The sequence below is a fragment of the Methylorubrum populi genome (assembly GCA_036946625.1).
Taxonomy (GTDB): domain Bacteria; phylum Pseudomonadota; class Alphaproteobacteria; order Rhizobiales; family Beijerinckiaceae; genus Methylobacterium; species Methylobacterium populi_C.
The window spans coordinates 2,227,287-2,340,496 of sequence record JAQIIU010000003.1; the positions used below are offsets into that span (position 1 = coordinate 2,227,287).

Sequence of the window (113,210 nt, forward strand, 5' to 3'; positions counted from 1 at the left end):
TCTACCGCGACATCTGCCCGGCCTGGTCCGATGACAACCTCGTGAACCTCTGCCGCCAAGTGCGGGCGCGAACCTTCTTCGCCCATGTCCGCGCGGCCACCGGCACGGCGACGACCCGGGCCAATTGCCATCCCTTCGCCCACGGCCGGCACCTGTTCATGCATAACGGCCAGATCGGCGGCTATCACCGGGTCAAGCGGCGCCTGGAGGCGCTGATCCCCGACGCGTTCTACGACACCCGCCGCGGCTCGACCGATTCGGAGGCGATCTTCCTGCTGGCGCTGGCCAACGGACTGGATTCCGATCCCGTCGCCGCGATGGAGGCGACCTGCGCCACGGTGCGGGGGCTGATGAAGGAGGCGCGGATCGCGGAAGCTTTCCGCTTCACCGCCGTGCTCACCGACGGCGAAAACCTCACCGCCTTCCGCTGGGCCTGCGACGGGCGCCCGCCGAGCCTGTACTATCGCGAGAGCGAGCGCGGCCTCACCGTGGTCTCCGAGCCGATCGACGGCTGCAAGGAGGGCTGGCAGGTGGTGCCCAAGGGCGGGACGCTGCGGGCGAGCCGCGGTGCCCGCACGATCGTCAGCCTGCCGCGCACGGAACGCGTGGCGGCCTGATGCAGGCTTGCCCGGACGGAGCAGCCGTGATCATGGATTCGAAAGGACAAGTCCTTTCGCGGGTGCAGGGCAGAGCCCTGCAGATCGGCTTCGCCGACGTCAGGGCGCCGCCCTGAAAACCCGCCAAAGGGCCCGAGGCCCTTTGGGATCCCCGATGAGTATCGAGCTTGAAACGGTCGCGGGCCTGTTCGGCGTGGCCGTGGTGGCGGGCGCCGTGGATGCCATCGCGGGCGGGGGCGGGCTGATGACCCTGCCGGCCCTGCTGCTCGCCGGGCTCGATCCGGTGAGCGCGATCGCCACCAACAAGCTCCAGGGCAGCGCCGGCTCGGTCTCGGCCACGATCGCCTTCGCCCGGCGCGGGTTGATCCGCTGGCGCGAGGCCGGCCCCGCGGCGCTCGGCGCCGGCCTCGCCTCGGTGGCGGGCGCGCTGTGCGTGAGCCTGCTGCCGCGCCCCGTCCTCGACGCGCTGGTGCCGCTGATGCTCGTCGGCATCGCAGGCTACTTCGCCACGGCGCGGCGGATGAGCAACGAGGACGCGGCGGCGCGGATCACGCCCGGCCTGTTCGCCGTGACGCTGGCGCCGGCGGTCGGCTTCTACGACGGCGTGTTCGGGCCCGGCGCCGGCTCGTTCTACATGATCGGCTTCGTCACCCTGCTCGGCCTCGGGGTGGTGCGCGCCACCGCCCACACCAAGCTCTCGAACGCCGCGAGCAATCTCGGCAGCCTCGCCCTGTTCACGCTCCAGGGCGCCGTGATCTGGCCCGTGGGGCTCGCCATGGCGGTCGGCGCCTTTCTCGGCGCCCAGGTCGGCTCGGCGCTCGCCGTGCGCCTCGGCGCCCGGCTGATCCGCCCGCTCCTCGTGGTCATCGCCTGCGCGATGGCGCTGCGCCTGCTGTCGAACCCGGCCAACCCGCTGCGTCAGGCCGTGGACGGGTTCTTTTCATAGATCGGCCAGCCCTTTACGGACCGACGCTTCAACGCGGAATGAAGGCCCAGTAGTCGAGATCGAGGATCACCGACGGGTCGTAGCCCTCGCCCTGCCTGTCGGGATAGGCGCCGCAGGGCCGGTTCTTGGCCGCCACCGTGCGCAGGCGCAGCGCGCCGATATCGCTGCGGCCGGGAAGTTCCGCGGTCTCCAGCACCTCGGACCACGCATAGACCGTGTCGCCCGCAAACAGCGGCGCCACGTGCCGGCCGGCATTGATGCCGCCGATGGCAAACGCGTTGGCGAGCCCGTTGAAGCTCAAGCCGCGGGCGAGCGAGATGACGTGGCCGCCGTAGATCAGGCGCTTGCCGAACTTGGTCTCCCGGGTGGCGACCGCGTCGAAATGGACCTTGGCGGTGTTCTGGAACAGGCGCGTGGCGATCTGGTGCTCGGCCTCCTCGACGGTCATGCCGTCGACGTGGTCGATTTTTTCGCCCACCGCATAATCGGCGAAGCGGTGCGGGCTGCCCGCGAGCGCGGTGTCGTAGGCGGCCGGATCGAGCGGGGGCAAGGCATTGGCGAGGTCGGCCGGGTTCACCACCTTGGCGAGACTCGGCACATGCTCTTCCGTGATCTTCGCCTCCGGGTCGCGCTTGCGCACCAGCACCCAGCGGCAATAGCTCAGCACGGTCCGGCCCGAGGCGTCGGAGCCGGTGGAGCGGACGTAGACCACGCCGGTCTGGCGGTTCGAACTCTCCTTCAGGCCGATCACCTCGGAGACGGTGGAGAGCGTCTCGCCGGGATAGACCGGGCGGTGGAAGCCGCCCTCGGCGTAGCCGAGATTGGCCAGCGCGTTGAGCGAGATGTCCGGCACGGTCTTGCCGAACACGACGTGGAAGGTGAGCCAATCGTCGAGCGGGCTCGCCGGGTAGCCGATGGCACGCGCGAAGGCGTCCGAGGACTGCACGGCGAAGCGCGGGCCGTAGAGCGCGGTGTAGAGCGCCACGTCGCCCGTGGTGACGGTGCGGGGCGTGGCGTGGCGGATGGTCTCGCCGAGGCGGAAATCCTCGAAGAAGCGGCCCGGATTGGTCTTCATGGCTGGCGCGTCGCTCCCTTTGCGGCTCTTCCCGGCCGAGGCGGCTCCCGACCTGATACGATATTCAGGCCGGGACCGTAACATCCTGATCCTGCACCGGCTTTTCGGACGGAGTGACTCCTCGCCGGCCGGGGCGCATCCGCCTTAGCAACCAGCCCGGCCCGCGCGCAATGCCGCGCTTCGGGCCGGACGCAGGTTCGAAAAAGCCACTCAATACCAAGCTGCAGGGAAGCCGACCGATGGTCGGCTTCCCTGCGTCCGGCGGACGCCCGCCGCCGCGCCTTCGCGCGGGCAACCAGCGATGAGCTGGGATCATCGCCGGGAGGTATCAGAAGGCGAGTTGGATGTAGAGGTCGGTGATGAGCTTCTGCACGAACAGCAGCAGCAGGATCAGGATGATCGGCGAGATGTCGACGCCGCCGAGATTGGGCAGCAGGTTGCGGATCGGCCGCAGCGCCGGTTCGGTGACGCGATAGAGGAACTCGCCGATCTGCGAGACGATCGGGTTGCGCACGTTGACCACGTTGAAGGCCACGAGCCAGCTCAGCACGGCACTCGCGACGAGGACGTAGATGTAGAGCTGGATGACGGTGTTGATGAGCCAGAGCAGGGCGTTCATGCGGGGGGTGTCGGTCCTCGTCGCCCCGCGCTTATGCCCGGCGCGAGAGGTTGCGGGGCGCGGCGGCACATTTCCGGAATTGACAGGTCGAAGCGGGCAAGCCTACAAGGCCCTCGCCTCGGACGGGGCTGTAGCTCAGATGGGAGAGCGCCGCAATCGCACTGCGGAGGTCAGGGGTTCGAATCCCCTCAGCTCCACCAGGCTTTCTTCACGCGAGAAAACCCTATGGTGGCAAGGGCTTGGAAATCCAAGACCCAGGAATAAGACCCAATTAGACCCACGCCACCGGTCGTTTTAGACCCACGCTGGCACTCCAAAAATATCCACAGATCCGCACGATCCGTCCTTGAGGCGAGGGACGTTCCAGCCCGCCGATCCGCATCCGAAGGCAGGCTTATGGATGGGCCAGTCGATAGGAGCGGAGACGCGATCCTCCGAGGCGCGTCTGGAACAAATTAAGAACACCACCGTTGCATCCCGACATGCCCGTCCAGGGATTTAACCTCCCGGACGAAAGGGGCTGCCATGGCGACCGTCTTCTTCTCTTATTCGCACGTGGACGAAGGACTGCGCGACCGGCTTGAGATCGCCCTGTCAGCCCTCAAGCGGCAGGGCCTGATCAAGGCGTGGCACGACAGACGGCTGATCGCCGGAGACGATTTCGACCGCGGCGTGCGGGGCGAACTCGAACGGGCCGACGTAATCCTCCTCCTGGTGTCGCCCGACTTCATCGCATCGGACTATTGCTACGGCGTCGAGATGACACGGGCCCTGGAACGCCACGAGCGCGGCGAGGCCAGGGTCATCCCTGTCATCCTTCGTGCCTGCGATTGGCATCCTCTGCCGTTCGGCAAGCTTCTGGCTGCACCGCGCGATGGCAAGCCGGTCCGGTCGTGGCCCGATCTGGACGAAGCCTTCCTCGATGTCGCGCAGAAGATCCGTGCAGCCCTCCCGAAGGCCGAGGCCGCTCGGGCGCTGGCCCCAACCGCGGCGCAGCCGGCGCCGATGGCTCCGCAAGGCCCCCGGTCGAGCAACCTGCGCCTGCGCAAGAGCTTCACGGAGGTCGATCACGACCGCTTCCTCGACGACAGCTTCGAGTTCCTCGCCCGCTTCTTTGAGAACTCGCTCCAAGAGCTGAAGGCGCGCAACGAAGGCATCGATACCGCCTTCCGCCGCATCGACGGTAACCGCTTCACGGCCGCGGTTTACCGGGATGGGACCGCTGTCTCTCGCGGCTCGATCGTGCGGGGCGGCATGTTCGGACGAGGGATTAGCTGGTCAGCCAATGACGAGGCTGCGAGCAACAGCTGCAACGAGTACCTGTTGGTCGAGAACGATGAGCAGGGCCTGTTCCTGCGTGCGGGCGGGATGCCTCACATCGGCCGGGGCAATCCTGAGGGCAAACTCACGCAGGAGGGGGCTGGGGAGTACCTATGGGGACTCCTGATGCAGCCGTTGCAGTGGCGCTGAGCGGCACGGAGCGAGCCATGCCGAAGAACATCGTCATCTTCTCGGATGGGACTGGCCAAGATGGCGGCGTCCGGCCGGAACAGCGGATCAGCAACGTCTACAAAATGTACCGGGCGGCCCGCGTCGGACCCGAGACCGGGATCGATCCGACCGCGCAGGTCGCCTTCTACGATCCGGGTCTTGGAACGGATGCCGGCGCCACGGGCCTCACGGCACCGATGCGGTTCCTTCAAAAGCTCCTGGCGTCCGTTACCGGGCAGGGCATCACCGTCAATGTCGCCGATTGCTACGCCTTCATCCTGAATCACTACCAACCCGACGACCGGATCTACCTCGTCGGCTTCAGCCGCGGTGCCTACACCGTGCGGTGCCTCGCCAATCTCCTGATGCTCTGCGGGATTCCCACCAAGACCCCAAAGGGACCACTCCAACGCTTCCGGAAGCAAACCCGCGATATCGCGGAGGAGGCGGTCTCGAAGGTCCTGGAGCAGGGGGCCGGAAAGCCGAGGGGGTTCTACGAAGCCGGCCGCTTCGAGCAGGCTCGTCGCTTCCGTGAGCGATATGGTTCGAACGCCGCGGACGATCCGGGAAGCTCCAACGCCGCACCCTACTTCATCGGCGTCTTCGACACTGTCGCCGCTCTCGGTGCCAGGGGCTTTCGACGCTACGCCATCGGGGCCGGGCTCGCCCTCCTCGGGGTAGGCGCAGTCGCAGCAATTGCCGGGCTGCTGAGCCTGATCCCGGCGGTTTCGTTTCGTCCGACCTTCCTGCTGATCGGCTTCGCCGCGGTCATCTATGCCGGCTGGCGCTGGCTGACCGACCATTTGAAGACGACTTGGTACCCCGAACGGGCCGGTGGAAGCGCTGGTTCCCGAACTGGCACTTCGCCGTCTGGCGCGCCGGGTACTACGACCGTCTCCTCAGCCGCTCCGTGCGCTTTGCCCGGTCGGCCAATGCGATCGACGAGACCCGTGAAGACTTCGTCCGGGTCCCGTGGGGCGGCCAGCCCCAGGAGCGGATGCCGGGCGAGCCCGAGACTTTCCGCCAAGTCTGGTTCGCGGGCAACTATTCCGACATAGGCGGCAGCTACCCGGAGGCGGAATCCCGTCTCTCGGATATCGCTCTCGACTGGATGATCCAGGAGGCGAGATCGCTTCCCCACCCGCTGGTGATGGAGGAGGACAAGCTGCACCGCCACCCGCGAGCCGACGGGGTCCAGCACTGCGAGATTGCGGGCATGCACGACACCATCGAGCGGCGCGCGTGGAAGATCCTGCGACCCTTCACCGGCCGATTGAACTGGAAGGCACTGCCGAACGGGCGTGACATCAAACCCGATGCAGTGATGCACCCAACGGTGGGTGAGCGCTTCGCTCTGTCGAATGTGGCAAGCTGTTCGGGAACGGGACCCTACCGACCGCGGGCACTTAGGGAGCATCGGGATTTCAAGGATCTCTACGCCATCCCGGCGAGCACGGTCTTGCCGGGGCTGGCGGCTGCCGATGTACAGACGGCCTCGACGTAGTGCCCACGCATCTCGTACGGCCTGGGCGTAATGTGGATCATCGGCGGCGCTGGCACTGGTAAAGGGCTGCAACCTGGGGAGTCTATCCCGCCCGCGAAGCTCTCAGGTGGACGTCCATTTGTCCCCTAACGCCGCTTGCGATGTATCACGCAGCGCACGAGCACTAGGTCGCGGTGAGGAATGTAAGGGAGTCAGTCTGGGGCAAGTTTGGAATGGGAGGGTTGGCCGATTGAGGAGATCGGCGATGTCAGTTGAGGTAGACGCGCTTCGGGACGATCAGTGGGAGCGCGTGAAGGGCTTCGTGCCCGGCGGGACGAAAGGGAAGCGTGGTCCCCGCACGGACAACCGGCGGTTCCTCGATGCGCTGCTGTGGATGGCCCGCTCAGGCGGGCGCTGGAAGGACTTGCCGAAGCGTTTGGGCGACTACCCGACGGTGAAGCGGCGCTACTACGATTGGATCGCGCGCGGCGTTCTGGATCAGATGCTGGCGGACTTGGCGCGCGAAGCCGATCTGGAATGGCTGATGATCGACTCGACCATCGTGCGCGCGCATCAGCACGCGGCTGGCGCGCGCAGGGAACTGGCGCGCGCAGGGAAAAAGGGGGCCGGATGCCCAGGGCCTGGGTCGGTCGCGCGGCGGGCTGAGTACCAAGATCCATGCGGCCGGCGATGCACTGGGCAACCCGGTGCGCCTGCTTGCCAGTCCGGGCCAGCGCAACGACATCACGCTCGCTCACGATCTGATCGCGGGCTTCGAACCTGACGCTGTTCTGGGCGACAAGGGCTACGATGCCGATCCCCTGGCGGAGGCGATCGAGGCGAGCGGAGCCGAGGCGGTCATCCCGCCCAAGCGCAACCGCAAGAGCCCGCGCGCCTACGACCGCGACCTGTACAAGGAGCGCAACAAGATCGAGCGCTTCTTCAACAAGCTCAAGCAGTTCCGCCGCGTCGCCACCCGTTACGACAAGCTGCTCGTCAACTTCATGGGCTTCGTCAAACTCGCCGCCATCGCCATCTGGCTCAGATAGTTAATTCCTCACCGCGACCTAGCATTACAGTTGCGTTTTAAAGCATTTTTGCTTGCTGTTCATTGTGCTGGGCTTACGCCGTTGACGTCCCCTGTCGGCTGACGCACGGCGTTTGAGATGGGCGTTTCGGGCGGTCGCCTGATGCGCCCGTCGCCAGAGCGACCATGCGATGACGTGAGCGGGCTGGATGCGCCGCTGTGCCAGCCGCACCGCGATGCGGCGGATCTCCTGGACCGACCAGCGGATCAGCGCGCGGGCGGTCTCGGCCGCGCCCGTCTTTTTGGGGGCGGCGCGTTGGCGTGATGGCGGATTACGGCCAGCAGGGCGAAGGCCATCATCACCAAGCTGACGTGCCGGTGCCAGCCGTGCCAGGAACGGGTCTCATTATGAGCGAGCCCAAGTTCGGTCTTGGCCGTCTCGAACGCGTCCTCGATCGTCCAACGCTGGCCCTCGACCGTCGCCAGGGTCGCGACCGACGTGCCGGCCGGGCACCACGTCGTGAAGTACGCCCGCTCGCCGTCAGTCAGGCTACGGCGGATCAGCAGGCCGCGCGTCCACAGGCCGGCCTGATCGTAGTCGGCACCGTCGAGGTCGGCCAACTCGCAGTAAGCCCAGTCGTACAGCCGCGCGCCCTTCGTGCCCTCGCCCGCCGACAGGCGCGTCCAGGCCGTCGGAGCGAGGCCGTTCGCGATCGCCTCGGCGGTGCCGGCCACCAGCGGCTTGCCGACCCAGGAATTGAACAGGTGATCGGTCTTGACCCCGAGCACGTAGCCCTTGCCCGCGCGCCGTAGAGCCATCTCGATGTCGCCGACCCCATAGACGGTGTCGGCCGCAACCCAGGAGAACGGCACGTCGGCGGTCATCGCCCGCTCGATCATCGTTAGAGCCAATCCCGGCTTGGTCGAAAAGCTCGTCCCCTCCGGCACGTGGGCGGCGGCCAGCCGGGCCGGATCCGAGGTCCAGGTCTTGGGCAGGTACAAGGCCCGATCGATGAACGCGTGACCGTGGTGCGAGGCGTAAGCCGCGAACACGCCGATCTGACAGTTCGTGATCTTTCCGGCCGAGCCGGTGTACTGGCGATGCACACCGCACGAGGCTTTGCCCTGCTTGAGAAAGCCAGTCTCGTCGAGAACCAGAACCGCGTCCGGGTCGGCCAGGGTTTCCAGGGCATAGTCCCGCACGACGTCGCGCAGGGCGTCGGCATCCCAGCGTCCGCGACCGAGCACGGCCTGCTGACGCCAGGGCCCGGGATCGCCCGCAGCTTCCGCCCGCATCCAACTGGTCTTGCGCCGCTCCGCGCCGAGCAGTCCGTCCAGGAATGCTCCCGCCGAGGCCGCCACCCGCTCCTGAGAAAACAGCGGGCGCATGCGTCCCTTCACCTCCCGCAGCGAAGAGGCCCAGAGCTCCAGCGTCGCCTCAATCGAGGCCCCCGGCGTCCATGATGCACGAATCATGGTGCCGCATGGAGTCAGAACCTCGCCAAAAACGCAACTGTAATGCTAGGCTCGTTGCGCGCCCTCGACACCGTATTTACGTGCTCGGAGGTCGAATGCCTCCAAGCCCCCTTCCATGATACGCGTGACGGCCCGACGCACATCGGGCGTCTCAATCGCTCCGTTGGCCTGCTGCCGGTTTGGTGGACGCCGGCCTAAGCTAGTTTGGCTCGGTTTTCGAACTCGACGGGGCTGAGGTAGCCGAGCGTCGAGTGCCGCCGTGCCGCATTGTAGAAGCGCTCGATGTAATCGAACACGTCCGCTCGCGCCTCGTCCCGCGTGCGGTAGGTTCGCCGGACCGTTCGCTCGGTCTTCAGCGACGAGAAGAAGCTCTCCATCGCCGCGTTGTCCCAGACGTTGCCCGACCGACTCATCGAGCAGACGATGCCGTGCTCGGCCATCAGCCGCTGGAACGGCTCGCTCGTGTACTGACTGCCCTGGTCGGAGTGATGCAGCAGCGCGTCCGGCCTGCCCCTGCGCCAGACCGCCATAACGAGCGCGTCCGCCACGAGTTGCGCCGTCATGCTCGCCTGCATCGACCAGCCGACCACGCGGCGCGAGAACAGGTCGATCACGGCCGCGACGTAGAGCCAGCCCTCCGCCGTCCAGATGTAGGTGAGATACTGTCGGCGAATCAGATGGTCGGGGGTGTTGGCACGGAGGTGCGCGATGAGCCTGCGACCGGAACCGATCGGCGCGATCCCCGTCGAGACGGCGCGCGTGGCGCGCGCGGCTTTCCCCAAAGGGACGGTCGCGACGCGGTTGCGCGATGAGTTCAGCGCCCTCTACCAGGACGAGGACTTCCGCGATCTCTATCCGACCCGCGGCCAGCCCGGTCTTGCGCCCTGGCGGCTGGCCCTGGTCACGGTCCTCCAGTTCTCCGAGCACCTGAGCGACCGTCAAGCGGCCGACGCCGACCGGTCTGGTTCGAGCGCTATGGACGCCGGGTGGAGGACTATCGCCTGCCCAGGGCTCGGACGGAACGCGAGGCACTCGCTCTTGCGATCGGTACGGACGGGTTTGCCCTACTCGAAGCGCTGGACGCGCCGGCGGCACCGCCTGAGGTGCGGGCCGTGCCGATGGTGGGAACGCTGCGCGATGTATGGCGAGTGCATTATGCCCGCGAGGGAAGCGGGCCGCCACGGTGGCGCAGCGGCGCCGAGTTGCCGCCGGTCGGCGAGCGACTGCAGTCTCCCTACGACCCGGAGGTCCACTACAGCACCAAGCGGCAGATGGAATGGTCGGGTTACAAGGTACACGTCACCGAAGTCTGCGATGCGGACGCGGCCCATCTGATCACAAACGTGATGACCTGTCCGGCGATGCAGCCGGACATGGCGAGCACGGCCGCGATCCACGAGCAGCTGGCGGCAAAGAACCTTCTGCCGGCCGAGCACTTCGTGGATGCCGGCTACGTCGATGCGGGACTGCTGGTCGTGTTTGGTCCCGGCATTTGGTGGAGCGGGTTTGACCTGAAGCGGCCGGGCTCAGCGGACCATGCCTTGCAGATGGCTTCGTAGGGCGTGAGGCCGCGCAGGGTCTTCAAACGGCGTGCGAAGTTGTAGGCGCTGACAAAGTCGGCCAAGTGCGCACGGAGTTGCGCGTGGCTGTCGTAATGGTAGCGCTTGACCGTCGCGTCCTTGATCGTGCGGTTCATCCGCTCGACCTGACCGTTCGTCCAGGGGTGGCGCGGTTTGGTCAGCCGATGGTCGATATCGTTGCGGGCGCAGGCAAGTTCGAAGCTGTGGGCTCGGAAGGTCTCGCCGGCTACAATCGCCTCCTTGATGACGGAAGCGGCCGAGGCGACGTTGCCGGGCGTGGTGAAGTGGGTGCCGTTGTCGGTGAGCACCGTGTGCACCTTGTAAGGCACGGCCTCGATGAGATGGCGGAGGAAGTCACCTGCGACCCGCCGCGTGGCCTTCTCGTGGAGCTCAACGAAGGCGAACTTGGTCGTGCGGTCGATAGCGACGAGCAGGTAGAGTCGCCCTTCGGCTGTGTGAACCTCGGCCAGATCGATGTGGAAATAGCCGAGCGGGCAGGTCTTGAAGCGTGACCGCTTGGGCTTGTCACCGTCGACCTCCGGCAGTCGGCTGATGCCGTGGCGCTGCAGGCACCGATGCAGCGACGAACGGGTCAGGTGCGGGATCGTCGCCTGGAGCGCGTAGAGGCAGTCGTCCAACGGCAGGAGCGTATGGCGGCGAAAGGCGACGACGACCGCCTCGTCCTCCTGTGACAGCACCGTCGAGCGGGGATCCTTCGGACCCGTGCGCTGATCGGCGACCGAGGTCCGCTGCCGCCACTTGGCGACCGTCTTCCGGTTGATCCCGTAGCGCTTCGAGAGCGCCCTCAGGCTCGCTTGACTATGCTGGATCGCTCGACGGACTGCCTCCGTCGTGGTGGCGCTGCCGTGAAGAACTTGGCCCATAGCGCGTCCCTCCACTCCAACGTGAAGAGTGCACCATCAAACCCTGGGATCAAACAGATATAATCGAACACGTCGGCGCGGGCCTCATCCCGCGTGCGGTCGGTCCGCCGGGCCGTGCGCTCGGTCTTCAGCGACGAGAAGAAGCTCCGTCGCCCTCTGATCGCTATCTGTCCTTGGCCGAGCGTGAGGAGATCGCGTTGCTTCGGGCGCAAGGTCATGGCGTTCGGGAGGTAGCGAGGCGGCTGGGTCGGGCGGCCTCGACGATCTCGCGGGAGTTGCGGCGGAACGCGGCGCCTCGCAACGGCAATCTGGACTATCGTGCCACGACAGCTCAATGGCACGCCGAGCGTGCGGCGCGCCGGCCAAAGCAGGCGAAGCTAGCCGCTAACGCAGCCCTGAGGACGTATGTGCAGGCTCGGCTCGCGGGCGCTATCATCGCTCCCAATGGCGCTGCGTTACTGGGACCAGCCGTTCCCTGGAAGGGCCGGCGACACGGGCGACGTCAGCATCGGCGCTGGGGTATGGCATGGAGCCCGCAGCAGATCGCTGAGCGCCTGCGGCTTGACTTCCCGGGCGATGAGACGATGCGCATCAGCCATGAGGCGATCTACCAGGCCCTCTATGTCCAGGGCCGAGGCGCACTGAAGCGCGACCTGACCGCGTGCCTGCGTACGGGACGAGCTTTGCGGGTGCCCCGGGCACGCAGCTCGCGTCGGGGCAAATCGTTCATCACCCCAGAGATCCTCATCAGCGAGCGGCCCCCTGACGCACAGGATCGCGCGGTGCCGGGACATTGGGAAGGAGACCTCATTCTCGGGCTGCGCAGTTCGGCGATCGGAACCCTGGTCGAACGCGCGACACGCTTCACGATGCTGCTGCATCTCCCAAGCGCCGCTGGCGACCTGATCGATGATGAAGGGCTCAGTCACGGTCGACAGGAGAGGAACCGTCGCAGAGCGCGGCCTCGCGGTCATCGCCTCCATCGTAGCTGGCGGCGTTGACGCGGTTGGAGCGGGCGAGGCTTGGTCCGCAGGTGACGCGGTCAGCGTCTCGCGGAGCAGCTTGTCTCTGGGCTCGTGGTTGAAGTCGCCAGTGTAGCGGGCCTGCAGGGCTTCGGCGACGTCGATGCCCGCGCGCATGACGGCCTGGCGTGCGCGCTGCCAATCAACCGGCGCGAGGTCGGTGCAGGTGACGCCCTGCTTCTTGAGCATGGCCTCGGTGATGACGCGGGCCTCGTCGAGGCGGTTGCCGGCGAGCGCCTTGCGGTGTTCTAGCCGTAGTAGGCACCCCGGATCTCGGAGACGGCATCGTCGTGGGGCGGAGCGTGCAGCCGCACGGCGTTCTCGCGCTCCAGCACGGTCGCGTAGAAGTCCTGCACGAGGCGGGCGAGTTGAGCGTCGGTGAGCATGGGTGTCGCGCGCACAACGCCGAAGAGGCGTTCTGAGGCGACGTATAGCGTGGCGGCGTGGAACTTGGCAGCCTGATGGTCGACGGTGCCGAGGCTGCGCGTGAGTTCACGCCGTCCGATTAAGCCGCGCAGCTCTGGCGGAACGGTCCGCCGGAAGTGCAGCGTCCGGCCGAGCCGGACGACGTTGGCGATGGAGGTCCGCACGCTGCTTGCCTGCCGCCCCGCAGGCGGACTTTGTAGCAGCGGATTGTAGCAACCGGCTCAACCCGCAGGGCAGCGAAACAGAAAGCTGAGCGTTGAGAATGATTTAGGCAGCTAGGTGGCTGGGGGACCTGGATTCGAACCAGGACTAGCGGAGTCAGAGTCCGCGGTTCTACCGTTAAACTATCCCCCACCGAGGCGATTGAAAAACCTGCGGAATTGAGCGCAGGTTTCCAATTGCGGAGACTCGGTTTCCAAGCCTCGCGTACGGTATGGCGCTCAGATAGGCCGAGACGGCTGCCGCGTCAACACGAATGGTGCCGGTCGAGCACCTCATTGCCATCCCGGACGTAGCATCCCTCGGGTTTCGCGGCGCGCAGGTTCATCCCGGGAAGGGCCGGCGCCGGCCGGTATCGGCGGCGTAGCGGGCGAGCGCATCGAAGGTGTAGGCCCGCACCACCAGAGCCCGGGCCGCCGCCGTCATCCGGTCCACCGCCGCATCGTCGGTGCGCAGCAGGGCGTCGAGGGCGCGCTCCGGATCGTCCTGCGGATCGAGGTAGAACCTCCTCGCGGCCGTGCAGGATCGGTTCGATGCCGGCGAGCGGACGGGTGTCGAAGATCGGAATGCTGCCGAAGGCCGCCACCTCGTCGTGCCGGTAGCAGTCCCAGCCGACGCCGCCCGGCGACAGACAGAACCGGCTGCGGGCGATCGCCCGGGCGAAGGCCTCCCGGCTCAGGCGGTGCGCGGGCGCGTGGATGGGAACATCGGGCGCCGTCGCCTACGCCAACGACCACGGGCGCCGATGACGGCCGCTTCGGCTACGCCGTCACCGTCAGGAACGTGGGCGGCAGCGCGCTGGCGTCGGCCTCCTTACGAGGTGATCCTGCACTTCGCCGAGATCGACAACCAGTCCGACGACGCGAGCGGCCTCAGCGGCGCGGGCCAGCGCCAGTTCAACATCGGGATTGAGGTGCGGAAGGTCGATTCCGCCTCGGCCCAGGACGGTCTCCTGGTCTAGAATCGCGATCGGTTTCGGCTTCCCTTCCGGCGGCGCACGGGCTCTCGTTCGCCGCCGCTCGCGCGAAAGGTCTGCGATGTCTTCCGATCGGTCCAAGGCATTTTCCAAGGCATTTCCCAAGCCCCTGCCGAAGCTCGAACCGAACACCTTCGCCTTCGAGCAACGGCCGATGGTCAAGCCCACGGGCTTTCGCGAGTACGACGCCCGCTGGCTGTTCCCGCAGGAGATCAACCTGATGGGCGTCCAGGCGCTGGGCCTCGGCCTCGGCACGCTGATCCACGAGCGCGGCGTGCGCCCCGACATCGTCACCGGCCACGACTTTCGCGCCTATTCCTCCTCGATCAAGCTCGCGCTGATCGCCGGGATGCAGGCGGCGGGCCTGCGGGTGAAGGATATCGGGCTCGCGCTCTCGCCGATGGCCTATTTCGGCCAGTTCGCCCTCGATTGTCCCTGTGTCGCCATGGTCACCGCCTCGCACAACGACAACGGCTGGACCGGCGTGAAGATGGGCGCCGAGCGGCCGATGACCTTCGGTCCCGACGAGATGGGACGCCTGAAGGAGATCGTGACGAAGGGCGAGTTCCGCTACCGCGACGGCGGCTCGTACGAATTCGTCGAAGGGTTCGCCCAGGTCTATCTCGACGACCTCGTGTCGCGCGCCAAACCCGTCACCCGGACGCTGAAGGTGGTGGCCGCCTGCGGCAACGGCACCGCCGGCGCCTTCGCGCCCGCGCTCCTGGAGCGGCTCGGCGTCGAGGTGATCCCGCTCGATGTCGAGCCGGATCATTCCTTCCCGCGCTACAACCCGAACCCCGAGGACATGGCGATGCTGCACGCCATCGCCGACAAGGTGCGCGAGACCGGCGCCGATGTCGGCCTCGGCTTCGACGGCGACGGCGACCGCTGCGGCGTGGTCGACGACGAGGGCGAGGAGATCTTCGCCGACAAGATCGGGGTGATGCTGGCCCGCGACCTGTCGAAGCTGCACCCGAACGCGACCTTCGTGGTCGACGTGAAATCGACCGGCCTCTACGCCGCCGATCCCGAATTGCAGGCCCGCGGCGTGCGGACCGACTACTGGAAGACCGGCCACTCCTACATCAAGCGGCGGGTGAACGAACTCTCGGCGCTCGCCGGCTTCGAGAAATCGGGCCACTTCTTCTTCAACGCGCCGGTCGGCCGCGGCTACGACGACGGCCTGCTGACCGCGATCGCGGTGATCGAGATGCTCGACCGCAATCCGGGCGCGTCGATGGCCGACCTCTACCGGGCGCTGCCGAAGACCTGGGGCTCGCCGACCATGTCGCCGCACTGCGCCGACGAGGTGAAGTACGGCGTGGTCGAGGCGGTCACCGAGCGGTTCCGGGCGCTCCAGGCGGCGGGCGAGCCGGTGGGCGGCCAGCCGATCACCGATCTGGTGACGGTCAACGGCGTGCGGGTGACCACCGCCGACGGCACCTGGGGCTTGGTGCGGGCCTCCTCGAACAAGCCGGAACTCGTGGTGGTGGTGGAGAGCCCGGTCTCCGAGGCGCGGCTGCGCGAGATGTTCGCGGCGGTGGACGCGGTGCTGCGCCAGCATCCGGAGGTCGGCGCCTACAATCAGACGATCTGAGCCGGACGATTCATACCAAGCTGCAGGGAAGCCGACGATGAGTCGGGATCATCGCCGGCTGGTATGATACGATATCCGGTCGATGATTTCGGCCTTTACCTGCGTCCTTGCGAGGCGAAGCCGTGGCGATCCAGGGCGCGACCTTTCCGGACAGGTCGCGCCCTGGATCGCTTCGCGCCCGCTCGCGATGACGGAGTGGAGCGAAACCCGAAGCGATCGATCGGAAACGGTATGACTTCCATCCCCACCCTCATCCTGAGGTGCATGCGTCAGTGGGCCTCGAAGGACCCTCCGGACGCTGCCGAGAACCCGGTCGTCACAGCAGCGCGTTGCGCCGGTTGACCGCGATCTGGACCAGCCCGGCGCGGGACTCGACGCCGAGCTTCCTGCGCATGCTGGAACTGGCGTTGATGACGGTGCGGTAGCTGACCGCCATGACGCTGGCGATGGCCTCGTAGGACTTGCCCTGGCTCAGGAGCGACAGGATCTGCAACTCGCGGGTGCTCAGGGTGGCGAGCGGAGCGGGGCGGGCGCTGCGATTGAGCATCGCCACGTCGGTGGCGAGCGGGTGCGGCAGGTAGCCCTGCCCGGCATGGACGGCGTCGAGGGCCTCCAGAAGCGCGTCCACACCGGCGTCCTTGAGCACGAAGCCGAGCGCTCCGCTCTCCAGCGCCCGGGAGACGAGCACCGGGTCGGCATGCATGCTGAAGACGAGGATGCGCGCCGCCGGCTCCAGCGCCCGGATGCGGCGGATCAGCGAGAGTCCGGACAGGCCGTCGTCGCGAAAGCTCAGGTCGGCCACCACGAGGTCCGGCCGGTGCCGGTGGAACAGGCGGTAGCCCGAGACGACGTCGGCGGCCTCGTGGATCGTGCGGACGCCCGCCGCCTCGGCGATCCGGCGCACACCCTGCAGCACGATCGGGTGGTCGTCGATGACGAGGATCGTCTCCGGCCGGGCCGGTGCCGCGCCGCGGGCGGAGGCGCGCCCGTCGCTCACGGCTGCCCTCCCGGCGGCTTGCCTTCCGGAGTCTCCACCGACGGCGCCCGGGGCCGGTCCGGCGACGGTTCGGGCGCCGCGTCGGGGGACGCCGCATCGCGCGGCCGCTCCCGGGCTTCGAGACGGGCGAGCGCGGTGGCGTGGTCGGCGCCCTGGGCGCGGGTGTTGTAGTAGTGCTGGCACATCTCGCCGTAGAGGCTCTTGTGGCGGCCGCGCACGGCCGCGATCTCGCCCAGGCCGTCGAGCAGGCCGCGATAGGATTCCGGCTTGCCGATCTCGGACAGCATCTGCCCGAGCTGCACCGTGCGGTTGGCGATCATGCGCTTGTCTTCCACGAAGGCGCTGCGCGCCCGGTCGAGGGATTCGCGCATTCCCCCGACCTCGGCTGCGTCGCCGGGCAAGGGGTGTCCCGCCTCGCGGCCCGCGAGCCAGCGCGCCGGGTCGCTGCCGTCGGTGGGCGAGAGCCAGTCGGGCAGCCGATCCTCGGAGGTCGAGGCGACGACCGCCCGATCGTCGCCGGACGATCGACCGGAAGATTGGCCGGCATCCTCGCCGCCGCGGTCGCAGGCGGAAAGGATCAGCAGGGCGGCGAGCCCGGCCGCGAGCGGTCTCGCGTCTCTCATCGCGGCGTCTCCTTCGGCAGCGTCTCCGCGGGAGCGGCGACGGCGAGGCTGCGCGGCCCCTCGGCGACCGGCAGGCGGGCGACCTCCTTCAGCACGGCGAGATCGATGACCGAGACGGTGTCGGAGAACCAGTTGGCCACGTAGGCCCTGCCGCCCTCGATCACGATGCCTTCGGGATAGCGGCCGACGCCGATCGTCGCCGCGATCGTGAGCGTGCCGGCATCGAGAACCGTGACCGTCCCGGCATGCTGGTTCGTCACCAGCACCCGCGCCCCGTCCGGGCTGACCGCGATGCCGTAGGGCATGGCGCCGGCCGGCACGGTGGCCAGCGGCTTCAGCGCTTGCGTGTCGATCACGGCGAGGTCGTTGCTGCGCACGTTGCCGACGTAGAGGCGGCGCTCGTCGGGGCCGAGCGCCAGGGCGAAGGGCGCGGTGCCGACGGGGATCGTGGCGAGCCGGGTCATGCGCGCCCCGTCGAACACGCTGACCTGATGGCTCTCCCGGTCGGCCACGAACAGGCGGCCGGCGCGGTCGAGGACGATGTGGGCCGGGTCGCGGCCGGTCTCGGCGGAGGCCTCGACCCGGCCGTCGGCGGCCGAGAGCCGGTCGATGCGGTTGCCCGACCAGTCCGCGACGAACAGGGTCGTGCCGTCCGCCGAGGCCGCGAGGCCGAAGGCCTGTCCCTTGTAGGGCAGGCGGCGCAGCACCGCGCCCGTGGCCGCGTCGGCCACGGTGATCGCGTGCCCGTCCGGATGGCTGAGGAACACGAGGCCGCCGCCCGCCGCCACCGTGGCGGGCGCGCCCGCCACGGTGGCATGCCCCGCGACCTCGCCCGCCTCGATGCGCGCCACCTGCGCCCCCTGCTGGCTCGCGACGTAGACCGCCGCGGCCCGCGCCGGCAGGCCGGCGAGCGCGAGGATCAGCGCGGCGAGGGCGGGGCGGATCATTGTGCCTCTCCCCTCATTTGGACTTGCCTCATTTGGACTTGCCGCCCTCCACGGCCGCCTTCAGGCCCTTCAGGCCGTCCGAGAAGAACGTGTTCATCGCCGTCTTGCCGGCCTCGTCGCTGAGATTCTCAGGCGGCTCGTTGCCGGTGTCGCCGCGATAGAACCGGCCCATCCACTCGACCTTGGAGCCGTCGCCCTCCGGGCTCACGGTGAAGGTCGCCGAGTAGGAGGAGACCGGCAGCGCCTTCAGGTCCGGATCGGACATCCGGTAGGAATAGGTGTGATCCGCCGCCTTGTACTCGTCGAGGCCCTCGGTGAGCTTGGCGCCGCTCTTGAAGATCAGCGTGCGGCTGTCGCCTTCCTTGGACCCGCCCCCTTCGGCCTTGTCGAGATCCGGATGCCACTTGCCGATGCTGGCGAAATCGCCCGCCACCTTCCACACGGCGTCCGGGCTCGCCTTGATCGTGATCGACTGGGAGACCTTCTGCGGGGTCGGCCCGTGGGCGAGCGCGGCGGTCGCGGCGAGCGCGAGCGGCAGGGCGAGGAGGGACAGACGCATCATGACATCCTGCTGGGGGTGAAGGGGATCGTGCGGGCGCGCAGCGCGCCGGCGAGGAAGACGGCGAGCACAAGGGCGAGCGCCGCCGCGCCGAGGAAGGGGCGCAGGTCGAGCCGGCCGGGCAGCGGCCGCGGCGTGGCGGCCGCGAGGAGGGGCGCGCGAAGGCCGCCCGGCCCGTCGAGATGGGCGTAGGCAAGGCCGGTCTGGGCTGCCAGCGCCTTCAGATGCGGTTCGCGTACCGAGGAGAGATGCTCCTCGCCCCGGGCCGCGGCGCCGCCGAAGGGCGCGTTGCGCGGGTTGTAGCCCTCGCGCGATTCCGCGTCGGCCGGCGGCGGGCCGAAGCGGTTCTCCTGCTGCACGTCGGTCTCGGCGTAGAAGCCGGTCTCGCGGCCGCGATCGTCGAATTTCGGGATCGGGGAGAGACCGTAGCCGCCCGCGCCGAGGATCAGGCCGCGCACCGCACCCACCTTGCCCTCGAACGGCGGAATGCCGTTGGCGGGCAGCGGCGGCGTCTCCTGGCCGTCGGTGATGAACAGGAGGTCGGTGTCGAGTTCGCCGGCCATGGCGACGGCCCGATGCAGGCCGGAGGCCACGCGGCTGTCGCCCTCCCAGGCCATGCGCCAATCGATCGCCGCGATCGCCCCGTCGAGCGGGGCGAAATCGGCGCAGACCTCGATCGGCGTGAACAGCAGGAACGGCCGCCGCTCGGTGAACAGACCGAGCGCGAGGCGCGAGCCGCAGGGCAGCTCGGGGATCAGCCCGCGCAAGGCCGCCTTGGCGATGTCGAGCCGGCTCGCCGGGCGCCCGTCGAGCGTATAGTCGCGCACGTTCATACTGCCGGTGATGTCGACCACGGCGAGCACCGAGACGCCCGAGCGGGTGAGCGGCAGCGGCGGCACGAGGATCGCGAGCACCGCGAGTCCCAGCGCGGCGGCGAGCGCCTGGAAGCGACGGTCGCGCAGGTTTTTTCCGAACGGGAGTGCGGCCCACAGGCCGGAGGCCGGTTTCATGGCCCGCTCGTTCATGGTCCCCTGGTTCATGGTCCCCTGGTTCATGGCCCGCCTCTGGGCTGGCCGGGGATGTCGGTCCAGATCTGCTTGGGCTCGGCCTTCAACTCGTCGCCGAACTTGCGATCGAATTCCGGAAAGTCGCGGATCAGGCGCGAGGCGACGTCGAAGTTGAACTTCGCGTCCCAGAAGTCCGGCCGGGCCTGGAGTGCCCGGCGGTAGTCCTGGCGGGCGAGCGTCACCTGCGGGCCCGCCTTGTCGAGTTCGCTGCGCTCGATCAGCAGGAAGGCCTGCCGGATGCGGGCATTGGCGACGATGTAGCGGGCCCGGGCCGAGGCCTCGGCCGCGCCGCGCCGGTCGAGGGTCTCGAGCAGCGGCTCGGCCTCGCCGAGACGGTCGCGGAAGGCCAGGAACTTCGTGCGCGCGACGAGGAGGGCGTCGGGGGCGTCCGGCGGGACGGCGATGTCGCGCCCGGCTTCCAGTTCGGCCATGGCCGCGTTGGTGCGCGTGTCGCGCCACGCGGAGAGGCCGAAGGCGGCAGCGGCCCCGAGCAGCAGGATCGGCAGCAGCACGAACAAGGCGGGACGCGCGGCGCGCCACCCTCGCGCCGCCCCGGCGCCGAGCCGGGCACGGAGAGAGGGGGACGCGGAGGCCGCGTGGGCGAGGGCGGAGGGCATCATGCGGCGGCCCTTCTCGGTGCGGCAGGAGCCGGATCGGCGGAGCGCGTTGCCGGCTCACGCGCGGGCTTACGCAAAAAATCGGTCTCCGCCAGCTTGGCGAGAACGAGGAGCAGCAGCCCCAGCGCGGCGAGCCCGTAGGCCCAGCCGGTGAGGTCGCGGCGGGGGCGCTCCTCGGTATAGGGGATCGGATCGCGCTCCAGGGCCTCGATCTGGCGCACGGCGTTCGCCACCGCCTCGGCGCCCTCCGCCTCGAAGGCGCGGTAGGACACGCCGAGGCTCTTGAAGAACAGGTCGAGATGGCGTTCCGGCGCCGCCTGGGGCGTGTCCTCGCCCGCGGGCTTGTCGTAGATCGAGGGCGAGCCCTTGGTGCGCAGGAACAGCCAGTAGAGATTGGGCCGCACCTTGGCGAACTCGGCGCGCAACTGCGCCTGGATGCGCGGGTCGATCACCGCCGCCCCGTCCGAGACCAGCAGCAGCGCCCGCGACACGCCCGGCGCGGCCGCCCCGAACTGCGACAGCGCCATGCCGAGCCCCCGGGCGACGTTGGTGTAGTCGAGGCCGGGGCGGTCGATGGCGGCGATCGCCGCGCGCACGGCGTCGTGCCGGTCGGTCATCGGCACGACCAGCATCGGCGCGGTCGAGAAGGCGGTGACGGCGAACTGGTCGTGGGCCCGCTCGCCGACGAAGTCGCGCAGGATGCGCCGGGAGGCGGCCGCCTTCGATTCCTCGGCGCCCGAGGGCTGCCGGCCGGCGAACGTCTCGTTCATGCTGCCCGAGCGGTCGATCAGCATCGAGACCTGCGCGCCGATGCCGATGCGGGTGATCCGCTCGCCGGCGCGGTAGGGCCCGGCCAGCGCCAGGACGAGGCCGCCGATGGCCAGCATGCCGGCGACGGTCAGGGTGATCCGCAGGCCCGAGGAGAGCGGATCGTCGGGCGCGGCCGAGACCGACGAGACCGCGCTGCGCCGGGTGACGGACAGGATCAAAGGCAGCAGCGCCAGGGGCAGGAACCACAGCAGCCAGGGCGTGGCCGCGCCGAGGGGAGGGAGGATCGCCGCCACGGGATCACGCGCTCCGCTCGACCGCGCCGAGGCGGCGCAGCAGCGCCTCCGCCTCGGGCAGGGGCAGCCGCGCCCCGGCCCCGGCGGTGTCGCGGCCGAAGAAGGCGAGGCGAGAGGCCGAGAAGAATTTTTCGAGTCCACCCGCCTGTCCCCTGAAGGCCGGATGGCGCCCCAGGAAGTCCGGCAGATCGTCGGCGAGCACCCGGCGGCCGTCGGTCGCGTCGAGGCCGCGATGCAGGGCGAGCAGTGCCTCGCGGTACAGGGCTTCTCCCTGCGATTGTCGCTTCGCCCGACCGAGCGCCTTCAGGGCGAGCGCGAAAGGCCGGCCACGGCGACTTCCAAAAATCCACCATGCCCGGTCGTAGGCCAGCAGCAGCAGCGCCAGCACCGCGAGGCCGAGGAAGGCGGCGGCCGAGGCCAGCGCCGGCTGCGGATCGAGGCGCGGCGCCCGCCCGTCGGGCCGCAGATACTCGGCCGGGTCGTCGCGCCGCTCCGGCTGCACCTCGCGCAAGGGCGAGACGCCGATCTTCCAGGCCGGCACCTGCGCCACCGCTGTGGTCGAGCCGTCGGCGCCGGGGCTCTCGATGGTGACGGGGAAGCCCGGCACTTCGAGGGTGCGGGCGTCGAGGGCGACGTAGAAATCCTGATAGGTCAGGCGCAGGCGGATCAGGTTCGAGCCGTCCGCCGCCCGGCTCTCCTCCGTCCGCACGTCCTTCAGGTCGAGCCAGTAGGCGACCGGGCCGGGCTTCGGCAGGGACGGGCGCTGCAGGGTGAAGTTCGGATCGGTGCGGATCTCGGCCTGCACCTGGACCAGATCGCCCTGGAAGTAGCCGAAGGCCCGCGGCGTGCGCAGCTCGACACCGCGCACCTGGGCGCAGGCGGGCCGGGACGCGGACAAGGATGCCGACAGGGCGGCCAGGGTGAGAAGGGCGGCCAGCGCGAGCGGGGCTTTGAGGGGGAGCGCGCGCATCGCTCTCACGTCGTCATCAGGTGGCGGCTCAGCGCTTCCGCGTCGAAGCGGTCGGCGAGCCGGAAGGGGGGGCGGGCGAAAGGCGCGCAGATCCGGCGCAGGGTCTCGACGCGCTCCGCCTCGCGGGCGATCCAACGTCGGCGCAAGGACGGGCGCAGGAAGACGAGCCGGCGCCCGGCGCCTTCGAGATCGTCGAGTTCCACGAGGCCCCAGGCCGGCAGATCCTCGGCCTCGGCGGAATCGGCGAGCAGCACCGGCGTCACGTCGTGCAGCGCCAGGGCGGCGAAGACCTCTTCGATCAGCGCCTCGGGCCAGCGGAAATCCGAGACGAGGAAGATCAGCTTCGGCCGCCCGGCGAGGCGGCGCGCCGCCTTCGGAAAACCTTCAGCGCCGCGGCCCTCGCAGGCCGCCTCGCCGAGGCGGGCGGCCGCCGCCTGGGCCGCGGCGCGGTGGCGGGTGGCGGGCAGGTACAGGTCGTCCCGCAGGGTGTCGTCGCAGGCGATCAGGCCGAAGCCGTCGCCGATCCGCGTCGCGGAGCGGGCGAGGCTCGCGCAGAAGGCGCCCGCCAGCCCGAGCCGGTCGGCGCGGCCGCGGAAGCGCATCGAGGCGGAGAGATCGACCAGCGCGTAGGTCTCGACCGGGCTGCGCGCCTCGAAGCGGCGCACGAACACGCCCTCGAACGGATCGCGCAAGGACGCGCGCAGGTCGATGCGGCGCGCGTCCGGCAGGCGCAGGAAGCTGACCTGATCGCGAAAGGTGCCGAGGCCGCCGGCATCGCGCCCCCGATGGGCGCCGACCCTGTGTCCGCCGGGCCGCCAGCGCGGCAGGTAGACGATGTCGGCCCCGTCCTGCCGATCGCTCACGGGGCGGGCACCGTCTCGAACACCGCCCGGATCAGGTCGGGCACGATCTGCGCGCGCCGCATCTCGTAGACCGGTTCGAGGAAGACGCGGTGGGCCATCACCTCGGGGAAGACGGCGCGGACGTCCTCCGGCACCAGCCAGTCGCGGCCCTCCAGCCAGGCGCGGACGCGGGCGGCGCGCACGAGGAAGGCGACGCCGCGGGGCGAGGCGCCGCCCTGGATCACGCGGTCCATGTCGATGCCGGGGAGCCGAATGCCGGCGGGGCCGGGGCGCACCAGCGCCTCCCACAGCCCGACGACGTAGGCCTCGATCGCCGGCTCGGCCGAAATCGCGTGCTGAATCGCGCCGGCGATGGTGCCGATGCGGTCGTGGTCGAGCACGCCGGCCTCGACCTCTTCCATCAGCCGGTCGGTGTCGTGGAAGCGGGGATCGAACACCAGGGAGCGGCGGGCCTCCGTGTCGCGCGGCGCCTCCATGCCGATCTCCATCAGGAAGCGGTCGCGGGCGGCGGCCGGCAGTTCGAAGGTCTCCTCGCGCTCGACCCGGTTGCGGTCGGCGAAGACCTGGAGGTTGGGGAAGCGGTATTCGCGGTTGAAGGCGGTGACGCTGCGCTCGGCCATGATGCGCAGGAGCAGGGCGTGGACCTGGGGCCGGGCGCGGTTGATCTCGTTGAAGAAGAAGACCGACAGGTCCTCGGCCTGCCGCAGCACCGGGCCGGGCTCGACCCGCGGGCGGCCGTCCTCGCCGAGATAGGTGTGGTAGATCAGGTCGGTGGGCATCATGTCGACGGTGCCCTCGACGCGCTCGTAGGCGCCGCCGAGGCCCCGGGCGACCGCGCGCAGCAGCGTGGTCTTGCCGACGCCCACATCGCCTTCGAGCATGACGTGGCCGCGGGCGAAGATCGCGATGGTGAGGAGGCGGATCGCCCGTTCCTGGCCGACCACGGCCTTGGCGATCTCGCGCTCGAAGCGCGCGGCCGCCTCCCGCCAATCGGTGAGCATGGCGTCGCCGGGGCGCAGGGTGTTCATTCGGCGGGTTGGCCTTTTTTGCTTTCGTGGGCGCTGCGCGCGTTCCCTTTCCCCTCTCGCGGGCGAGGGCTGGGAGAGGGGAGCGCCCGTTTCCGGATGGTGCGGAAACCGGCCCCTCTCCCGCCTCGCATCCGCGAGGCACCCTCCCCCGCGAGAGGGGAGGGCTTTCGCCCGGGGGGATTCAGTTCGCCGAGATCTTGCTCACGTCGTACTCGAACTTGCCGGTCTTCTTGAAGTTCTCGACGCGCTTCTTGTTGCGCTCTTCCATCTGCTTGATGGAATCGGCCTGCTTGCTGAGCTCCTTCGGATCGTGCTTGGGATCGTACTTGGAGCCGGCGATCTTCTCGGGGAAGCCGGGCTTCGGCTCCCAGCAATTGCCCGCGGCCTTGCACTTGGTGCCGTCGTAGGCGAGCGCCGGGGCGGCGATCCCGGACAGGGCGACGACCGCGGCGGCGATGAGAGTGGTCTTCATGGTTTCCTCCATTTCTTGAGACGTGCTCTTCTCGGGAGTTGCTTGTCTTGGGACTCTTGTCTTGGGACTTGGCGAGCGGCGTTTTCGCCCCCCCGATCGCGCCGGTCGACCCGGCCCGAACCCCGAAAGGATCACTCCTCCAGCGGCTTGCACTGGCCCTTGGCGTCCTTCGGGATGACTTCGCCCTGCTTGTAGGGCGTGTAGGCTTTCTTCTGCTCGTCGTTGAGCCAGACCGCGTCCTGCTTCGGCCCGGTATAGAGGTGCCGGATCCAGGCGATGGTCTGCAGCATCTCGTCGGGCGTCAGATTCTCGTTGTGCGGGCCCATCATGCCGTTGGCGCCGCCGAAGATCGTCGAGAACAGGCCGACATCGGTCGTGTTCGACGGATAGGTCCAGTAATTGTCGTTGAGGCCCGGCCCGAGCTTGCCCTCGGCGAGGTGGCCGTGGCAGCCCGAGCAGGAGGTCGCGAACAGACTCTCGCCGTTGCGCAGGCAGGACTTGTCGTCGATGTAGCTGTTCTCGCCGGTCTCGAAGAACTTCTTCACCGCCGGGGTGTCGCGACCGCCCTCCTTGCCCTGCGTCACGTCCAGCGTCTCGCCGGTCACGGTGTTGCGGAACGTCACGCCCGTTTGCGGGCCGGACTGCGGCTGCGCCAGGACGGGCAGGCTACCGACGAGGGCGAGGCCGAGGAGGGCGGTTCCGATCTTTGTCCGGTTCATCATCGTCTTGTTCTTGGTCCTCATCACGGAAGCGATCGGGCGGCTCAATTCGAGACGGGCAGCACGGGCACGCCCTCTTCCTTCAGGATCGCCTCGATCTTGGGCTTGGCCTTCTCCAGCGCGGCATCGATCTCCGCCTTCAGGGCGGTGTCGTCCTTGCGCACGCCCATCGACTGGTCGAAGCTCTGCGGCATCTTCTGGCCGTCGCTGCGGGCGGTATCGTCCGGCACCGGGGTCATGCGCAGCTTCACGCTCGAATCCCGCACGTAGCGGGCGACGTCGGGCCCGAAGGCCACGCCGACATCGGCCTTGCCCGAAGCGACCTCGCTCACCATCCGGGCCGGATCGATCTGCGTGTATTGATTCCGGGGCGCGCGGAAATTCACCAGCGAGTAAAGGTAGGCCATGTCCTCCTCGTAGCGGCCGATGTCCTTGAGCATCGCCTCGCCGGGGGTGCCGAAGCCGACCACCATGTGGCCGACCTCCTTCAGGCGCGGGTCGGACCAGGACTTGATGTCGAGATCCCGGTCGGCGCGGGTGAGGAAGACGTAGCCCGAGCGGTAGTAGGGCTTGCTGGCGAGCACCCGCGGATCGTCGGAATCGAGCCCGACCACCACGTCGCAGGTCTTCTTCTCCAGCCCGTCGCGCACGAGGTAGATCGCGGGCTTGCCGAGCCAGACGAACTGGGCCTTCCGGCCCATCGCCTCGGCGACGGCGGCGGCGATGCGGTTCTCGAGCCCCGAGCCGTCCTTCATCGAGAGCGGCGGCTGCTCGGCGGCGCAGATGCGCAGGGAACCGGCATCCGGCTTCGCGGCCTCGGCGGCCTTCTGTTCCTGCGCCAGGACAGGCACGCACAGACCGGCCAAGGCGGTCACGGCGGCAGCGAGAGCGACGGCCGGGGCGGCGGCACGGCGGCGTCCGTTCACGAACGTCATCTGTCTGTTTCCTTTGGGATTTTTTTGCAGTTTTGGCGCTGAGCGCAGCTCCACCCGTCGCAAGTCTCTCGTGCCGATCCCGGCCGGTGCCGTCGTCGCCACGGGGTCGAGGACGTCTTCAGGGGGAGAGGGGAACCGGGGTGGCGCGGACCGGTCGCGGCTTGCGAAGGCCCGCACCACCTCGACCCTGGCCCCTCCCCCGGGCGGGGGAGGGGTGGTTCGTCGCGGCCGTGAGGCCGGGGACTCGCACTTGCAGGCTTCTTGCAGCCTTACTTGGCGGCCGACTTCCACTCGCCGACGTTCGGGTCGTCGTAGGGACCCTTGCCGTCGAGCGAGAAGACGACCACGCCGCCGCCCATCTGGGTGTAGTTGGCGAGCTTCTTGAAGGCGCCCACCGCACCGAGACCGGCGGTCGGGTCGGCGAGGTCGAACACGAGGCCCACGCCCGGCCAGCCGCCGACGCCGTAGTAGATGGCGACGTACTGCGTGCCCTTGTGAGTGTAGGTCATCGGGTAGCCGATGGCGCCGGACGGGATCTTGAACTTCCAGAGGAGGTCACCCGTGTCGGAGTCGCGCGCCTTCAGGTAGCCGTCGAGGGTGCCGTAGAAGACCAGGTCGCCGGCGGTGGCGAGCGTGCCGCCCCACACCGCGAAGCGCTCCATCTTCTCCCACTTGTAGTCGCCGGTGATCGCGTTGTACGCCTTGATCTGGCCGAGACCTTCGTAGTTCTGACGGTCACCCTTCGGGCCCGGATACATGTTCAGCGTCGCACCGACGAAGAACTGACCCGCCCGGTAGGGCAGCATGAAGGGCTCCCAATCCATGCAGATGTGGTTGATGCCCATGAAGAAGAGCTCACGCTTCGGATCGTACGAGTCGTGGCCCTGGTTGTGGTAGCCCATCGCCGAGGGGCAGATGTCCTTGGCGAGATGGTCCATCCGGGTGCCGTATTCCGGATCGCGCACCGGCTGGCCGGTCTTCAGGTCGACCGACTTGAACACGTTGACCGTATCGTCGAGCTTGTTCGCCGAGACGAGCGAGCCGTCGGTGCGGTCCAGCGTGTAGACGATGCCGTTGCGATCCGGGTGGGTCAGCAGCTTGCGGGTCTTGCCGTCCTTGTCCTTCTGCTCGGAGAGCATCATGACGTTGACGCCGGCATAGTCCCACTCGTCGTGCGGGGTCTTCTGGTAGCCGAACTTGGCTTCACCCGTGTCGGCGTCGCGGCCGAAGATCGTCATCGTCCACTTGTTGTCGCCCGGGCGCATGGTCTCGTTCCACGGCGCCGGGTTGCCGGTGCCGAAGTAGATCAGGTTGGTGCCCGGATCATAGGCGTACCAGCCCCAGTTGGTGCCGCCGCCGATCTTCCAGGCATCGCCCTCCCAGGTGCCGGTGCCGAGGCCCTTCTGGCCGTAATGGGCGTTCTTGACGTTGAAGTCGGAGGCCAGCAGCAGATCCTTGTCCGGACCCGTGGCGTAGGCGCGCCACACCTGCTCGCCGGTCTTCACGTCGTAGGCGGTCAGGTAGCCGCGCACGCCGAGCTCGGCGCCCGAGGAACCGATGATCACCTTGTCCTTCACCACGTAGGGGGCGATGGTCAGCGTCGAACCGACCTTGATGTCGGAGTTCTCGACCTTCCACACCGTCTCGCCGGTCTCGGCGTTGAGCGCCGCCACGTTGCCGTCGAGCTGGGTCTTCAGGATCAGCGCCGGGGTCTTGCCGTCGCCCGGCCAGTAGGCGAGGCCGCGGTTGACGAGGTCGCAGCAGGCGACCGCGCGGGCGGCCGGGTTCTGCTTCGGCTTGTCCTGCCACAGGATGTGACCCGGATCGTCGAGGCCGAGCGCGAACGTGTTGTTCGGGAACGAGGTGTGGATGTACATCTTGCCGTCGACGACGAGGGGGGCGCCCTCGTGACCGTTCAGCAGGCCGGTGGAGAAGGTCCACGCCGGCCGAAGCTGCTTCACGTTGCTCTTGTTGACCTGTTTCAGCTCGCTGTAGTTGTTCGAGTCGTAGTTCTTGCCGGGCATCACCCAGTTTTCGTCGCTTTTCGACAACTCGACGAGCTTGTCGTTGGCGTATGCTGCGCTCGTGAGCGCGGCTGGCGCGAGCGCCAGCATCGCCAGGGCCGAGACCGATGTCACAAACCTGCTCATCCTGCGTCTCCTCACTCGACCGCCTCGCCTTTCGGCCTCGCGGTATCTCTCAGACGTTCTTCTGAGGTTCCGGGCTCGCTCCGAAGTCCTTCGAAGTGCCGCAAGCTGGAGCTAAGAGCATTCTTAGATCGATGCGGTCTTATAAAAGACTTATTAGCGGCCCTTCGCCTATAATTTCTAGGCTTCGATCGAACGAGAAGTCTTTAGCTGGTCGGACATTTCTTGTCGGGACAATAAGGCAATTATAAAAGTGTGAAGACGTAGCGTCGCATCTCCCCGGCGCCCGCTTGACCACCGCCGAGCCCCATCGCACCACTGTCGGCAACGGGCCCTCGCGAAGCGGTCCGGCAGAGCGGGAGGCTCGTCGGCGATGGCGCAGGAGCGGCACGTGCGGCACAATTCGGCGGTCGGCGGAATGCTCGCCCTGGTCGCACTGACCTGCGGCCACGCCGGTGCCGGGGACGATGCGACGCACCCGCCGCCCGATGCGATCCCGCCGGCACACGTTCTCGCGAGGGACGTGACCGAAACCGGTGCGCTCTATCCCCATGACGGGCGGCGCGACCTCACGAACGGCGACCGTGCGCGCTATCCCGGAGCGGGGGTGCTCTGGTGCCGCCGTCCCGACGGCGTGCCGCAGAAAGCCGCCGCCGCGTGGCTGATCGGCACACCCTCGATCGTGATGCTGAACGCGCACAACTTCCGCAACCGGCAGCTCGAAACCACGCGCCAGGTCGGCGACTGCTACTTTCAGATCGGCGGCCGCAACTACGACTTCGTGGCCGAGAGCCTGCGCCTCGGCGTGGCCGCGGACGCCACACGCCTGCACATCACCGACGACTGGGCGCTCCTGCGCCTCGCGCAGCCGGCCGAGGCGGCGCGCCAGCCGGTGCCCGAAGCGCCGCCGGATCTTCCCACGGGCGACCTGTCGCTGCCCGTCACCCTGGTCGCCCCCGGCGGCCACCAGAACTACCGGGGCGACAGCAGCCTCGAAGCCTGCACGATCCGCCGGATCGACCCGCCGACCGAGGGCGGCACCCGGCGTGCCCGCCACGATTGCAACGACGGCTACGGCGGGTCGGGCTCGGGGCTGTTCGACGAGGCGGGCCGGCTCGTCGCCATGCAGAGCGCCTCGCTGTCGATGAACGCCCGGCACGCCTTCGACATCGAGTTCCACTACGGCTCCGCCCTGCTCATCGAGGGCGCGCTGCTCGATGCCCTGCGGCAGGCGCAAGCCGAGGACGTGAGACCGCAGGGACGGTGAAGCGCCGCCCGCGAGGCTGCGCAAGCTGAGAGAATTCCTGTGGATAGGCGTGGAACCCTCGCACGCCATGGGGCGGAGCACGCTCGGAACACGACTCGCAGGGCAATCCGGGCATCGGGCCGTCGAAGGGACCGATACGCCATCCGGTCGATGCGTTCGGCCTGTCCTGCGTCCTTGCGAGGCGAAGCCGTGGCCATCCGGGGCGCGCCCTTTCCGGACCTGTCGCGCCCTGGATCGCTTCGCTACCGCTCGCGATAACGGAGGGCGGTTGCCCGCGCGGAGGCGCGGCCCGCCTCAGCCGAGCAGCCAGCGCAGGGAGCGGCGCAGTTCGGCCGTGCCGTTCCGGTCGAACCAGGCGCCGTGGCTGAACACCACCCGCTGCGGTCCCAGGGCGACGAGGGCCGCGGCGGCGCGGGCCGCGTCGCGCCGCCGCAGGCGTATGACGAGGCGGAGGTAGATCGGCGCCCGCCCGTCCGGCACCGTCGCCCCGGCCAGCCGCAGGAACGGGCGCAACGGAAGCGGCAGCTTCTCCGGTTCCAGGTTCAGCACGAGGTCGGTCAGGATCAGCGTCGCCGAGGCGGCGTGGAAGAAGGCGACCTCCCGGAAGCCGAAGCCGCCGGGAACGACCCTCTGGGTGAGGTCGGCGGACCATTCGGGCGGCGCCGCGTCGGCGAGATCCCGATCGAGGCGGATCCCCGCTTGCCGGACCTGTCGGCGCCCACGCAGGTTCGGCGCCGCCCAGGTCAGCGCCTGCGGGCAATGGCGCTGCCATTCCTTCAGATAGGTCCAGTGCGCGACGTTGGGCGCGACGAGGTGGCGGATCGGCCCCAGCGCCTCGATCGCGCGGTGCAGGTCCGCGTCGTAGCGCGTCGGCGAGTGGAGCCAGACCGCGCCGTTGCCGAGCCGCACCACGCTCATGCGCACGGGCAGCGGCAGCCCGGCGGCGCGGATCGGCCCGCTGTCCACGATCCACAGGCCGAAGGCGACAGGCTTGAGCACGTCGAGGGGCGGATAGGTCGGATCGCTCACGGCATCGGGCCCGGCATCGAGGATTTCGGGATGGTTCGATCATAGAGCCGCCGCTCGGCATCGGCGTGACGGACGAACCGAACCTGCCTCGGGGGAGGGCGGTGCGGCCCGGTCCCGCTCCGGCAAGGAGCGCGACGGCGCTTGGCAACGCATCTCCGGAGGGACGGAGGCCATCGCCACTTGATGGATTTCTTCCACAATCCCACAAGTGTTATACTGTTTCCGATTGATCGCTTCGGGTTTCGCCCCCCTCCGTCATCGCGAGCGGCCGCGAAGCGATCCAGGGCGCGACAGGTCCGGAAAGGACGCGCCCTGGATCGCCACGGCTTCGCCTCGCGATGACGCAGGAGAGGCCGAAGTCATCAACCGGATGTCGTATGAGATAATCTCCGAATGATCCTTTGCATCAACCCTGGCCTAACGATGGATTTTCTCATGATCTGATGGACACATCACGACCTTTCCTTCCCGAAGGTGGGAACAAAGCTTTCCCACTGGCCTTCCCGTGGTGACGCGCACCCTCCGGCCGCCCGATCCCTTGCCCGAACGGTTCGGCCTTCGCGTCCGCCGCCCGATCCGCTAAACGGACTGCGATCCGAGCGGCGGGGAACGGGTTCGATGATGGCGGGCAGGGACGATGGGTCGGAAAAGGACGGCTTCACGGCGATCGTGCTGGCCGCCGGCAAGGGCACGCGGATGCGCTCCGATCGGCCCAAGGTGCTGCACGCGCTCGCCAACCGCTCCATGCTCGGCCACGTGCTCGCCGCGGTGCAGGAGGCGGGCGCCTCCCGCCTCGCCGTGGTGGTCGAGCCGGGCCGCGAGGACGTCGCCCGCGAGATCGAACGGATGGCCCCGGGGGCCGGCGTCCACCCGCAAGCCGAGCGCCTCGGCACGGCGCACGCCGTGCTCGCCGCCCGCGCCGCCCTGGAAGGCGGCCAGGACGTGATCGTGGCCTTCGGCGACACGCCGCTGATCACCGCCGAGACCTATGCGCGGCTGCGCGCGCCCTTGCGCGAGGGTGCGGCGGTGGCGGTGCTGGCCTTCGAGGCCGCCGATCCGACCGGCTACGGGCGGGTGCTGACGCAAGCCGGCCGCGTCCTGGCGATCCGCGAGGAGAAGGACGCCTCGGCGGAGGAGCGCCGGGTCCGCCTGTCCAATGCCGGGCTGATGGCGCTGTCCGGCACCCACGCCCTCGGCCTGCTGGAGCGGATCGGCAACGACAACGCCAACCGCGAGTATTACCTCACCGACGCGGTGGCGCTCGCCGCCGCCGACGGGCTCCCCGTCGCCGTGGTGCCGGTGGCCGAGACGGAAGCGCAAGGGGTCAACGACCGCGTCCAGCTCGGCATCGCGGAAGCGACGATCCAGGCGCGCCTGCGCCGCGCGGCCCAGCTCGGCGGTGCGACGCTGACCGCCCCCGAGACGGTGTTCCTCAGCGTCGACACCGTGCTCGGCCGCGACGTGATCGTCGAGCCCCATTGCCTGTTCGGGCCCGGCGTGGTCGTGGGCGACGGCTGCACCATCCGCGCCTTCTCGCACCTGCACGACGCGCGGCTGATGCAGGGCGCCGACATCGGCCCGCACGTGCGCCTGCGCGGCGGCGCGGTGCTGGAAGCGGGTGTCCATCTCGGCAATTTCGTCGAGATCAAGAACGCGACCCTGCACGCGGGCGCCAAGGCCTCGCACCTGACCTATCTCGGCGATGCCGAGGTGGGGGCGGGCGCCAACATCGGCGCCGGCACCATCACCTGCAATTACGACGGCGTGTCGAAGCACCGCACGACCATCGGCGCGGGCGCCTTCATCGGCTCGAACGCGGCCCTGGTGGCACCGGTGAGCGTCGGCGCCGGCGCTCTGGTCGGCGCCGGCTCGGTGATCACCCGCGACGTGCCCGCGGACGCGCTCGCCGTGGCGCGCGGGCGGCAGGCCAACCGCGAGGGGGCGGCCAAGATCCTGCGCGATTCATTGAAGGCGGCCAAAGCGGCGCGCGAGGCGAAGCGCGGCTGAGCGACGCCGGAGGCGCTGGCCTTATCGCGGTCCAATCCTTACAACCCCCGGATTCGCGCCAAGCCCAAGGTCCGGCCCCTGCACGGCAGGGAGCCGGCCCCGGGGCGCGTCCCGTCATGGGGCGTCGGGCGCGTGTCTCTGGCGGCTTCAGGATCGGCCATGTGCGGAATCGTAGGCATCGTCGGGCGTGAGCCGGTCGCGGGGGCGATGATCGAGGCGCTGCGGCGGCTCGAATATCGCGGCTACGATTCCGCCGGCGTCGCCACCCTGGAGCACGGCCGGCTCGACCGCCGCCGGGCGGAAGGCAAGCTCTCGAACCTCCAGCTCAAGCTGGTCCAGTCGCCGCTCTCGGGTGCCGTCGGCATCGGCCACACCCGCTGGGCCACGCACGGGCGCCCGACCGAGACCAACGCCCATCCGCACGCCACCGAGCGGCTGGCGGTGGTCCACAACGGCATCATCGAGAATTTTCGCGAGCTGAAGGCGGAACTCGAGGCGACGGGCGCGCGCTTCGAGAGCGAGACCGACACCGAGGTGGTGGCCCAGCTCGTCAGCCACCTGATGGGGCAGGGGCTCGGCCCCGTGGCGGCGGTGGAAGCCGCGCTTCCGCGCCTGCGCGGCGCCTTCGCCCTGGCCTTCCTGTTCTCGGGCGAGGACGGCTTCCTGATCGGCGCCCGCCACGGCGCGCCGCTGGCCATCGGCTTCGGACAGGGCGAGACCTATCTCGGCTCGGACGCGCTGGCGCTCGCCCCCTTCACCGACGCGATCACCTATCTCGAAGAGGGCGACTGGGCGATCCTGACCCGCGACGGCGCCGAGATCCGGGACATCGCCGGTGCCGTGGTACGCCGGCCGCGCCAAAAGATCGCGACGCAGGCCTACCTCGTGGACAAGGGCAACCACCGCCACTTCATGGCGAAGGAGATCCACGAGCAGCCGGAGGTCGTCGGCCGCACGCTGGCGCACTACGTCGACATGGCGCGCGGCCAGGTCGTCCTGTCCGAGGCGCTGCCCTTCGACTTCGCCCGGCTCTCGCGGCTGTCGATCACCGCCTGCGGCACCGCCTACTATGCCGGTCTGGTGGCCAAGTACTGGTTCGAGACGCTGGCGCGGCTGCCGGTGGAGATCGACGTCGCCTCCGAGACCCGCTACCGCGAGCCGCCGCTGGAGCGGGACGGGCTGACCCTCGTCATCTCGCAATCGGGCGAGACCGCCGACACCCTGGCCTCGCTGCGCTACGCCAAGGCACAGGGACAGCACACGCTGGCGGTGGTCAACGTGCCGACCTCGACCATCGCCCGGGAATCCTCCGTGGTGATGCCGACCTTCGCCGGCCCCGAGATCGGCGTGGCGTCCACGAAAGCCTTCTCCTGCCAGCTCACGGTGCTGCTCTGCCTCGCGCTCGCCGCCGGCCGGGCCCGCGGCACGATCGATGCGGCGCGCGAGCGCGCCATCGTCGACGCGCTCATCACCGCCCCCGGCCTGATGGCGGAGGCGATGAAGATGGAAGCGGAGGTCGAGGGGCTCGCCCGCGAGATCGCCAAGGCCCGCGACGTGCTCTATCTGGGGCGCGGCACGAGCTACCCGATGGCGCTCGAAGGCGCGCTGAAGCTCAAGGAAATCAGCTACATCCACGCCGAGGGCTACGCGGCGGGCGAACTCAAGCACGGGCCGATCGCCCTGATCGACGAGAGCGTGCCGGTGATCGTCATCGCGCCTCACGACGCGATCTTCGAGAAGACCGTCTCGAACATGCAGGAGGTCGCGGCCCGCGGCGGGAAGATCATCCTCGTCGGCGACGCGAAGGGCGCGGCGGCGGCCGGGCTCGACACGCTGGCGACGCTGACCATGCCGGACGTGGATCCGGTCGTCGCGCCGATCGTCTACGCGGTGCCGATCCAGCTCGTCGCCTACCACACCGCCGTCTTCATGGGCAAAGACGTCGATCAGCCGCGCAACCTGGCGAAGTCGGTCACGGTGGAGTGAAAGGTGGGCCGGAGCGCCGGCCTCGCTCTCGGACGGCCGTTCTTCGCCAGGACTGAATGCGAAGGCTGCGGCTCGGCCCATCGACCCGGCTCCGGAAGCCGGATCGATGGGCTCGAAGAAGGAATCAGGTGCGCCAGGGGTGGTCGGGCAGCTCGGTGTCGCCGATCGCGCTGGCGCCGGCGAGCGCCACCGCGTCGTCGTTCTCCACCGAGGAGCCGCTGACACCGATGGCCCCCGACATCTCGCCGTCCGCATCGACGATCGGGATGCCGCCGGGGAAGGTGATCAGCCCCTGGTTCGAGTGCTCGATGCCGTAGAGCGAGCCGCCCGGCTGCGAGAGGGCGCCGATCTGGCCGGTCTTCATGCCGAAGAACACGGAGGTCCTGGCCTTCTTCTGGGCGATGTCGATGGAGCCGACCCAGGCGCCGTCCATGCGATGGAAGGCCTTGAGGTTGCCGCCGGAATCGACGACCGCGATGCACATCTGCGTGCCGAGTTCGACCGCCTTGGCGCGGGCGGCCTGGATGGCCTTGTCCGCCTGCTCGATGGTGACGTGCATCGCGTCCTCTCCCTTGAACTGAGCCGCTACGGGCAGAGTCGAGGTAAGTTTTCGTAGGCCCCGATCAAGTTGCCTCGCGCACCACTCATCCTTGCGGGCCCCGCCCGGCGCTCCGCCGCTCTTGAGCCCTCCGGTCGCAGCGGCTAGGTCTCTGCGCCGGAGAGCGGGATGAAAATCCGCCGTCCCGCTCTTCTTCGCCTCCCGAGGTGCATGCGTGGCGCCGACCCTCTCGCCGATCCCGGACGCTCCGGAACCCGCCCCGTCCAAGACGCGCGTCAGCGCCCGCGGCCGGCTGCGGACCTACTTCCTCACCGGCATCATCGTCGCGGGTCCGCTCGCGATCACCATCTACATCACGTGGTGGTTCATCGCCCTGATCGACGGCTGGGTGAAGCCTCTGGTGCCGGTGAGCTACCTGCCGGACCATTACCTGCCCTTCTCGATTCCGGGCCTGGGCCTCGTCATCGCCTTCGTCGCGGTGACGCTGCTGGGCTTCCTCACCGCCAACCTGGTCGGGCGCTCGGTGGTGGAGTTCGGCGAGGTGCTGCTCGCCCGCACGCCCGTCATCTCCGGGCTCTATCGCGGCCTGCGCCAGATCTTCGAGACGCTGTTCTCGGCCAACGGCACCTCGTTCCGCACCGTCGGCCTCGTGGAATTCCCGGTGAAGGGGACGTGGTCGGTGGTGTTCCTCTCGGCCCCCGCGGCGAACGAGGTGCAGGGCGTCCTCCAGGCGAAGGAAGGCGGCGCGAAGGACTATGTCGGCGTGTTCCTGCCCTGCGCGCCGAACCCGACCACGGGCTTCTTCTTCTACCTGCCGCGCGCGGAGATCGTGGAGGTCGCCATCAGCGTCGACGACGCGGCCAAGCTCGTGATGTCGGCGGGCGTGATCCAGCCGGAGGATCCGCGGGCGGGCCTCCACGCCATGGCCGCCTCCTTGCGCAACGCGCAGATGCAGGAGGGCGAAGCGGCCCCGGAAACGGAAAAGGCGCGCCGGGAACCGGCGCGCCCTGATCTCTGAGAGCCTGTTTGACCAGGCCAACGTGTCTTCGTCAGGCAACGGCAAGGCGAGAGAAAAGCCCTACTCCCATCCTGAACCCTCAATCCTGAGGTGCCGGAGCGCAGCGGAGGCCTCGAAGGGTGCTCGAGGAATCGCCCGGGATCTGGAACACCCTTCGAGGCCGCTCACGCGGCACCTCAGGATAAGGGGCGAGATGGGATCACCGCTGTCAAACAGACTCGGACGATCCCGAGGTTTTACGAGCCTCAGCGATGCAGCGAGGCCTTCTCGACGGCGATGGTCGGCGGCGTCGCGTCGGCGACCTGATGCCCGGTCGAGGGACGGGACACCGGCGACGTCCAGTCGACCGCGATCTGTGCGCTCAGCAGCAGGGCGAGGGCGGCGCAGAGCGCGTTGGCCGCGATCCAGAACCGGCGCGAGGATTGCCGCACGGCGCTCACCAGGGCCTCCGTCGTGGCCTCGTCGCGCAGGGCGCTGTCCGAGATCGGCATAAGCCAGGGTTCGGCGCAGAGCGCGTCGGCTCCCCAATTCTCGGAGGAACCCGGCAGGCGTTGGAACGGTGCGATCGACATCGCGATCCTCCTTTTTTCCAGTTGCACCCCGGTCTACGAGGCCGTTTGTTCATCTCCAGTTAAGGGGCAATTTGGGCAGATACAAGGTAATTTCACATTTTCCGCCTGCACCAAGCTTCAGCGGAAGCGCGAGCATAAGCCCATAAGCCATTGATCCAAATGCGAAATCGTCGCGACGCCGCGCAGCGTTGCCGCAGTCGCTCGCCTTTTTGCACCACCCTCGGGTTCCTGAACGCGCCGTTCGGATTGCCGTGACTCCGAACGGATTCGGGTTCAGCCCGCTCCGATCAGCCGGATCGCCGCCTCGCGCTCGAACAGGTAGAGCAGCACCCGCAAGCTCCGGCCGCGCTCGCTCCGGAGCCCGGGATCGCGCTCCACGATCAGCCGGGCGTCGTCGCGGGCAGCCTCCAGCAGGTCGCCGTCGCTCTCCAGCCGGGCGAGGCGGAAGGCGGCCATGCCGGACTGGCGGGTGCCGAGCACCTCGCCCTCGCCGCGCAGGCGCAGGTCCTCCTCGGCGATGCGAAAGCCGTCCTCGCTGCCGCGCATCATCTCCAGGCGCGCCTTGGCGACCTGGCCGAGCGGTCCGCGATAGAGCAGCAGGCAGGACGAGGCCTTCGAGCCGCGCCCGACCCGGCCGCGGAGCTGGTGGAGCTGGGCCAGCCCGAAGCGCTCGGCATGCTCGATGACCATGATGGTGGCCTCCGGCACGTCGACGCCGACCTCCACCACCGTCGTGGAGACGAGCACGCGGATGCGGCCGGCGGCGAACGCCTCCATCGCCGCATCCTTCTCCGGCCCCGGCATCCTGCCGTGGATCAGACCGACCCCGTCCCCGAGATGCTTCTTGAGATCCGCGAAGCGTTCGGCCGCCGCGGCGAGATCGACGTATTCCGATTCGGCCACCAGCGGGCAGATCCAGTAGACCCGGTCGCCCGATGCAAGCGCCCGGTGCAGGCCCTCCACCACCTCGTCGATGCGCTCCACGGGGACGGTGATGGTCCTGATCGGCTGGCGCCCCGCCGGCTTCTCGTCGAGCACCGAGACGTCCATGTCGCCGAAGAAGGTCAGCGCGAGCGTGCGCGGGATCGGTGTCGCGGTCATCACCAGGATGTCGACGGCCTCGCCCTTGGCGCCCAGCGCGAGGCGCTGGTGCACGCCGAAGCGGTGCTGCTCGTCCACCACCGCGAGGCCGAGATCGCGGAACGCCACCGCCTCCTGGAACAGGGCGTGGGTGCCCACCACGATGTCGATCGCGCCCGCCGCCAGATCCGCCAGCGTCGCCCGGCGCTCGGCCGCGCGGTCGCGGCCGGTCAGCAGCCGCAGGCGCAGGGCGCCGGCCAGCGGCACCAGCCGCTCGTAGTGCTGCCTTGCGAGAATCTCGGTCGGCGCCATCAGCGCCGCCTGCCGCCCGGCCTCCACCGCCGAGGCCATGGCGAGCAGCGCCACCGCCGTCTTGCCGGAGCCGACATCGCCCTGGAGCAGGCGCAGCATCCGCCGCTCGGAGGCCATGTCGGCACGGATCTCCTCCACCGCCCGCGTCTGGGCGCCGGTCAAAGCGAAGGGCAGGGCGGCCTCGACCCGCGCCTTCAGGTGCCCGTCGCCGGCATTGACCCGGCCGGCTTTCCGCCGCTGGCGGGCGCGCACGAGGGCGAGGGCGAGCTGCGAGGCGAGCAGCTCGTCGTAGGCGAGCCGGCGCCGGGCCGGGCTCGCGGGCGGGGCCTGCCCCTCGACCGGGGGAGGGGGCGCCTCCTCGGGGCGGTGCTCGGTGCGCAGGGCCTCGGCGAAGGGCGGGAAGCGATTGCGGGCGAGATAGGACGCGTCCTGCCACTCGGGCAGCACGGGAAGCCGGTCGAGCGCCCCGTGGACGATCCTGCCGATCACCCGCGAGGTCAGCCCCTCGGTCGCGCCGTAGATCGGCTCGACGGCGGGCAGGCCCGCGAGCCCCTGTTCGTCGAGGATGCGCGCGGGATGCACCATCTGCCGGGTGCCGTCCCACAGGTCGATCCGGCCCGAGACGTAGCGGTGTGCGCCCAGCGGCAGCATCTTCTCGATGCGCCCCCGCGGCATGCCGAAGAAGACGAGGCTGATGTCGCCGGTCCCGTCCTCCACCAGCACCCGGAAGGCGCGCTTGCCGGGGGCCGGCGGCCGGTGCGCCACCACGGTGACGCCGAGGGTGACGGGCTCCCCCGTCGGCGCGTCGCGGATCGAGCCGCAGAGCGGCCGGGCGACGCCGCTCTGCGGCAGATGGAACAGCAGGTCGGCGACGCGGGCCGGCCGCTCCTCGGAGCCGAGCAGCTTTTCGATCAGCGGCGCGATCTTCGGCCCGACGCCGGGCAGGCCGCGGGCGGGGGCGAAGAGCGGGTCGAGGATGCTGGGGCGAAGGCCGGGGGCGTCGTTCCCGCCGGAGCGGGGAGGGGCCGCCTCCGCAGGGTGCCCGAGGGTCTGGCTGGTGTCCGAGGTCATGTGACCGGGTTCGATGGCCTTTCGAGCGTGGCGCTGCGCGGACACCGTATACCCCGCTTCCCCCGTCGCCCACATCTGCGCATATGGCATCATGCGCGTGCTTCTCACCGGTTCCTCCGGCTGGCTCGGCCGGTTCCTCGCCCCGCAACTGCGCGCGGCGGGCCACGCCGTCACCGGGCTCGACGTGGCACCTGGGCCTGAGACGCAGGTGCTCGGCTCGGTGGCCGAGACCGGGCTGGTCGCGCGAGTCTTCGGCGCGCACGGCATCGAGGCGGTGATCCATGCCGGCGCCCTGCACAAGCCGGACATCGCCCGGTATCCGGCGCAGGGCTTCATCGACGTGAACGTGACCGGCACGCTCAACCTGCTGGAGGCGGCGGTCCGAGCGGGACACGACCGCTTCGTCTTCACCTCCACCACCTCGCTGATGATCTCGCAGGCGATCCGCGACGAGACCGCCGACCACGCGGTCTGGCTCGACGAGGAATCGGGGCCGCTCGCGCCGCGCAACATCTACGGCGTGACCAAGCGCGCCGCCGAGGATCTCTGCCGGCTCTTCCGTCTGGAGCGCGGGCTCGCCTGCCTCGTGCTGCGCATCGCCCGCTTCTTCCCCGAGGAGGACGACACCCATCGCGACCTCTCCGGCGAGAACCGCAAGGCCAACGAGTTCCTGCACCGCCGCCTCACCGTGGAGGATGCCGCCCGCGCCCACGTCGTCGCGCTGGAGCGGACGCCGGCGATCGGCTTCGACACCTTCGTGCTCTCGGCCCCGACGCCTTTCGCGCGTGCGGACGCGCGGGCTTTGAAGGAGGATGCGGCGGGCGTGATCGCCCGGCTGTTTCCCGACGCGCCCGGCCTCTACGCCCGGCACGGCTGGCAGCTTCCGGCGCGCATCGGCCGGGTCTACGACGCCTCGCGCGCCGAGCGGGTCCTGGGCTTCCGCTGCGAGACGGACTTTTCGCGCGTGCTCGACGCCCTGCGCACCGGCGCCCCGCTGCCCTTCGCGCACGATGCGGACTACGTTTCGCCGCAGGTGCGGGCTGAGGCTTCCCCCATGCCGTGAAGCCGTTTGCCCGCAGCCCCAGGCCCCTCTACATGCGGGTTCAGGATCATCAGGGGAAAGCCCATGTCCGGCACCACCCGAACCAGCGCCGACCTCGACCCGCGCCGCCGCCGCACGCTGTTTCGCGCGTGGCACCGCGGCATCCGCGAGATGGACCTGATCATGGGCCGCTTCGCCGATGCCGAGATCGGCGGCCTTTCGGACGAGGAACTGACCGAGTTCGAGGCGCTGATCGAGGTGCCCGACCGCGACCTGTTCCGCTGGCTCACCGGCGAGGCCGAGACCCCGGAGAACTACGACACGGCGGTCTATCGCCGGCTCAAGGCGTTCCATCGGCACGACGCGCCGATCCATAGCTGAAAACGAGGACCGACGCCCTCTATCTCCCACTCGCACCCTCATCCTGAGGTGCCCGCGTCAGCGGGCCTCGAAGGAGGGCTCCAGAGACCGCGCGATCCCTGGAGCCCTCCTTCGAGGCTTCGCTTCGCTCCGCACCTCAGGATGAAGGGAATGGTTTGGATCGAGGGTGATCCACGCCCCGTCCCGACCCGTTTCCCCTGATACGTCACGCCCGATGGCCAAGCCCCAACCCAAGCCGCCCGCCCGGAAGCCGCAGATCGCCCGCTTCGCCCTGCCGAAATCGGCGCCGCTGACCAAGGCGCTCGACGCGATCAGGCGCGGCGACAGCCCGACGCTGGCCTCCGTCCCCGACGGCTTCGACGCGCTGGTGGCCGCCGACCTCGCCCGGGCGCTGTCCGGCACGTTCGAGGGGCCGGCGGTGCTGGTCCACGTCGCCCGCGATTCGGGACGCTCCAACGCCTTCCGGAACGCGCTGAAATTCGTCGCCCCCGAGATCGAGGCGATGAGCTTCCCGGCCTGGGACTGCCAGCCCTACGACCGCGTCTCGCCCAACGCCGCGATCGCCGCGCAGCGCATGACCGCGCTCTCGCGGCTGACCCGCTCGCGCTCGTCGGAGGAGAAGCCGCGCATCCTCTGCACCACGGTGAACGCCCTGGTGCAGCGGGTGCCGCCCCGCGCCCGGGTGGCGGTCGAGACCTTCTCGGCGGCGATCGGCAACGTGGTGCCGATGGACAAGGTCGTGGCCTGGGTCGAGGCCAACGGCTTCCTGCGCACCGGAACGGTGCGGGATACGGGCGAATACGCCGTGCGCGGCGGCATTTTGGACCTGTCGCCGCCCGGGCTGCCGAACCCGATCCGCCTCGACTTCTTCGGCGATACCCTCGAATCGATCCGCGCCTTCGATCCGGAGACGCAGCGCACGGTCGGGTCCTTGCGCTCCCTCGACCTCGTGCCGATGAGCGAGGTGCAGCTCACCACCGAGACGATCCGGCGCTTCCGGCAGGGCTACCTGTCGAGCTTCGGCGCGGCGACCCGCGACGACCGGCTCTACGAGACCGTGAGCGAGGGCCGGCGCTATGCCGGCCTCGAACACTGGATGCCGCTGTTCTACGACGGGCTCGACACCCTGTTCGACTATCTTGGGGCCGTGCCGATGCTGTTCGACCCGCAGGTCGAGGAGGCGGCGGCCGAGCGCCTTTCCCTGATCCAGGACTATTTCCAGGCCCGCGAGGCGGCGCTGAAGACCCCGCAATCCGGCGTCGCACCCTACAAGCCGCTGCCGCCGCGCGCGCTCCATCTCACGCCCAGCGAGTGGAAGGGCAAGGTCGCGGCCGGCACGGTCGCGCGGCTCACCCCCTTCGCCCAGCCCGATTCCGACGAGCGGGCGGTGATCGATTGCGGTGCCAAAGCGGGAAGAAACTTCGCGCCCGAGCGGGCCGACGAGGCGGCCAGCGTGTTCGACGCCGCGGTCGCGCATATCCGCGACCTCCAGGCGTCCGGGCATCACGTGATCCTGGGATCCTGGTCCGACGGATCGCGCGACCGGCTCTGCGGCGTGCTGACCGATCACGGGCTGAAGAAGCCGATCGAGATCAACACCTTCACCGCCGTGAACGCGTGCAAGCGCGGCACCGACGTGGCGGTCGCCGTCTGGGGCCTGGAGGCGGGCTTCACCCTCGACAAGCTCGCGGTGGTGGCCGAGGGCGACATTCTGGGCGACCGGCTGGTGCGCCAGAAGCGCAAATCCAAGCGCCCGCAGGACATCATCCTGGAGGTGCAGGCGCTCCAGCCCGGCGACCTCGTGGTCCATGCCGATCACGGCATCGGCCGCTTCGTCGGGCTGAAGACGGTCACCGCGGCCGGCGCGCCGCACGACTGCCTGGAACTGCAATATGCCGGCGGCCTGCTGCTGCTGCCGGTGGAGAACATCGAGCTTCTGACCCGCTACGGCTCGGAGGACTCGGAGGTCGCCCTCGACCGCCTCGGCGGCGGAGCGTGGCAGGCCCGCAAGGCCAAGATGAAGCGCCGCATCCTCGAAATGGCGGGCGAACTCATCAAGGTCGCGGCCGCCCGCTTCGTGAAGCCCGCCCCCGCCCTCAAGGCGCCGGAAGGCATGTACGAGGAATTCGCCGCCCGCTTCCCGTTCGAGGAGACCGAGGATCAGGCCAACGCCATCGACGCGGTGCTGGACGACCTCAACGCCGGGCGCCCGATGGACCGCCTCGTCTGCGGCGATGTCGGCTTCGGCAAGACCGAGGTGGCGCTGCGCGCGGCCTTCGCCGCGGCGATCTCGGGCAAGCAGGTGGCGGTGGTGGTGCCGACGACCCTGCTGGCGCGCCAGCATTTTCGCACGTTTGCCGAGCGCTTCAAGGGGCTGCCCGTCGACGTCGCCCAGCTCTCGCGCTTCGTCTCGGCCGGCGACCAGCGCCAGACCCGCGCGGGGCTCGCCGAGGGCAAGATCGACATCGTGGTCGGTACCCACGCGCTTCTGGCCAAGAACGTCGCGTTCAAGGATCTCGGCCTCATCATCGTCGACGAGGAGCAGCATTTCGGCGTGGCCCACAAGGAGCGGCTGAAGGCGCTCCAGGCGGACGTCCACGTGCTGACGCTCTCGGCGACGCCAATTCCGCGCACGCTCCAGCTCGCCATGACGGGGGTGCGCGAGCTCTCGATCATCGCCACGCCGCCGGTGGATCGCCTCGCCGTGCGCACCTTCGTGACGCCGTTCGATCCGCTGCTGATCCGCGAGGCGCTGCTGCGCGAGCGCTACCGCGGCGGACAGGCGTTCTACGTCGTCCCCCGCATCGAGGATCTCGCGGAAGTCAAAAGATTCCTCGACCAGGAGATGCCGGAGGTCACGGTGGCGGTCGCCCACAGCCAGATGGCGGCGGGGCAGCTCGAGGACGTGATGACGGCGTTCTACGAGGGCAAGTACGACGTGCTGCTCTCGACCACGATCGTCGAATCCGGCCTCGACATCCCGACCGCCAACACCCTGATCGTGCACCGGGCCGACATGTTCGGGCTGGCCGCGCTCTACCAGTTGCGCGGGCGCGTCGGCCGCTCGAAGGCGCGGGCCTACGCCCTGTTCACCACGCCGGCCAACCGCCAGCTCACGGCCCAGGCCGAGCAGCGCCTGAAGGTGCTCCAGAGCCTCGACACCCTCGGCGCCGGCTTCCAGCTCGCGAGCCACGACCTCGACATCCGCGGCGCCGGCAACCTGCTCGGCGACGCGCAGTCGGGCCACATCAAGGAGGTCGGCTACGAACTCTACCAGCAGATGCTGGAGGATGCGGTCACCGCGCTGAAGGCCGGCATCGCCGAGCCCGAGGAAGAGGCGTGGTCGCCGACCATCGCGCTCGGCGCTCCCGTCACCATCCCCGAGGACTACGTCGAGGATCTCACCGTCCGTCTCGGCCTCTACCGGCGCCTCTCGACCCTCGAGAACGACGCCGAGATGGAGAGCTTCGGGGCCGAGCTGATCGACCGGTTCGGGCCGCTGCCGCCGGAGGTGGAGCAGCTCCTGAAGATCGTCACCATCAAGATCCTGTGCCGCGAGGCCAATATCGAGAAGGTCGAGGCCGGGCCGAAGGGCGTGGTGGTGCATTTCCGCGACCGCTCCTTCGCCAACCCGCAGGGGCTCGCCGCGATGGTCGTGGAGCAGGGCTCCTTCGCCAAGGTGCGGCCCGACATGAGCGTGGTGTTCGTCCGCGAACTCGACGGCGTGCCGAAGCGCCTGAAGGAAACGACGCAGATCCTGCGCGGGCTGGTGACGATCGCCAAGCGGGCGAAGAACGCGGCGTGACGATATCCGGTTGATGCGTTCGGCCTGTCCTGCGTCCTTGCGAGGCGAAGCCGTGGCGATCCAGGGCGCGCCCTTTCCGGACTTGTCGCGCCCTGGATCGCTTCGCGGCCGCTCGCGATGACGGAGGGGGGGGCCAAACCCGAAGCGATCAATCGGAAACGGTATGAGGCGCAGGGCGTCCCCCGAATCCGCCCGGGCTTCGGCGGAACGCGCCGTCCCGAGGGCGTGGACGGAGCGCCCGCCTCAACGAAAAAGGCGGCCCTCCCGGGCCGCCCGTCATTGTCCCGTTACGGGAAGGCCCTAAAGCTCCGGCTCGTTGAGGACGTAGGGGCCGATCCGGCTCTTCAGATCGACCGGGGCACCGGCGCGGGGGCCGGCATCGTCCATGTCGATGACCGGGATGCCGCCGGCCCGCATCTGCGCACGCAGGCGGTCGGCGAGCGCGGTGATCTGCGGGTTCGGGCTGGCGGAGAGCTGGAGCAGGATCGCCGCGGGGCGGGCGATCACGGCGAGGACGTCGTCCGCCGCCTCGATCGAAGCGGTGACGCTCGCGTAACCGAGCCCGGCTAGGTCTGCGGCGAGAGAGCGGTCGACGGCCCGGCGGCCATCGTCGACGACGAGCACTTGTTGCAGCGCACCCATAAGCTTGAGCGTTACCCCATGTCGCGCCCCGTGTGAAGGGGCACCCCGGATAACCCGCACGGCCACGATTGGTTCGCCGGCCATGCAGATGGTCTCACCATGGGATCGCCGTCATGAAGGCGCGATGAACTGCACCGCACAGGCGGTGGATACGGTTCGCCGCCCCCGCCGAGCCTCCATCAAACGCTTGGGTTCAAACGATCTTCCCGCGCGTGCTCCGGCTTGGCCGGGCGGCTGGGACTCGCGCGCGCGAACCGCTTTACGCGGACGCGAAAATTTCCGGGGACACGGCCGGCTCGGGTTCGGCCGCCACCTCGATCGCCGTGGCGAGGCCGGCGAACAGCACCGCCGCGTAGGGCGTCTCGTGCCAAATCTCCTGCCAAGTCTCGTGCCAAGTCTCGTGCCGTGTCTCCTGCCGCCTCTCGCCCGGCATGTCCGCGCGATTCCCGCGCTGCAGCGCCGTCGCGGCGCAGGCCTGCCCGCGGAAGGCGAGTCGTCCGTCCGGGCCGCGGCGCAGGGCGAGCAGGCTCGCGGGAAGCACCAGCCGCTCCGGCTTGCCGAGCACCAGGGCGAGGTCGTTCGGCCCGCCGCGCCGGCCGGACAGGACCGCCGTCTCGTCGAAGGCGACCGTATCGACCACCGTGTCGTGGCCCAGGCCCCGCGGCCCGCCCACGGCGCGGCTGCGGCTCGGGAAGCGGGCCGGGGCGCGGTGGACCAGGGCGACGGAGCGCAGATCCGCCGGGAGATCGCGGCCGGCGAGGTTCTTCTCGAGGAAGGCCGGGACGACGAGATGGGTCGGGCCCGGCCGGCGCAGGGCCGCCGCGAAGGCCGCACCGTCGAACAGCGGCATCGTCTCCAGGCTCGCCCCCGCAACGAGGGCCGCACCGAGCCCGGTGACGAGGCCGCGCAGATCGTGCGGGCCGGTCAGGCTGAGGATGCGCTCGGCGGGCGCGACCCGCGTCGCCACGAGATGGGCCGCCGCCGCAGCGACCACCGATTCGCCGCCGCGATAGACCGGCCGCTCGGGGTCGCCGCCGACGAAGCTGACGATGCCCGCGGGCGCGGGCGGCGGTCCGGAGGGCGCCGCGGCCGGGCCGTCGAGGACGAAGCGGTCGAGATTGATCACGCCGTCCGGCACGTCGGGGCCGAAGGCGGCGAGGTAGCGCAGGCCGAAATACCGGGCGGCGACGGCGCAGAGGCGCTCGGCAGGCTTGGCGGAGCCGAGCCGCGCCTGGGTCAGGACCGCGCTCAGCGCCACGCCCTGGGCCGCGGCGAGCAGGCGCTCCTCGTCCCAGGAGACCGGCAGCAGGCAGGCGACGTGGCCGGCGGCCTCCACCGCGAGGATCGCCAGCGCGCTCTCGGCGGAGCCCGGCAGGCACAGGCCGATACGGCTTCCCGGCGGCAGGCGCCAACTGCGCAGACCGCGGGCGAGCCGCTCCACGATCTCGGCCGCGGCGGCGTAGGTCCAGGTGATGGCGGGTCGCCCGCACCAGTCCGGCTTGTCGGCGGGGTCGACCACCGCGATCCGCTCGGGATGGCGGCGCGCGGTCGCGGCCAGCAGACTCCCGAGGCCGATGCGCCTCAGGGGAACGTCCGCCGATGCCTGCAAAGCCTCGGCCTGCGTGATTGCCCGTTGCGCCGACACTCGCGCCCGCCCTCGAAAACCACCTCCCGTGATCGCCGAACAGGGTTAACCGAGGCTTAATGCCAAGCGGCAGGGAAGCGACCGATGGCCGGCTTCCCTGCGTCCGGCGGACGCCCGCCGCCGCGGGTATTGCGCGCGAGGACTTGGTGCAGGAACTTGGCGCGAGGACTTGCGATTTGGCGAAGAGCAGGTTTCTCGCGTAGGTATCGGGGGAGGGGATCCATTGCCCGCCGAGGCTGCCCCTGGATTGCCAAGCTTCGAGCGCACGGCGGCGACAGGCCGGCGCCGCTCTGCCGGGGACCGAGGCGATGCTCGAACTTCTGCGGCGCCTGTGGGAGGTCGACAATCTCTCGCCTCACGGCATCTGCCTGCTCTGGCGCCCGGAGCTGGTCTGGACCCACGTCGTCTCCGACAGCCTGATCGCCTTCGCCTATTTCTCGATTCCGGTCGCGCTCGCCACCTTCGTCTCGCGGCGGCGGGACATCGTGTTCGGCTGGATGTTCTGGTCGTTCGCGGTGTTCATCACCGCCTGCGGCGCGACGCACCTCATGGCGATCTGGACGCTGTGGGTGCCGGATTACGGGCTGGAGGCGGCGGTCAAGCTCTTCACCGGCCTGGCCTCCATCGGCACCTCGGTGGCGCTGTGGATCCTGATCCCGAAGGCGCTGACGCTGCCGTCGCCGACCCAGCTCCGGCAGGCCAACGAGGCGCTCCAGGCCCGCATCCAGGAGCGCGACGCGGCGCTCGCCGCCCTGGAGGCCGCCAACGCCGAGCGCCAGCGCACCGAGGAACTGCTGCGCCAGAGCCAGAAGATGGAGGCGATCGGGCAGCTCACCGGGGGCGTGGCCCACGACTTCAACAACCTGCTCAACGTGGTGCTGATCAACCTCGACCGGGTCGAGCGCGGCCTGCCCGAGGAGAGCCCGTTGCGGACGCGCCTGCGCGATGCGGTGAAGGGCGCCGAGCGCGCGGCGACGATGACGCACAAGCTGCTCGCCTTCGCCCGCCGCCAGCCGCTCTCGCCGGTGAGCACCGACGTGAACGCGCAGATCGCCTCCTTCGCCGAATTCCTGCGCGGCACGATCGGGCCGCGAATCCGGCTCGTGACCGACCTCGCCCCGGACCTGCCGCGGGTGAACGTCGATCCCAACCAGCTCGAAAGCGCGATCCTCAACCTCGCGGTCAACGCCCGCGACGCGATGCCGGAGGGCGGCACGCTCACCATCGCCACGAGGCCGCTGCCCGCGGGCGAAGGTGCGGGCCTCGCCGTCGAGGTGTCCGATACCGGTCTCGGCATGGCGCCGGAGGTCGAGGCGCGGGCCTTCGAGCCGTTCTTCACCACGAAGCCGCTGGGGCAGGGGACGGGCCTCGGCCTCAGCCAAGTGTTCGGCTTCGCGCAGCAATCGGGCGGCGCCGCCGCCTTCGTGCACGGCGAGAGCCGCGGAGCGAGGTCCGGCACCACCGTGCGGCTCTCCTTTCCGGCCCAGGCGCCGGTCGGCAAGCGGCCGGCGGAGCATGCCGGGCGCCCGGTGCCGGCCTCCGCGCCGGCCGTTCTGGCGCCGGCCGCCTTCGCGGGCTGAGCCGCCGGTTTCTGTCACGCGCCGTTCCGAGACGAACGCCGGTCCGGCGAAGGCGCGCTCCGTGTGAGGGGCCAAGTGAGGGGCAAGGCGACAGGGGGAGAGGGGCGGATGGCCGACAAGCGGACGGTGCTCGTCGTCGAGGACGAGGAGATGCTGCTCAACGCCGTGACCATGGAGTTCGAGGAGGCGGGCTTCGCCGTGCTCGGCGCGGGCACGGCGGAGGAAGCCTACGGCCTGCTCCAGAACGGGCGGGCGGTCGATCTCCTGTTCACCGACATCCGCCTGCCGGGCCAGCTCGACGGCTGGGACCTCGCCGAGCGCGCCCGCGCCCTCCACCCGGCCCTGCCGGTGATCTACGTGACCGGCTACAGCGCCGAGCAGCCCCGCCAGGTGAGCGAAAGCGTGCTGGTGATGAAGCCTTACCGCATGGCGGCGATCGTCTCGGCCGCGCGGCAGTTGGGGGTGGGGCGAGGCTCAGGCACGAAGCTTGACGGGGGACAGGACGCCTCATCCGCTTGATCCGCTCAAGCGAGCGGGCGGCGGGCCGTATGCCGAAATCGACGCACGACGATTTCACGGATCGAGCCCACTCGCCGCTCGCCGCTCCGGGGCGCCGAAGGCGAACCCGGAACCTGCGATCGGGCACGGCGTCAGGCGTCATCGGCCGCGTGCCTCCGGAGATCCGAGGGCCGGGAGCGGCCCTCGCCCTCACGCCTCCCGCGCCTTCTCCCGCAGCAAAAACTTCTGCACCTTGCCGGTCGAGGTCTTGGGCAGTTCGCCGAACACGACATGGCGCGGCAGCTTGTAGGGCGCGAGCCGCTCGCGGCACCACGCCACCAGTTCCTCGGGCGTCGCCTCCCGCCCCTCCTTCAGCTCGACGAAGGCGCAAGGGGTCTCGCCCCATTTCGCGTCGGGCTTGGCGACCACGGCGGCGGCGGCCACCGCCGGATGCTTGAACAGGGCGTCCTCGACCTCGATCGAGGAGATGTTCTCGCCCCCTGAGATGATGATGTCCTTCGAACGATCCTTCAGTTGGATGTAGCCGTCGGGGTGCTTCACCCCGAGGTCGCCCGAGCGGAACCAGCCGCCCGCGAAGGCGGCCCGGGTCGAGGCCGGGTTCTTCAGGTAGCCGCGCATCACCACGTTGCCGCGGAACATCACCTCGCCGAGGCTGGTGCCGTCGGCGGGCAGGGATTCCATCGTCTCGGGGTCGCGCACGTCGAGCCCCTCCAGCACGGGGTAGCGCACGCCCTGGCGCGCCTTCTTCCGCGCCCGCTCGTCCGGGGGAAGCGCGTCCCAATCCTCGTGCCACGCGTTCACGACCGCCGGGCCGTAGGTCTCGGTCAGCCCGTAGAGGTGGGTCACGTCGAAGCCCGCCCCGCCCATGGCGGCCAGCACCGCCTCGGGCGGCGGCGCGGCGGCGGTGAGGAAGTGGACGCGGCGGGGCAGGGGGCGCTTCTGCGCCTCGGGGGCGTTGAGCAGCGTCGACATCACGATCGGCGCGCCGGAGAGATGCGTGACCCGGTGCTCGGCCAGGGCGGCGTACATGGCGGGCGCCCGCACCTGCCGCAGGCAGACATGGGTGCCGGCCACGACCGACAGGGCCCAGGGGAAGCACCAGCCGTTGCAGTGGAACATCGGCAGGGTCCAGAGATAGACCGCGTGCTGTCCCAGCCCGGCGGTGATGACGTTGCCGAGCGAGAGAAGCGCCGCGCCGCGGTGGTGGTAGACCACGCCCTTCGGATCGCCCGTGGTGCCGGAGGTGTAGTTGAGGGAGATCGCGTCCCACTCGTCCGCCGGCATCGCCCAATCGTGACCGGCATCGCCCTCGGCCAGGAACGCCTCGTAGTCGATCATGCCGAGGGGGGCGCCCTCACCGGAGAATTCCGGATCGTCGTAATCGATGACCAGGGGCGCGACGCCCGCCCGGTCGAGCGCCGCGCGGGCGAGATCCGCGAACTCGCGGTCGACGACGAAGACCTTCGCCTCGCCGTGGTCGAGGCAGAAGCCGAGCGCCCCGGCATCGAGGCGGGTGTTGAGGGTGTTGAGCACCGCCCCCGCCATCGGCACGCCGTAGTGGCACTCGATCATCGCCGGGGTGTTGGCGAGCAGAACCGCGACCGTGTCGCCGCGCCCGATGCCCCGGGCGGCGAGCGCCGAGGCGAGGCGGCGGCAGCGGGCGTCGAGGTCGGCGTAGGAGCGGCGCAGCCGGCCGTGGATCACCGCGATCCGGTCCGGGAAGGTGCGGGCGGCGCGGTCGAGATAGGTCAGCGGCGTCAGCGGCTGGTGGTTGGCGGGATCGCGGTCGAGGTCCCGGTCGTAGATCGTCTCGCGCGCCATCGGCCTGACCTCCCGTTTCAGGAGGAGCTTATCCGAGCCTGCCGAGCGATCAACGCCGCAGAAAAGGCTCCGCGGGCGGATGCCCGGGAGCCTTTCGGGTGGGTTCGAGGAGCTGACGGCGAAGCGGCCGGACGGGCCGCCTCAAATCAGCCGATCAACGCTCCCGGCCGCTGAGGAGCTTTTCCAGGGCGGCGAGGCCGCTGCGCTCGGCCGCCTCTTCCGTGGTCTGAACGCGGTCGGCGCGCTGGAAGAGCTTGCCGTTCCGGCGGATGGCCCAGGTGAAGTGCCCGGCCGGGCGCTCGCAGGCTTCGATTTCGAGGGTGTAGGGATTTGCGCTGTTGCTTGCCATGGAGAGGCATATAGGGTCGCCCGCCCGATCCGGCTACCCGTCGCGCGCATGGTCGTGTTGCTTTTCACGGGCAGGCCCGCGTCCGGCGAGCCTCGCGCCCGGGCGTCTCCCTCATGCATTTGACAATCCGGGCGGGATCACCGACACGGCGCCCCGGCCGGTTGCGGGCCGTCCACCGGCCCTTATCGATCCGCGCCCGAGCCGCCGATGCCCGTTCCCTCCCGCCCGAGCCAGACCGCGGCGATCGCGCACCGTCCCGGATACCGGTTCCAGGACGGCGCATTCCAGGACGATGCACTCGGTCCCCGTTCTCGCATCGTCTTTTCCCGAAAGCCGGCGACCACCTTTCGGGACGATGCTCCGGCAGGCGGCCTCCGTCCATGACGAGCCTCGGCGCCGGCCGGGCCGCGCGACCGCGGCCGGACCCTTTCCGGTGGCTCGCCGCCCCCTTGCGTCTCGCGGATCGGGTGCTGGCCTTCGGCACCGCGAGCCACCTTCGCGCCGGCCTCCTGCTCCTGCTCCTCGGGCTCGCCTGCTTCCTGCCGGGCCTCGCCTCGCTCCAGCCGATGGACCGGGACGAGCCGCGCTTCGCCCAGGCCTCCAGGCAGATGCTGGAGACCGGCGATTTCGTCGACATCCGCTTCCAGGCGGAGGCGCGCCACAAGAAGCCGGTCGGCCTCTACTGGGCGCAGGCCGCCGCCGTCGCGGCGGGGGAGGCCCTCGGCGTGCCGGCGGCCCGCACGCAGATCGGCCTCTACCGGATCCCCTCGCTCCTCGGGGCGCTCGCGGCGATCCTGCTGACCTACTGGGCCGCGCTCGGCCTGCTCGACCGGCGCGGCGCCCTCCTCGCCGCCGCCCTCTTCGGTGCCTGCATCATGCTCTCGGCCGAGGCCCGGCTCGCCAAGACCGACGCGCTGCTCACCGCCTGCTCGGTCGCCGCCCTCGGCGCGCTGGCCCGGGCGTGGCTCGGGCGCGCCCGGCTGGAGCGGCGGCGCGGCCCGGCCTCGCTCGGCACGGCGCTGGTCTTCTGGCTCGGGATCGCGCTGGGCATCCTCGTGAAGGGGCCGATGGTGCCGCTGTTCGCGGGCCTGACCGCCCTCGTCCTGTCGATCCGCGAGGGCTCGGCCCGCTGGCTCCTCGACCTGCGCCCGCGCCTGGGACTTCTCCTCACGCTGCCGATCGTGGCGCCCTGGTTCGTGGCGATCGCCTGGAAGAGCGGCGGCGCCTTCTACGGCGAGGCGGTGGGCCACGACATGCTGGGCAAGGTCGGCACCGGCGCCGAGAAGCATTGGGGGCCGCCCGGCGCCTACGCCATCGCCTTCTTCGCGACCTTCTGGCCCGGCGCCGCCTTCGCCGCGCTCGGCCTTCCCTTCGCCTGGACGCGGCGGGGCGAGGATGCGGTGGCGCTGCTCCTGGCCTGGATCGTGCCGATGTGGCTGATCTTCGAGGCGGTGCCGACCAAGCTGCCGCACTACGTGCTGCCCTTGATGCCGGCGGTGGCGATCCTGACCGTCCTGGCGCTCGCCCGCGGTGCCCTCGACCCGCGCCGGCCCGGGGCGCGCTGGGTGGCGGGGCTCGTGGTGGCGATCCCGGTCGGGCTGACGCTGGCCCTGAGCCTCGCCGCGTGGCGGCTCGACCACGTGCTGCCCGTGACCGCCCTGCCGCCGCTGCTCGCCGCCTGCGCGCTCAGCCTGCTCGCCTGGATGGCCTTCGCCCGCCGGGCGGGGGAGGGGGCGCTCGCGCTCGGGATCGCCGCCTCGGTGCTGCTCTCGGCCGGCGTGTTCGGGCTGACCCAGCCGGTGATGCGGAGCCTGAAGGTCTCGCCGCGGCTCGCCGCGCTCCGCGACGCCCTGCCCTGTCCGGCCCCCCAGGTCGCGAGTCTCGGCTATCGCGAGCCGAGCCTCGTCTTCACCCTCGGCACCGCCCTCGCCATGCTGAATTCGGGGGAGGAGGCCGCCGCCTTCCTGCGCGCGGGGGGCTGCCGCCTCGTGCTGGTCGAGGACCGGTTCGCCGCCGCGTTCGCCGCCGCGCAGGGCGCCCGCCCGCCCGCCCCCGCCGGCCGGGTCACGGGCTTCAACATCAACGGCGGCAAGCCGGTCGGGGTCTCGGCCTACGCCGCGCTGCCGGGTGCCGCACCATGAGCACGACGACCGATCCCAGGCTTCTCCCGCTGCGCCTCAGCGTCGTGGTGCCGGTGAAGAACGAGGCCGGCAACATCGAGACCCTGGTGGCCGAGATCGGCCATGCCTGCCGCAACCTCGCACCGTTCGAGGTCATCTACGTCGATGACGGCTCGACCGACGCGACGCTCGCCGCCCTCCGGGGCCTCCAGGCGACGCTCCCCTGGCTCCGGGTGGTGCGCCACGAGAGCAGCGGCGGCCAGAGCGGGGCGGTGCGCAGCGGCGTGCTGCGCGCCCGCGCCCCCGTCGTCGCGACGCTCGACGGCGACGGCCAGAACGATCCGTCCTTCATTCCGATCCTCTACGCCGCCCTCGACGCGGGCGGGACGGGCGTCGGCCTCGCGCAGGGCCAGCGGATCGGCCGCAAGGGCGCCTGGAAACAGGTCCAGTCGAAGATCGCCAACGGCGTGCGCGGCAAGATCCTGAAGGACGCGACCCGCGACACCGGCTGCGGGCTCAAGGTGTTCCGCCGGGAGGTCTACCTCGCGCTGCCCTATTTCGACGCGCTGCACCGCTTCATGCCGGCGCTCGTCACCCGCGAGGGCTTCGGCGTGGTCCACCGCGACGTGGTCGACCGGCCGCGCTTCACCGGGCGCTCGAATTACGGGACGTTCGATCGGCTCTGGGTCGGCATCCTCGATCTCGCCGGGGTCTGGTGGCTGATCCGGCGGCGGCGGCCCGCCCCGCGGGCCGACGAAGTGCTGCGAGAGGGCGCGTAGAGCCGATGCTGATCCAGCTCGCCGAGGACCTGCCGGCCTATTTCTACGACGTGTTCGTCACCCGCTTCGATTTCTGGCTGGTGTTCGGCATCGGCGCGCAACTCGTGTTCGGCTCGCGCTTCATCCTGCAATGGATCGCCAGCGAGCGGGCCGGCCGGAGCGTGATGCCGCTCTCGTTCTGGTTCCTGTCGATCCTCGGCGGCCTGATGACCCTGGTCTACGGCTTCGTGCGCCGCGAGCCGGTGATCATCATCGGCCAGGGTCTCTCGACCGTCATCTACCTGCGCAACCTCGCCCTGATCTTCCGCGAGCGCCGCCGCGCGCGCAGGGCCTGAGGCGGTCCCGACGACATGTTCCAGACCGTGACGGGCGATCCCGACAGCATCGCCCACATCATCCAGGTCGCCCTCGCTCCCGCCTTCCTGCTCTCGGCGCTGGCGACCCTGCTCAACGTGTTCTCGACCCGCCTCGGCCGCGTCGCCGACAAGGTCGATGCGCTCTCCGCCACCCTGCCCGGCGCGGACGGGACGGCGCGGGCGACGCTGACCCGGCGCCTCGCCTATCTGCGCCGGCGCTCGTTCCTGCTCGACCTCGCCGTGGTGCTGGCGAGCCTCGGCGGCGTGATGACGGGGGCGGCCGCGCTGACCCTGTTCGTCGGGGCGCTCCGGGACGCCTCCGCGGCCTCCGTGCTGTTCGCCTGCTTCGGCCTCGCCCTCGGCTGCACCATCCTGGCGATCCTGGCCTTTCTCGCCGAGATCCTCCTGGCGGGCCGCGGCGTGCGCCTGGAGGTGGAGCGCAAGCGGAACCGGGCGGAGTGATCGATATGGCCGTGGTCGCGCGGCGCCAGCGGCGGCTCGAACGAGCCGGGCAGGGGAGGCGGGTCGTCAAGCCGGCGCGGACCGGAACCCAGGGCCATCGCTCGAAGCCGCTCGAGCGGCTTCGCGGCGCGAAGAGCGCCGCGTGGAGCGGGCTTCTCAGGACCATGGTCCTGAGAAGCATCGAGCGGAGCGAAAGTCTGAGAACCTGTTTGAGTTCCTCACGTTCGTGGGCTACGCCGAGCGCGACGCCTTCCTCGACGCCATCGACTGCCTCGTGGTCCCGCCGATCCGGCCCGAGCCCTTCGGCCGCACGGTGGCGGAAGCCTACGGACGGGGCGTGCCGGTGATCGGGACGGAGGTGGGCGGCATCGGCGAGCAGGTCGGCCCGGGGGCCTGGCTCGTCCCCCCCCGGCGACGCCCCGGCCCTCGCCGCCGCGATGGCGCGGGTCGTGGCCGAGCCCGGCCGTCTCGCCGAGGGGCTCGGCCGGGCCGCTTCCGTCCGGGACGGGACCGGCGCGTCGAGAACGCGTTCTGCGCCGGCCTGCTCGCCTCCCTGGCAGTGCTGATGCTCGCCGCCTCGGGCGCCCCGCTGGAGCGTTTCGGCCTCGCCGTCCCCACCGACGGGATCGACGCGGAGCTGAAGCTCTTCGTGGAAGACAAGCAGGGCGGCCTCTGGGCCTCGGGCAACGAGACGGGCCATGTCTTCGCGCTCGGCGGTGCCGCCGCCCTGCTGCTGAGCCTGCGCTACCGGCTGAAGGCGATCTACCTCGTCTATTTCGCCGCGGTGCTGGCGAGCTTTCCGCTGACCAACAACCGCTCGGGCCTTCTCGTGCCGCTGCTGTTCCTCGTCCTGCTGATGCGGCGCAGACTCCGGGCGGGGCCGGTCCTCGCCGCCCTCGGTGCGGTGGGCGCCCTGCTCGTCGTCTCGTCGCTGACGGGCGAGATCCCGCTCCCGGAGACGCTGACCCAGGCCGTCGAGAAGCGCTTCGCCGAGGACAACCGCGTGTCCGGCAACTTCGACGAGCGCTTCCTCTCCGGCGTCACGGCGCTGCGCCTCGTGGCCGAGCACCCGTTCGGCGTCGGAGAGATCGCCCGGCGGGACGCGCTGCGCGCGATGACCGGCCTCGTGACCCCGCATAACGGGTTCATCTCGCTCGCACTCCAAAGCGGCGTGGCGGCGGCGCTGCTGCTGGTGGCGGGCCTTCTGCGCATCCTGGCGGCGCCCGCCGCCTTCGGGCCCTTCGTGACCTACAGCGCCGTGTTCATGGTGCCTTCGCTGATGTTCGAGGAATTGTCGGTCAATCAGTACTTCCTGTTCTTCATGGCGGTCGTCCTGGCCTCGCTGGCCGTCACCGATCCGTCCCGTCGCCGGGAGGCGTGACGGGAGCGCGGGCCCGGTGCCTTTCGCGCGCTCGGCGCGGTTCCCCGTCCTCGTTCCGGTGCGCGCCCGCGCCGGGCCGGCGTCCCCTTCGGCGCGGGAGCGCCTATATGAGGGCCGTTCCCCGCACGGAGATGGCGCATGGACCTCGACGTTTCGCTTCACATCGCGGGCCGGTGGCGGGCCGGCGCCGGCGGCGGGAGCCTGTCCGTCCTCAACCCCGCCACGGGCGAGGCGGTCGGCCGGGTCGCGGTGGCGACACGGGCCGATCTCGACGAGGCGCTGGAGGCGCTCGGGCGCGGCTTTGCCGCGTGGCGCGGCGTCTCGGCCTTCGATCGCGGCAAGGTGCTGCGCCGCGCCGCCGCGCTGATGCGCGAGCGCTCGGAGGCGATCGCCCGCATCATGACCCTCGAACAGGGCAAGCCGCTCGCCGAGTCGCGCATCGAGACGGGGGTCGCCGCCGACGTCATCGAGTGGTTCGCGGAGGAGGGGCGCCGGGCCTACGGCCGGGTCATCCCCGCCCGCGCCGAGGGCGTGCTGCAGATCGTCACCCGCGAGCCGGTCGGCCCCGTGGCCGCCTTCACGCCCTGGAACTTCCCGATCAATCAGGCCGTCCGAAAACTCTCGGCCGCGCTCTGCACCGGCTGTCCGGTGATCCTCAAGGGGCCGGAGGACACCCCCGCCTCCTGCGCCGAACTGGTGCGCGCCTTCCTCGATGCCGGCGTGCCGGGCGACGCCCTCGCCCTGGTCTACGGCGATCCGGCGGCGATCTCCGGCACGCTCATCCCGCATCCGGTGATCCGCAAGATCACCTTCACCGGCTCGACCGCGGTCGGCAAGCAGCTCGCGGCTTTGGCCGGCCAGCACATGAAGCGGGCGACGATGGAGCTCGGGGGGCACGCTCCGGCGATCGTGTTCGACGACGCCGACGTCGACACCGCCGTGCGGGTGCTTTCCGCCAACAAGTACCGCAACGCCGGCCAGGTCTGCGTCGCCCCGACCCGCTTCCTCGTGCAGGAGCGCGTCTACGACCGCTTCGTCGACGGCTTCGTGGCGGCCTCGAAGGCGATCAAGGTCGGCGACGGCCTCGATCCCGACACGGGGATGGGCCCGCTCGTCCACGCCCGCCGTGTGGAGGCGATGGAGGCGCTCTGCGCCGATGCCGAGGCCAAGGGCGCGCAGCGGCTCACCGGCGGCGGCCGCATCGGCAACCGCGGCAACTTCTTCGAGCCGACCGTCTTCGCCGAGGTGCCGCTCGACGCCCGGATCATGAACGAGGAGCCGTTCGGGCCGCTCGCGGCGATCCGCCGCTTCGGCGCGGACGAGGAAGCGCTCACCGAGGCCAACCGCCTGCCCTACGGGCTCGCGGCCTACGCCTATACCCGTTCCGCCGCCCGCGCGAACCGGGTCGGGTCCATGGTCGAGGCGGGCATGGTCTCGATCAACCACCACGGCATCGCGTTTCCCGAGACCCCGTTCGGCGGCGTCAAGGATTCGGGCTACGGCAGCGAGGGCGGCTCGGAGGCGATCGAGGCCTATCTCACGACGAAATTCGTGACCCAGGCCAGCGCCTGAGTTTCGTGAGGCCCTCCGAAGCCTCTCGGCGAGACCGCCGTCACCGGCCTCTTCATCGGGCGGGCTGCCGCGCAGGCAATCCGCCTGCCGCGACTTTTCGTCCGTCGATACGGCCATGGGAATGACGTTTCGTCGCCCTGACGACGCCGAGAGGACGGGCTTGGTGCAGCTTCGACGATGCGTAACTCGAGGCCGGGTGCAATGGCTCCGGGTCGCGCATCTTGAACAAAGGAAACCTTTTCTACGTCGAGGGAGTTCAGTCCTTCACCAACGCAAGAAAAGGACAGCTTGGCCCAAGCGAGCTGCTCCCGGAGAAGCGCTCGCATGCTTTACCCTCTCTACGAGGCCGGCCATCTCATGCTCGCACCGATGCGGCTGGCGGCGGAAGCCACCCGGATCGCCTGCGAGAACCCCTTCAACCCGCTCGCCTACGTGCCCCAGAGCCGTATCGCCGCCGCGGGCTGCGAGATGTTCGAGCGCGCCACCCGCGCCTACGCCAAGCCCGCCTTCGGGCTCGGCGTGCCGGAGCGCATCGTCTGGGAACGCCCGTTCTGCCGCGTGATCGCTTTCGGCGAACCCTCCGCCGGCCTGGAGGCCGACTTGGAGGCCAAGCCTTTGGAGGCCAAGCCGAAGCTGCTGATCGTGGCGCCGATGTCGGGCCACTACGCCACGCTGCTGCGCGGCACGGTCGAGGCCTTCCTCGACAGCCATCAGGTCTTCATCACCGATTGGGCGGATGCCCGTCGGGTGCCCGCGGCCGCGGGCCGTTTCGGGCTTGACGACTACATCGACGCCTGCATCGCCCTGTTCGAGGCGCTGGGCCCGGACCTTCACGTCGCGGCCGTGTGCCAGCCCTCCGTGCCGGTTCTGGCGGCGATCGCCCGCATGGAGGCGGAAGACCGTCCCCTGATCCCGCGCTCGGCCACGCTGATGGGCGGCCCGGTCGATACCCGCCGCTCGCCCACCGCCGTCAACGTCCTGGCCCGGGAAAAGGGGCTGGCCTGGTTCGAGCGGCACTGCATCCACACGGTGCCGATGGGCTATCCGGGGGCGGGTCGCCCGGTCTATCCGGGCTTCCTGCAACTCGCCGGCTTCATGGGGATGAACCTCGACCGGCATGCGGGCGCGCATCACGCGATGTTCGAGCACCTCGTGCGCGGCGACGGCGACTCGGCCGCCCGGCACCGTGCCTTCTACGACGAATACCTTGCGGTGATGGACCTGACCGCCGCGTTCTATCTCGAGACGATCGAGCGCGTGTTCGTGAATCACGACCTGCCGCGGGGCGTGATGCGCCACCGCGGCGTGCCGGTCGATCTCGGGGCGATCCGCCGCTGCCACCTGATGGCGGTGGAGGGCGAGAAGGACGACATCACCGGCATCGGCCAGACCAAGGCGGCGCTGGAGCTCGCCGTGAACCTGCCCGAGGCGGCCAAGGCCTACCACATGCAGCCGGGCGCCGGGCATTACGGCATCTTCAACGGCTCGCGCTTCCGCCGGGACATCGTGCCGCTGATCCGCGGCTTCATGAAGCGCAGCCTCCGGCCCGTGGCAGGGACCGGCGCGGCCAGGCGCGTCGCGGAGAGCCGCGGCGCGGATGCCATCGTCCGGCCCGGCGCGGACACGGCGAATCCGGCCGTGGTGCCGCCGGACGCGGCCGATGCGATCCGGCTGCCCGACGATGCGGCGGTGCCGGACCGCCACGTCCTCGCCGCCCGCGAAGTGCGGCGCGACCGCCACGCCCTTCCCGAGCCCTCGGTGCGGCGCATCGCCCGCTGACGGCGCACCGCTTCCTCAAGGCCGGGCCCACGGGCCGCCCGGGGCGTGAAGGTGCGCGCGAACGGTCAGCGCCGCGAGTCTTCCGCGCGATGGAGCGATCGGGGGCGGGGCATCCCCCTCGAAGGGAACCTTGCGCAGGCCTCGTTTGACCTGCCCGCGCCATAGAATTATGAATTCAAGAAAGCGGGAAAGGCCGCCGCTGAGGCGAGGCGGTGAGGGAGGCTCCACTTGGGCGCGAGCGCGAAACCGGCCGAAGGTCCGGTCCCGGGCGCGCGGGCGAAGGCCCGCAACGATGCGGGGCTGCCCCGCAAACTCGCCGAGGTGTTGCAGGGCGAGGCCCGCTTCGACGCGTTCACCCGCGGGCGCTACAGCACCGACGCCTCGATCTACCAGATCGTGCCGGCGGGCGTCGTCTTCCCCAGGAGCGCGGCCGACATCGCCGCCACCCTGAAGGTGGCGGCCCAGTTCGACCTGCCCGTGATCCTGCGCGGCGGCGGCACCTCGCAGAACGGCCAGCCGATCGGTTCGGGGCTCGTGGTCGATTGCGCGCGCCATTTCGACGGCGTCCTCGCCTACGACGCGGAAGGGGGCACGATCACCGTCGAGCCCGGCCACGTGCTGGAGCGCCTGAACGCCCGGCTGAAGGCGGACGGCTGGTTCTTCCCCGTCGAGCCCTCGACCGCGACCCGCTGCACCATCGGCGGCATGGCCGGCAACAATTCCTGCGGCGCCCGCTCGCTCCGCTACGGCAAGATGAGCGACAACGTGCTCGGCATCGAGGCGCTGTTCCACGACGGCGCCGCCTTCGGCTTCGGGCTGACCGGCAACGCGGCGAGCGCGGTCACCGGCGGCGCGCGGGCGGAAGACCTCGCCCGCCGCATGCTCGCCTTGGCCGCCGAGAATCGCGACGAGATCGAAAAAAGATATCCGAAGGTGCAGCGCCGGGTCGGCGGCTACAATCTCGACTCTCTGGTCGAGCCGCGCCCGAACCTCGCCCATCTCCTCGTCGGCTCGGAGGGGACGCTCGCCGCCGCCACCGCGGTGACGCTCAAGCTCTCGCGGCTGCCGGCCCACCGGGTGATGGGCGTGTGCCATTTCCCCTCGTTCCGCGCGGCGATGGAGACGACGCGCCGCATCGTGGCGCTCGATCCCGTGGCGGTCGAACTCGTCGACAACAACGTGCTGGTGCTCGGGGCCGACATCCCGCTGTTCCGCACGACGCTGGCCGACATCACGCGGGGGCAGCCGAACTGCCTGCTGCTCACCGAGTTCGCGGGCGACGACCTCGCTGCGCTGAAGCGCGACCTGAAGCGCCTCGACCAGTGCATGGCCGATCACGGCTTTCCCGACGCGGTGGTCGAGGTGGTCGAGCCGAACCGCCAGAAGGCGGTCTGGGAGGTGCGCGAGGCCTGCCTCAACATCATGATGTCGATGAAGGGGGACGCCAAGCCCATCTCCTTCATCGAGGACTGCGCCGTCCCGCTGGAGCATCTGGCCGACTACACCGACGCGGTGACCGAGGTGTTTGCCCGGCACGGCACCCGCGGCACGTGGTACGCCCACGCCTCCGTCGGCTGCCTGCACGTGCGGCCGATCCTCGACATGAAGCAGGGCGGCGACGTCCGGAAGATGCGCGCCATCGCCGAAGCCGCGGCGGATCTGGTGCGCCGCCACAAGGGTTCCTATTCGGGCGAGCACGGCGACGGCATCTCGCGCTCCGAATTCGTGGAGCCGCTGTTCGGCGCAACACTCACCCGCGCCTTCGAGACGGTGAAGGACGGCTTCGACCCCGACAACCGCCTGAACCCGAACAAGATCGTCCGCCCGCTGAAGATGGACGACCGCACGCTGATGCGCTTCGGCCCCGGCTACGCGGTGCGCGCCCCGCACAAAACCGCCCTCGACTGGTCGGATTGGGGCGGGTTCGGCCCGGCGGTCGAGATGTGCAACAACAACGGCACCTGCCGGAAGCTCGCCGGGGGCGCGATGTGCCCCTCCTACCGCGCCACCCGCGACGAGCAGCACCTCACCCGCGGACGGGCCAACTCCTTGCGCCTCGCGATCTCGGGCCAGCTCGGTGAGGGCGCGTTCCTGTCGCCTGAGATGAAGCGCACGATGGACCTGTGCGTGTCCTGCAAGGCCTGCCGCCGGGAATGCCCGACCGGCGTCGACATGGCCAAGATGAAGGTCGAGTTCCTGCACCACTACCACGCCCGGCACGGCCTGCCGCTGAGGGAGCGGCTGGTCGCCGAGATGCCGCGCTATGCCGGCGTGGCCGCGGCGCTGGCGCCGCTGCTCAACCTGCGCAACCGCTCCCCCGCGCTCGCCCGGTTCGGTGAGGAATGGGCCGGCTTCTCGGCCCGCCGCTCCCTCCCGGAATGGCGCCGACCCTGGCGGGAGACCGGCGCGGTCGCCCATCCCGGGGACGTGGCGGGAGACCATCGCGACCTCGTCCTGTTCGGCGACACCTTCAACCGCGCCTTCGAGCGCGAGAACCTGGAGGCGGCCGAGCGGGTGCTGCGGGCGGCCGGCTACCGCCTGCACCGCGTCGTCGCGCGCAAGGGCCGCCGCCCGCTCTGCTGCGGGCGCACCTATCTCGCCTCGGGCCAGACCGACCGGGCGCGGGCGGAGGCCCGGCGCACCCTCGACACGCTCCTGCCCTTCGTGCGGGCCGGCGCCCGGGTGGCGGGGCTGGAGCCCGCCTGCCTCCTCACCTTCCGCGACGAGTTTTTGTCGTTGCTCGCCTGCGACGAGGCGAGGACGCTCGCAGGCCAAGCGTTCCTGTTCGAGGAACTGCTCGCCGCCGACCGCGCGGCCGGCCGCATCAGCCTGCCGCTCGCCGACCAGGGCGGCCGGGTCGCCCATCTGCACGGCCATTGCCACCAGAAGAGCTTCGGGGCGATGGGCGCGGTGGAGACGGTGCTGCGCTCCGTACCGGGGCTCGACGTGCGCGTGATCGAATCGAGCTGCTGCGGCATGGCCGGCGCCTTCGGCTACGGCCGGGACACCATCGACGTCTCGTTCGCCATGGCCGAGCTGTCGCTGTTCCCGGCCCTGCGCAAGGCGGAAGCCGACGACCTCGTGGTCGCCGACGGCACCAGTTGCCGCCACCAGATCCACGACGGGCTCGGCCGCGACGCGCTCCACGTCGCCCGCGTGCTCGATGGGGCGCTGAGCGCGGCCCTGCAACGGCGGGTGGAACACCCCTTGGCTCACTCGGTTGACGCGGCAATCCCCGAAAAGGAACCGTGATGACCGATCCGCTGACCAAGTACCCGCGCCCGCCCTTCGAGGCGCAGCCCCAGAGCTTCCCCGGCAAGACCGGCAAGGTGACCCCCGAGCCGGACCACGGCGAGGAGAGCTACAAGGGCTCCGGCCGGCTCGCCGGCAAGGCGGCCCTGGTGACGGGCGGCGACAGCGGCATCGGCCGGGCGGTGGCCATCGCCTATGCCCGCGAGGGCGCCGACGTGGCGATCTCGTACCTGCCCGACGAGCAGAAGGACGCGGAGGCCGTCGGCAACTGGATCGAGAAGGCGGGCCGTCGCGCCCTGCTGCTCCCCGGCGACATCAAGGACGCGGCCTACGCCCGCGAGATCGTCGAGCGCACGGTCAAGGAATTCGGCCGGCTCGATATCCTGGTCAACAACGCCGCCTTCCAGCAGCCGAACCAGGGCGTCGAGGACATCGACGACGCGGTGTTCGAGCAGCACTTCCGCACCAACGTCTTCGGCCCGTTCTACACGACCAAGGCGGCGCTGGCGCATCTCGAGCCCGGCGCCTCGGTGATCTTCACCTCCTCGGTCAATTCCAAGCACCCGGTGCCGACGCTGTTCGCCTACAGCGCCACCAAGGGCGCGCTCAGCAACATGGTGCTCGGCCTTGCGCAGTTGCTCGCCGAGAAGGGCATCCGCGTGAACGGCGTGCTGCCCGGCCCGATCTGGACGCCGTTCATCCCCGCCGGGATGAGCGACGAATCGGTGAAGTCATTCGGCAGCCAGGTGCCGTTCAACCGCCCCGGCCAGCCGGCGGAACTCGCCTCGGCCTACGTGATGCTGGCGGCGGAAGAGAGCAGCTACACGTCGGGCGCGCTCGTCACCGTCGCGGGCGGTATGCCGATCTTCTGAAAATCAGGTTTCGAAAGGACGAGTCCTTGTCATACGACATCCGGTTGATGACTTCGGCCTCTCCTGCGTCATCGCGAGGCGAAGCCGTGGCGATCCAGGGCGCGACCTTTCCGGACCTGTCGCGCCCTGGATCGCTTCGCGGCCGCTCGCGATGACGGAGGGGGGCCAAACCCGAAGCGGTCAAGCGGAAACGGTATCATAGGGTCCAGGGCGGAGCCCTGGAAAGATGCCGGGGCGCCGCCCCGGCACCCCGCCAAAGGGGTGACCCCTTCGGGATCCCGGGACTTTCAGCGGTAGGCCGCCATCCAGCCGAGACCCGCTTCCGTGCGGGCCGCGGGCAGGTATTCGAAGCCGGCGTAGCCCGCGGCCGTCGAGGGCGCTCAGCACGGCAGGGACGTCGATGCTCCCGGTGCCGGGCTCGTGGCGGCCGGGGGCGTCGGCGATCTGGACGTGGGCGATGCGGGAGCGGTGGGTGGCGAGATCTGTCAGAAGATCCTCGCCCATCATCGCCCTGTGGTAGAGGTCGGCCTGGATGAACAGGTTTTCGGAATCGACCGCCTCGATCACCGACGCGGCGTCGGCGAGGCGGTTCAGGAAGAAGCCCGGCATGTCGCGGTCGTTGATCGGCTCGATCAGGAGGCGCAGGCCCGCCCGGCCCAGTGCATCCGCGGCGTCGGCGAGGTTTTCGGTCAGCGTCGCGAGGAGGCGCGCCCGCTCGATCCCCGCCGGCGCGAGCCCGGCGAGGCCGTTGATCTGCCGGCATCCGAGCGCCCCGGCATAGTCGATCGCCCGGGCGACGCCCTCGCGGAATTCGGCCACCCGATCCGGCAGGATCGCGATGCCGCGCTCGCCCGCCGCCCAGTCGCCCGGCGGCAGGTTGTGCAGGACGAGCGGCAGGCCGGCTTCCGCGCGGCGGGCGGCCAGCGCCGCCTTCGTCTCGGCATAGGGAAACTGCATCTCCACCGCCGCGAACCCGGCGGCGCGCGCGGCCGCGAAGCGGTCGAGCAACGGCACCTCCGTGAACAGCAGGCTCAGGTTGGCGGCGAAGCGGGGCATGGTCGGACGGGTTCGATCACGCGGAATGCATTCAAAAATGAGGGGGCGCTACGCACACTCCGCGGCGGCGACCTCGCCGGGGGGCGGCGTTGCGGCTTCCCGGTCGGCGGCGGCCTTGCGCTTGTTGCGCAGGTGGCGGAACAGGATGTCGCTCAGTTCCGCCCCGGCCCGGCGGCGCAGGGCGTCGAGGATCTCCTCGTGCTCGCGCATCGCCTCGCCCCAGCGGTCGCGGTTGGCGTCGAGATTGGCCGAGTAGCGCGCCCGCCGCAGCCGGCCGGCGAAGCTCGCGTAGGTGGCGCTCAAGGCGGCGTTGTCGGCGGCCGCGACGATGCGGTCGTGGATCGCTTGGTTGCAGGCGAAATAGCCGTGCAGGTCGCGCCGCAGGTAGTGGCCGTACATCGCGTGGTGGAGCCGCTCGATCTCGGCGAAGGCCGCGTCGCCGATGCGCTCGCAGGCGAGCCGCCCGGCCAGCGCCTCCAGCCCGCCCATCACGTCGAACAGTTCGACGATCTCCCGCTCGCCGATCCGGCGCACCCGGGCGCCGCGGTTCGGCAGCAGGTCGATCAGCCCCTCCGAGGCCAGCACCTTCAGCGCCTCCCGCAGGGGCGTGCGGGAGATGCCGAAGCGCTCGCACAGCAGCCGCTCCGGCACCCGCGCGCCGGCGGCGAGATTGCCCTCGACGATGAACTCGCGCAGCCGCGCCAGCACCTCGTCGTGGAGCGAATGCACGAGGTTTTCCTTAGGCTTGGCAGCGGACTCGGCAAAGGATTCGGCAGAGGATTCGGCAAGGCGCCCGGCGGGGAGGGGGATCGGGGCCCCCGCGCCCTCCGATTCACGGATCGCGAGTGTCGTAGCGGATGTCATGGCGAAATCGTAGCAGCGGGTCATGCCCGCGTCGACGATATGAATGAAGGCATGATACTGCTTGTCACTATCAGAAATGAATGCAAAATTGCCGGATGAAACGACCGGACGCGACGTGAAGCGACCGGCTTCACGGGAGGAACCATGCCGAGCCGCACCGGACGACACTTCCTGCACATCCCGGGGCCGAGCCCGGTGCCCGAGCGCGTGATGCGGGCCATGGACCGGCAGGTGATCGACCACCGCGGGCCGGAATTCGGCGTGCTCGGCCGCGAGGTGCTGGAGGGCTGCCGCACGATCTTCCGGACCGAGGGTCCGGTGGTGATCTATCCGGGCTCGGGCACGGGGGCCTGGGAGGCGACCATCGTCAACACCCTGTCCTCCGGCGACCGGGTGCTGATGTTCGAGACCGGCCACTTCGCCACCCTGTGGCGGCGCGCTGGGGCATCGCGGTCGAGTTCGTGCCCGGCGACGGGCGCCACGGCGTCGATCCGGCGCTGGTCGAGGCCCGGCTCGCCGAGGACCGCGGCCATTCGTTCAAGGCGGTGATGGTGGTCCACAACGGACCTCCACCGGCGTGACGAGCCGCATCCCCGCGATCCGCAAGGCGATCGACGCGGCCGGCCACCCGGCGCTGCTCCTCGTCGACACGATCTCCTCCCTCGGCTCGGTCGATTACCGCCACGACGCGTGGGGCGTCGACGTCACCGTCGGCGGCTCGCAGAAAGGTCTGATGCTGCCGCCGGGCCTCGGCTTCACCGCGATCGGACAAGGCCCGGGCGGCGGGCAAATCCAACACCCTGCCCCGCTCCTACTGGGACTGGGAGGAGATGCTGAAGCCCAACGCCAACGGCTACTTTCCCTACACGCCCGCCACCAACCTGCTCTACGGCCTGCGCGAGGCGGTGACGATCCTGCTGGAGGAGGGCCTCGACAACGTCTTCGCCCGTCACCGGCGGCTCGCCGCCGCGACCCGCGCCGCGGTCGAGGCCTGGGGTCTCGAAGTGCTGTGCCGGAACCCGGACGAGCATTCCCCGGTGCTCACCGCGGTGATGATGCCCGACGGCAAGGGGGCGGACGCCTTCCGTGCGCTGGTACTCGAAAAATTCGACATGTCGCTCGGCGCCGGTCTGTCGAAGCTTGCCGACAGAATCTTCCGCATCGGCCATCTCGGCGAGACCAACGACCTGACCCTGATGGGCGCCCTGTCCGGCGTCGAGATGGGGCTCGCCGCGGCCGGCGTGCCGCACCGGCGCGGCGGCGTGCTCGCCGCCATGGCGAGCCTGCGCTCCGGCCTCGACGGCTGATTCTCTTTCACGGACGCCCACGCCCCGGGCCGAGCCGCGCGTCAGACGCGGGGGGCCGCGGGGCGGCTCAAGAACCGGAGGAAACCCCGATGATCGCGATCCCCCGCCGCGTGACGGCGCCGGGCATGGTGCTGTTCCTGCTGTGCCTGATGTACTTCATCACCTATGTCGACCGGGTCAACGTCGGCACCGCCGGCCCGGCGATCAAGGGTGAACTCGGGCTCACCAACACCGAACTCGGCCTCGTCTTCTCGGCCTTCGCCTACCCCTACGCGGTGTTCCAGATCGTCGGCGGCGCCATGGCCGACAAGTGGGGCGCGCGGCGCACCCTGCTGATCTGCGGCCTGATCTGGGCGGCGGCGACGGTGGCGACCGGCTTCGTCGGCGGCGTGGTCTCGCTGTTCCTGGCCCGCTTCGCGCTGGGCTTCGGCGAGGGCGCCACCTTCCCCACCGCGACCCGCGCCATGCAGTCCTGGGTGGCCAAGGACCGGCGCGGCTTCGCTCAAGGGATCACCCACTCCTTCGCCCGCTTCGGCAACGCGGTGACGCCGCCGCTGGTCGTCCTGATGATGGCCTATGTCGGCTGGCGCGGCGCCTTCGTCGTCCTCGGCATCGTCAGCTTCGTCTGGGTGCTGGTCTGGGCGTTCTACTACCGGGACGACCCGCGCCGGCATAAGGGCGTCACGAGCGAGGATCTGGAGCGGCTGGCGATCCGCGACCGGACGGCCGAGCCGGCGGCGAAGCCCCCCGTGCCGTGGCGGCGGCTCGTGCCGCGCATGGCGCCGGTGACGCTGACCTATTTCTGCTACGGCTGGTCGCTGTGGCTCTACCTCAACTGGCTGCCCTCGTTCTTCAAGGACGGCTACGGCCTCGACATCAAGAACTCGGCCCTGTTCGCCTCGGGCGTGTTCTTCGCGGGCGTCGTCGGCGACACCCTCGGCGGCGTGGTCTCCGACCGCATCCTGAAGAAGACCGGCGACCTGCAGAAGGCGCGCCGCAACGTGATCTGCCTCGGCATGCTGGGTGCCGCCGCCTGCCTCGCGGGCGTGTTCCTCACCAGGGAGCTCACCCTGGTGGCGCTGCTGCTCAGCGGCGGCTTCTTCTTCCTCGAACTGGTGATCGGCCCGATCTGGTCGGTGCCGATGGACATCGCGCCCCACTATGCCGGCACCGCGAGCGGGCTGATGAACTTCGGCTCGGCGTTCGCGGCCATCGTCTCGCCGCTCGCCTTCGGCCTGATCGTGGATCTGACCGGCAACTGGATCCTGCCGTTCGCCGGCTCGATCGGCCTGCTCCTGCTCGGCGCGGGTCTGGCCTTCACCATGCACCCCGAGCGCCCGTTCGAGGACGGGCCCGAGGCCCTGGCGCCGCGGGCGGTGCCGGCGGAGTGAGACGCCATCCGGTCGATGCGTTCGGCCTGTCCTGCATCCTTGCGAGGCGAAGCCGTGGCAAACCAGGGCGCGCCCTTTCCGGAGATGTCGCGCCCTGGATCGCTTCGCGGCCGCGCGCGATGACGGCGTGGGGCGAAACCCGAAGCGATCGATCGGAAACGGGATGAAACACCGATCCCGCCGCCGCTCCGGCGGCGGCGGGGAGGAGGTTCAGCCCGAGGGGAAGCGGCGCGGGAGGCTCGCCAGCACCTCGATCGCCTCCTGCGAGATCCCCGTTTCCCGCACGGCCTCGAGGCTGCGATCCTCGGCCTCCGCGGTGCGCGGCTCGAACTGGCGGCGGTGGGCCTGGTCGAGGATGTCGGCGATCCGGTCGCCGACCGCCAGGGCGATGGCGGTCGAGTCCGGCCCCTCCGAGCGGTGGACGTGCATGCGCTGGAGCGCATCGGCGATCTGCCGCTCGAAGGCCTGGAACAGCGATTCGGCGGCCTGCGGGTTCATGCGCATCAGCGCACCCGCCGCCGCGCAATAGGTTTCCTTGAGCATGTAGAGGGTCAGGCGGTCGATCGCCCGCTCGTCGTCCTCGTCCACCGGTTTCGGCATCGGCGCTGTTCCGTCCCACATGCTTTTTGGCACCCCGCCGGAGCGAAGAGCCTCGAAAGCCGTCCCTACCGCAAAAGGCGGGGGGCGGCCCAGGCCGATTCCGGGACGGGCGAAAAACGGCTCGGTGGATGAGGCGGTTCGCCCGCGCGCTCCGTCGAGGGATCGGCCTGGGCCGCCTGCGGCCGGGCGAGCGCGGTGGCGATTGCTTTTCCGGGCGCCGAGCCATTCGGCCCGCCCGGAATCGGGAAATCCGGGCCGCACGACTTGCGTCTCGTGCAAGAGAGCTCGGCGGGTGCCGCGTCTCACGGCGTTGTGATGTCGGCCCGTTCGGAGTTCCGGCATACGCTGCGCCTTCACGCAGTTCCGCTGCTCAATGGATTTGAGGACGATGCGCGGTCACGAACACGGAATGCAGGATCGCGACGGCGCGCAGGGCGCACAACCTTCGGTCGTGTCGAGGCAGGATGCCGGCCCGAGCGACGATCTCGGCCTCGCGCAGGAGGCGCATGCCCTGATCTCGCTGTTCCTCGATATCGAGGATGCGCAGGCGCGCCGCCGCTGCATCGACTACGTCCGGCGCGAGGCCCGCGGCATGTCGGAGGCGTGAGGCCGGCGGCCCCGCCGTCCGCGCGGGGACGGCGGGGGGCGTCGTTCGCACGACCGAGCCGATACGCGACGCGGCTCCCCCGCAGAATGACCGGGACCGGTTAGCCGAAGGTCAATGCCGTCCGCGGCCCCCGTGCCGGAACGGGACCGCGTCACGCCTCCGGCCCGGCGGCGGGCGATGGGGCGAAGACGAGGCGCTGGTAGACGAGGCCGATGCCGATCAGGCAGGCGCCGAGACCGAGGAAGGACAGGGCGCGCAAGGGGCCCTCCAGCCCCGACAGGTCGAGCAGGAACACCTTCAAGGTCGCCAGCCCCACCAGCGCCGCGGAGGCGAGGCGGGCGGTGGCCGAGCCGCGCAGGACGCCGTAGCCGAGCGCCACGAGGCCGAGGCCGAGCCACGCCGCCGAGTAGGCGTACCATTCGGCCTGTCCCGTCTCCCGGTCGAGCCCGAGCCGCTCCCCCTGGAAGCCGTGCCGCACGGCCAGGCACAGGGCGAGGAAGCTCAAGGTCAGCCCCAGGCCTCCCGCCGCCCGCACGAACCAGAGGGGCCGCACGCCGCGCGCCGCCCGCGCCAGGGCGAAGGCCGCCGCCGCCGGCAGGGCGTAGGCGAGCACGGCGTCGTTCACGATCACCCCGCCCGCGACCGGCTCGTCGGTGAAGAGCGGGTTGGCGGCCAGCCCGAGGCCGAGGGCGCCCTGGAGCAGGGCGAGGCCGGCGAAGGCGAGGCCGCCGAAGCGGATCACCGGCGAGGATGCCGGGCCGGTGATCCGCGTCAGAACCAGGCAGAAGCCGAGGGAGGTCAGCGTCGCGAGCCCCTGCTCCAGCACGCCGGTGCCGGGATCGGTGAGGTCGCCGCCGTGGAGCGCGTGCCGGATCTCGAGGAAGACGAACAGGCCGGCGAGGAGCAGGCCCAGGGCCTGCGCCACCTGCTCCGGTGCGTCGGCTCCCCGCCCCGGCAGGCGGATCGCCCGCGCGGCGAGGCCGAAGCACAGGGCCGGCAGGCCGTAGGCGATCACGAGCCCGTTGAGGATCGGCGTGGACGACAGCCCGTCCCGGACCAGGGCCGGGTCCCAGGCCAGGCGCGCCGCCACGACCGCGCCGAGGCCGGCCACGCACCAGCGCAGGGCCGGGATGTCGAGGCGCCGGGCGATCAGGCCGGTGGCGAGCGCCGCCCCGGCCAGCGCCGGCGTCAGCGAGCCGCCCGACAGGGCGAAGACGAGGCCGAGGCACAGGCTCGCCACCGCCGCCGCGGCGAAGGCGCCGAGCCCCAGGGCCAGGGCCGGGGAGGGGGTCCGGTCGCCCTGCCGCCGGCACAGGGCGGCGAGCCCGCAGAAGCCCGCGGCGAGCGCGCCCGCCGCCGCGGCGAAGTCCGGCGCGACCGCCCCGCCCGCGATTCGGAGATAGGCCAGTCCCAGGGCCGCGAGCGGTGCCGCCGCCGCACCGGCGGCGAAGGTCAGCGCCGTGGCGTAGGGCAGGCGGCTGCCGCCCAGGAGCCGCAGCGCGCCGAGCCCGGCGACGCCCAGCGCGCCGACGGTCGCGACGGCGAGCAGCGCGCCGGGATTCCGGGTGCCGGACCAGAGGAAGGGCGGCGCGGCGCGCAAGGTCTCGCCCGCTTCCGGCCAGAGCACGACGACCCCGGCGAGCGTCAGCGCCGCGACCGGCAGCCCCGCGGCGGCGGGAGCGGCCAGGAAGCCGGCCAGGATGGGCAGCGCGACGGCGGCGAGGGCGGCCGCCGCCCAGCTCGGGCCGCCGGACGCCGTCGCGCCGAGCACCGCCAGCGCCACGGCGCCCGCGGCGGCGAGCGCGAGGGCGGCGAAGCGGTCGAGGCGCGCCTGCGCGTCGGGCACGCCGCGGCCCGGCAGGACGGCGAAGACGAGGATGGCCAGCGCCTGCTGCAGCACGAGATGGGCCTGCGCCGCCGCGCCGTCCCCGGGCAGGGCGGCGAGGAGCAGGCTCCAGGCCGCCGCGCCGAGACCGCCCGCCACGGCCAGGGCGCGCCAGCCCCTGGTCCAGGCGAAGGCGTAGGCGCTGCCCGCCACCACGGGCAGGTAGAGGGCGAGCGGCCACGGGCTCGTTCCCCCGCCCCCGACGAGGAGCGGCGCGGCCAGCGCCCCGACGAGGCCGATGCCGGCGAGCGCCGGCCCGTGCAGCAGGGCGGCGACCATGGCGGCGAGCCCCGTCGCCGCGAGCCCGGCGAAGGCGAGGGTCGGACCGACGAAGCCGTAGAGGGCGTGCGCCGCGTAGACGGTCCCGAACAGGCCGACCGTCCCGGCGGCGGTGACCATGGCCGGGATGTCGGGCCAGCGCGAGGGGAGCGGCGCCGAGCCGCGCAGGCGCCGCCTCAGGAACTCTCCCAGCGCCACGAGGCCGAAGGCGAGGCCGAAGCCGCCGGCGATGCGCACCCCCGGTCCGAACAGGCCGCGCTCGGCCGAGTAGCGCACCAGCAACGCCGCTCCGAAGGCGAGGGCGAGGCCGCCGACCCAGACGGTCCAGCAGGTGCCGAACCGCTCCTCGATGGAGGGGCCCGCAATGGGCGCGGCAATGGGCGCGGCACCCGGCGCCGGCCGCTCCGGCGTCACCGCGGGGACGGCGCCGCGCTGCGGGGGAGGGGGTGTCGCGGGAGCGGGCGGCGCGGGAGACCGAGGCGCGGGCGGCGCCGATTCGGGTTGCGGCTCGGGGCGGGGCGCCTCCGGGGCCGGTGCGGCCGCGGGGCCGGCGATCGGGCGCGCCTCCACCAGGGCGAGGCGCCGCTCCAGAACCTCGATCCGGTGCCGCTGAAGCAGGACCAGCAGCAGGGCCGCGGGGCCGCTCAGCGTCAGGGCCGTGAAGGCGAGTGCCGCAAACAGGAAAAAACTCTCGTCCATAGGCCGGCCGTCCGATTCGGGAGCGGCGAAGCTAGCCCCGTTCCCGCCCGAGACGGGTGCGAGCGCTCACACGCTCGTGAAGCATCGTGACGGGAATCCTATGGATCGCGCCCGCTTGCAAATGCTCGGCCGATCTCCGCGAGGAAGCGGAAGGCCGCACGTATCCAGCATCAGCGGACGAAGACCAGATGGAGAAGGCTGCCATCGCGCTCGACGACGGCGCAGCGACGATCGATCTTCAAACAGGCGATCGACAAACGCACCGTATCGGGGACGGCCACACCCGGACCGACCTGAACGTCGGCGCCATCCGGTGTCGTATCCCAAATCAGGCAACCAATATCGGAACGGTTCTCTGAAGATGAAATCAGTCCTACCTTGAAGGCATCCTGCAGAAATAAATCACGGGCAGCGTCCAGCATCGGTTGACTCCGCGATTGCCCCAGGGTCGAACTCAAGGTTTACGGTTAACCCTTCCTGAAGGCACGCGGAAAATGATTGCATGCGGTGCAAAAAACATATTGCGGAATGAACGAATTCATGAAAGCCCAATGGGGATTGCTTGTTCATCCCTCGGCTAAGTGCTTCACACTCTGGTGTTTTGCCGCCATTGCGGCCTGGGGCCGGCGAGCGTCCGCCCGACATGCCCGGCCGGTCGGGCGAGGATGGGGCCTCGGGCCCCCTGGGCCGCGGTCGGTTCGGCGACGGGGCGGCACGGAGCGCCGTCCACGTCAATCGAGTCGGCTTGCCCCCGCCACGGCTTGACCCGCTTCGGCGGGAGCCTCACCATCCGGGCGACGCGCGAAGACTCAAGGTTACAGAGGCGTGGCGACAGGCCGGTTGGCGAGCATCCCGTTCTTCAAGGAACCGGGTGTCGATCTCTCCCCATTCGAGACGCGCTGCCACTGGCGGCGCTTCGACGAGAACGAGACGCTCGTCGATTACGACGACATCTCGACCGACGTGTACTTCCTCGCCATGGGCGAGGTGCGCATCCTCAACCGCTCGCAATCGGGCAAGGAGGTCATCCTCGGCGAGATGCGCACCGGCGCCTTCTTCGGCGAACTCGCGGCCCTCGACGGGATCGGCCGCTCGGCCAACGTCACGGCGCTGACCCGCGGCGAGGTCTGCGTGGTGCCGGCCCCCGTCTTCCGCCAGATCGTGTTCGCCTCGGAGGCCATCGCCGACCGGCTGTTCCGCCTGCTCGCCAAGCGCGTGCGCGAGCTGAACACCCGGCTGATGGAACACGCGCTGCTCGACCTGCGCCACCGGCTCTACGCCGAATTGCTGCGCCTGTCCGTGCCGCGGGCCGGACAGGACGGCGAGCGGGTGGTGACGCCGCCGCCCTACCACCACGTGCTCGCCGCCCGCATCGGCTGCCGCCGGGAGCAGGTGACCCGCGAGTTCACGGTGATGGCGGGCGAGGGCCTGATCGACCGCACCCGCGGCGCCCTCGTCATCCGCCGCCCCGACCTGCTGGAGGCGCGGGTGCAGGAGGCGCTGCGCGAGGATACCTGAACGCACGACCCAGGGCTCACCGCGACGCTGGTTCAAGAACGCATCTTGCACGCCCCCCTCCCTCACCCGGACCGGAGGCTCCATCTGGAGCGGGTCACCAAGCGCTTCGGCGCGCACACGGCCGTCGATGGCGTCTGCCTCGATCTCGCGGGCGGCGAGTTCTTCTGTCTGCTCGGGCCTTCCGGCTGCGGCAAGAGCACCCTGCTGCGGATGGTGGCCGGGTTCGAGGCGCCGGATTCCGGGGCGATCCGGCTCGGCGGCACCGACCTGACGGCGCTGCCGCCGCATCGGCGGCCGGTCAACATGATGTTCCAGTCCTACGCGCTGTTCCCGCACATGAGCGTGGCGGCCAACCTCGCCTACGGGCTGAAGGGTCTGGGCCTGAACCGGGTGCAGGTCGCGGCGCGCGTCAGGGACCTCCTCCGGCTCGTGCGGCTCGAAGGGTTCGAGGCACGCCGCCCGGACAGGCTCTCGGGCGGCCAGCGCCAGCGCGTGGCCCTGGCCCGCGCGCTCGCCCGCGAGCCGCGCCTCCTGCTCCTCGACGAACCCCTCGGGGCGCTCGACCGCGCCCTGCGCGAGGAGACGCAAGGCGAGTTGCGGGCGATCCAGCGGCGGCTCGGCACCAGCTTCGTCGTCGTCACCCACGACGCCGGGGAGGCGATGGCGCTCGCCGACCGGATCGGCGTGATGGAACGCGGGCGCCTCGTGCAGGTGGGGCCGGGGCGCGACCTCTACGAGCGCCCGGCGAGCCGCTCCATCGCGGGTCTCCTCGGCGACGTGAACCTGATCGACGGCCGCCTCGGGCCGGCGGAGCCCGGCGCTTTTCGGAGTGTCGAGACCGCGCTCGGACCGATCCGCGCGAGCGGGGAGGGCGCGGCGGGCAACGCCGTCGTGATCGCGGTCCGCCCCGAGCGGCTGGTCGTGGGCGGGGAGGGCGGCCTGCCCGGCACGCTCACCGAGGCGACCTTTTTGGGCGATCGCATCCGCTACCGGATCGAGATGGCGAACGGCACGTCCTGGCGCGCCTCCGCCGCCCTGCCGACGCCCGGCCCGATCCCGTCCGTCGGCGAGCGCGTCACCGTCGCGGTGCCCGCGGACGCCGCGCGGATCCTGCCCGCATGAGCGGCCCGCCGCAGCCCCCTGTACCGATCGGCGACGATCGCTCATCGCCGGCGGCCCCCGCGAATACGGGGCGGCGGCCATCCGCCGGACGCGCCGATCCCGACCCCCCGTCGGGATCGGCGCCGCTTGGTATCAGGATGAGCCGCGGCCTCGTGCGGGGCCTGCCCTTCCTGTGGCTCGCCCTGTTCTTCCTCGTGCCCTTCGCGGTGACGCTGAAGATCAGCTTCTCCTCGCCGGCCACCGCCCAGCCGCCCTACCTGCCGGTGCTCGAATGGGACGGCGGCCTGGAGGGCTGGCGCGAGTTCTTCGAGGCGCTCGACTTCCAGAACTACCAGATGATCGCGGCCGACGCGCTCTACCGCGACGCCGCCCTCTCCTCCCTCGGCTACGCCGCGCTCGCCACCGCGATCCTCGCCCTGATCGGCACGCCGACGGCCTACGCCATGGCCCGCGCCTCCGCCCGCCGGCAGCCGATCCTGGTGGCGCTCGTGATCGTGCCGTTCTGGACGAGCTTTCTGATCCGGGTCTATGCCTGGATCGCGATCCTCAAGCCCGAAGGGCTGCTCAACGCCGCCCTGCTGAAGCTCGGCCTGATCGGGGCGCCGCTGCCGATCCTCGACAGCCCCTACGGCGTGCTGATCGGGCTCGTCTACGCCTACCTGCCCTTCATGGTGCTGCCGCTCCACGCGGCGATGAGCCGGCTCGACCCGGCGCTCACCGAGGCCGCCGCCGATCTCGGCGCCGGGCGGGCGCGGGCCTTCTTCACCGTCACCCTGCCGCTGAGCCTGCCCGGCCTCGCCGCCGGCGCGCTGCTCTGCTTCATCCCGATGGTCGGCGAGTTCATCATCCCGGACCTGCTGGGCGGCTCGGACACGCTGATGCTCGGCCGCGTGCTGTGGAGCGAGTTCTTTTCGAACCGCGACTGGCCGCTCGCCTCGGCGGTCGCCGTGCTGCTGCTGATCCTCGTGGTCGGCCCCGTGGTGCTGTTCCGCGAGGCCGAGACGCGTCGCGAGGAGGCCGGACGATGAGCCGCTTCGCCCGCACCGTTCTCACCCTCGCGCTGACCTTCCTCTACGCGCCGATCGCGGTGCTGATCGCCTATTCCTTCAACGCGTCGAAGCTCGTCACCGTCTGGGGCGGGTTCTCGACCCGCTGGTACGGCGTGCTGTTCCAGGACGGCCCGCTGATCGCCGCGGCGCTCGTCTCGCTCGAGGTCGCCGTCCTCTCGGCCTCGATCGCCGGGGTGCTCGGCACATGCGCCGCGCTGGCGCTCGACCGGCACGGGCGGTTTCCGGGGCGCGGCGCCTATACCGGGCTGCTCTACGCGCCGATGGTGATGCCGGAAGTCGTCACCGGCCTGTCGCTGCTGCTGCTCTTCGTCGGCATCGGCCTCGACCGGGGCATCGCGACCCTCGTCATCGCGCATGCGACCTTCGCCACCGGCTTCGTCGCGGTGGTGGTGGGCGCCCGCCTGAAAGGCCTCGACCGCTCCCTGGAGGAGGCCGCCGCCGATCTCGGCGCCGCGCCGGCCCGCGTGTTCTTCGGCATCACCCTGCCGCTGATCGCACCCGCGGTCGCGGCCGGGTTCCTGCTCGCCTTCACCCTGTCGCTCGACGACCTCGTGATCGCGAGCTTCGTCTCGGGCCCCGGCGCCACCACCCTGCCGATGCGGATCTACAGTCAGGTCCGGCTCGGGGTGAACCCGGAGATCAACGCCGCCTCGACCCTCCTGATCGCCGCGGTCGGGCTCGTGGTGCTGGCCGCCTCCTGGCTGACGGGGCGCAAGGGCGCGGCAGCGTAGGATGCCGGATCGTCATTGCGAGCCGAATGGCGAAGCCATCCGGCACCGCGACATCGGCTGGTTTCGCACCATGCTCTCGGCAGGATCATCACGCCGCCACGGTCGCGCCCCGCCGTCCGCTGTGCTAGCCCCCACCCCATGTCGAGCGATGCGCCGCCGGGCGTCTTCATCACCTTCGAGGGCGGAGAGGGGGCGGGCAAGTCCACCCAGATCGCGCGTCTCGCCGAGGCCCTGCGCCGAGAGAGCAGGCAGGACAGCGGGCGCGAGGTCGTGACCACCCGCGAGCCGGGCGGGACGCCGCGCGCCGAGGCGTTGCGCGCCGCCCTGCTGCGGGGCGTGGCCAAGCCCTACGGGCCCTTCGCCGAGGCGCTGATGTTCGCCGCCGCCCGCATCGACCACATCGAGGGTCTGATCCGCCCGGCCCTGAAGCGCGGTGCGATCGTGCTGTGCGACCGTTTTTCGGATTCGACCCGCGCCTATCAGGGGGCGGCGGGCGGCCTGGAGCCGGGGCTGATCGCCAGCCTCGAACGGGTGACGCTGGGGGACTTGCGCCCCGATCTCACCCTGATCCTCGATCTGCCGCCCGAGGCCGGGCTCGCCCGGGCGCGGCGCCGCGGGGAGGGTGGGGAGACCGACCGCTTCGAGGCGGAGGCTCCGAGCTTCCACGAGCGCCTGCGGGCGGCCTTCCGCACCATCGCCGAGGCCGAGACGGAGCGCTGCCGCGTGATCGATGCGAGCCCCGGCCCGGACGCGGTCGAGGCCGCGATCCGCGCGAGCGTCGCCGCGTGGCGGCCGGACCTTCTGCCTTCCGCGGGAAAAGGGCAGGGCCGGGAGGGGCACGGCCATGCGGCCTGATCCCGCCCGCACCGAGGCCGAGGCCGGCGACCTCGCCCACGTGCCGCGCCCGCGCGAGCAGACCCGCCTCGTCGGCCAGCCCCGGGCCGAGGCCGCCTTCGTCGGCGCCCTGGCCTCGGGCCGGCTCCATCACGCGTGGCTGATCGGCGGTCCCGCGGGCATCGGCAAGGCGACGCTCGCCTACCGGGTGGCGCGCCGGCTCGTCGCCGACCCGCGCACGCTCTCCGCCCCCGATGGGCTCGACGTGCCGGAGGACCACCCGGCCGCGCGGCAGGTGGCGGCCCTGTCGCACCCGAACCTGATCGCGCTCCGCCGGGTCCAGGCGCCCGGCGCCAAGACGCTGCCGACCCGCATCTCGGTCGATGCCGCCCGCGAGGCGCTCGCCCTGTTCGGCGCCACCGCGGGCGGGGAGGGGGGCTGGCGCGTCTGCATCGTCGACAGCGCCGAGGATCTGAACGCCAACAGCGCCAACGCGCTCCTGAAGATGATCGAGGAGCCGCCGCCGCGGGCCATCTTCCTCATCGTCTCCCACGCGCCCGGCCGCCTGCTGCCGACGATCCGCTCCCGCTGCCGCGCGCTGGCGCTGCGCCCCCTCGGCGAGGACGAGGTGCGCGCGGTGATCGCGGATTTCCCGGCGCCCTTCGCCCGGCCCGACGCGGCGGCGCTGACCCGGGCGGCCTCGCTCTGCGAGGGCTCGGTCGCCCGCGCCGTGGCGCTCCTCGACCCCGCCACCGCCGCGGTCGAGGCGGAGGTCTCGGCGCTCCTCGCCGGCCTGCCCGAGCCCGACGGGCGGCGCGTGCTCAAGCTCGCCGAGACGCTCGCCGGCCGCGACGCCGAACCGTTGCTCGCCACCGCCCTCGACGCGATCCAGCGCCACGTCGCCGCCGAGATCGACCGCCGCCGGGGCGAGGGCCCGGCCCGCCTGCTGGCGCTGGTCGAGGCCGCCGAGCGCATCGCGGCCTCGGCCCGCGAGGCGGCGGTGTACAACCTCGACCGCCGGCCGCTGGTGCTCGCGGCGTTCCGGGAACTGGCGGGCGCGACCGCTCCGAGGCCCTGAGGAAGGCTCCCAGGGCCATCGCTTCAAGCGATGGCCCTGGGTTTTTTGCAAGCCTCAGACGCCGGCGCCCGCGTCCGCGGGCTCAGGCTTTCGCGCCGCGAAGCCGCTCATGCGGCTTCGAGCGATGGCCCTGGGAAGGCTCCGAGGTCCGGTTGCGTCGCGGGACGGTTTCGCGCCACAAGGCATGACAGTCCGACGTTCAGACCATCCGGGACATCTTCTGACGTGAGCGCGAGCGAGACGGCGAACGAGCCCTTCCTCATCACCACGGCGATCTCCTACCCCAACGGCGCGCCGCATATCGGCCACGCCTACGAGGTGATCGCCGCCGACGCCATCGCCCGCTTCCACCGTCTCGACGGGCGCGAGGTGCTGTTCACCACCGGCACCGACGAGCACGGCCTCAAGATCCAGCAGACGGCGGCCCGGGCCGGCGTGACGCCGCGCGCCTTCGTCGACGACATGGCCGGGCGCTTCAAGGCGATGGCCGACCGGCTCGACTGCGCCTACGACCGCTTCATCCGCACCACCGAGCCCGACCACTACGCCGCCGCGCAGGCGCTGTGGCGGCGCATGGAGGCCAACGGCGACATCTATCTCGCCAAGTACGCCGGCTGGTACTCGGTGCGCGACGAGGCCTATTACGACGAGGCCGAGACGGTGCCCGGCCCCGACGGCAGCCGCCGCTCGGCCAAGACCGACACGCCGGTCGAGTGGATGGAGGAGGAGAACTACCTCTTCCGCCTGTCCAAGTACCAGGACCGGCTCCTGCAGCTCTACGCGGCGCAGCCGGACTTCCTCGGTCCCGAGACGCGGATGAACGAGGTCGCGAGCTTCGTGCGCTCCGGCCTCAAGGATCTCTCGATCAGCCGCACCACCTTCGACTGGGGCGTGCCGGTGCCGGACCGGCCGGGCCACGTCATGTACGTCTGGGTCGATGCGCTGACGAACTATCTCACGGTGACGGGCTTTCCCGACGCGGAGGCGCCGAACGCCCGGTTCTGGCCGGCGTCGCTCCACGTCATCGGCAAGGACATCGTCCGCTTCCACGCGGTGTACTGGCCGGCCTTCCTGATGTCGGCCGGGCTGCCGCTGCCGCGGCGCGTGTTCGGCCACGGCTTCTTCCTCAGCCGCGGCGAGAAGATGTCGAAGTCGCTCGGCAACGTGGTCGATCCGCTCGATCTCGTCGGCACCTACGGCGTCGATCCGGTGCGCTACTTCCTCCTGCGCGAGGCGCCCTTCGGCGGCGACGGCAACTACGACCACGAGGCGATCATCAACCGCATCAACGCGGACCTCGCCAACGACCTCGGCAACCTCGCCCAGCGCTCGCTCTCGATGATCGCGAAGAATTCTTCCGGAGTCGTGCCTGAGCCCGGTGCCTTCACCGAGGCCGATCAGCGCCTGCTCGCCGCCGCCGCCGCGCTGCCGGAGAAGGCGAGGGGGCTGATGCGGGATCTCGCCCTGCACGCGATCCTGGCCGAGCTCTGGGCCGTGGTGGCCGAGACCAACCGCTACTTCGCCTCCGAGGAGCCGTGGAAGCTGCGCAAGTCCGATCCGGCGCGCATGAACAGCGTGCTCTACGTCACGGTCGAGACCCTGCGCCGGGTCGGCCTGATGGTGCAGCCCTTCGTGCCGACGGCGGGCGGGGCGCTGCTCGACCTGCTCGCCGTGCCGGTGGACCGGCGCAGCTTCGCCTTCGTCGGCGAAGCCCACCGCTTGCAGGCCGGCACGGCGCTGCCCGCCCCGGCCCCGATCTTCCCGCGCTTCGAGAAGCCGGAGGCGACGGCCTGAGAAGGCCGCCGCCCCGGATCGCTCCTTCCCCCAAAAGATCCGTCAAAAGAGACCATGCTGGTCGACAGCCACTGCCATCTCGACTTTCCCGACTTCGCGGACGACATCCCCGGGGTGATCGCCCGCGCGGCCGAGGCCGGCGTGACGCGCCTCCTCACCATCTCGACGCGGGTGGCCAAGGCCGACCGCTACCGGGCCCTGGCCGAGGCGCACGCGGCGGTCTGGTACACGGTCGGCACCCACCCGCACGGCGCCGCCGAGGAACCCGACGTGCCGGCGGACCGGATCGCCGCGCTGGCCGAAGCCCCGCGCTGCGTCGGCATCGGCGAGGCAGGGCTCGACTACCATTACGAGGACGCCGCGCCGGAAGCGGTGCAGGAGCGGGTGCTGCGCGCGCATGTCGAGGCCGCCCGCCTCTCCGGCCTGCCGCTGGTGATCCATTCCCGCGACGCCGACGCGCAGATGGAGGCGGTGCTCGGCGACGAGATGGGCAAAAGGCCGTTCAAGGCGGTGCTGCACTGCTTCTCGTCCGGCGCCCGGCTGGCGCAAGTCGGGGTCGAACTCGGCCTGTCGGTGTCGTTCTCCGGCATCGTCACCTTCCGCCGCTCGGACGCCTTGCGCGACATCGCCCGCAGCGTGCCGCTCGACCGCATCCTGGTCGAGACCGACGCGCCGTTCCTCGCCCCGGAGCCGCACCGGGGCCGGCGCTGCGAGCCGGCCTACACCGCCGACACCGCCCGCGTGCTGGCAAAGACCCTCGGCCTGCCCTTCGAGGACTTTTGCGAGACCACCACGGCCAACTTCTACCGGCTGTTCTCCAAGGCCGCGGCGGTCGAGGGCGTGGGCCCATGAGCGAAGGGGAGGGCGCATGCCGAGCCTGAGCCTGCGCATCCTGGGCTGCGGCTCGTCCGGCGGCGTGCCGCGGGTCGGTTACGGCTGGGGCGCCTGCGACCCGTCCGACCCGCGCAACCGCCGCCGCCGCTGCTCGCTGCTGGTGGAGCGGCGCGAAGGAGCGGGACGAGGGCAGGGGGCCACCACGGTGCTCATCGACACCTCGCCGGACCTGCGCGAGCAGCTCATCGACGCCGGCGTCACCCGCCTCGACGCCCTGCTCTACACCCACGCGCATGCCGACCACACCCACGGCATCGACGACGTGCGCCCGCTCGTCATCCACATGCGCCGGCGCATCCCGGTCCATGCCGATCCCCTCACCCGCGCGATGCTGATCCGGCGCTTCGGCTACGCCTTCGAGACGCCGCCGGGCAGCGCCTACCCGCCGATCCTCGACCTGCACGCGATGCGGGCGGGCGAACCGCTGACGATCGACGGCGCGGGCGGCCCGATCGAGGCCGAGGCCTTCGCGATGGAGCACGGCAACGAGGAAGCCCACGGCTTCCGCTTCGGCCCGGCCGCCTACGCCCCGGACGTCAGCCTGATGCCCGAGGCGGCCAAGGCGCGCCTGCGCGGCCTCGACCTGCTCATCATCGACGCCCTGCGCGAGACCCCTCACCCGTCGCATTACTCGGTCTCGGACGCGCTGGCGCTGATCGAGGCGCTCGCGCCGCGGCGGGCGATCCTCACCAACCTCCACACCGATCTCGACTATGCCACGCTGGCGAAGAAGCTGCCGGCGAGCGTGGTGCCGGCCTATGACGGGCTGACGGCGACGGTCGACCTCTGATACCGTTTCCGATTGATCACTTCGGGTTTCGCCATCCTCCGTCATCGCGAGCGGCTGCGAAGCGATCCAGGGCGCGACATCTCCGGAAAGGTTGCGCCCTGGATTGCCACCGCTTCGCCTCGCAATGACGCAGAACAGGCCGAAGTCATCAACCGGAGTCGTATGAGGCCGATTCTCAAACCGATCGCTCGGCCTGCTGCCGTGGTGAAGCGGTCCGCTCCCGCCCTTTCCGGAGAGGGTGACCCGGACTGTCATCGCGAGCGTGAGCGAAGCCATCCAGAACCGCAACGCTGCCGGAAGAGCCCGTGCCTCCGCGCCCGTGGCGTCAAGCCCGCCCCCCTCGCATCTCCGGCCGGAAGAACAAACCGGCCTTGAGGCTGTCGCCGATGCGATGCGCCCGCTCCACGAGAACCGAGGCGCTCTCGGGCACGAAAACCTCCCCGGCGGTCTCCTCGAACAGGCCGAGCCAGCGCGCGAAATGCGCGGGTGCGATCCCCTCGATGCCGAGATGCCGGCCGAACGGGTTGCCCTTGTAACGGCCGGTCTTCAGCAGCACCGACGACCAGAAATCGCGGATCGTGGCGAGGTGAGCCGGCCACGCCTCGTCCGGGATCTTTTGCGCGAAGATCGGCCCGATCAGCGGATCGCGGCGCACCCGGGCGTAGAAGGCATCGAGGAAGACGGCCAAGGCCGCCTCGGTGAGTTCGGCCTGCTTCATGGGACGGCGTGAAGGCGGGGAGGGGGCTTTCCCCATCTGAAAGATCCCCCTGCCCCGGTCAGTTCCGGGCGAGCGAGGGCTGGACCAGGCCGGCACCGACGAGGATCTGGGCGGCGGCCGCCTTGGCGAGCTGGCGGTAGCCGGCATCGGTCATGTGCAGGCCGTCGGGGCCGATCATCTGGGCCGGGGTCATCAGGCCGTGCGAGACCCAGGCCTGCATCAGGGCGCGGCGGCGGATCACCGGCACGCCGAGTTCGGCGGCGAGCGCGTGCAGCGCCTCGCCGTAGCGCTCGGCGCCCTCGGCCCCCGAGAGCTTGCGGCACCATTGCTGGTCCATCAGCACCACGTCGGCCCCGGTCGCGCGGATCGCCAGGATCCCTTCGCGGGTCAGCGCGACGAAGCGCTCCAGCGGCACGCCGGCGAGCGGATCGTTGCTGCCGGTCTGCCAGACCACGAGGTCGGGGCGCTCGGCCAGCACGTCGCGCTCCAGGCGCCGCGCCATCGCCTCGGCGGTGTCGCCGCCCTTGCCGCGGTTGATCACCGTGATCGAGCGGCGACTCGACGCGCCGATCTGGAGACGCTCCGCGAGGTCGCGCTCCAGCAGGGCAGGGTAGGCCATGGCCGGCGACGAGGCACCCGCTCCTTCCGTCGAGGAGGAGCCGAAGGCCACGATCCGCACGTCGCCGTCCCGTCCCAGCAACGCGGCGAGCCGCGGCAGCTTCACCGGCAGCCGTGTGGCCGGGGCCGGGCTCGAGGGACCGGTGACCGGCGGCGCATCGGGCTGGGCGCCCACGGCGGATACGGCGAGCGGGCCGGCGAGGGTCAGGCCGGTGAGGAAGCGGATCAGCATGGCGACGTGTCTGGACGACCGGAAATGTTTCCACGTGTTGCCCGATGATTGTGACGATTGCGAGAGGCCCGCACCCTGTCCTTGCCACCAGCGTGAATCCTTGATGCAGGAGCATGGTCACCGGGTCGTTCGTGGGCCCTGCGTCCCGGAGCGGCGTTCGACGACGGTCGAGATCGGGGGGGCCGAAATCCCGGAAAATCGACGCGGTTTATGGTTGATCGGGGGTAAACTGGCTCACCGATCGATCTTTTGGTTCCATAATATATCTTATGCGAACGGTGAGGCGATCCTCGAAGGCCTCGGTTTTGGGGACGCGATCGAAAAATGGCGGCGGACGGCTAAAGCTAAATGGCGGGCAGCTTCAGCGAAAGCAAGCAACTTCAATAACTTAGGCGGTTCGCAATGGTTCCCCAGTCACTGGCTGAGAACCGCCACGCGCCGCCAGCGCCACTTATCGAAGCACCACGGCTAGACATCTGAGATCATTGCAAAAACAGCGCGTCAGTGGAGAACTGAAGCTGCAACGACCGCGCACCGAAGGAGAGGTGGGGAACTAGGTGGGGAACTCGCCATGCTCACTGGCACCCTCCTGTTGCTGCCGCTTGAAGCTCAAGATGGCCTCAGGGCCTCCTTGTTCGCCACGCGCCACTCGCATCAACATCTGCGTGAACTCTTCTGGGTTATTGTATATCTTTCCGAACTCTTTCTCGAAGTCGCCCATGAAGAAGTTCCTTATCAGGTGCTCATTACCGGCAATCCATGACGCGACCTCGACTAAATCTCCCTCCGTCAGATAACGACCAATTCTTAAAATCGAGATGTAGAAAGCCGTTTGTATCTGGTCGCGAATAACTTTCTCTCGGCCATCATCGTTCTGGACGATACGATCATAATCAATTCCATACTCGACAAGCACATAGTCCCGAACACGCTTGGGAACGCTTGCGCGAAGCCGCCATGAGGCAAGTGTGCTCTTGCCAAGGCCAAGCCTCCGCGAAAGTTGCTCGTCGCTGGAACACGCCAGCTTAGCTTTTAAAGCGTCGATATACGCGATGGCCGGATTTTCTGGCATGGACCGTTGACCTGAAGTCAGAATGCAACCATGATTGCATTCTGACTTCAAAAAGGTTGATGCGATGCCGTCCCCGTCGCCTGATCTGCTCCGAGCCGTCCGCGGGTCGCTTGTACAGCAGGGCACCTCCCTTACGAAGTGGTGCGAGGCCAACGGCATATCTCGGCAGTGGGCGACTTCCGTCCTCACGGGGCGTCGAGATGGCCCAGCCGCTCGTGATCTGAGGCAGCGCCTCGCTGCTCTCGTTCGGATCTCGGCGTGACTGGGATGAGCGTCTGGATAGGCACAGTCGCATTCAGCCAACTCGCGGGTATGACCCGGCGAGGAGGCGCCAAGGCGCTTGCCGCGATTATTTCCGGCTCCTCGCTCCAATGGCACGGCGTCAATCTAGAGGTGCGTCCAACGCGCACCCCACGGGGTGGTGGCCGCGCAGGCAACGCTTTCGAAGTCCGCGTCGATAGCCTTCCCGTTGGCCTTCAACAGCGCTGGCAGGAGCTTCAACGGGCGTTGAAGCCCGAGCCGCTGCGCACCGATGCGGCGCTGGAACTGCGCGAGTGGCGGTTCAGCGTGATCCGCCCTGCCCTCGCCGCCAAGGCCGGCACATCCGAGCGCGCAACGGCCGTCCGGGAGATCGCCGGGCGCGAACACTACCACCCCATCCATCAGCGCCGCGAGCGCGTCCCCGAGCGCACGATCCAGCGGTGGATCGAGCGCTACGGCGACGGCGACATGACCGCCCTGGGCCGAAGCAAGCGCACCGGCACCGCCCCCAAGCTCATCCTGACCAGGAAGTGGGACCGGGCCACGGCGCACCTCGACCCGGAGACCAGGGAGCGGATCGCCGCCGAGGTACGGCAGGACGTGCGCGACCTGTGGGGCAGCAACGCCAGCCTCGGCGACGTGATGCGCCTCGCCTCCGAGCGCCTTCAGGACCTCACCGCCGCCGCCGGCTTCGCCGGCACCGCGACAGCCCTTGTCGAAGCCTGCGCCCTCCCCCGCCCCTTCGTGGAGCGGGACAAGCGGGTGCGGCGCGGCCACGAGTTCAAGCACGACCGCAAGGCGTTCGAGGATGCCCGGCCCCGCATCCGCCGAAGCACCACCGGCATCCCGCCCATGGGGCTCGTGCTCGGCGATGTGCACCACACCGACACGCTGATCGAGCGGGCTGACGGCACTACGGCCACGCCGAAGCTGATCGCGTGGAAGGATGTCGGCACCCGCCGCATCCGCTGGGACGTGGTGTTGTGCGACGCTGGCACCGGCATCCGCAACAGCGACCTGATCGCCAGCTTCCTCAACATGGTCCGTGACCCGGCCTGGGGCATGCCGGCGATGCTCTACCTCGACAACGGGTCTGAGTACCTGTTCGCTGACTTCCTTAAGGATGCGATGCAGCTCACGGGCTTCCGTGGCGAGGCCTTCGACCGCACCGACCCGCTCGTGAATGCCCGACCCTACAACGCGCAGGCCAAGGGGCTGATCGAAGGGGCTTTCGGCATCATCGAGCGGACCCTGTTCGCCTCGCTACCCGGCTACATCGGCGGCGACAGGATGAAGTCGAAGACGGCCAACGTCGGCCGCGCGCCGACCCCCTACGGCCTCGGCATCGACGCCTACCGGGACGAGGTGAATGGCCGGCTCGCCTACTACAACAGCCGGGCCCAATCGGGTGGCCTCAAGGGCCTCTCCCCCAACGACGCCTACCACCACGCCCTACGGGACGGCTGGACCCGGACCACCGCCGACGAGAACGCCTTGTTCATGGCGTTCTCCACCGCCGAGACCCGTATCGTCCGCCGGGGGAAGATCCAGGCCAACGCCGTGGAATTCTACTGCCCCGAGCTGTTCGAATATGAGGGCGAGCGCGTCACCATTCGCCTGCCGAAGTACACCACGTGGAACGCCGTGCCGGTGTTCACGATGGACGGTCGGCACATCGGGATCGCTCAAGAGGATACCGAGTATCCGTTCCTGTCGAAGGACGGCGCCGTGGAGGCGACGGTGCGCGAGCGCGCGGCGCAGACGACCGCGAAGGACCTGATCGCCATGGCGCGGCCCCTCGACCTCGGCGAGCGCATGCGGCGCTCGGCCGAGCGGGCCGGATCGCCGGAGCCCGCGCCGATCGGCGCGAACGTCACCCTACGCGAGGAAGACGCGGAGATCGGGCGGGCCGTCCGCGAGGCGCCCGGCACCCGCCGCGACCGTGAGCACGGGGCGAAACAAGCCAAGGTCAAGGCCAGCCTTGAGCGCACCGAACGCCTGAGAGGTTTGCTGTGAGTGATCCCGGCATCGATCTCGACCCCAAGTACGCCCACCTCCCCCTCCATATGCAGCGCAGTATCCTTGCGCGCAGACTTGAGCGCGAGGAGGAAGAGCGTAAAGAGAAAGAGTATCAGGCACGTCGTTGACGCTCGCGCGCACCGCCGCCGCGCGGTGGTGGACCGCCGCCAGAACGGTTCCCAGAGCCTCCGCGAGCGCATCCGCCTCCGGCGGTCCCGGTACGTTGCTCGAAGCCACGGTTGGCCGCTCCGGCGCTGCCGGCCGAGAGCCGATCCCGGCCGGTGTGCGGTTAAGCGGCTGCGCCGTGCGGATGGCGACCATGCTGCGCCTCCCGCGCGCGAAGCCGTGCCGGCCGAGACAGCCGGCGACGGCGATAGCCGCAAGAGGTAGCTGCGCCGGCCGGGCTCGCCAAGCCACCGCCGGGGAAGCCGCCTCCCGGCCTCGGACGCGGATGGGCGCGTTCCGACACGGGGCGGGCGCATGAGTGAGGCGATGGACCGCCAGGCGCTCGATGCCCTGCACCTCCCGGCCGCGCTGCGCCTCGTGGCCGAGGCGGCGGGCCTCGAAGCGGCCGTGAAGCTCGCCTGGACGCGGGGCGGCGCTCGCCTCTACGTGCCCCGCAAAGTCCCGGTGGATCACTGGCTGTTGCGGGTGGTCGGGAGCAAGGGCGTCGAGGCGCTACAGCGGCGCTACGTCTGCAAGACGATCCCCCTGCCGCAAGGCCCAGCCGGGAAGCTGCAAAGGGCATGGCTGGCCGCCAGCCATGCCCTGGACGAAGGTGCCAGCGTCGCCGGGGCCGCCCGCGCCGCCGGCCTCTCGGAACGATCCGTCTACAACCTGCGCAGGCGGCTCCGCTCCGGCTTGAAGCTGTGCCCGTCGCCCGCAAGCCGCCTGGGTGCCGGGCCGGTGGACTACGGCGAGGCCAGTCCGCTCGACCCGTTCATGGAAGCCGCCGCCTGAGGTTCCAGGCAGAGAGAAAGAGGAGACCACACAAGTGAGCCAGAACGTCACGCGCGCCATCGAGGAGGATGCGCGCCTCGCCCTCCTGACGACGCTCTACCAGCAGAGCGACGGCCGGCTGAACGACATGCTGTGCACGCAGTTTTTGGAGGCGTCGGGCCACTTCCGCACGCGCGAATGGGTTCGGACCCAACTGCGCAAGATGGAGGAGATCGGCGCGATCAAGATGACCGAGGTGGGCACGGTGCTGATCGCCGAGATCTCGACGGCCGGCGTCGATCACATCCTTCGGCGTGGCCGGATCGAGGGCATCAAGCAACCGGCGCTGGGGGCCTGACATGGCCGGCCGGGGCCGCTTAACCGCCTTCGATCTCCTGCCGGAGGAAGCGGAAGACGACGTGGTGTGGGCGATGCGCGAGCTCGCGCAGCGCAAGCGCACGCAGGAAGACATCCGCGTCGAACTCAACGCCCGCCTCGCGGCCAAGGGGATCGAGGGCATCAAAAGCACCGCCTTCAACAAGCGGGCGATGCGCGTCGCCGCCGCACAGCGGCGGATACACAACACTAAGGCGCTCTACGAAAGCATGGCGGACGATCTTGAGCCGGCGGACATCGGCCGTTCCACCATGCACCTCGGCGAGTTCTTGAAGACGCTCATCACCGAGCTTGTCGAGGACGGGGCCGGCAACAAATCGCCGAAACAGGCGATGGAACTGTCGCGCGCCTACCAGTCCATCGTCATGGCGCAGAAAACCTCGACCGAGCACCGGCAGAAGCTTGAGGCTGAGGTGGCGGCGCGGCTGGCGAAGGCGGCTGGCAAGGCCCTGGACGCCGCCGCGCGGCACAAGGGCCTCTCTACCGAGACCGTGGCCTTCATGCGGGCGGAACTGCTGGGCATCCCGATGCACAAGCGGGGGGAGCCATGAGCGGCGCGGGCAACGGCGGGCAGGTTTCGAGGGGCGTTCAAGCCGCCTTGAAGAAGGCGCCATCCGGCCGGGCGGCGCGCGGGCTGGACGATCCTGCCGGCTTGCCGGCCTTCGCCCAGGTCGGCGGCGTTGAGATCGCGATTGTGGACGCGGGAGAGTACCGGGCGCTGCGAGCGTTGCGAGATGCAGTGGGCAAAGGCGGTTCTAAGCAACTCACCCTCGAACGACCGCGCCGCCGCCGACTTTCTCGCCTCGATAAGGATCCTGAGGTGCGTAACTTCATCATGTCACGCGTACAATCCGCAGATGTTGACGATGTTCGGAAGGCCGCCATTGTCAAATTCGGATTGTCACGCGTCCCATGTTACACCTCTGTTTGCGACTTTGTTCGCCGCGATCGTGAAGAGAGGCAAGGTGATGTCTGAGGACACCGCCCATCCTCCTGTGGCTGTTGCGAGCGCCGAATTCATCGCCGGCACCATCGCGCGCCGGATGAAGGAACTGAGGGTGGCGCGCGGCTTGTCGCTGCAAGCCCTCGCCGACAACGCGAACCTCACGAAGTCGCATGTCTGGGAGCTTGAGAACGGCAGGGCGCGCAATCCCACCATCGGCACCGCCGTGAGCATCGCGACGGCGCTCGGCGTCTCGCTCGACTACTTGGCCGGCCTGACGACGGCGCGGCCCAGCCTGCATCCGGAAGCGCTCCGGATCGCGTGTGAAGTCGATGCGCTTCTTCGTGGCCCGCGCGTCGGCGATGCCCGGCAGGGTGAGCCGACAGCGCGGCCGGAAGAGCGGTTGCAGGGCACCGCTTGTGGCGGCTCCAAGGTGCCGGCCGGCGTGATCGGCCTGCATCGGCGACGCCTCGCGGCGATCGAGGCCACGTGGGAGGCGCGCGGCCATCTGGACGAGGGCCAGATTGCCTTCTTGATCCGCATGGCCGGCGCGGACCTCGCCGAACGGCCGGGGGCACACCCGGAGGCAGACCGACCGCATGTCTGAGCATCCCGCACACCCGCCCGTGGCGGTCATCTCCGGCGTCGAAGTGGTGACGATCCCGCTCGCTCACTACGCCGAGTTGCTGGACTGCCGGCGCAAGCTTGCCGTGGCGGACGTGTCCCCGGCCCGGCTGCTCGCCAACCCACGATGCCGCATCGATCACGATCCGGCCGTGGCGGCGTTCCTGGCAGAATGCTTGGGCCGGCAACTACTGAAGGACACCTATACTTTGTGCCTCGAACGGTTCGGCGCGGCGCGAACACCCGGCAAAAGCACGATCCAGCGCTACTGGGCACGGCTGGGGCGACAGCCATGAGGTTCGACAAGCCGTTTGCGCCCCGCCGCCGAGGGCCGACAAATGCCGCGCCCATTCTGGGTGCGCATGGGTGCTACACCCTCCCACGCGCCAATTTCCTACCTCTACCGCCAGTTAGCGATGACATACACACTCGGTATATTTTGGCACGATCGTAAGGGATAAATCGGTGCCCTCCCGCAGTTGCATCGAAGTAGGTCCCTGAGCCGGAACGCTCTGAGCTAGATCAGCATCTATCCTTGCAGGCATCTTCGGACCGCCGGGGCCGACAATTGGCGGCTTCCGACTGTTCGGCCACGTGACGTCGGCCCCATCACGCCGCTGCCAACAGGCGCGCATCGGCTAGCCATGCGGTTGGCGTGCTCCACGGGCCCCCTGCCCTCTCCCAACTGCACCACGTCGTCGCCCGTGTGACAGGGTGATCCACCACCACCGCCGCGGCGGGGCGACCTGATCGAGACCCGCATCGCCGCCTCCGGCGACCTCTCCCTCGATCCGCCCGATCTCACGCTCGCCGTGGCGGCCCTGTTCGCCGAGCCCTGATCCGGCCGTTGCTTGACGCTCGTCGAGCGGGGTGCGACAGGCCCCGTCATCCCTCACGCGAGACCGGACGGCCCGATGTCCCAACCCCTCGACCTTCTCGTCCTCGGCAACGCCATCGTCGACCTGATCGCCCATGCCGACGAGGACTTCCTCGTCGAGCAAGGCGTCGCGAAGGGCGCCATGCAGCTCATCGACGAGCCCCGCGCCGAGACGCTGTTCGAGGTGATGGGGCCAGCGACCGTCGTCTCGGGCGGCTCGGGCGCGAACACGGCCGTCGGCGCGGCCGTGCTCGGCGCCAGGACCGGCTTCGTCGGCAAGGTGCGCGAGGACGAGCTCGGCCGGCTGTTCGGCCACGACCTGAAGGCGACCGGCGTGCGCTTCGACGTGGCGCCCGCCACCGATGGCCCGGCGACCGCCCGCTGCTTCATCCTGGTGACGCCCGACGGCGAGCGCACCATGAACACCTATCTCGGCGCCTGCCAGGGCCTCTCGCCCGACGACGTGGACGAGGCGACCGTGCGCGCGGCCCGCGTCACCTATCTCGAAGGCTACCTCTGGGACCCGCCGGCCGCCAAGGACGCGTTCCGCAAGGCGGTGAAGGTGGCGCACTCGGCCGGCAACGCCGTCGCGCTGACCCTGTCGGACGCGTTCTGCGTCGGCCGCTACCGCGAGGAATTCCTCGACCTGATCCGCAACGGCAGCATCGACATCCTGTTCGCCAACATCGGCGAGCTTCAGAGCCTCTACCAGACCGACGATCCGGAGGCCGCCATCGCCGCGCTTCGCGAGGAGCGCGGCGGCCAGGGCAAGCACCTGCTCGGTCTCGTGACCCGCTCGGCCGACGGCGCGCTGGTGGTGCGCGGCGGCGAGGTGCGCTCCGTCGAGGCCTTCCCGGCGCGGGAGGTGGTCGACACCACCGGGGCCGGCGACCTGTTCGCCGCGGGCTTCCTGGCCGGCTACACCCGCGGCATCGACTACGTGGCGAGCGCGCGTCTCGGCGCGCTCGCGGCGGCCGAGGTGATCGACCATGTCGGCGCCCGTCCCCAGCGCGACCTGATGGCGCTGGCCAGGGAGCACAAGCTGGTCTGAGGCTGCCGAGGGGGCCGGCACAGGGGCCGGCCCCGCCCGTCCGCGATCAGCGCGAGCCGATCAGCTCCACGTCGAAGATCAGCGTGGCGTTCGGCGGAATCACGCCGCCGGCGCCGCGGGCGCCGTAGCCGAGGTCCGGCGGGATCGTCAGGATGCGGCGGCCGCCGGCCTTCATCGTGGCGACGCCCTCGTCCCAGCCGCGGATCACCTGGCCGGCGCCGATGGTGAAGGAGAAGGGCTGGCCGCGGTCGCGCGACGAGTCGAACTTCTTGCCCCGCTTGCCGCCGCCCTCGTCGAGCCAGCCGGTATAGTGGACGGTGACCTGCTGGCCGGCCTTCGGCTCGGGGCCGGTGCCGACCACTTCGTCGATGTAGCCGAGGCCCGAGGGCAGCGTCACGGGCTGGGCGGCGGAAGCGGCACTGGTCATGGCGAGGGCGATGGCTCCGGCGATGGGAAGAATCGAGCGCATGGATCTTGTCTCGGATCTCGTCTCGGCACGTCGTCGCTGACGACGGGGCGCGCGGGTTAACACGCCCCGGGAGCGATGCCTAATAGCGGGTGCTGATCGCGGCCCGCTCCGCCGCCGGGCAGCCGCCGGCCTGCGGGCCGACGACGAGGTCGCCCTGGCGCGGATTGTCGAGGGCGAGCGGTGCGGTGTCCTTGCGGGCGAAGAAGCCGCCGCCGAGCTGATCCTCGAAGAAGCCGTCGCCGAAGCGGATGTAGCAGCGGTCGATCACGGCGACGGTGTCATAGCTCGCGCGATAGGCCGCCTGCTCCGGCAGGGCGCCGGGACCGCAGGTCAGCGCCACGTCGATGCGGCCGGACTGATAGTAGTTGATCGTCTGCGAGCGGCCCGGCCGCACCGCGACCCAGGGGCCGCCGTCGCGGCTGACGAGGGCGATGTAGCCGGACTTGTTGACGATCCTGCGGGCGCACGCCGCCTGTGCCGTGGCGGTTCCCGCCACCGTCGCCGCGACGAGAGCCGCCGCGATCCCGAGTACCGTGTTCGACCCGCGCATCGATCCCTCCACCAAGCCCGCGCCGCGACACAGGTTCGACGGCCACGCTTTCGCCGACAACCGGGAGCTTCGCCCACGCGTTCCATCGCGGGCGAAGCTCCCGTTCGGCTGCCCGGAGCCGCTCCCCTGTTCGGGTCGGATCGGAACCTGCCGGCGGATGGTGTCGGATCGCAGGGAATGACCCGTCCGGGGGCGCGACGAGAGCCGAGCAAGGCTCTCGTGCCATCCAAAACCTGTCGTCGTCTGTGCCGGATCGCATTCAAATCGATTGCCTGATCGGCGCATCGTCTCATAAAACCAATTCATAATGCGATCCGGGCGGCCCGAACTGGCGGCCTCTCGAGAGGCGCGTCCCCGGCTGCCGATCGCACGGAAAAGGATAGGAAGCGTCCGATGGGCCGATGGCAGGCATCTGATTCGCCTTATGCGTGCACGTCCCTTGCGGAGGGCTCGCTGAGAGCATGGCGATGACGAGAGCCGAGAGGTCCGGCCCCCTCGCCGGCGTGAAGGTCGTCGAACTCGCCCACATCATGGCCGGTCCCGTCTGCGGGCTGATGCTCGGCGACATGGGCGCGGAGGTCGTCAAGGTCGAGAAGATCGAGGGTGGCGACGACACCCGCCGTTCGGTCCCGCCCGCGATCGAGGGCGAGAGCGCGGCCTACATGATGATGAACCGCGGCAAGCGGGGGATCGCCCTCGACCTCAAGAGCGCGGACGGCAAGGCGGTGCTGCGCCGCCTGCTCGGCCGTGCGGACGTGCTGATCGAGAACTACCGCGCCGGCACCATGGAGCGCCTCGGCCTCGGCTACGCGGTTCTGAAGCAAGAGTTTCCCGGGCTGATCTACTGTTCGCTCTCCGGCTTCGGCCGCTCGGGCCCTTACGCCGAGCGGGCGGGCTTCGATCTCGTGGCGCAGGGCATGAGCGGGCTGATGAGCATCACCGGCGAGGGGCCGGGCCGGCCGCCGATGAAGTGCGGCCCGCCGGTCACCGACATCACCGCCGGCATCCTGGCGGCGATAGGCGTCCTCGCGGCCCATGTCCACAAGCTGAAGACCGGCGAGGGGCAGGCGGTCGACACCTCGCTGTTCGAGGCGGGCATCACCCTCACCTACTGGCAATCGGCCATCGCCATGGCGACCGGGGTGGCCCCGGGCCCGATGGGCTCGGCCCATCCGCTCAACGCGCCCTACGAGGCGTTCGAGACCGCGGACGGCTGGATCACCATCGGCGCGGCCAACCAGACCAACTGGCTGCGCCTGCTCGCCGTGCTCGGCGCCGAGGATCTCGCGGACGACCCGCGCTTCGCGGCGAACCGCGACCGCATGGCGAACCGCGCGGCGCTGGTGCAGGCGCTGGCCCCGCATTTCCGCACGGCGCCGTCGGACGCGTGGCTCGCGCGGCTGGAAGCCGGCGGCGTGCCGGCCGGGCCGGTGCTCGACGTGCTCGCCATGCAGGCCGATCCCCAAGCCCGGGCCCGCGAGATGGTGGTCGAGGTCGAGCATGCCCGCGCCGGCCGGATGAGCACGCTCGGCCTGCCGGTCAAGTTCTCGGCGACGCCGGGGCGGGTGCACGGGCCCGCGCCGCTGCTCGGCGAGCACAGCCGCGCCATCCTCGCCCAGGCCGGCTATGACGCGGCGGCGATCGACGACTTGATCGCCCGGGGCGTCGTCGGCGAAACCACGGCCCGAGGAACTCCGACGAGGGACGCCCCATGAACGACGCCGCCGAGACCGCTTCGACCGACGAACTCCTGTTCGCGGTGGACGAGGCGGGGATTGCCCGCATCACCCTCAACCGGCCGCAGGCGCGCAACGCGCTGACCTTCGCGATGTATCGCGGGCTGGTCGATCTGTGCCGTCGGATCGAGGAGGACCGCTCGATCAAGGCGGTGATCGTCGCCGGCGCGGGCGACAAGGCCTTCGCCGCGGGCACGGACATCGCCCAGTTCCGCAGCTTCGGCAAGCCGGAGGACGCGCTCGGCTACGAGCGTTTCATGGATCGGGTGCTCGGCAGCCTGGAGTCCTTGCGGGTGCCGACCATCGCCGCGGTCGCCGGAGCCTGCACCGGCGGGGGCGCGGCGATCGCCGCGGCCTGCGACATGCGCATCGCCAGCCGCGACGCCCGCTTCGGCTTCCCCATCGCCCGCACGCTCGGCAACTGCCTGTCGCAGAACACCCTGCGGCGGCTGGCGACCCTGATCGGCGGCCCGCGGGTGAAGGACATCCTGTTCACCGCCCGCCTCGTCGGGGCGGACGAGGCCCTGGCGATCGGCCTCGTCAACGAGGTGGCGGAGGATGCCGCCGCGGTCGCCGCCCGGGCCACCGCCCTCGCCACGCTCCTGGCAGGCCATGCGCCCCTGACGCTCCGGGCGACCAAGGAGGGCCTGCGCCGGATCGCCGAGGAAGGCGCCGCCGCGGCGTCGGAGGGCGAGCGCCCCGGCGACGACCTGATCCTGATGACCTACATGAGCGAGGATTTTCGCGAAGGGATGGAGGCGTTCCTCGGCAAGCGCGCCCCGAACTTCAAGGGGCGCTGACCCGACCGTCGTCGCGAGACGGAGACGAAGCGATCCAGGGCTCCGCACATCCGGGAGAGGGGGCGCCGCCGGATCGCGATCGCTGCCGCGCGCGATGACGGCGGGCCGGGAAGCACGCCTCAGCCCTCCTCCTCGCCGTAGATCGCGGCGATCACCGGCTTCTTCGAGCGGATGTGGCGGCGCATCAGCGATGCGAGGCCCTCGCCGTCGCGGGCGCGCAGGAGCGGGATCATCCGCTCGTGCTCGTCCACGGCCTGGGCCCACTGCCCCTCGGTCTGGTGGGCGCTGTAGCGAGAGCGCTGGATCCGGCCGGTGAGGCCGAGATAGAGGCTCCGCAGCTTGGTGTTGCGGCTCGCCAGCATGATGGCCTCGTGAATCTCGCGGTTGAGCCGGAAATAGGCGGCTTCGTCGCGGCCCTGCCAAGCGGCCACCATCTCCCGGTGCTTGCCCTCGATCTCGGCCAGTTCGTCCTCGGTGATCGAGCGACAGGCGAGGTCGCAGGCGGTGGCTTCGAGCCCGGCGATGACCTCGATCATCTCTTCGAGTTCGTTGCGGGAGATGCTCGCCACCCGCGCGCCGCGGTTCGGCAGCAGCTCCAGGAGCCCTTCGGTGGCGAGGATCTTGATCGCCTCGCGCAAGGGGGTACGCGAGATGCCGAACCGCTCCGTCAGTTCGCTCTCGTTGACGCGGGCGCGCGGCTCCAGTTCGCCCTCGCTGATCAATTCGCGCATCCGGTCCGCCACCTCGTCGTGCAGGTAGCGGCGGCTGATCCCGATACTGGGCTCAATTCTATTCATCGAGCACTCAAAGAATTTTAAATGCGAAAAACCGCACGGCAAGATTTAGAGCGCCGCGGGAGCGGCTGTCGAGATATTCGCCCGTTCGCCCGTTCGTGAGGCACATGAAAATCCTCCGGCCCACCCCTCGGACCGGCCTGACGGCGTTCAGACGGGGTTGCTGCCGGATGAATTTTACATGCATTCAGAGTGCCTGCCGAACAGGCTCTGAGTCGGGCTGCGGGCGACCGGGCTTACCCGAGCTTCACCGGAACGGATCCGCCATGATCGACCTGTTCAGCGACACCCAGACGCGTCCGACGCCGGGCATGCGCGAGGCCATGGCGCGGGCGGAGGTCGGCGACGAGCAGTCCGGCTCCGACCCGACCACCGACGCCCTGTGCGAGCGGGTGGCCGACCTGTTGGGTCAGGAGGCGGCCGTGTTCATGCCGTCGGGCACCATGTGCAACCTCGCCTCGATCCTGGTGCATTGCCGGCCGGGCGACGAGATCATCGTCGACGACCAGTCCCACATCTACAACACCGAGGCCGCGGGTGCGGCGGCGATCGGCGGCGTCTCGGTGAAGGCGCTGCCGACACGGGTCGGGCTGTTCACCCTCGCCCAGGTCGAGGCGGCGGTGCGGGTTCCGCAGCGCACGGCGCCGCGCTCGCGCCTCGTTTCCATCGAGCAGACCACGAGCTTTTCCGGCGGCACCGTCTGGGACGTCGGCGAGATGCGCCTGATCCGCGACTTCGCCCAGGCGCGCGGCCTCAAGGCGCATATCGACGGCGCGCGCCTGCTCAATGCGGTCGTGGCCACGGGCATTTCGGCGGCGGAGTACGCGGCCGGCTTCGACAGCGCCTGGATCGATCTCAGCAAGGGGCTCGGCTGCCCCGTGGGGGCCGTGCTGTGCGGCACGCGGGCCTTCATCGAGCAGGCGTGGCAGTGGAAGTACCGGCTCGGCGGCGCCCTGCGCCAATCGGGGGTGCTGGCGGCGGCCGGGCTCTACGCGCTCGACCACCACATGACCCAACTCGCCGAGGACAACGCCCATGCCGGCCGCCTGCACCGGGCGATCGCCGACGTGCCGGGCCTGGATTTCGATCCGACGGCCGGGCAGTCGAACATCCTTTGCTTCACCGTGGAGGGGCTGGGCATCACCGCCTCGACCTTCGCCGCCGCCTGCCTCGAAGACGGCGTGCGGGTGCGGGCGATCGGCACGCACCGGATCCGGGCGACCGCCCATCTCGACGTGGACCGTGCCGGCATCGAGCGGGCGGCCGAGGTGATCCGGGCGAAGGCCGCGCGGTTTCTGGCGAGGGACTGATACCGTTTCCGCTTGATCGCTTCGGGTTTCGCCCCCCTCCGTCCTCGCGAGCGGCCGCGAAGCGATCCAGGGCGCGCCCTTTCCGGACCGGTCGCGCCCTGGATCGCCACGGCTTCGCCTCGCGATGACGCAGGAGAGGCCGAAGTCATCAACCGCCGGATGTCCGTATGATACAATCGGCGATGACCTTGACTCATCGCCGGTTGCCCGCGCGAAGGCGCGGCGGCGGGCGCCCGCCGGACGTAGGGAAGCCGACCATCGGTCGGCTTCCATGCAGCTTGGTATGCGCCACGGGGCGGACGATCCGTGGCCGCCGTGGTTCCGGTTTGCGTGCGCCGAGCCTCGCGATGACGGCCGGGCAATGCGGGGGCGGCTTTCCCCTCGGAACACCGCCCCGAAGCCGCCCGAAACCTACTTCCTGTCGAGATCCTGGGCCATCTTCAGGTGCTCGTCGAGATGCGGCTTGGTCTTGAGGGCGAAGGCCTTCAGCGCCGCGTTGTCGCCGCCATCGGCGTAGCGCTTGTAGAGGTCGGTGGCGTTCTTATGCGCCGTCACCTGATCGTCGTGGTACTGTTTGGTGAAGTCGTCGCCGCTCAGGCCCTTGAGCTTGTCGAGCTTGCTCTGGTGGGACGCGTCCAGCGCGGTCGGGACGTCGAGCTTCATGTCGCCGGTCTGGATCACGGATTTCAGCTCGTCCGAAACCTTCTTGTGATCGTCGATCATCTTCTGGGCGTAGACCTTGGTCTTCTCGTCCGACTTCTCGAGGGCGAGCTGGCTCGACTGCGTCTCGAATAGGTCGCCGATCACGGCCTGGGTGACGAAGTCCTGCGAGGAGGGAGCGACGCCGATCAGCGCGTTCACGCCGGTCTTCTCACCGACCGACTGGGCATGGGCGGGGATCCCCGCCGCGCCCAGCATGAGCAGGCAGGCGGCGGCGGTGACGGGCATTCTCATGGCAGGCTCCTCACGGTAAAACGGTGTTGCCGGAGCAACCGGAGCGGGCGGGCGATGTTCCTGGCGGACGGAGCCGGAGGCCTTTACGCCGCGCAGTCGCCCGTCTCGCGGGCGAGCCAGTCGATCACGCAGGACAACGCCTTGCGCGCGCTGCCGCCCGCGGCCAGGGCCGCCTCGTGGACCCGGACCTGCCCGTCGGCGCTGGAGCCGCATTCGGCGATGGTGAGGGCGTGGGCGACCTGGGCGTTGCAGCCGAGCGCCGCCGCGTCCTCCGCCACGAGGTCGAGCAGGCGTTCCACGAGGCGGCGAACCGGCACCGCCTCCTCCACAGCCTCGTCGATCAGGGCGGCGTGGACGCCGTCGCGCTGCGCCCGCCACAGGTTCTCCATCACGAAGCCCCGCGAGGCCCCGGTCGGCCCCGCGTTCAGGTCGGGCCGGCGCACGCACAGCCGGACGAGGCAGCGGTAGAGCGCGGCGATGGCGAGCGTGTCCTTCAGGCGGGTGCAACTGTCGGCGACCCGCAGTTCGAGCGTCGGGTAGCGGATCGAGGGGCGGATGTGCCACCAGAAATAGGTCGCGTCCTCGACCGCCCCGGCCCGGGTCATCACCCGCACGTAGCGCTCGAAATCGGCGGCGCCGTCGAACCGTTCGGGCAGCCCGGTGCGCGGCAGCTCGGCGTAGGCGCGCAGGCGGTAGCCGGCAAGACCGGTGCGATGGCGCTCGTAGAAGGGCGAGGAGGTCGAGAGCGCGAGCAGCACCGGCAGGAACGGCATCAGCCGGTTGACGAGGTCGATGCGCCGGTCGGGCTCCGGCACCTCGACATGGACGTGCAGCCCGCTGACGATGGAGCGCCGCCCGACCATCTGCAGCGTCTCGATCATCTTGCGGTAGCGGACCTTGGCGGTCTCGCGCTGGTCGGTCCAGACCGCGGTCGGGTGGGTGCCGGCGGCGAAGACCTTCAGCCCGTGCTCGCGCCCGATCGCGCACAGGCCGGTGCGCAGCTTGGCCAGGGCCTCGTGCGTCTCCGCGAAGCTCGCCGAGGGCTTGGAACAGATCTCGGCCTGGCTCTCCAGCATCTCGCGCTCGACGCCCTCCAGCCGGCTCCGCGCCGCCTCGTGGAAGGCCGAGACCGACGCGCGCGGCGCCGCCCGGGTGCGGCGGCTCGCCAGGAACAGCTCCTCCTCGATGCCGAACCGGTATTCGTGTGCCATCGCCGCGTCCCGCCCTCCCCGCCCGGCGAGGTGCCGGGCCGGCCGCCTCGCGGCAAGCAAGCGCGGGCCCAACCCGCGGCGCGCGTCAACGAACGATACGGTCGAGGCGGTCGTTCACGAAGAAATACAGCTCCCTGGCCCCGGGCTCGGCGTAGAGCACCTGGACCTCCCGGCCGGCGCGGCCCTCGCCGAGCAGCACGTCGGTCGGCTTGCGGCCCTTCAGGCGCACGAGATCGCACTCGCCGATGCCGGTCTCGATCGCGGCGGCGGTGCCGGGCGCCGGGCCGGTGCAGGCGCCGTTCGCGTCGAGGACCGGCCCGGTGAAGGCGGCCGGGGCCGGCGGCGGCGGCAGGACCGCCCCGGGCGGGGGCGGCGCCGGGATCGGCGCGGCGCGTTCCGACGTGTTGCAGCCGGCCAGCACGGCGGCGGCGAGGAACGGGACGTATCGGGCGACAGGTCTCAAGGCGTCGGCCTCTTCTCCGGCGTGGTCTCCCCCGAGGCCGGGCCCTGGCGGGCGCTTCCGTCCGAGCGGGTTTCCAGCGCGCGGGCGAACAGCTCGGCCGCGTCGTCGTGGAAGGCGTTGCGGGAGTCGGGCCGCGTGTAGAACATGTGGCCGCCGGGATAAACCGCGAGCTTCAGGCGGTCGGCCGAGCCGTAGACCGGCATCTGGTCGAGGAGCAGCTTCGAGGTGAAGTAGGGCGTGACGAGGTCGGTGAAGCCGTGGGCGACGAGCACCCGCATCCGCCCGTCGAGCGCCAGCACGTCCTTCAGCGCGCCCATGACCTCCGGTGCCGAGCGGCCCGAGCCCCAGTTCCAGCCGCGATTGACCGCGCCGTTGAGCAGTTCGTAGCGCATGGTCTCGACGCGCCAGTTCAGGCGGCCCTGGTAGAGTTGCACCATCGCGGTGGTGAGCGGCGCCTGGAGCGCGTCGAGCACCGGGTCCTCGAAGCCCGAATGCGGCGCGGTCGGGTCCGGGTCCCAGCCGGTCACGCCGGTGTCGTAGGCCGAGGAGACGCGGCCGGTGTCGCGCCCGATCTCGCGCTGGTAGCTGTTCGCGGTGAGCCGCCCGGCCTGTCGCCGCACGATCTGCGGATCGAGCCCGGTCAGCGCGGAGACCTTGTCCGTCAGCCGCGTCACCGCCTCCCGGTCGGCCGGGCCCTTCAGCAGGTCGGTGAGGTATTCGCCCGCCGCGTAGGCCTCCGCCTCCTTCATCAGCGGCCGGCTCGGCACCGTCCCCGCGCGCTCCAGGGCGGCGGCGGCGAAGGAGGGCAGCCTCGTCACGAAGCCCCAGGGCGTGGTGCGGGCCGGTTGCAGCCACGCGAAGTCGAGCACCGGCGAGAGCAGCACCAGCCCGGACAGGCCGACGCCGACGTCCTGTTGCAGCTTCTGCGCGATCAGCGGCCCGCGAAAGCCCCCGTAGCTCTCGCCGACGAAGAATTTCGGCGAGGCGAGGCGGTCGTTCTGGCGCAGATAGCGGGCGATGGCCGCGGCGAGCACGGAGGCGTCCGCATCGACGCTCCAGTACTTCTTGGCGTCGCCGTCCGCCGCGCGGCTGTAGCCGGTGCCGACGGGATCGATGAAGACGAGGTCGGTGAAGTCGAGCCAGGTCGCCGGGTTCGGCTGGAGCGCGATCGCCTGCGACGGGCTGATCGAGGCGCCGTCGGTCGGCAGGCGCCAGGGGCCGATCGCGCCGATGTCGAGATAGGCCGAGGCCGCGCCGGGGCCGCCGTTGACGCCGAAGGTGATCGGCCGTGCGGCGGCCTCCTCGGGCTTGCCCGCCCGCGTGTAGGCGATGAAGGCGATCTCGGACTGGAGCTTGCCCTCCTCGTCCACCAGGGCGAGGCTGCCGGCGGTCGCGGTGAATTTCAGCGATCCGCCGTTCGGCAGGTCGATGCCGTGCTCGGTGGTCGCGTCCGGCGGCAGGCGCCGCCCCTCCGGCGCCCTGCGGCCCTGGTTCGGACCTGAAGTCTGGCCCTTCCCCTGCGTCTGGCCCTCGCCGGGACCGGGCTGGGCGAGGGCCGGCAACGGGCCGAGCCCGACCGCGACGGACAGGAGGCCGGCGAGACCGATCCGGAGCGCGCCGGCTCGCGGACGGCGTGTGATGGGCTGCGTCATGGCTCTTTCGCGTTCCTCGACCGATGGCCCGGGCCCTCGCCGCACGCGCGAGGGTCTCACGCCTTCTTGTGCCTCACGCCTTCTTGGTCCAGCGCCCGCTCTCGTCCTGCTGCCAGTAGGCCACGGCGTGGCCGGCGGCCTTGGCGACGCGCCACTGCTCGCGGGCATGCAGCAGCGCGTCGGTGTCGGTGCCGTCGAACAGGATGCAGATCCGCTGATAGGCCTGCGCCTCCTCCGGCAGTTCCGCCCCCTCCACGAGAAAGCGGATCGAGGCGCCGTTCGGGTTGGTCCCGCGCAGGGTCAGCACCACGGGCTGGGTCGCCGCATCCGTGTCGCGATCGGTGCCGTGGGGCAGGAAGCTCTCGTCGGTGTAGGTCCACAGGCCGTCGTCGAGGGCCTGGAGCCGCTCCTCGGTCACCGCCTGGATGGCCGCCTGCCAGCCGCGTTCCAGCGACTTCTCGACGAGGCTCGGCAGCACCTTCTCGAGGGGCTGGCGCTGGAGGTGGTAGAACAGGATCTCGGTCACGGCTCGCCTGCATATAGGGTCCGGCCGCCATTCGGCAGTGCCGACCGCAGGCCGATTCCCGCGAGGTCGAGCAGGATCGTCGCGCAGCCGGCCTGCACCGCGCAGTCCTGAAGGTAGGCGGCGGTGCCGAGATCCTCAGGCCCGCTCGCGTCGGCGGCGAAGCCGACGAGTCCGGGGCGCGCGATCTCCCTCAGACGATGCAGTCGAGGAGCGAGCCGGCGTAGCGCACCGCCGCCGAGAGCGGGATCGAGTAACCGAGCAGGCTGCCGCCGAGGGCGAGCGAGGCGGCGAGGCTGCCCTCGCGCACCAGGGCGATCTCCCGGTGCGCCGTCGCGGTCAGGTAGGTGACGAGGTAGAGGGCGGTCAGGCCGAGGGAGACGGCGAAGTAGGCGAGGAAGGCCGGCAGGCCCGAGATCGTCGTCAACCGCTCCCTCCATTCTGCCTCAGGGCCATCGCTCGAAGCGATGGCCCTGGTTTTCTTGGGCGGACGCTCTTCGCGCCTGGAAAGCGGCGCGATCGCTCTTCGAGGATCGCACCGCTCCTGTCAAACTAACCGGCTCTGCTCGATCGCGGCGGCGATGAAGCCCTCGAACAGCGGGTGCGGCTCGAAGGGGCGCGACTTCAGCTCCGGGTGGAACTGCACGCCGATGAACCACGGATGGCCCTCGTGTTCGACCGTCTCCGGCAACAGGCCGTCCGGCGAGGTGCCGGAGAAGCGCAGGCCCTTCGCCTCCAGGCATTCGCGGTAGGCCATGTTGACCTCGTAGCGGTGGCGGTGACGCTCGGAGATCTCGGTGTCTCCGTACATCTTCGCGATCTTCGTGCCGGCACCGAGCGTCGCCTTGTAGGCGCCCAGCCGCATGGTGCCGCCGAGGTCGCCCTCCGCCGCGCGCCGCTCCAGATCGTTGCCGCGCATCCACTCGGTGAGCAGGCCGACCACGGGCTCCTTCGTCTCGCCGAACTCGGTGGAGTTCGCGTCGGCGATGCCGGCGAGCGAGCGCGCCGCCTCGATCACCGCCATCTGCATGCCGAAGCAGATGCCGAAATACGGAATGTTGCGCTCCCGGGCGTAGCGGGCCGCGCGGATCTTGCCCTCGGCGCCGCGCTGGCCGAAGCCGCCGGGCACGAGGATGCCGTGAAGGCCTTCGAGGAACGGCGCCGGATCCTCGCGCTCGAACACCTCCGCCTCGATCCATTCGAGGTTGACGCGCACGTTGTTGGCGATGCCGCCATGCGTCAGGGCCTCGGTGAGCGACTTGTAGGCGTCCTTCAGTCCCGTGTACTTGCCGACGATGGCGATGGTGACCTCGCCCTCGGGATTGCGCACCCGGTCGAGGATCGTCTGCCAGCGCTCGAGCCGCGGTTCGCCCTCGGGCTCCATCTGGAAATGCGCCAGGATCTCCCGGTCGAGGCCGGCCTCGCGATAGGAAAGCGGCACGGCGTAGATCGTGTCGACGTCGAGCGCCTCGATCACCGCGCTCTCCCGCACGTTGCAGAACAGGCCGAGCTTGCGCCGCTCCTCGACGGGGATCGGCCGGTCGCAGCGGCAGAGCAGGATGTCGGGCTGGATGCCGATCGAGCGCAGCTCCTTCACCGAGTGCTGGGTCGGCTTGGTCTTCAACTCGCCGGCGGACGGGATGTAGGGCAGGAGCGTCAGGTGCAGGTAGCAGACGCTGCCGCGCGGGCGCTCCTGGCCGATCTGGCGGATCGCCTCGAAGAAGGGCAGGCCCTCGATGTCGCCCACCGTGCCGCCGATCTCGACCAGCACGAAGTCGTAACCGTCGTTGCCGTCGAGCACGAACGCCTTGATGGCGTTGGTGACGTGCGGGATCACCTGGATCGTGGCGCCGAGATAGTCGCCGCGCCGCTCCCTGGTGATGATGTCGAGGTAGATCCGCCCCGTGGTCACGTTGTCGGCGCGGCTCGCGGCCAGGCCGGTGAAACGCTCGTAGTGGCCCAGATCCAGGTCGGTCTCGGCGCCGTCGTCGGTGACGAACACCTCGCCGTGCTGGGTCGGGCTCATCGTGCCCGGATCGACGTTGAGGTAGGGGTCGAGCTTGCGCAGGCGCACCCGGTAGCCGCGGGCCTGGAGCAGCGAGGCGAGCGCGGCCGAGGCGAGTCCCTTGCCGAGGGAGGAAACCACGCCGCCGGTGATGAAGACGTACCGCGTCATGGGCTTTGGTCCATAAAGGGGCTCAAGCGATTCGCCAAACCGCAACGGTTGCCGCACCCCGCCGGCCACGCGGGGAGCGGCACGGGACCATGCCCCTCATGCCGTTGCGGAATTGTTGTCAGGTCGTCGTTGTCAGGTCGTCCCTGCGGCCGTCGCGCCGGCCGCAGGGTGTCGTCCGCCGATGGGTCGGATTGCCGCGCCGTGCCGGTCAGCGCGATTGCGGCGCTTCGGGCGTTCCGGGCGCGCTCGGGGCGGGCGCGGGCGTCGCCGGGGTGGCCGGCGCGTTGGTCGGGACCGAGGCCGGCTGACTGCCCTGGCCCAAGTTGCCCTGGCCCGAGCCGCCCTGGCGCAGGGTGTCGAGCAGGTTGTCCGCGTTCACCGGCTTGTCGGCCTGGGTCTGTCCCTGCGGCTGCCCGGTGCCGTCGAGGATCGAGCGGGGCGCGGCGCTGCGGTGGGCCATGATCGCCAGCGTGATGCTGGTGGTGAAGAACAGGGCGGCCAGGATCGCGGTCGCGCGGGTCAGGGCGTTGGCCTGGCCGCGGCCGGTCATGAAGCCGGAGACGCCGCCCCCGCCGCCGCCGAGCCCGAGCCCGCCCTCCGAGCGCTGCAGCAGCACCACGGCGATGAGCGCCAGCACGATGATGAGGTGGACGACGATGAGGACGGTCTGCATGGCGATCCCGGAGCCCGCCCGAGCGGACGCGAACGGTTGTGCGGCTGACCGGACACCGTTCACGCGCGGAAGCGGCGCGCCCGCGTATCCGCTGCACGAAGTGGGGGCTCCTACACCGTTTGCCCACCCGCGCCAACCGGCCTTCGCGCTTGCGCAGGGCTCCGAACTCGGATGAGTGTTCCGACAGACCCTCTCCGTTCCCTCACCGCCGTCATTCCGGGGGCCGCGGAGCGGAACCCGGAATCCACCCGTGATGCGACCCCGCATCCGGAGGGCGCATCCCGTCAACCCGACTTCGCAGTCCCGGGAAAAGCCCGGTCGGGCATGGTCATCGGGGGCCGGTCCGTGCGAGGGGTTGGGGATGAGCGATTTCCAGCACGAAGCCGGGCGGCTGGCCGCCTTCATCGACCGCGCCGACCGGGAGGAGATGGCCGCGATCCAGTCCGACCTCCTGCGGATCGCCCTGGAACGGCCCGACCCGGCGGGACGGGCACGGGCCATGGACGAATTGCAGGCCGCCCTCGCCGACCGGATCCGGCCGGACGCGATGAGCCCGCTCAAGCAGGCGTTCTACGTCGCGGTGCTGTCGATGATCGAGCGGACCAAGGAGGCGGTGGCGAAGGCGCCGGCCCGGGCGGACTGACCCCCGTGGCACCGGAGCGGCAGGCCCTGCTCGTCGTCGACGTACAGCCGAGTTTTTCCGTGCCGGCCGCCATCGTCGCCGACATCGCCGCGCTGAGCCGCAGGCTGCACACGGTCGCGACCGTCGAGCGGTATGACGAGACGGTGACGCCGTTCGAGCGGCAGCTCGGCTGGGTGCCGGCGGCGGACGATGGTCGGCCGCGTTCTGGACGGCCCGGAAGCGCTTCGTCTCCCTGCGGAGCCGCCGCCTCACGCCTCGTAGGCGCGGCAGATCCCCAAAAAGTCCTCGGCGACGAGGCTGGCGCCGCCGACCAGCGCGCCGTCGACGTTCTCCACCGCCATCAGCTCGCGGGCGTTCGAGGGCTTGACCGAGCCGCCGTAGAGGATGCGGATCCTGTGGGCCTCGTGGCCGACCATCTTGTCGAGCATCTCGCGCAAGGAGGCGTGGACCTCGGCGATCTCCTTCGGGGTCGGCGTGCGGCCCGAGCCGATCGCCCAGACCGGCTCGTAGGCGACCACGGTGTCGGCGGCGGTGGCCCCCTTCGGGATGCCGATGGCGAGCTGCGCCCGCACGATGTCGAGGGCCCGGCCCTGCTGGCGCTCCTCCATGGTCTCGCCGACGCAGATGATGCCGCGCAGGCCCGCGCGCCGGGCACCGAGCGCCTTGGCGTGGACGCCGTCGTCGGTCTCGTAGTGGTAGGCGCGCCGCTCGGAATGGCCGACGATGACGTAGGACGCGCCGAGATCGGCGAACATCTCCGCCGAGATCGAGCCGGTGAAGGCGCCGCTCGGCCGGGCGTGCAGGTTCTGGCCGCCGATGGCGATGGGTGAGCCGTAGGCCGCGGCGACGCAGGAGGAGATCAGGGTCGCGGGCGGGCAGACCAGCACGTCGATCGTCTCGATCAGGGCCGGCGACAACCCGTCGCGGATCGCCTCGACGGTCGCGACCGAGGCGCGCAGACCGTTCATCTTCCAGTTCCCGGCAACCAGCGGACGGCGTCCCTCGCTTGCCATGGCGTCCCGGTTCTCCGTGTCTCGATGGAAGGCTGCACCTGTTCCGGCGGACCTAGCAGAGCAAGCTTGGGCGCGCAAACGACCTTCGGGGCCATCGAGGCCGCCCCGGGCGACATGCTCTTTGCGCCGCCGCCCCGATCGTCTATCGCGTGGCTCGAATTTTCCCCGCCGGCACAGGCGGCGGGGACCGTTGGGATACAGGCCCGGGCGTCCGATGCTCCAGTCCATTCGCAATGCCAGCCGGCACTGGCTCGGCAAGGTCGTGCTGACGGTGATCTTCACCTTCCTGATCGCGGGCGTGGCGATCTTCGGCGTGGAGGAATTCTTTCGCGGCGGGTCGAGCACCACCGTCGCCACCGTCGGCAAGACGCCGATCTCGGCCGAGGCGGTGCGCGGCGCCTACCAGAACCAGCTCCAGCGCTATCAGGCTCAGTTCAAGCGCGCCCTGACGCCGGATCAGGCGCGGGCGCTCGGGCTGGAGCGGCAGGTGCTGGCCCAGCTCATCACCGAGGCGGCGCTCGACCAGAAGACGGCCGATCTCGGCCTCGCCGTCTCCGATGCGGCGGTGCTGCGGGCGATCCAGGAGGAGCCGAGCTTCAGGAACGCCAACGGCGCCTTCGACCGGGCGCAGTTCTTCCAGACGCTCCAGCGGGCGGGCCTGAACGAGGCGATGTTCGTGCGCGAGCAGCGCTCGGTCATCGCCCGGATGCAGCTCGCCGACGCCATCGTCTCCGAATTGCCGGTGCCGCAGGCCCTGCGCGAGGCGGTGCACCGCTTCTCGACCGAGCGCCGCGGCGCGTCCGTGCTGACGCTGGCGCCCTCCGCCGCGGGCGAGATCCCGGCCCCGACCGACGCGGAACTGCAAGCCTACTACGACGACGACAAGTCCGCCTTCCGCGCGCCCGAGTTCCGCAGCCTCAACCTGCTGGTGCTCGATCCGGCCGCGCTCGCCAAACCCGAGGACGTGTCGGACGAGGAAGCGCGCAAGCTCTACGAGGCCAACCACGACCGGTTCGGCAAGGCGGAGCGCCGCACGATCCAGCAGATCAGCTTCCCCGACGAGGCCGCCGCCAAGGAGGCGCGGGCCAGGATCGAGAGCGGCGAGACGCCGTTCGAGACGGTCGCCGCCGAGCGCGGGCTCGATCCGAAGGAACTCGACCTCGGCACGCTGACGAAGGCCGAACTGTTCGACCCGGCGGTGGGCAACGCCGCCTTCGCCCTGGAGCCGGGCAAGGTGAGCGAGCCGGTGAAGGGCCGCTTCGGCACCGTGCTGCTGCGCGTGACCGCGGCCGAGCCGGGCACGGTCAAGCCGTTCGACGAGGTCAAGGACGAGATCCGCAAGGAGATCGCGCTGCGCCGCGTGCGCGACGGCGGGTTGGACAAGGTGCAGGACGCCATCGAGGATGCCCGCGCCGCCGCCAAGCCGCTGGCCGAGATCGCCAGGGACCAGGGCCTGACCCTCCTCGGCATCCCGGCGGTGGACGCGCAGGGCAACGACCCGTCCGGCAAGCCGGTCGAGGGCATTCCGGACAAGGAGACGACGCTGCCGGCCGCCTTCCGCGCCGATGTCGGCAACGACACCGAGGTGCTGCGCACCAAGACCGGCGGCGCGATCTGGTACGATGTCGTCAAGATCGATCCCTCGCACGAGAAGCCGCTGGCGGAAGTCCGCGACGAGGCGGTGAAGGGCTGGACGAAGGCCGAGGTCGAGAAGCGCCTCGTGGCCAAGTCCAAGGCGCTGACCGAGCGCCTGGACAAGGGCGAGGCCGTCGAGACCGTGGCGCAGGAGGCCGGCCTGCCGCTGAAGGCGGTCACCGGGATCGCCCGCAACCAGACCAGGGACGACCTCTCCAACGAGGTCGTCGAGCGCATCTTCGCCACGCCGGTCGGCAAGGCGGCGTCCGCATCCTCCGGCGGGGGCCGCACGGTGTTCAAGGTCACCGCCGCCGCCATGCCGGCCTTCGTGCCCGGTACGCCGAGCGACCATCGACTGGCGGGTTCGCTGCGCACGGCGCTCGCCGACGACGTGCTGGCCGAGTTCATCGCCGAGGTGCGGAAGAGCGCGGGCGTCAACGTCGACCAGACCGCCCTGCGGCGCGCGCTCGGCGGCGAGTACTGAGGCCTGCCATGACCGAGGACATGATCGAGGCCATGATCGAGCCTGCGCACGAGGCGGCGGCGCGCGCCTACGAGGCCGGACGGGCGAGCCTGCTCGGCCTGACCCTGGTGGCCGATCTCGAAACCCCGGTCGCCGCCTTCCTGAAGCTGAAGGCCGGCCATGCCGGCCCCGGCTTCCTGCTCGAATCGGTCGAGGGCGGCGCGGTGCGCGGGCGCTACTCGATGATCGGGCTCGACCCCGACCTGATCTGGCGCTGCCGCGACGGGCAGGCGCAGACCGCCCGCGACGCGGCGCTCACGGATTTCGTGCCCGACGACCGCCCGCCCCTGGCCTCGCTGCGGGCGCTGATCGCCGAGAGCGCGGTGGGCGACGATGCGCAGGGCGCGGCGCTGCCGCCGATGGCGGCGGGCCTGTTCGGCTATCTCGGCTACGACATGGTCCGCGCCATGGAGCGGCTGCCCGAGCCCAATCCCGACCCGCTCGGGGTGCCGGACGCGATCCTGATGCGCCCGCGGGTGATGGTGGTGTTCGATGCGGTGGCCGACGCCCTCACGGTCGTCACCCCCGTGCGCCCCGCCGAGGGCGTGAGCGCGCGGGCCGCGCTCGAAGCCGCCCAGGCGCGCCTCGACCGGGTGGCGGAAGCCCTCGAAGGCCCGCTGCCGATCGAGGCGCGGGCGGATGTCTCGAGCCTTCCCCTGCCCTCCCCGGTCTCGAACACCGAGCCGGACGCGTTCCTGGCGATGGTCGCCAAGGCGAAGGAGTACATCGTCGCGGGCGACATCTTCCAGGTGGTGCTCTCCCAGCGCTTCGAGGCGCCCTTCACCCTGCCGGCCCTCGCGCTCTACCGCAGCCTTCGCCGCACCAACCCGGCGCCGTTCCTCTGCTACCTCGATTTCGAGGCGTTTCAGGTGGTCTGTTCCAGCCCCGAGATCCTCGTGCGGGTGCGCGAGGGCAAGGTGACGATCCGCCCGATCGCCGGCACCCGCCGCCGCGGCGCCACGCCCGCCGAGGACCGGGCACTGGCCGACGAACTCCTGGCCGATCCCAAGGAGCGCTCCGAGCACCTGATGCTCTTGGACCTCGGCCGCAACGACGTCGGCCGCGTCTCGAAGATCGGCAGCGTCGCCGTCACCGACTCGTTCTTCCTGGAATACTACTCCCAGGTCATGCACATCGTCTCGAACGTCGAGGGCGATCTCGATCCGGGCCACGACGCGCTCTCGGCGCTGGCGGCGGGGTTTCCCGCCGGCACCGTCTCGGGCGCGCCGAAGGTGCGGGCGATGGAGATCATCGACGAGTTGGAGCGCGAGAAGCGCGGGCCCTACGGCGGCTGCATCGGCTATTTCGGCGCGCGCGGCGAGATGGACACCTGCATCGTCCTGCGCACGGCCATCGTGAAGGACGGCCGCATGCACGTGCAGGCGGGCGCCGGCATCGTCCACGATTCCGACCCGTATTCCGAGCAGCAGGAATGCGTGAACAAGGCGCGTGCCCTGTTTCGCGCGGCGGAGGATGCGGTGCAGTTCGCGAGCCGGGCCAAGCGCGGGCAATAGGGCGCACAAGGAGCGCCTTGACTTGCCGCCCAGCGCTCGCCACCCCTTCGGATCGGTTCATCCAAGCCATATCCTCATCCTGAGGTGCCGGCGCGCAGCGTCGGCCTCGAAGGATTTTCCAGATCCCGCGCGATCCCTGGACGATCCTTCGAGGCCGCCCACGCGGCACCTCAGGATGAGGGTGTGGACGGGACTGAAAGTGCACGGCTGAGTTCGATGTCCAACGTCCTCGTCATCGACAACTACGATTCCTTCACCTGGAATCTCGTCCACCTGATCGGCCCGCTCTGCGAACGGATCGACGTGGTGCGCAACGACGCGATCGACGTCGCCGGCATTCGCGAGCGCGCGCCCCATGCGCTCGTGCTCTCGCCGGGGCCCTGCACCCCGAACGAGGCCGGCATCTGCCTCGACGTGGTGCGGGAACTGGGCACCGAGATCCCGATCTTCGGCGTGTGCCTCGGGCTCCAGGCCATCGGGCAGGCCTATGGCGGCGACGTGGTGCGCGCCCCCTCCCCCATGCACGGCAAGGTCTCCACCATCCGCCACGAGGCCAGGGGCGTGTTCCGCGGCATCAACGAGGGCTTTGCCGCCACCCGCTACCACTCGCTGGTGGTGGACCGCGCGAGTTGCCCGAAGGATCTCGCAGTGACGGCGGAGGCCGACGGTCTCATCATGGGGTTGCAGCACCGCGCGTTGCCGGTCCACGGCGTTCAGTTCCATCCCGAGAGCATCCTCTCGAACCACGGCACGCAGATCCTGCGCAACTTCCTCGACATCGCCGCCGCCTGGCGCAAGGAGTCGGCGGCCCGGGCGTGACAAGGGCCGTCCCGGCGTGCATTGACGGGTCACACCCTATTCCCTCCCCCTTTCGCGGTGGAGGGGTGCCTCACGCAAGCGAGGCGGGAGAGGGGCCGGCTCCGCATCGTCCGGACACGTCGCTCCCCTCGCCCGCCCCCCTTCGGGGCCACCCTCTCCCGCTTCAGGGGAGAGGGCTTCCAGCGGATGATCCCGGACCCATGGAGTCCTTCAAGACCCATCTCGCCACCGTCGCGGCCGGCACCGCGCTGAGCCGCGAGCAGGCCCGTGCCGCCTTCGACGACCTGCTCTCGGGCGAGGTCACGCCGATCCAGGCCGGCGCCTTCCTCACCGCTCTCTCGGTGCGCGGCGAGAGCGAGGACGAGATCGTCGGCGCGGTCTCGGCGATGCGGGCGCGGATGCTCCCCGTCGCGGCGCCCGAAGGCGCCATCGACATCGTCGGCACCGGCGGCGACCACTCGGGCAGCTACAACGTCTCGACGCTGGCCGCGATCCTCACCGCCGCCTGCGGCGTGCCGGTGGCCAAGCACGGCAACCGGGCCGCCACCTCCCGCTCCGGCGCGGCCGACGTGCTCGTGGCGCTCGGCGTGAAGATCGGCCTTCAACCCGATGCCCTCGCCCGCTGCCTGTCGGAAGCGGGGCTGTGCTTCATGTTCGCGCAGACGCATCACGGCGCCATGCGCCACGTCGCGCCGGTGCGCAGCGAACTGCCGTTCCGCACCATCTTCAACATGCTCGGGCCGCTCTCGAACCCGGCGGGCGTCACGGCGCAGGTCTTCGGCGTCTCGCGTCCCGCCTGGGCCGAGCCGCTGACGCGGGTTCTCGCGACGCTCGGCAGCCGCCGGGTCTGGACCGTGCACGGTTCGGACGGGCTCGACGAGATCACCACCACCGGCCCCACCGCGGTGGTCGCGCTCGAAGACGGCGCGCTCTCGCACTTCACCCTCGACCCGCGCGAGGTCGGCCTGCCGCTCGCGACCCTCGACGATCTGCGCGGCGGCGACCCCGGGCACAACGCCGCCGCGCTCGGCGCCGTGCTGGAGGGCGCCCGCACCGCCTACCGCGACATCGCCGTGCTGAACGCCGGCGCCGGCCTCGTGGTGGCGGGTGCCGCCGGCTCGCCCGCCGAGGGCGTGGCGCGGGCGCAGGCCGCGATCGATTCCGGTGCGGCGCGGGCGACGCTGGCGCGTCTCGTCGCCGTATCGAATGCGTGATAGACGGCCTCGAACCTTGTTTTCGCATCGCCCTTTCCCGAAAGCCGGCAACCGCCTTCCGGGACGATGCTCCGGGGACGAACCGATGGACGACATCGTGGCCGACGTGACCGCCGGGCCCGCCCCGGAGCGGGCGAGCGTGCTGGCGCGGATCGAGGCCTACAAGCGCCGCGAGATCGCCGAGGCGAAGCTGCGGGTGCCGCTGGCCAGGCTGGAGAAGCAGGTGGCCAAGGCCGAGCCGCCCCGCGGTTTCGCCGACGCCATCGCCGCCCACATCGCCGAGGGGCGCCCGGCGCTGATCGCCGAGATCAAGAAGGCCTCCCCCTCCAAGGGGCTGATCCGTGCCGACTTCGATCCGAAGGCCCTGGCCAGGGCCTACGCCAAGGGCGGCGCCACCTGCCTCTCGGTGCTCACCGACACCCCCTCCTTCCAGGGCGCGCCGGAATACCTGACCGAGGCCCGCGCCGCCTGCGACCTGCCGGTGCTGCGAAAGGATTTCCTGTTCGAGCCCTATCAGGTCTACGAGGCCCGCGCCTGGGGCGCCGATGGCGTCCTCGTCATCATG

98 protein-coding genes, 2 tRNA genes and 8 pseudogenes (2 of these 108 cut by a window edge) are annotated in these 113,210 nt (G+C 70.4%); 58 read left to right on the forward strand and 50 right to left on the reverse strand.

The genetic code is table 11. The features are described 5' to 3' along the window. Positions 1 to 617: the 3' portion of a class II glutamine amidotransferase gene (locus PGN25_21830; protein MEH3120149.1), read on the forward strand. 169 nt of this gene lie to the left of the window's left edge; only the last 617 of its 786 coding nucleotides appear in the window; its start codon lies off the left edge, out of view; the stop codon is at positions 615 to 617. Between the two features lie 154 nt (positions 618 to 771). Beyond that, complete coding sequence (locus PGN25_21835; protein MEH3120150.1) at positions 772 to 1,563, forward strand: TSUP family transporter; 792 nt, start codon at positions 772 to 774, stop codon at positions 1,561 to 1,563. A 28-nt stretch (positions 1,564 to 1,591) separates the two neighbouring features. On the opposite strand, the gene PGN25_21840 is transcribed toward PGN25_21835, so the two are convergent. Together PGN25_21840 and PGN25_21845 are read right to left on the reverse strand one after the other, a co-directional pair. Next, positions 1,592 to 2,638 carry a MaoC family dehydratase gene (locus tag PGN25_21840; GenBank protein MEH3120151.1) on the reverse strand — a complete coding sequence of 349 codons (1,047 nt, stop codon included), beginning with the start codon at positions 2,636 to 2,638 and terminating at the stop codon, positions 1,592 to 1,594. Between the two features lie 328 nt (positions 2,639 to 2,966). Beyond that, positions 2,967 to 3,257 (reverse strand): YggT family protein, encoded by a 291-nt coding sequence (locus tag PGN25_21845; GenBank protein ID MEH3120152.1) that lies wholly within the window; start codon positions 3,255 to 3,257, stop codon positions 2,967 to 2,969. 124 nt (positions 3,258 to 3,381) lie between these two features. Here PGN25_21845 and PGN25_21850 point away from each other — a divergent pair. The 4 genes and pseudogenes from PGN25_21850 to PGN25_21865 all read left to right on the forward strand — a co-directional run bounded on the left by PGN25_21850 (position 3,382) and on the right by PGN25_21865 (position 7,280). Next, positions 3,382 to 3,457, forward strand: a tRNA-Ala gene (locus PGN25_21850). A 325-nt stretch (positions 3,458 to 3,782) separates the two neighbouring features. Beyond that, complete coding sequence (locus tag PGN25_21855; GenBank protein ID MEH3120153.1) at positions 3,783 to 4,727, forward strand: toll/interleukin-1 receptor domain-containing protein; 945 nt, start codon at positions 3,783 to 3,785, stop codon at positions 4,725 to 4,727. Between the two features lie 17 nt (positions 4,728 to 4,744). Next, a pseudogene (locus PGN25_21860) lies at positions 4,745 to 6,252 on the forward strand (DUF2235 domain-containing protein). Positions 6,253 to 6,496: 244 nt separating this feature from the next. Continuing rightward, positions 6,497 to 7,280: pseudogene (locus tag PGN25_21865) on the forward strand (IS5 family transposase). 245 nt (positions 7,281 to 7,525) lie between these two features. Here PGN25_21865 and PGN25_21870 read toward each other — a convergent pair. Both PGN25_21870 and PGN25_21875 read right to left on the reverse strand, forming a co-directional pair. Beyond that, entirely contained in the window at positions 7,526 to 8,734 is a 1,209-nt protein-coding gene (locus PGN25_21870; GenBank protein ID MEH3120154.1) for an IS701 family transposase, read from the reverse strand. Between the two features lie 194 nt (positions 8,735 to 8,928). Beyond that, positions 8,929 to 9,393 (reverse strand): annotated as a pseudogene (locus tag PGN25_21875) (IS3 family transposase). Positions 9,394 to 9,720: 327 nt separating this feature from the next. Here PGN25_21875 and PGN25_21880 point away from each other — a divergent pair. Further along, positions 9,721 to 10,293, forward strand: a complete 573-nt coding sequence (locus PGN25_21880) for a hypothetical protein (protein ID MEH3120155.1) — start codon at positions 9,721 to 9,723, stop codon at positions 10,291 to 10,293. Here the strand turns inward: PGN25_21880 and PGN25_21885 are convergent. After that, entirely contained in the window at positions 10,185 to 11,198 is a 1,014-nt protein-coding gene (locus PGN25_21885; GenBank protein ID MEH3120156.1) for an IS481 family transposase, read from the reverse strand. The two genes, PGN25_21880 and PGN25_21885, sit on opposite strands and share 109 nt — an antisense overlap. 56 nt (positions 11,199 to 11,254) lie before the next feature. Continuing rightward, positions 11,255 to 11,344: pseudogene (locus tag PGN25_21890) on the reverse strand (IS3 family transposase). A gap of 21 nt (positions 11,345 to 11,365) precedes the next feature. Here PGN25_21890 and PGN25_21895 point away from each other — a divergent pair. Next, a pseudogene (locus PGN25_21895) lies at positions 11,366 to 12,085 on the forward strand (IS30 family transposase). A 383-nt stretch (positions 12,086 to 12,468) separates the two neighbouring features. Here the strand turns inward: PGN25_21895 and PGN25_21900 are convergent. Both PGN25_21900 and PGN25_21905 read right to left on the reverse strand, forming a co-directional pair. After that, positions 12,469 to 12,606: a hypothetical protein gene (locus tag PGN25_21900; GenBank protein ID MEH3120157.1), complete on the reverse strand. Its 138-nt coding sequence runs from the start codon at positions 12,604 to 12,606 to the stop codon at positions 12,469 to 12,471. A gap of 320 nt (positions 12,607 to 12,926) precedes the next feature. Further along, positions 12,927 to 13,000, reverse strand: a tRNA-Gln gene (locus PGN25_21905). A 685-nt stretch (positions 13,001 to 13,685) separates the two neighbouring features. Between PGN25_21905 and PGN25_21910 the strand changes: the two genes are divergently transcribed. After that, positions 13,686 to 13,826: a hypothetical protein gene (locus tag PGN25_21910; GenBank protein MEH3120158.1), complete on the forward strand. Its 141-nt coding sequence runs from the start codon at positions 13,686 to 13,688 to the stop codon at positions 13,824 to 13,826. Positions 13,827 to 13,902: 76 nt separating this feature from the next. Then, positions 13,903 to 15,438: a phosphomannomutase/phosphoglucomutase gene (locus PGN25_21915; GenBank protein MEH3120159.1), complete on the forward strand. Its 1,536-nt coding sequence runs from the start codon at positions 13,903 to 13,905 to the stop codon at positions 15,436 to 15,438. Positions 15,439 to 15,754: 316 nt separating this feature from the next. Here the strand turns inward: PGN25_21915 and PGN25_21920 are convergent, their stop codons facing one another. The 14 genes from PGN25_21920 to PGN25_21985 form a co-directional block, all read right to left on the reverse strand. Continuing rightward, positions 15,755 to 16,435, reverse strand: a complete 681-nt coding sequence (locus PGN25_21920; protein ID MEH3120160.1) for a response regulator transcription factor — start codon at positions 16,433 to 16,435, stop codon at positions 15,755 to 15,757. Next, the gene (locus PGN25_21925) at positions 16,432 to 17,058 is read right to left on the reverse strand and encodes an MxaH protein (protein ID MEH3120161.1); all 627 of its coding nucleotides are present in this window, start codon (positions 17,056 to 17,058) and stop codon (positions 16,432 to 16,434) included. The genes PGN25_21920 and PGN25_21925 overlap by 4 nt, the downstream gene beginning before the upstream one ends. Then, positions 17,055 to 18,005, reverse strand: a complete 951-nt coding sequence (locus PGN25_21930; protein MEH3120162.1) for a YncE family protein — start codon at positions 18,003 to 18,005, stop codon at positions 17,055 to 17,057. The genes PGN25_21925 and PGN25_21930 overlap by 4 nt, the downstream gene beginning before the upstream one ends. Before the next feature lie 28 nt (positions 18,006 to 18,033). Then, complete coding sequence (locus PGN25_21935; protein MEH3120163.1) at positions 18,034 to 18,564, reverse strand: SRPBCC family protein; 531 nt, start codon at positions 18,562 to 18,564, stop codon at positions 18,034 to 18,036. Then, positions 18,564 to 19,589 carry a VWA domain-containing protein gene (locus tag PGN25_21940; protein MEH3120164.1) on the reverse strand — a complete coding sequence of 342 codons (1,026 nt, stop codon included), beginning with the start codon at positions 19,587 to 19,589 and terminating at the stop codon, positions 18,564 to 18,566. Before PGN25_21940 ends, PGN25_21935 begins: the two co-directional genes overlap by 1 nt. Positions 19,590 to 19,615: 26 nt before the next feature. Continuing rightward, positions 19,616 to 20,248 (reverse strand): MxaK protein, encoded by a 633-nt coding sequence (locus tag PGN25_21945; GenBank protein ID MEH3120165.1) that lies wholly within the window; start codon positions 20,246 to 20,248, stop codon positions 19,616 to 19,618. Next, positions 20,248 to 21,312, reverse strand: a complete 1,065-nt coding sequence (locus tag PGN25_21950; protein ID MEH3120166.1) for a VWA domain-containing protein — start codon at positions 21,310 to 21,312, stop codon at positions 20,248 to 20,250. The genes PGN25_21945 and PGN25_21950 overlap by 1 nt, the downstream gene beginning before the upstream one ends. 4 nt (positions 21,313 to 21,316) lie before the next feature. After that, positions 21,317 to 22,282 (reverse strand): nonribosomal peptide synthetase MxaA, encoded by a 966-nt coding sequence (locus tag PGN25_21955; protein MEH3120167.1) that lies wholly within the window; start codon positions 22,280 to 22,282, stop codon positions 21,317 to 21,319. Between the two features lie 5 nt (positions 22,283 to 22,287). Then, entirely contained in the window at positions 22,288 to 23,145 is an 858-nt protein-coding gene (locus PGN25_21960) for a DUF58 domain-containing protein (protein ID MEH3120168.1), read from the reverse strand. After that, a complete protein-coding gene (locus PGN25_21965; GenBank protein ID MEH3120169.1) occupies positions 23,142 to 24,173 on the reverse strand; it encodes a MoxR family ATPase in 1,032 nt (343 codons plus the stop codon). Before PGN25_21965 ends, PGN25_21960 begins: the two co-directional genes overlap by 4 nt. A gap of 181 nt (positions 24,174 to 24,354) precedes the next feature. Next, entirely contained in the window at positions 24,355 to 24,645 is a 291-nt protein-coding gene (locus PGN25_21970; protein MEH3120170.1) for a methanol dehydrogenase [cytochrome c] subunit, read from the reverse strand. Positions 24,646 to 24,776: 131 nt separating this feature from the next. Then, positions 24,777 to 25,367 (reverse strand): cytochrome c(L), periplasmic, encoded by a 591-nt coding sequence (gene moxG / locus PGN25_21975; GenBank protein ID MEH3120171.1) that lies wholly within the window; start codon positions 25,365 to 25,367, stop codon positions 24,777 to 24,779. A 41-nt stretch (positions 25,368 to 25,408) separates the two neighbouring features. Beyond that, entirely contained in the window at positions 25,409 to 26,299 is an 891-nt protein-coding gene (moxJ, locus tag PGN25_21980; GenBank protein ID MEH3120172.1) for a methanol oxidation system protein MoxJ, read from the reverse strand. 269 nt (positions 26,300 to 26,568) lie between these two features. Then, positions 26,569 to 28,449 (reverse strand): methanol/ethanol family PQQ-dependent dehydrogenase, encoded by a 1,881-nt coding sequence (locus PGN25_21985; GenBank protein MEH3120173.1) that lies wholly within the window; start codon positions 28,447 to 28,449, stop codon positions 26,569 to 26,571. A 370-nt stretch (positions 28,450 to 28,819) separates the two neighbouring features. On the opposite strand from PGN25_21985, the gene PGN25_21990 reads away from it, so the two are divergent. Continuing rightward, entirely contained in the window at positions 28,820 to 29,713 is an 894-nt protein-coding gene (locus PGN25_21990; GenBank protein ID MEH3120174.1) for a serine protease, read from the forward strand. Between the two features lie 294 nt (positions 29,714 to 30,007). On the opposite strand, the gene PGN25_21995 is transcribed toward PGN25_21990, so the two are convergent. Beyond that, the gene (locus PGN25_21995) at positions 30,008 to 30,742 is read right to left on the reverse strand and encodes a DUF4336 domain-containing protein (protein ID MEH3120175.1); all 735 of its coding nucleotides are present in this window, start codon (positions 30,740 to 30,742) and stop codon (positions 30,008 to 30,010) included. Positions 30,743 to 31,360: 618 nt separating this feature from the next. On the opposite strand from PGN25_21995, the gene glmU reads away from it, so the two are divergent. Continuing rightward, entirely contained in the window at positions 31,361 to 32,749 is a 1,389-nt protein-coding gene (glmU, locus tag PGN25_22000; protein ID MEH3120176.1) for a bifunctional UDP-N-acetylglucosamine diphosphorylase/glucosamine-1-phosphate N-acetyltransferase GlmU, read from the forward strand. 159 nt (positions 32,750 to 32,908) lie between these two features. Continuing rightward, positions 32,909 to 34,735, forward strand: a complete 1,827-nt coding sequence (glmS, locus tag PGN25_22005; protein ID MEH3120177.1) for a glutamine--fructose-6-phosphate transaminase (isomerizing) — start codon at positions 32,909 to 32,911, stop codon at positions 34,733 to 34,735. A gap of 124 nt (positions 34,736 to 34,859) precedes the next feature. Here glmS and PGN25_22010 read toward each other — a convergent pair whose 3' ends face one another. Continuing rightward, positions 34,860 to 35,294: a heme-binding protein gene (locus PGN25_22010; protein MEH3120178.1), complete on the reverse strand. Its 435-nt coding sequence runs from the start codon at positions 35,292 to 35,294 to the stop codon at positions 34,860 to 34,862. Positions 35,295 to 35,508: 214 nt separating this feature from the next. Between PGN25_22010 and PGN25_22015 the strand changes: the two genes are divergently transcribed. Beyond that, the gene (locus PGN25_22015) at positions 35,509 to 36,312 is read left to right on the forward strand and encodes a DUF502 domain-containing protein (GenBank protein MEH3120179.1); all 804 of its coding nucleotides are present in this window, start codon (positions 35,509 to 35,511) and stop codon (positions 36,310 to 36,312) included. Between the two features lie 245 nt (positions 36,313 to 36,557). On the opposite strand, the gene PGN25_22020 is transcribed toward PGN25_22015, so the two are convergent. Both PGN25_22020 and recG read right to left on the reverse strand, forming a co-directional pair. Beyond that, entirely contained in the window at positions 36,558 to 36,884 is a 327-nt protein-coding gene (locus tag PGN25_22020) for a hypothetical protein (GenBank protein ID MEH3120180.1), read from the reverse strand. Between the two features lie 273 nt (positions 36,885 to 37,157). Continuing rightward, positions 37,158 to 39,347, reverse strand: coding sequence for an ATP-dependent DNA helicase RecG (gene recG / locus PGN25_22025; GenBank protein ID MEH3120181.1), 2,190 nt, complete (start codon positions 39,345 to 39,347; stop codon positions 37,158 to 37,160). A gap of 91 nt (positions 39,348 to 39,438) precedes the next feature. Between recG and PGN25_22030 the strand changes: the two genes are divergently transcribed. The 3 genes from PGN25_22030 (at position 39,439) to mfd (ending at position 44,575) form a co-directional block, all read left to right on the forward strand. Further along, on the forward strand, positions 39,439 to 40,410 hold the full coding sequence (locus PGN25_22030; GenBank protein MEH3120182.1) for an NAD(P)-dependent oxidoreductase: 972 nt from the start codon (positions 39,439 to 39,441) through the stop codon (positions 40,408 to 40,410). A gap of 63 nt (positions 40,411 to 40,473) precedes the next feature. Then, positions 40,474 to 40,770 (forward strand): succinate dehydrogenase assembly factor 2, encoded by a 297-nt coding sequence (locus PGN25_22035; protein ID MEH3120183.1) that lies wholly within the window; start codon positions 40,474 to 40,476, stop codon positions 40,768 to 40,770. A 214-nt stretch (positions 40,771 to 40,984) separates the two neighbouring features. Further along, on the forward strand, positions 40,985 to 44,575 hold the full coding sequence (gene mfd, locus PGN25_22040) for a transcription-repair coupling factor (protein ID MEH3120184.1): 3,591 nt from the start codon (positions 40,985 to 40,987) through the stop codon (positions 44,573 to 44,575). A gap of 300 nt (positions 44,576 to 44,875) precedes the next feature. Here mfd and PGN25_22045 read toward each other — a convergent pair whose 3' ends face one another. Together PGN25_22045 and PGN25_22050 are read right to left on the reverse strand one after the other, a co-directional pair. Further along, positions 44,876 to 45,217, reverse strand: coding sequence for a hypothetical protein (locus PGN25_22045; GenBank protein ID MEH3120185.1), 342 nt, complete (start codon positions 45,215 to 45,217; stop codon positions 44,876 to 44,878). Between the two features lie 259 nt (positions 45,218 to 45,476). Beyond that, complete coding sequence (locus PGN25_22050) at positions 45,477 to 46,862, reverse strand: class I adenylate-forming enzyme family protein (GenBank protein MEH3120186.1); 1,386 nt, start codon at positions 46,860 to 46,862, stop codon at positions 45,477 to 45,479. Between the two features lie 308 nt (positions 46,863 to 47,170). Between PGN25_22050 and PGN25_22055 the strand changes: the two genes are divergently transcribed. Both PGN25_22055 and PGN25_22060 read left to right on the forward strand, forming a co-directional pair. Beyond that, the gene (locus tag PGN25_22055; protein MEH3120187.1) at positions 47,171 to 48,442 is read left to right on the forward strand and encodes an ATP-binding protein; all 1,272 of its coding nucleotides are present in this window, start codon (positions 47,171 to 47,173) and stop codon (positions 48,440 to 48,442) included. Positions 48,443 to 48,550: 108 nt separating this feature from the next. After that, positions 48,551 to 48,961 (forward strand): response regulator, encoded by a 411-nt coding sequence (locus PGN25_22060; protein ID MEH3120188.1) that lies wholly within the window; start codon positions 48,551 to 48,553, stop codon positions 48,959 to 48,961. Between the two features lie 189 nt (positions 48,962 to 49,150). Here the strand turns inward: PGN25_22060 and PGN25_22065 are convergent, their stop codons facing one another. Next, the gene (locus tag PGN25_22065) at positions 49,151 to 50,782 is read right to left on the reverse strand and encodes an acyl-CoA synthetase (protein ID MEH3120189.1); all 1,632 of its coding nucleotides are present in this window, start codon (positions 50,780 to 50,782) and stop codon (positions 49,151 to 49,153) included. A 154-nt stretch (positions 50,783 to 50,936) separates the two neighbouring features. Next, positions 50,937 to 51,131 (reverse strand): hypothetical protein, encoded by a 195-nt coding sequence (locus tag PGN25_22070; GenBank protein ID MEH3120190.1) that lies wholly within the window; start codon positions 51,129 to 51,131, stop codon positions 50,937 to 50,939. Positions 51,132 to 51,511: 380 nt separating this feature from the next. Between PGN25_22070 and PGN25_22075 the strand changes: the two genes are divergently transcribed. The 9 genes from PGN25_22075 (at position 51,512) to PGN25_22115 (ending at position 63,704) form a co-directional block, all read left to right on the forward strand. After that, on the forward strand, positions 51,512 to 53,272 hold the full coding sequence (locus PGN25_22075) for a glycosyltransferase family 39 protein (protein MEH3120191.1): 1,761 nt from the start codon (positions 51,512 to 51,514) through the stop codon (positions 53,270 to 53,272). Next, on the forward strand, positions 53,269 to 54,030 hold the full coding sequence (locus PGN25_22080; GenBank protein ID MEH3120192.1) for a glycosyltransferase family 2 protein: 762 nt from the start codon (positions 53,269 to 53,271) through the stop codon (positions 54,028 to 54,030). The genes PGN25_22075 and PGN25_22080 overlap by 4 nt, the downstream gene beginning before the upstream one ends. Positions 54,031 to 54,035: 5 nt before the next feature. Further along, positions 54,036 to 54,365 (forward strand): lipid-A-disaccharide synthase N-terminal domain-containing protein, encoded by a 330-nt coding sequence (locus tag PGN25_22085; GenBank protein ID MEH3120193.1) that lies wholly within the window; start codon positions 54,036 to 54,038, stop codon positions 54,363 to 54,365. 15 nt (positions 54,366 to 54,380) lie between these two features. After that, positions 54,381 to 54,848 carry a DUF2721 domain-containing protein gene (locus PGN25_22090; GenBank protein ID MEH3120194.1) on the forward strand — a complete coding sequence of 156 codons (468 nt, stop codon included), beginning with the start codon at positions 54,381 to 54,383 and terminating at the stop codon, positions 54,846 to 54,848. Positions 54,849 to 55,074: 226 nt separating this feature from the next. Then, on the forward strand, positions 55,075 to 56,229 hold the full coding sequence (locus tag PGN25_22095) for a glycosyltransferase (GenBank protein ID MEH3120195.1): 1,155 nt from the start codon (positions 55,075 to 55,077) through the stop codon (positions 56,227 to 56,229). Between the two features lie 138 nt (positions 56,230 to 56,367). Further along, the gene (locus tag PGN25_22100; GenBank protein ID MEH3120196.1) at positions 56,368 to 57,801 is read left to right on the forward strand and encodes an NAD-dependent succinate-semialdehyde dehydrogenase; all 1,434 of its coding nucleotides are present in this window, start codon (positions 56,368 to 56,370) and stop codon (positions 57,799 to 57,801) included. A 324-nt stretch (positions 57,802 to 58,125) separates the two neighbouring features. Next, the gene (gene phaZ / locus PGN25_22105; protein MEH3120197.1) at positions 58,126 to 59,580 is read left to right on the forward strand and encodes a polyhydroxyalkanoate depolymerase; all 1,455 of its coding nucleotides are present in this window, start codon (positions 58,126 to 58,128) and stop codon (positions 59,578 to 59,580) included. A 228-nt stretch (positions 59,581 to 59,808) separates the two neighbouring features. Further along, the gene (locus tag PGN25_22110) at positions 59,809 to 62,832 is read left to right on the forward strand and encodes an FAD-binding and (Fe-S)-binding domain-containing protein (GenBank protein MEH3120198.1); all 3,024 of its coding nucleotides are present in this window, start codon (positions 59,809 to 59,811) and stop codon (positions 62,830 to 62,832) included. Beyond that, positions 62,832 to 63,704 carry an SDR family oxidoreductase gene (locus PGN25_22115; protein MEH3120199.1) on the forward strand — a complete coding sequence of 291 codons (873 nt, stop codon included), beginning with the start codon at positions 62,832 to 62,834 and terminating at the stop codon, positions 63,702 to 63,704. Before PGN25_22110 ends, PGN25_22115 begins: the two co-directional genes overlap by 1 nt. Positions 63,705 to 63,991: 287 nt before the next feature. On the opposite strand, the pseudogene PGN25_22120 reads toward PGN25_22115, so the two are convergent. Both PGN25_22120 and PGN25_22125 read right to left on the reverse strand, forming a co-directional pair. Then, positions 63,992 to 64,760 (reverse strand): annotated as a pseudogene (locus PGN25_22120) (TIM barrel protein). 48 nt (positions 64,761 to 64,808) lie between these two features. Next, positions 64,809 to 65,624 (reverse strand): GntR family transcriptional regulator, encoded by an 816-nt coding sequence (locus PGN25_22125; protein MEH3120200.1) that lies wholly within the window; start codon positions 65,622 to 65,624, stop codon positions 64,809 to 64,811. Between the two features lie 144 nt (positions 65,625 to 65,768). Here PGN25_22125 and PGN25_22130 point away from each other — a divergent pair. Together PGN25_22130 and PGN25_22135 are read left to right on the forward strand one after the other, a co-directional pair. Further along, positions 65,769 to 66,931, forward strand: a pseudogene (locus PGN25_22130) (aminotransferase class V-fold PLP-dependent enzyme). Positions 66,932 to 67,020: 89 nt separating this feature from the next. Next, entirely contained in the window at positions 67,021 to 68,322 is a 1,302-nt protein-coding gene (locus PGN25_22135; protein MEH3120201.1) for an MFS transporter, read from the forward strand. 210 nt (positions 68,323 to 68,532) lie between these two features. Here PGN25_22135 and PGN25_22140 read toward each other — a convergent pair whose 3' ends face one another. Continuing rightward, the gene (locus PGN25_22140) at positions 68,533 to 68,922 is read right to left on the reverse strand and encodes a hypothetical protein (protein MEH3120202.1); all 390 of its coding nucleotides are present in this window, start codon (positions 68,920 to 68,922) and stop codon (positions 68,533 to 68,535) included. Between the two features lie 409 nt (positions 68,923 to 69,331). On the opposite strand from PGN25_22140, the gene PGN25_22145 reads away from it, so the two are divergent. Continuing rightward, positions 69,332 to 69,529: a hypothetical protein gene (locus PGN25_22145; GenBank protein MEH3120203.1), complete on the forward strand. Its 198-nt coding sequence runs from the start codon at positions 69,332 to 69,334 to the stop codon at positions 69,527 to 69,529. Positions 69,530 to 69,680: 151 nt separating this feature from the next. Here PGN25_22145 and PGN25_22150 read toward each other — a convergent pair whose 3' ends face one another. Further along, positions 69,681 to 72,392, reverse strand: a complete 2,712-nt coding sequence (locus tag PGN25_22150; protein ID MEH3120204.1) for a DUF2339 domain-containing protein — start codon at positions 72,390 to 72,392, stop codon at positions 69,681 to 69,683. Positions 72,393 to 72,562: 170 nt separating this feature from the next. Continuing rightward, positions 72,563 to 72,814, reverse strand: a complete 252-nt coding sequence (locus PGN25_22155) for a hypothetical protein (GenBank protein MEH3120205.1) — start codon at positions 72,812 to 72,814, stop codon at positions 72,563 to 72,565. Positions 72,815 to 73,217: 403 nt separating this feature from the next. On the opposite strand from PGN25_22155, the gene PGN25_22160 reads away from it, so the two are divergent. The 9 genes from PGN25_22160 to PGN25_22200 all read left to right on the forward strand — a co-directional run bounded on the left by PGN25_22160 (position 73,218) and on the right by PGN25_22200 (position 82,223). After that, positions 73,218 to 73,910: a Crp/Fnr family transcriptional regulator gene (locus PGN25_22160; protein MEH3120206.1), complete on the forward strand. Its 693-nt coding sequence runs from the start codon at positions 73,218 to 73,220 to the stop codon at positions 73,908 to 73,910. A 45-nt stretch (positions 73,911 to 73,955) separates the two neighbouring features. Beyond that, positions 73,956 to 75,032, forward strand: a complete 1,077-nt coding sequence (locus PGN25_22165; protein MEH3120207.1) for an ABC transporter ATP-binding protein — start codon at positions 73,956 to 73,958, stop codon at positions 75,030 to 75,032. Next, positions 75,029 to 76,060, forward strand: a complete 1,032-nt coding sequence (locus PGN25_22170) for an ABC transporter permease subunit (protein ID MEH3120208.1) — start codon at positions 75,029 to 75,031, stop codon at positions 76,058 to 76,060. The genes PGN25_22165 and PGN25_22170 overlap by 4 nt, the downstream gene beginning before the upstream one ends. Continuing rightward, entirely contained in the window at positions 76,057 to 76,833 is a 777-nt protein-coding gene (locus tag PGN25_22175; GenBank protein ID MEH3120209.1) for an ABC transporter permease subunit, read from the forward strand. The genes PGN25_22170 and PGN25_22175 overlap by 4 nt, the downstream gene beginning before the upstream one ends. A gap of 138 nt (positions 76,834 to 76,971) precedes the next feature. Continuing rightward, on the forward strand, positions 76,972 to 77,688 hold the full coding sequence (gene tmk, locus PGN25_22180; protein ID MEH3120210.1) for a dTMP kinase: 717 nt from the start codon (positions 76,972 to 76,974) through the stop codon (positions 77,686 to 77,688). Then, a complete protein-coding gene (locus PGN25_22185) occupies positions 77,678 to 78,745 on the forward strand; it encodes a DNA polymerase III subunit delta' (GenBank protein ID MEH3120211.1) in 1,068 nt (355 codons plus the stop codon). Before tmk ends, PGN25_22185 begins: the two co-directional genes overlap by 11 nt. Before the next feature lie 225 nt (positions 78,746 to 78,970). Further along, a complete protein-coding gene (metG, locus tag PGN25_22190; GenBank protein MEH3120212.1) occupies positions 78,971 to 80,539 on the forward strand; it encodes a methionine--tRNA ligase in 1,569 nt (522 codons plus the stop codon). A 54-nt stretch (positions 80,540 to 80,593) separates the two neighbouring features. Further along, on the forward strand, positions 80,594 to 81,391 hold the full coding sequence (locus tag PGN25_22195) for a TatD family hydrolase (GenBank protein MEH3120213.1): 798 nt from the start codon (positions 80,594 to 80,596) through the stop codon (positions 81,389 to 81,391). Positions 81,392 to 81,407: 16 nt separating this feature from the next. After that, positions 81,408 to 82,223: an MBL fold metallo-hydrolase gene (locus tag PGN25_22200; GenBank protein ID MEH3120214.1), complete on the forward strand. Its 816-nt coding sequence runs from the start codon at positions 81,408 to 81,410 to the stop codon at positions 82,221 to 82,223. A 325-nt stretch (positions 82,224 to 82,548) separates the two neighbouring features. On the opposite strand, the gene PGN25_22205 is transcribed toward PGN25_22200, so the two are convergent. The 3 genes from PGN25_22205 to PGN25_22215 form a co-directional block, all read right to left on the reverse strand. After that, the gene (locus tag PGN25_22205; protein ID MEH3120215.1) at positions 82,549 to 82,941 is read right to left on the reverse strand and encodes a group III truncated hemoglobin; all 393 of its coding nucleotides are present in this window, start codon (positions 82,939 to 82,941) and stop codon (positions 82,549 to 82,551) included. Positions 82,942 to 82,999: 58 nt separating this feature from the next. Further along, positions 83,000 to 83,791, reverse strand: coding sequence for an SGNH/GDSL hydrolase family protein (locus PGN25_22210; protein ID MEH3120216.1), 792 nt, complete (start codon positions 83,789 to 83,791; stop codon positions 83,000 to 83,002). 553 nt (positions 83,792 to 84,344) lie between these two features. After that, positions 84,345 to 84,863 (reverse strand): hypothetical protein, encoded by a 519-nt coding sequence (locus PGN25_22215; protein ID MEH3120217.1) that lies wholly within the window; start codon positions 84,861 to 84,863, stop codon positions 84,345 to 84,347. A gap of 267 nt (positions 84,864 to 85,130) precedes the next feature. On the opposite strand from PGN25_22215, the gene PGN25_22220 reads away from it, so the two are divergent. The 8 genes from PGN25_22220 to PGN25_22255 all read left to right on the forward strand — a co-directional run bounded on the left by PGN25_22220 (position 85,131) and on the right by PGN25_22255 (position 91,973). After that, the gene (locus PGN25_22220; GenBank protein ID MEH3120218.1) at positions 85,131 to 87,140 is read left to right on the forward strand and encodes a Mu transposase C-terminal domain-containing protein; all 2,010 of its coding nucleotides are present in this window, start codon (positions 85,131 to 85,133) and stop codon (positions 87,138 to 87,140) included. 483 nt (positions 87,141 to 87,623) lie between these two features. Continuing rightward, positions 87,624 to 88,103 carry a helix-turn-helix domain-containing protein gene (locus PGN25_22225; protein MEH3120219.1) on the forward strand — a complete coding sequence of 160 codons (480 nt, stop codon included), beginning with the start codon at positions 87,624 to 87,626 and terminating at the stop codon, positions 88,101 to 88,103. A 34-nt stretch (positions 88,104 to 88,137) separates the two neighbouring features. Next, positions 88,138 to 88,440 carry a hypothetical protein gene (locus PGN25_22230; protein MEH3120220.1) on the forward strand — a complete coding sequence of 101 codons (303 nt, stop codon included), beginning with the start codon at positions 88,138 to 88,140 and terminating at the stop codon, positions 88,438 to 88,440. 1 nt (position 88,441) lies between these two features. Beyond that, positions 88,442 to 89,029 carry a DUF3486 family protein gene (locus PGN25_22235; protein MEH3120221.1) on the forward strand — a complete coding sequence of 196 codons (588 nt, stop codon included), beginning with the start codon at positions 88,442 to 88,444 and terminating at the stop codon, positions 89,027 to 89,029. After that, a complete protein-coding gene (locus PGN25_22240; protein ID MEH3120222.1) occupies positions 89,026 to 89,454 on the forward strand; it encodes a hypothetical protein in 429 nt (142 codons plus the stop codon). Before PGN25_22235 ends, PGN25_22240 begins: the two co-directional genes overlap by 4 nt. Then, complete coding sequence (locus tag PGN25_22245) at positions 89,447 to 90,028, forward strand: helix-turn-helix transcriptional regulator (GenBank protein ID MEH3120223.1); 582 nt, start codon at positions 89,447 to 89,449, stop codon at positions 90,026 to 90,028. Before PGN25_22240 ends, PGN25_22245 begins: the two co-directional genes overlap by 8 nt. Continuing rightward, positions 90,021 to 90,341: a hypothetical protein gene (locus PGN25_22250; protein MEH3120224.1), complete on the forward strand. Its 321-nt coding sequence runs from the start codon at positions 90,021 to 90,023 to the stop codon at positions 90,339 to 90,341. Before PGN25_22245 ends, PGN25_22250 begins: the two co-directional genes overlap by 8 nt. A gap of 618 nt (positions 90,342 to 90,959) precedes the next feature. Continuing rightward, positions 90,960 to 91,973 carry an adenosine kinase gene (locus PGN25_22255; GenBank protein ID MEH3120225.1) on the forward strand — a complete coding sequence of 338 codons (1,014 nt, stop codon included), beginning with the start codon at positions 90,960 to 90,962 and terminating at the stop codon, positions 91,971 to 91,973. Between the two features lie 46 nt (positions 91,974 to 92,019). On the opposite strand, the gene PGN25_22260 is transcribed toward PGN25_22255, so the two are convergent. Beyond that, entirely contained in the window at positions 92,020 to 92,442 is a 423-nt protein-coding gene (locus PGN25_22260; protein MEH3120226.1) for an FKBP-type peptidyl-prolyl cis-trans isomerase, read from the reverse strand. A gap of 79 nt (positions 92,443 to 92,521) precedes the next feature. Continuing rightward, on the reverse strand, positions 92,522 to 92,992 hold the full coding sequence (locus PGN25_22265; protein MEH3120227.1) for a hypothetical protein: 471 nt from the start codon (positions 92,990 to 92,992) through the stop codon (positions 92,522 to 92,524). Positions 92,993 to 93,459: 467 nt separating this feature from the next. Here PGN25_22265 and PGN25_22270 point away from each other — a divergent pair, with 467 nt between their 5' ends. Both PGN25_22270 and PGN25_22275 read left to right on the forward strand, forming a co-directional pair. Continuing rightward, complete coding sequence (locus PGN25_22270) at positions 93,460 to 94,707, forward strand: CoA transferase (GenBank protein ID MEH3120228.1); 1,248 nt, start codon at positions 93,460 to 93,462, stop codon at positions 94,705 to 94,707. Continuing rightward, positions 94,704 to 95,528, forward strand: coding sequence for an enoyl-CoA hydratase (locus PGN25_22275; GenBank protein ID MEH3120229.1), 825 nt, complete (start codon positions 94,704 to 94,706; stop codon positions 95,526 to 95,528). Before PGN25_22270 ends, PGN25_22275 begins: the two co-directional genes overlap by 4 nt. A gap of 119 nt (positions 95,529 to 95,647) precedes the next feature. Here PGN25_22275 and PGN25_22280 read toward each other — a convergent pair whose 3' ends face one another. After that, on the reverse strand, positions 95,648 to 96,325 hold the full coding sequence (locus PGN25_22280) for a GntR family transcriptional regulator (protein ID MEH3120230.1): 678 nt from the start codon (positions 96,323 to 96,325) through the stop codon (positions 95,648 to 95,650). Positions 96,326 to 96,588: 263 nt separating this feature from the next. Between PGN25_22280 and PGN25_22285 the strand changes: the two genes are divergently transcribed. Then, positions 96,589 to 97,632 (forward strand): threonine aldolase family protein, encoded by a 1,044-nt coding sequence (locus PGN25_22285; protein MEH3120231.1) that lies wholly within the window; start codon positions 96,589 to 96,591, stop codon positions 97,630 to 97,632. Between the two features lie 411 nt (positions 97,633 to 98,043). Here PGN25_22285 and PGN25_22290 read toward each other — a convergent pair whose 3' ends face one another. From PGN25_22290 to secG, 8 genes are all read right to left on the reverse strand, one after another. After that, on the reverse strand, positions 98,044 to 98,586 hold the full coding sequence (locus PGN25_22290; protein ID MEH3120232.1) for a DUF4142 domain-containing protein: 543 nt from the start codon (positions 98,584 to 98,586) through the stop codon (positions 98,044 to 98,046). A gap of 83 nt (positions 98,587 to 98,669) precedes the next feature. Then, positions 98,670 to 99,797, reverse strand: a complete 1,128-nt coding sequence (locus PGN25_22295; protein MEH3120233.1) for a carboxylate-amine ligase — start codon at positions 99,795 to 99,797, stop codon at positions 98,670 to 98,672. Between the two features lie 85 nt (positions 99,798 to 99,882). Continuing rightward, the gene (locus tag PGN25_22300) at positions 99,883 to 100,260 is read right to left on the reverse strand and encodes a hypothetical protein (GenBank protein MEH3120234.1); all 378 of its coding nucleotides are present in this window, start codon (positions 100,258 to 100,260) and stop codon (positions 99,883 to 99,885) included. Further along, positions 100,257 to 101,912, reverse strand: a complete 1,656-nt coding sequence (locus PGN25_22305; protein ID MEH3120235.1) for a peptidase S10 — start codon at positions 101,910 to 101,912, stop codon at positions 100,257 to 100,259. The genes PGN25_22300 and PGN25_22305 overlap by 4 nt, the downstream gene beginning before the upstream one ends. A gap of 73 nt (positions 101,913 to 101,985) precedes the next feature. Then, complete coding sequence (locus tag PGN25_22310; GenBank protein ID MEH3120236.1) at positions 101,986 to 102,438, reverse strand: DNA polymerase III subunit chi; 453 nt, start codon at positions 102,436 to 102,438, stop codon at positions 101,986 to 101,988. Positions 102,439 to 102,628: 190 nt separating this feature from the next. Further along, entirely contained in the window at positions 102,629 to 102,862 is a 234-nt protein-coding gene (locus PGN25_22315) for a DUF350 domain-containing protein (GenBank protein MEH3120237.1), read from the reverse strand. Positions 102,863 to 102,982: 120 nt separating this feature from the next. Beyond that, complete coding sequence (locus PGN25_22320) at positions 102,983 to 104,611, reverse strand: CTP synthase (GenBank protein ID MEH3120238.1); 1,629 nt, start codon at positions 104,609 to 104,611, stop codon at positions 102,983 to 102,985. A 208-nt stretch (positions 104,612 to 104,819) separates the two neighbouring features. Continuing rightward, positions 104,820 to 105,284: a preprotein translocase subunit SecG gene (secG, locus tag PGN25_22325; protein MEH3120239.1), complete on the reverse strand. Its 465-nt coding sequence runs from the start codon at positions 105,282 to 105,284 to the stop codon at positions 104,820 to 104,822. Between the two features lie 361 nt (positions 105,285 to 105,645). Here secG and PGN25_22330 point away from each other — a divergent pair, with 361 nt between their 5' ends. Both PGN25_22330 and PGN25_22335 read left to right on the forward strand, forming a co-directional pair. Then, entirely contained in the window at positions 105,646 to 105,927 is a 282-nt protein-coding gene (locus PGN25_22330) for a hypothetical protein (protein MEH3120240.1), read from the forward strand. A gap of 5 nt (positions 105,928 to 105,932) precedes the next feature. Then, positions 105,933 to 106,106 (forward strand): annotated as a pseudogene (locus PGN25_22335) (hydrolase). A 69-nt stretch (positions 106,107 to 106,175) separates the two neighbouring features. Here the strand turns inward: PGN25_22335 and tpiA are convergent. Further along, the gene (gene tpiA / locus PGN25_22340) at positions 106,176 to 106,940 is read right to left on the reverse strand and encodes a triose-phosphate isomerase (GenBank protein MEH3120241.1); all 765 of its coding nucleotides are present in this window, start codon (positions 106,938 to 106,940) and stop codon (positions 106,176 to 106,178) included. A 214-nt stretch (positions 106,941 to 107,154) separates the two neighbouring features. Between tpiA and PGN25_22345 the strand changes: the two genes are divergently transcribed. The 5 genes from PGN25_22345 to trpC all read left to right on the forward strand — a co-directional run. After that, positions 107,155 to 109,059, forward strand: a complete 1,905-nt coding sequence (locus PGN25_22345) for a SurA N-terminal domain-containing protein (GenBank protein MEH3120242.1) — start codon at positions 107,155 to 107,157, stop codon at positions 109,057 to 109,059. Positions 109,060 to 109,091: 32 nt separating this feature from the next. Further along, entirely contained in the window at positions 109,092 to 110,612 is a 1,521-nt protein-coding gene (gene trpE / locus PGN25_22350) for an anthranilate synthase component I (GenBank protein ID MEH3120243.1), read from the forward strand. A gap of 216 nt (positions 110,613 to 110,828) precedes the next feature. Beyond that, a complete protein-coding gene (locus PGN25_22355) occupies positions 110,829 to 111,431 on the forward strand; it encodes an aminodeoxychorismate/anthranilate synthase component II (protein ID MEH3120244.1) in 603 nt (200 codons plus the stop codon). A 200-nt stretch (positions 111,432 to 111,631) separates the two neighbouring features. Beyond that, complete coding sequence (trpD, locus tag PGN25_22360) at positions 111,632 to 112,645, forward strand: anthranilate phosphoribosyltransferase (protein ID MEH3120245.1); 1,014 nt, start codon at positions 111,632 to 111,634, stop codon at positions 112,643 to 112,645. Between the two features lie 85 nt (positions 112,646 to 112,730). Continuing rightward, positions 112,731 to 113,210: the 5' portion of an indole-3-glycerol phosphate synthase TrpC gene (trpC, locus tag PGN25_22365; GenBank protein MEH3120246.1), read on the forward strand. The gene runs 369 nt beyond the window's last position; only the first 480 of its 849 coding nucleotides appear in the window; it begins with the start codon at positions 112,731 to 112,733; its stop codon lies off the right edge, out of view.

Bases quoted from the DNA above. Each gene is read 5' to 3' on its own strand.
- PGN25_21835 (MEH3120150.1), top strand. From the start codon at position 772: ATGAGTATCGAGCTTGAAACGGTCGCGGGCCTGTTCGGCGTGGCCGTG.
- PGN25_21840 (MEH3120151.1), bottom strand. From the start codon at position 2,638: ATGAAGACCAATCCGGGCCGCTTCTTCGAGGATTTCCGCCTCGGCGAG.
- PGN25_21845 (MEH3120152.1), bottom strand. From the start codon at position 3,257: ATGAACGCCCTGCTCTGGCTCATCAACACCGTCATCCAGCTCTACATC.
- PGN25_21855 (MEH3120153.1), top strand. From the start codon at position 3,783: ATGGCGACCGTCTTCTTCTCTTATTCGCACGTGGACGAAGGACTGCGC.
- PGN25_21870 (MEH3120154.1), bottom strand. From the start codon at position 8,734: ATGATTCGTGCATCATGGACGCCGGGGGCCTCGATTGAGGCGACGCTG.
- PGN25_21885 (MEH3120156.1), bottom strand. From the start codon at position 11,198: ATGGGCCAAGTTCTTCACGGCAGCGCCACCACGACGGAGGCAGTCCGT.
- PGN25_21900 (MEH3120157.1), bottom strand. From the start codon at position 12,606: ATGCTCACCGACGCTCAACTCGCCCGCCTCGTGCAGGACTTCTACGCG.
- PGN25_21915 (MEH3120159.1), top strand. From the start codon at position 13,903: ATGTCTTCCGATCGGTCCAAGGCATTTTCCAAGGCATTTCCCAAGCCC.
- PGN25_21925 (MEH3120161.1), bottom strand. From the start codon at position 17,058: ATGAGAGACGCGAGACCGCTCGCGGCCGGGCTCGCCGCCCTGCTGATC.
- PGN25_21930 (MEH3120162.1), bottom strand. From the start codon at position 18,005: ATGATCCGCCCCGCCCTCGCCGCGCTGATCCTCGCGCTCGCCGGCCTG.
- PGN25_21935 (MEH3120163.1), bottom strand. From the start codon at position 18,564: ATGCGTCTGTCCCTCCTCGCCCTGCCGCTCGCGCTCGCCGCGACCGCC.
- PGN25_21940 (MEH3120164.1), bottom strand. From the start codon at position 19,589: ATGAACGAGCGGGCCATGAAACCGGCCTCCGGCCTGTGGGCCGCACTC.
- PGN25_21945 (MEH3120165.1), bottom strand. From the start codon at position 20,248: ATGCCCTCCGCCCTCGCCCACGCGGCCTCCGCGTCCCCCTCTCTCCGT.
- PGN25_21955 (MEH3120167.1), bottom strand. From the start codon at position 22,282: ATGCGCGCGCTCCCCCTCAAAGCCCCGCTCGCGCTGGCCGCCCTTCTC.
- PGN25_21965 (MEH3120169.1), bottom strand. From the start codon at position 24,173: ATGAACACCCTGCGCCCCGGCGACGCCATGCTCACCGATTGGCGGGAG.
- PGN25_21970 (MEH3120170.1), bottom strand. From the start codon at position 24,645: ATGAAGACCACTCTCATCGCCGCCGCGGTCGTCGCCCTGTCCGGGATC.
- moxG (MEH3120171.1), bottom strand. From the start codon at position 25,367: ATGATGAACCGGACAAAGATCGGAACCGCCCTCCTCGGCCTCGCCCTC.
- moxJ (MEH3120172.1), bottom strand. From the start codon at position 26,299: ATGACGTTCGTGAACGGACGCCGCCGTGCCGCCGCCCCGGCCGTCGCT.
- PGN25_21985 (MEH3120173.1), bottom strand. From the start codon at position 28,449: ATGAGCAGGTTTGTGACATCGGTCTCGGCCCTGGCGATGCTGGCGCTC.
- PGN25_21990 (MEH3120174.1), top strand. From the start codon at position 28,820: ATGGCGCAGGAGCGGCACGTGCGGCACAATTCGGCGGTCGGCGGAATG.
- glmU (MEH3120176.1), top strand. From the start codon at position 31,361: ATGATGGCGGGCAGGGACGATGGGTCGGAAAAGGACGGCTTCACGGCG.
- glmS (MEH3120177.1), top strand. From the start codon at position 32,909: ATGTGCGGAATCGTAGGCATCGTCGGGCGTGAGCCGGTCGCGGGGGCG.
- PGN25_22010 (MEH3120178.1), bottom strand. From the start codon at position 35,294: ATGCACGTCACCATCGAGCAGGCGGACAAGGCCATCCAGGCCGCCCGC.
- PGN25_22020 (MEH3120180.1), bottom strand. From the start codon at position 36,884: ATGTCGATCGCACCGTTCCAACGCCTGCCGGGTTCCTCCGAGAATTGG.
- recG (MEH3120181.1), bottom strand. From the start codon at position 39,347: ATGACCTCGGACACCAGCCAGACCCTCGGGCACCCTGCGGAGGCGGCC.
- PGN25_22030 (MEH3120182.1), top strand. From the start codon at position 39,439: ATGCGCGTGCTTCTCACCGGTTCCTCCGGCTGGCTCGGCCGGTTCCTC.
- PGN25_22035 (MEH3120183.1), top strand. From the start codon at position 40,474: ATGTCCGGCACCACCCGAACCAGCGCCGACCTCGACCCGCGCCGCCGC.
- mfd (MEH3120184.1), top strand. From the start codon at position 40,985: ATGGCCAAGCCCCAACCCAAGCCGCCCGCCCGGAAGCCGCAGATCGCC.
- PGN25_22045 (MEH3120185.1), bottom strand. From the start codon at position 45,217: ATGGGTGCGCTGCAACAAGTGCTCGTCGTCGACGATGGCCGCCGGGCC.
- PGN25_22055 (MEH3120187.1), top strand. From the start codon at position 47,171: ATGCTCGAACTTCTGCGGCGCCTGTGGGAGGTCGACAATCTCTCGCCT.
- PGN25_22060 (MEH3120188.1), top strand. From the start codon at position 48,551: ATGGCCGACAAGCGGACGGTGCTCGTCGTCGAGGACGAGGAGATGCTG.
- PGN25_22065 (MEH3120189.1), bottom strand. From the start codon at position 50,782: ATGGCGCGCGAGACGATCTACGACCGGGACCTCGACCGCGATCCCGCC.
- PGN25_22070 (MEH3120190.1), bottom strand. From the start codon at position 51,131: ATGGCAAGCAACAGCGCAAATCCCTACACCCTCGAAATCGAAGCCTGC.
- PGN25_22075 (MEH3120191.1), top strand. From the start codon at position 51,512: ATGACGAGCCTCGGCGCCGGCCGGGCCGCGCGACCGCGGCCGGACCCT.
- PGN25_22080 (MEH3120192.1), top strand. From the start codon at position 53,269: ATGAGCACGACGACCGATCCCAGGCTTCTCCCGCTGCGCCTCAGCGTC.
- PGN25_22085 (MEH3120193.1), top strand. From the start codon at position 54,036: ATGCTGATCCAGCTCGCCGAGGACCTGCCGGCCTATTTCTACGACGTG.
- PGN25_22090 (MEH3120194.1), top strand. From the start codon at position 54,381: ATGTTCCAGACCGTGACGGGCGATCCCGACAGCATCGCCCACATCATC.
- PGN25_22100 (MEH3120196.1), top strand. From the start codon at position 56,368: ATGGACCTCGACGTTTCGCTTCACATCGCGGGCCGGTGGCGGGCCGGC.
- phaZ (MEH3120197.1), top strand. From the start codon at position 58,126: ATGCTTTACCCTCTCTACGAGGCCGGCCATCTCATGCTCGCACCGATG.
- PGN25_22115 (MEH3120199.1), top strand. From the start codon at position 62,832: ATGACCGATCCGCTGACCAAGTACCCGCGCCCGCCCTTCGAGGCGCAG.
- PGN25_22125 (MEH3120200.1), bottom strand. From the start codon at position 65,624: ATGACATCCGCTACGACACTCGCGATCCGTGAATCGGAGGGCGCGGGG.
- PGN25_22135 (MEH3120201.1), top strand. From the start codon at position 67,021: ATGATCGCGATCCCCCGCCGCGTGACGGCGCCGGGCATGGTGCTGTTC.
- PGN25_22140 (MEH3120202.1), bottom strand. From the start codon at position 68,922: ATGCCGAAACCGGTGGACGAGGACGACGAGCGGGCGATCGACCGCCTG.
- PGN25_22145 (MEH3120203.1), top strand. From the start codon at position 69,332: ATGCAGGATCGCGACGGCGCGCAGGGCGCACAACCTTCGGTCGTGTCG.
- PGN25_22150 (MEH3120204.1), bottom strand. From the start codon at position 72,392: ATGGACGAGAGTTTTTTCCTGTTTGCGGCACTCGCCTTCACGGCCCTG.
- PGN25_22155 (MEH3120205.1), bottom strand. From the start codon at position 72,814: ATGCTGGACGCTGCCCGTGATTTATTTCTGCAGGATGCCTTCAAGGTA.
- PGN25_22170 (MEH3120208.1), top strand. From the start codon at position 75,029: ATGAGCGGCCCGCCGCAGCCCCCTGTACCGATCGGCGACGATCGCTCA.
- PGN25_22175 (MEH3120209.1), top strand. From the start codon at position 76,057: ATGAGCCGCTTCGCCCGCACCGTTCTCACCCTCGCGCTGACCTTCCTC.
- tmk (MEH3120210.1), top strand. From the start codon at position 76,972: ATGTCGAGCGATGCGCCGCCGGGCGTCTTCATCACCTTCGAGGGCGGA.
- PGN25_22185 (MEH3120211.1), top strand. From the start codon at position 77,678: ATGCGGCCTGATCCCGCCCGCACCGAGGCCGAGGCCGGCGACCTCGCC.
- PGN25_22195 (MEH3120213.1), top strand. From the start codon at position 80,594: ATGCTGGTCGACAGCCACTGCCATCTCGACTTTCCCGACTTCGCGGAC.
- PGN25_22200 (MEH3120214.1), top strand. From the start codon at position 81,408: ATGCCGAGCCTGAGCCTGCGCATCCTGGGCTGCGGCTCGTCCGGCGGC.
- PGN25_22205 (MEH3120215.1), bottom strand. From the start codon at position 82,941: ATGAAGCAGGCCGAACTCACCGAGGCGGCCTTGGCCGTCTTCCTCGAT.
- PGN25_22210 (MEH3120216.1), bottom strand. From the start codon at position 83,791: ATGCTGATCCGCTTCCTCACCGGCCTGACCCTCGCCGGCCCGCTCGCC.
- PGN25_22215 (MEH3120217.1), bottom strand. From the start codon at position 84,863: ATGCCAGAAAATCCGGCCATCGCGTATATCGACGCTTTAAAAGCTAAG.
- PGN25_22220 (MEH3120218.1), top strand. From the start codon at position 85,131: ATGAGCGTCTGGATAGGCACAGTCGCATTCAGCCAACTCGCGGGTATG.
- PGN25_22225 (MEH3120219.1), top strand. From the start codon at position 87,624: ATGAGTGAGGCGATGGACCGCCAGGCGCTCGATGCCCTGCACCTCCCG.
- PGN25_22235 (MEH3120221.1), top strand. From the start codon at position 88,442: ATGGCCGGCCGGGGCCGCTTAACCGCCTTCGATCTCCTGCCGGAGGAA.
- PGN25_22240 (MEH3120222.1), top strand. From the start codon at position 89,026: ATGAGCGGCGCGGGCAACGGCGGGCAGGTTTCGAGGGGCGTTCAAGCC.
- PGN25_22245 (MEH3120223.1), top strand. From the start codon at position 89,447: ATGTCTGAGGACACCGCCCATCCTCCTGTGGCTGTTGCGAGCGCCGAA.
- PGN25_22250 (MEH3120224.1), top strand. From the start codon at position 90,021: ATGTCTGAGCATCCCGCACACCCGCCCGTGGCGGTCATCTCCGGCGTC.
- PGN25_22255 (MEH3120225.1), top strand. From the start codon at position 90,960: ATGTCCCAACCCCTCGACCTTCTCGTCCTCGGCAACGCCATCGTCGAC.
- PGN25_22260 (MEH3120226.1), bottom strand. From the start codon at position 92,442: ATGCGCTCGATTCTTCCCATCGCCGGAGCCATCGCCCTCGCCATGACC.
- PGN25_22265 (MEH3120227.1), bottom strand. From the start codon at position 92,992: ATGCGCGGGTCGAACACGGTACTCGGGATCGCGGCGGCTCTCGTCGCG.
- PGN25_22270 (MEH3120228.1), top strand. From the start codon at position 93,460: ATGACGAGAGCCGAGAGGTCCGGCCCCCTCGCCGGCGTGAAGGTCGTC.
- PGN25_22275 (MEH3120229.1), top strand. From the start codon at position 94,704: ATGAACGACGCCGCCGAGACCGCTTCGACCGACGAACTCCTGTTCGCG.
- PGN25_22280 (MEH3120230.1), bottom strand. From the start codon at position 96,325: ATGAATAGAATTGAGCCCAGTATCGGGATCAGCCGCCGCTACCTGCAC.
- PGN25_22285 (MEH3120231.1), top strand. From the start codon at position 96,589: ATGATCGACCTGTTCAGCGACACCCAGACGCGTCCGACGCCGGGCATG.
- PGN25_22290 (MEH3120232.1), bottom strand. From the start codon at position 98,586: ATGAGAATGCCCGTCACCGCCGCCGCCTGCCTGCTCATGCTGGGCGCG.
- PGN25_22295 (MEH3120233.1), bottom strand. From the start codon at position 99,797: ATGGCACACGAATACCGGTTCGGCATCGAGGAGGAGCTGTTCCTGGCG.
- PGN25_22305 (MEH3120235.1), bottom strand. From the start codon at position 101,912: ATGACGCAGCCCATCACACGCCGTCCGCGAGCCGGCGCGCTCCGGATC.
- PGN25_22320 (MEH3120238.1), bottom strand. From the start codon at position 104,611: ATGACGCGGTACGTCTTCATCACCGGCGGCGTGGTTTCCTCCCTCGGC.
- secG (MEH3120239.1), bottom strand. From the start codon at position 105,284: ATGCAGACCGTCCTCATCGTCGTCCACCTCATCATCGTGCTGGCGCTC.
- PGN25_22330 (MEH3120240.1), top strand. From the start codon at position 105,646: ATGAGCGATTTCCAGCACGAAGCCGGGCGGCTGGCCGCCTTCATCGAC.
- tpiA (MEH3120241.1), bottom strand. From the start codon at position 106,940: ATGGCAAGCGAGGGACGCCGTCCGCTGGTTGCCGGGAACTGGAAGATG.
- PGN25_22345 (MEH3120242.1), top strand. From the start codon at position 107,155: ATGCTCCAGTCCATTCGCAATGCCAGCCGGCACTGGCTCGGCAAGGTC.
- trpE (MEH3120243.1), top strand. From the start codon at position 109,092: ATGATCGAGCCTGCGCACGAGGCGGCGGCGCGCGCCTACGAGGCCGGA.
- PGN25_22355 (MEH3120244.1), top strand. From the start codon at position 110,829: ATGTCCAACGTCCTCGTCATCGACAACTACGATTCCTTCACCTGGAAT.
- trpD (MEH3120245.1), top strand. From the start codon at position 111,632: ATGGAGTCCTTCAAGACCCATCTCGCCACCGTCGCGGCCGGCACCGCG.